Origin of the sequence: Streptomyces sp. NPDC001816, assembly GCF_042892235.1 — a bacterium.
Lineage (GTDB): Bacteria > Actinomycetota > Actinomycetes > Streptomycetales > Streptomycetaceae > Streptomyces.
Genome location: NZ_JBIATY010000005.1, coordinates 458702 through 568301 on the forward strand (window position 1 = coordinate 458702; position 109600 = coordinate 568301).

Genomic DNA, 109600 nt, shown 5'->3' on the forward strand with positions numbered 1-109600 from the left:
GACAGGCGGCATGCTCGTCAGCGTGCCGCCAAGGCAGATTCGGCTTTCAGCTCTGCACGCCGGCACCTGACAGGGTGCCTTCGAGCACGTCGCGGAGTTGTGAACGGGCGGTGATGCCCAGCTTGGGGAAGACCCGGTAGAGGTGGGAGCCGACCGTGCGCGGTGAGAGGAACAGTTTCTCCCCGATCTCGCGGTTCGTCAGACCGCGGGCCGCCAGTTGGACGATCTGCTGCTGCTGGGGGCTGAGTTCGGTGAAGGCGCTGGGCACGACGTCGGTCGCCTCGATTCCGGCGGCGCGCAGTTCTGCCTGTGCCCGCTCGATCCACGGCCGTGCGCCGAGGCGCTGGAAGGTTTCCAGGGCGGCGCTCAGCAGTGGACGTGCCTCGGCGATACGGCGCTGGCGGCGGAGCCATTCCCCGTAGTCGAGCCGGGTCTGTGCCCGTTCGAACGGCCACTGCTCACCCGCGGGCTGTGCGAGCGCCGCCTGGAAGAACGGCTCCGCGTGCTCGGGATCCGCGAGGAGGGCGCGGCCTCGGTCGATCAAGGCGGCCACCCGTGCCGACATGCCCGTACCGAGGCGTCGCGCCGCCTGTTCCAGCAGTTCGGCGGCGTGCTCCTGCTGTCCTCGGCGAACGGCCGCGGCCGCGAGGTCGGCCAGGACGGTGTAGGAGACGTGGTAGTGGACCGGATCGCCGTCGTCGGTGAACGCGGAGCGGAACTGTGTGTACGCGGTGTCGTAGTCGCCCTCGGCCACGGCCGCCATCCCCAGGGCACGACGGGCGAAGACCGCGACGGAGCGGCTCTCCAGAGGATCGACGAGAGACAGGGCTCGCTCGGCGAGCCGGCGTGCGGTGGCCGGGTCGCCGAGCAGGCCTACCACCGTGGCGTCGAGTGCCTGGGCACAGGCCTCGGCATGGTCGAGTCCGGCCGCCGATGCCATGGCCGCGATGTCGGCCGCCACCGAGCGGGCCTCGGGCCATCGGCCCTGCTCCAGGCGGGTCCAGCCGGCCGCGCATCCCAGTCCGTCCGGGAGCGGGCCGTGGGCCTGCCACTGGTCGAACGCCTCGTCGAAGGTCCTGGCGGCGAGGGCGGTCTGGTCGAGCAGCCAGGCGACGATGGCCAGCGCGGTCAGGCGCCGGGCGTCGCCCTTGGCCTCGGCGATGAGCCCGGGCAGCACCGGTGCGAGGGACGCTCCTGCGCCGCTGGGGTCGGAGACAGCCAGTACCCAGGCGTGCAGCGCGGCTGCGGCGGCATCGTCGGGCGTGCAGGAGAGCAGACTCTGGATCTGTCGCTGCTGGGACTCCTCGCCCGAGTAGTAGCGGACCACCGCCGCTGCGGCCAGCGCGTCGAGTACGAGGGGTGACCGGGCGTTCGCCGCCTCATCGGCGACACGCATGAGCAGGGCGAAGGCCGCTGTGTGGTGGGGGCTCAGGGACATGAGCTGGCCGGTGGCCAGCGCGGCTTTGCCCAGCAGTGCCGGGTCGTCGGTGCTCTCGCGGACTGCGGCGGCCAGGTGTTCCACCCAGCCGAGTTGGCCGGTGAAGACGGCGGTGGTAGCGGCTTCGGTCAGCAGGCGCGCCCGGTCCTCGCGACGCGGGCTGAGCTCTGCGGCGCGCTCCTGGGCGGCGGCAGCGGCCGCGAAGCCACCTCGGCGCCGGGCCCGGTCGGCCGTCTGCTGCAAGGCGGTCGAAACCTCCTGGTCGGGGCGCACCGTCGCGGCGGCGAGGTGCCAGGCGCGACGGTCGGGCTCCTCGCGCAGCAACTCCGCGAGAGCGAGGTGCGCCCTGCGGCGTTCCTCGAACGACGCGGCATGGTAGACGGCGGAGCGGACGAGCGGGTGGCGGAGGGAGATCCTGGCTCCGTCCTGGCGTACGAGGCCGGCCCGATCAGCGGGCTCCCATGCTTTGTCGTCCGCCTCGGGGAGTCCCATGGCGGCTGCCTGCGCGTCCGCCGCATCGGCGGTCGCAAGGAGCAGCAGGATGCGGCGGGTCTGTTCCGGCAGGTCCGCCGCATGGCCCGCGAAGATCCGCTCCAGCCGGTCGGTGACCGGCAGCGGGCCCTCCACGCTACTGCCCTCGGGGTGCCGGATCGCGGTGGCGTGGGCGAGTTCCACCAGAGCCAGTGGGTTGCCGGCCGCCTCCTCAAGGATCCGCACGCGGGTTCGGCCGGTGGGTGGCATGGGCTGCCGGTCGAGCAGCCGGTTGGCCGCCTCACCGTCCAGCGGGCCGAGCTCAAGGCGCTCGTACTCCTTGTCGAAGCCGGGAAGCGCGGCCGCGGTGCGGACTCCGACCAGCAGCGTCACGGGCTCGCTGTCCATGCGTCGCGCCACGAAGGAGAGAACGTCCAGTGATCCGCGATCGATCCACTGGGCGTCGTCGACCACCACCAGCAGCGGTGTCGTTTCCGCCAGGTCCGACAACAAGGTCAGAACCGCCAGGCCGACGACCATCGCGTCGGGGGCCTCGGCACACTCGTCGAGCCCCAGGACGGCACGGAGCGCGGCGCGCTGCCGCGACGGCAGGCCCTCCGCCTCACCGAGCACCGGGCGCAGCATCTGATGAAGACCCGCGAATCCAAGGTGCGCCTCGGATTCGCTCCCCACCGCTCGCAGCACTCGGCCGCCTGCCCTCTGCGCGCGATCGGCCGCGATGTCGAGCAGGGTGCTCTTTCCGGCACCGGGGTCACCCGTGACGACCAGCACGTCACTGCGGGACCGATCAGCGCCGACACGTCGGATGATTTCCGATGTCTCGGTTTCTCGGCCCACCAGCGTCAGACCAGAATTTGGCACCGAGCGCTGGTCCCCACGAGCCCTTCCATCGTTTTCCACGGATGCTCCAGGGAATTTGAGATACCCCCCGATACTAACGTGGGAGAACCGAGGCAGCGCCCGCGGGAGTGGCCTCGAACCTGCTCAAAGCGCATCCGAGCGCAGTCGTCGTCCGAGATATTCCGGCCCTGGCATCTATGGAGTTCTCCCGGAGGGCGGGTTTCGCCGGCGGAGTCGCGCGCCGCACGGCCATCGTGGCGAGGAGACCGCCGGCCTCCGCATGCGGCGACCCGTACGTCTCCGCACCGTCACGGCATCGGGACGCCACGGCGGGACAACCGGTCGGCAGGCGCAAACGCCCCATCCCGCGGCCGACCGGCACCGCTGCAGTCACGTGACGCATACCCCCGGCTGTTCGTCCGGCCACAGAATCGTGAAGCGGGCACGGCCGCGCCTTTCCGGGTCGGCGGGCAGGCACGGTCGTGCGTCGCCGGTGGCGTCCTGCCATCACAGACGGGGATCGCGTAAGCCGTACATCTCGACCGGAAGGCGCTGTCATGGCCACTGGATGCTCGTGGCTGGTCGGACTCGGGTTCCGTACACCGTGCGGTCGGCTCGTACGCCACTTCTATGTCGTCGACGGCATGGCCGATCCGGAGCAGGCCCACGAGGCTGCTCTTGAGCGGGCGAACGACCCGAGCGAACGCGCGGTGCGCGGAAGCCTGCGCCTCGACGACGGCTGTGTCGAGATGCATCGAATGTCGCGTGACCTTCTGGGTAGCTGGCGGCTGTCCGTCCCAAGTCCGTGCACTGTGTAGCCCCTTGGAACCGTAAGCCATCGTCAACAGGTGCAGGCCTGTCAGGCGCTGCGCGGTCGCCGACGCCGGCGACGGACCCTGTGTCTCGTTTCTCCGTCCAGGCCACCGTGAGCTACTTCAGGGCTCCCACCTGTGTGCTGCGGAACCTCCGAGAGCAGTCACCTGACGCATACCGGCCGGAACCCCGGGTGCCGAGACTGGTGACGCGGGCCGTGGCCGGCCGAAACCTCAAGGCTCTCCCACGGCCGTGCACACGCGAAAGGACCTACGGAGATCTCCATGGTGGCAAGGACAACGACATCGCTGTGGGACCGCTTCGCCGCCTTTGACCCCGGACTGATCCGTCTGACCCCCGCGATGCGCGCCGTGTGCGGCACCGCCGCGACCCTTGCCGTGCTGACAGCGCTGCGAGCGCCCGAGACGGCGCTGGTGGTCGGCGGCTTCACCGCGATGACGACTTCACTGGCCATCAGCGACCTGCACCCACGCAACCAGCGCATCACGCTCGGACTCGGCGCTCCGCTCGCCCTCGCGTCCCTGGCCGCCGGAGCCGTGCTGACGCCGTACCCGACGGCAGCCAAGCTGGTCTTCCTGGTGGTGATCTACTTCGCCGTCCAGGCCCGCCGGTTCGGGCCGCGAGGGCTGGGCCTGGGGATCTTCGGTTTCATGGCCTTCCTGCTGTCTCAGTTCACCCGTGCCCGAGCAGACCAGCTTCCGCAGCTCGGAGCATCGGTACTGGTGGCATTCGGGGCCGCCACAGCCATGTGGTACTGCGTCGGCCCCGTCACGGCGTCCGGAACTCTGCGGCGGCTGCGGCACGCATTCGACGTGCGACTGCAAGACATCCTCCGGGACACGGCCTCGCTGATCGTCACTGGGCAGGACGTCGACACCCGGAGCCGCGCTTTGCAGGACCGCCTCGACAGGCTGCACGCGTCCGTGCTGCTGATCGAGGACTTTCTCGACGAGCGCGCCGTCGACGAGGACACCGAGGCCCTGCTGCTGCACCTCAGCCGGGTGGAGATGGCCGCGCAGCGCCTGGCCGTACTCACGGTCCGCGCGATGCGCACCCCGGCCGCCCGCAACGATCTGGCGGGACGGACGGCCCGACATCGGCTCACGCAGCGGATCAGGGCTCTCCGGCACCAGCTCACCGCGGGAACGGCCTGTGCCTCCAAGCGGTGCGAGGAGGAGTACGAAGGCGGCGCCGCGAACCGGCCGACAGGCTCCGCACTCGTACTGGACTGCTTCCCCGCGGTCGACGAACTCGCCGAAGCCCTGCGGGTTCTCGGCCCACGGGGCCGCCCGGCAGGAATCGGGACGCCTCCACGCAAGCCCGCCTCACCCACCTTCGGGGCGCTGCCGCACAGGGGCAGCGACACCTCAAGCGTGAAGCGGGGAGCCACCCGTCAGGCGTTTCAGGTGACGGCTGCCTCGGCCCTCGCCATCGCGGGGGGTCATCTCCTGTCGCCGCACCTGTGGTACTGGGCTGTCGCGGCCGCATGGGTCGTCTTCATCAAGAACGAGAGCACCGGCGAGGTGCTGCTGCAGAGTGTCCGGCGGCTGGCGGGCACCGTCCTCGGCGTGGTGTTCGGCTACGGCCTCGCCGCTCTGGTCGGCGGAGACGGCCCTGTCCTCCTGATCCTGCTCCTGCTGTGCATGTTCGGCATGTTCTACACCCCGTCGCAGGCCTACTGGGCCGTGACGTTCTTCATCACCGGCACGCTCAGCATGCTGCTCGCGCTGATGGACACCTTCTCGACACACGTGCTGCTCGTGCGCGTCCAGGAGACCGCACTGGGAGTGTCCTGCGGGATCCTTGCCGCCGTCCTCATCCTTCCCACCACGGTCCGCCGGGCCAGTGACGAGGGACTGGTCGGCTTCCTGCACGTCCTCGACCGCCTCCTTCGGGCCGTCGCGGCAGGAAGCACGGACACAGAGATCCCGACGAGCTGGGTCCGCGCGGCACACGACCTCGACCAGGCACTGGAATCATTCCGCAAGGCCTGTCTGCCTCTCACTCATCCGTTCAATCCGCAGCGCCGCCGCCGTCACCGCGCCCGCCACCTGCTGGAACTCCTTGAGGCAGGCGCGTACCACGCACGGAGCCTGGCCGCCACGGCCGAACGTCTCCCGGCGGGCCACGTCCGGGAGTGCGCCGCCCGTCTCACAGCTGCTGCCGACCGCGCGCACGAGACCGTGACCCACCTGATCCGCGTCACCGGCCACCGACCGGAAAGCGCCTCACAAACGGCACGCCCCACGGTCATCAGGGCGCTGTCCCTGCTCTCGGAGGAGCAACGCGTGAGCCTTGACCGGCCGTCGCCGGAGCATCGCCTGCTGCTGCACACCAATCGCCTCGACGCGACCCTGACCGCGCTCGTACGAGCCTTGGACCCATTCGCCTCGGACCCCGACCGCACCACCATGGTCCCTGCCGAGAGCGTGGACATCCCGTCGTCGCACGTCCCGGCCCCGGCTGCGGCAGGGAGCTGCGCCGATACCGCCGACCGGTGCGAACGCGTCCCTGGCCTACAAGCGGAAACGCCACGCTCAGGGCTGCACGCACAGGTGCAGTCACGTGACGGATACCGCGCCCGCCGGGGCCGCTCGTACGGTTGAGTAAATCCTCCGAATTCCAAGGAAACCCCATGGAACAGATCACCCTCGGCAATGTCTCCATCACCCGGGTATGGGAATACTTCGGTTCTGTCGAAATGACGCCCGAGACCTTCTTCCCGGAAAGCTCGAAGGAAGTCTGGGAAGCCGGTACCGACTGGCTGACCCCGCATTTCCTGGATTCCGAGACCAACATCGTGAATTCTGCGATCCAGACCTGGCTGCTGCGCAGCGAGGGCAGGACGATCCTCGTCGACACCGGCGTGGGCAACCACAAGGAGCGTCCCTACGCCCCGGTCTGGAGCCGCCTCGAAACGGACTTCCTGGCCAACCTCGCCCGGGCCGGCGTCCAGCCCGAGGACGTGGACATCGTGGTCAACACACATCTCCACATCGACCACGTCGGCTGGAACACCTACCTGGACGGGCGGCAGTGGGTGCCCACCTTCCCGAACGCCACCTACCTGATGCCGAAGGACGACTTCGACTTCTGGAACCCGGAGAACGGCCACAAGCCGCTGCTCGGCCGCGGCAACCAGAACGTCTTCGAGGACAGCGTGGCCCCGGTGCACCAGGCCGGCCAGACGCAGCTGTGGGAGCACAGCCACCAGATCGACGCGAACCTGCGCCTGGACACCGCTCCCGGGCACACGCCCGGCTCCTCCGTCCTGACACTCACCTCCGGCACGGACCGTGCGGTGTTCGTCGGCGACATGCTGCACAGCCCGGTGCAGATCCTCGAACCGGACGCCAACAGCTGCTTCTGCGAGAACCCCGCCGAAGCCCGCGCCACCCGCCGCAAAGTGCTGGGCTGGGCCGCCGACAACAACGCCCTCGTGATTCCCGCCCACCTGGGCGGCCACGGCGCCACCGAAGTCGTACGCGAGGGAAGCACCTTCGCCATCAAGGGCTGGGCGCCCTTCACCCCGTACACCGAGCAGGGCTGAAGCCCGCGGAAAGGCACCAGAGATGAGCCACCACCCCGAACCCGTCGTGACCACCGCGCAGGGAGCCGTCCGCGGTCAGCGCCAGGACGACGGAACCGCCGCCTTCCTGAACATCCCCTACGCCGCCCCGCCCCGCGGAGCCGACCGGTTCGCCCCGCCTCAGCCGCACGAGCCCTGGGACGGCGTACGGGACGCCACCGTCCCCGGCCCCAACGCGCCGCAGTCCGAGCGCAAGCTCGGCAGCATCGACATGGCCCCCTACTTCGGCACCGGCTGGAGCCGTGGCGAGGACTACCTCACCGTCAACGTGTGGACGCCCGCCGCCGCGCAGAGCGACCTGCCCGTGATGGTGTTCGTCCACGGCGGCGGATTCGTCGCCGGTTCGACGCGGTCCGCGATGTACGACGGTTCCGCCTTCGCCCGGGACGGCGTCGTCCTCGTCACGCTCAACTACCGGCTCGGCATCGCCGGTTTCCTCGACCTCCCCGGAGCCCCCGCCAACCGCGGCCTGCTCGACGTCGTCGCCGCGCTGCGCTGGGTGCGGGAGAACATCGCCGCGTTCGGCGGTGACCCGGACAACGTCACGCTCTTCGGCCAGTCGGCCGGGGCCACCGTCGTCGGCGGCGTCCTCGCCACCGCCGAGGCCGCGGGACTGTTCCGCAGGGCGATCGTGCAGAGCGGCAGCGGCCTGGGCGCGTTCACCACCGAGCAGGCAGCCCGTGTCACCGCCGCAGCCGCCGAGGTCCTGGGCGTCGAGCCGCACGTGGACGCCTTCGCGGAGATCTCCGACGAGCGTCTTGTGGAGGCCGCCTCCAAGCTCGCGGGCATCGACCTGCAGACCGCCACCCACCACGACCCGCTGATCGGCCTCAGCCCCTTCAGCCTGGTCCTGGACACCCAGCCCGCCGTTTCGGTGGCCGCCGGGCACAGCTCCGACGTCGACCTGCTCGTCGGCACCAACACCGAAGAGGGCCTCCTGTACCTGGTCCCCGTGGACAAGTACGCCTCCTCGACCGCCGAGGACGTGGACGACACGGCGGCCCGCTCGCACCCGAACCCGGCGCAGCTCGTCGAGACCTACCGCAGGACACGTCCCGAGGCGTCCCACGGCGAGCTGCGCTCCGCCATCATGGGCGACGCGCTGTTCGGCGCGGGCACCCGGGCCCTGGCCGGCGCCCACGCCGCCCACCCCGAGTCCGCGACCTTCGCCTACGAGTTCGCCTGGCGCTCGCACGCCCTGGACGGCGAACTCGGCGCCACGCACGCGGTCGAGCTGCCCTTCGTCTTCGACCTCACGCATCTGCCGCAGCTTGTCGGCCCCGCCGCCCTGCTCGGCCCCGACAAGCCCCCCGTGGATCTCGCCGCCCGCATGCACGAGACCTGGATCCGGTTCGCCACCACCGGCGACCCCGGCTGGGACCGCTACGACACCGAGCGCCGGGCCACGATGCACATAGACGCCCAGTGGACCCAGGTCGACGACCCCCGCAGCCAGGAACGACAGGTCTGGAGCTGACACCCCTCCATGCGCTTCGCCTGCCCACCCCTGCCACCGGACACCGCCACCACGAGGAACACCATGACCAGAACCGTCATCACCACGGAGAACGCCCCCTCCCTACCGGCCCCGCTCTCCCAGGGCATCCGCAAGGGCCCCGTCCTGCAGGTCTCCGGGCAGCTCCCCTTCGACCCGGACACCGGCGAGGTTGTCGGAACCACCGTCGCCGAGCAGACCGCACAGGTCCTGCGCAACGTCACCGCCGTCCTCAAGGCGGCCGGCGCGGGCCTGGAGGACGTCGTCATGCTCCGCGTCTACCTCACCGACCCCGCCCACCTGCCCGAGCTGAACGAGGCGTACGCGGCGGCCGTCGGCGAGCCCTTCCCCGCCCGCACCACCGTCTACATGCAGCTCCCGCCGGGACTCCTCGTGGAGATCGACGCCCTGGCAGTGCTGGACGACTGACAGCGCCACAGCGCAAGGCTGGTCCGGCGCGGTCCCCGGGACCGCGCCGGCCTCCTGAACGCCGACGTGACGCCCGCGGCCGACGCGGCCGCCCGCTGCATCCAGCACACGGTCGACGACCTGGGCCCCGCCGACCTCTGGACGCCGGCCCGCGACACCGCCATGACCCGCGACGACCTCGCATGGGGCGCTACCGCAACCCTGGCGCGGGAACGCCTCCCACAGCCCGACCTTCTCGACGAACTCGCCGCGCAGGCCATCGTGGACGAAATCACCGAACTGTGTTCCGGCTGATTCACGCTCCCGGATGGCGAGTTCACGATGGCGGGCGGCCGGGTGATCGTCCCTGATCCGGGAGCCGCCGGCAGCGCCGTGGAGGCGTTCGCGAAGCGTGGCGCCGCCGGACGGGGCCACGATCCTGCCGCGGCTGCCCAGTTCCGGGACGACGAGGTCGACGAAGTCGGCGAAGGAGCCAGGGGTGGTGACGTAGGCGAGGTCGAAGCCGTCGAACCTCGGCGCCTCCGTGGGAGCGGGGCCGGTGTCGTCGGCGATCACATGGGTCATCGCGCGCTCCCGGCACCGGCGAAGGGGACCTGGGCGGCGGGGGCCACCTGCTGCCCGTACGGGTGCCGCCACAGACCCTGCGCCTGAAGCTTCGGCAGCACGCCCTCGCCCAACCAGTACGCCTCCTCCAGATGCGGATACCCGGAGAAGATGAACTCCTCGATCCCCGACGCGGCGTACTCCTTGATCCGCTCGGCAACCTCGGTGTGGCTGCCGACCAGGGCGGTCCCCGCCCCACCCCGCACCAGACCGATGCCCGCCCACAGGTTGGGATGGATCTCCAGCCCGTCCCGGCTCCCACCCCCGTGCAGGGCCAGCATCCGCCGCTGTCCCTCCGACTCGCTGCGGGCAAGCCCGGCCTGAACCTGCCGCACAGTCTCCGCATCGAAGCCCGCCAGCAGCCGCTCCGCCTCGGCCCAGGCCTGCTCGGAGGTGTCGCGGGTGATGACGTGCAACCGGATTCCGAAGCGGACGCTGCGACCCTCCTTCGCGGCCAGCGCCCTGATCCAGGCGATCTTCTGCGCGACGGCGGCGGGCGGCTCACCCCAGGTGAGGTAGACGTCGACATGCCTGGCGGCAACTTCTCCGGCGATCGGCGAGGAGCCCCCGAAGTACACCTCGGGCACCGGGTCGGGCACCCGGGCCAGCCTGGCGTCCTCGACCCGGAGGTGCTCGCCGGCGAGGTCGACGGTCTTGCCCTCCCACAACCCCCGGACGATTTCCAGGAATTCGCCGGTACGGCGGTACCGCGCGTCCTTGTCGAGGAAGTCCCCGTAGGCCCGCTGCTCGTGGCTCTCGCCGCCGGTGACGACATTGAGCAGGAGCCGTCCGCCAGTCTGCCTCTGGAAGGTGGAGGCCATCTGCGCCGCGAGCGTCGGCGAGACGAAGCCGGGGCGGAAGGCGACGAGGAACTTCAGACGCTCGGTGTTCTGGCTGACCATGGCGGTGGTCAGCCACGCGTCCTCGCACCACGCGCCGGTCGGCGTGAGAGCGCCGACGAAGCCGAGGTCCTCGGCGGCGCGGGCGATCTGGCTCAGGTAGGCGACCGTCGGTGGCCGGTCGCGCCCGGACTGCGTGGCAGGGGTGCCGTGCCCGCCGCCGACGACGTGGCGGCTGTCACCGTTGGTGGGCAGGAACCAGTGAAAGGTGAGGGACACGTGAGGGCTCCGATCGGTGTGCGTCAGCGTTCGTCACAGGAGGCCGTGCCGGGGCGGCCTGGTGCCGTTGAGCACGTAACGGCCGATGTGCTGGACCTTCCAGCGGGCCGGGTCGTGCAGGGTGTGGGTGCGCGCGTCGCGCCAATGGCGGTGCAGGCCCAGAGAGTCGAGGGCCGAGCGGGTGCCGGAGACCTCGAAGAGGGCGCTTGCGACCTCCACGGCGGCCTCGGCCGCCGTCACTTTTGCGGTGGCCACCGCGATCGAGGCCTCGGCGGCAGAGTCGTCGGTCAGGTCGGCGCGGGCGTCGTCGACCGCGCGGGCGGCCTCGCGAAGCAACGCTTCGGCAGCCCTTTCTCTGATCGCCAGTTCACCGAACCGCTGGATCAGCAGCGGATCCTCCGCGGCGGTCGCGTGCCCCTCGGCGGCGCTCTCGAACCAGGGGCGGCTCTTCGTACGGACGAACTCCACCGCCTCGGCCAGCGCCGCGGAGGCGATGCCGGCGTCGATGGCCGCGTGCAGCAACTGAGCCACCGCACCGTGGAGTTGGGGGCCCTGGAAGGTGAGGTGGTGCGGCACGACCCGGTCGGCGGGCACGGGCACCGACTCCAGGCGGACGGTTCCGCTGGCGGTGGTGCGCTGTCCCATGCCGTCCCAGTCGTCCACGACCGTGAGGCCGGGCGCGTCGCGCGGGACGTACGCCACGTGCAGGGTGTCGTCCTCGGTGCGGGCGAGGACGGGGATCCAGTGGGCGAACAGCGCGCCGGTGGAGTAGTGCTTGACGCCGTCGAGGACGTACGACCCGTCCGGGAGCCGGGCGAGGCGGGTGCGGATGTCCTGGACGTGCCGGCTGCCCGCCTCGGACTGGGCGTTGCCGAACCGTTTGCCGGCCAGTATCTCGCCGAAGAAGAACTCCTGCTGCTCGTCGGTCCCGTGCCGGCGCAGCACGTTGACGTACACGAAGTGGCTCTGCGGGATCTGGGCCAGGCTGGCGTCGGCGGCGGCCAGCAGTCGGAAGCTCTCGGCGAGCGTGTCCGCACGGACGTCCGCGCCGCCGAACCGGGCGGGCACGGTCACGGCGAGCAGCCCGGAGGCGGACAGCCGCTCCAGCTCCGCGTGGGGGAGCCTGCGTCGCGCGTCCCGCTCGGCGGCGCCCTTGCGGAAGTCCGCGGCCAGCTCCGCGGCCACGGCGAGGGCCTCGGCGTCGTCCGAGATGACGTGCGCGGCGCTCATCCGGCGGCCGCCAGCAGCGTCGTACGGCCGCCCAGCGCGGCCGAGAACTGGTCTGTGACCTGCGCCAGAGCCTCGGCCGATCCCGGCGCGACTTTCAGCGTGCCGTCCTCGCCCACCGTGATGTCCTTGTCGAGCGTGAACCAGCCCGGCGTGATGTGCGCTGGGCCCATGGAGGCCAGCACCGGGCGCAGGGCGTAGTCGATGGCCAGGACGTGGGCGGTGGTGCCGCCGGTGGCCAGCGGGAGGATCGTCTTGCCCGCCAGGGCGTACTGCGGGAGCAGGTCGAGCAGGGACTTCAGCAGTCCGGAGTAGGCGGCCTTGTAGACGGGGGTACCGATCACCACCCCGTCCGCCTGCTCGAACAGGGCGGTGGCCCGGACGATTGCCGGGTGAGCGAAGTCGGCCCCGAGCAGCGCCTCGGCAGGCAGGGTACGAACGTCCAGCGCAATCACCTCGTGCCCCTGCGCGATGAGCCGCTCGTCCAGGTGGCGCAGCAGCAGAGCGGTGCGGGAGGTGGCGGAGGGGCTTCCGGAGACGGACAGGACAGTGGCCATGGGAGGACCTTTCGGTTCGTCGTTTCGTGTGCGGGCCGCGGTCAGGCGTGGGCGGCGGCGGGCTCGGACGCGGCTTCCTGTGCCTCCAGTTCGCGCACCAGGGGCAGCACCCGTTTGCCGAAGTACTCGACCTCCTCCAGGTAGTGCAGGAAGCCGAGGAGGAAGAGGTCGACGCCGAGCCGCTTGTAGGCGACGATCCGTTCGGCGATCTGCTCGGGGGTGCCGATCAGGCCGGTGCGGAAGCCGTCGTTGTACTGAACGAGGTCCTCGAACGTCGAGTCCTGCCACATGCCCTTGCCGTCGCCGGTGGACGGACCGGCTTGCTGGACGGCGTCGCGGAAGCCGTGCACGGCCTGCGTGTCGACCTTGGCGACGATCTCACGGAGCGTCTCGCGGGCTTCGGCCTCGGTGTCGCGGGCGATGAGGAACCCGTTGAGGCCGAACTTCGGTGCGGTACGGCCCGCTTGGGCGGCGGAGGCGCGGACGTCATTGATCTGCTCGGTGACGCCGTCGAAGTCCTTGCCGTTGGAGAAGTACCAGTCGGAGACGCGGCCGGCCATGGCGCGCGCGGCGGTGGAGTTGCCGCCCTGGAAGATCTCCGGGTGCGGACGCTCGGGGGTGTTCAGCGGCTTGGGCTTGAGGGAGAAGTCGCGCAGCCGGTAGAAGTCACCGGCGAGCTCGGCGTGGTCCTCGGTCCAGATCTTCCGCAGGGCGCGGATGAACTCCTCGGAGCGCCGGTAGCGTTCGTCGTGCTCCAGCCAGGGCTCGCCCAGCGCGGTGAACTCGCCCTTGAACCAGCCGCTGACGACGTTGACGGCGAAGCGGCCGTTCGACAGGTGGTCGGCGGTGGCGCCGAGTTTGGCGAGGATGCCCGGGTGCCACAGACCGGGGTGGACGGCGGCGATGACCTTCAGCCGCTGGGTGGCGAGCAGCAGGGCGAGGCTGAAGCTGGTGGACTCGTGCTGGTACTCGGCGCCGTAGCTGGCCATGTAGCGGACCTGGCTGAGCGCGTAGTCGAAGCCGTTGTTCTCGGCGAGGACGGCGAGTTCGCGGTTGTACTCGTACCCCCAGTCGGTGCGCTGCTCGACGGTGCTGGTGACCAGACCGCCGCTGACGTTCGGCACCCAGTAGGCGAAGCGGACGGAATCGGATCCGGGGTATGCGGAGGATGCGGGCATGGGAACTCCTGGCAGGAGAATGCTGCGCGGGCAGGACGAATGAGCTCCGCGGAATTCAGGCACGCTGGAGCGGCGTTTCCGGGAAAGCTGTCGTCACGACGGAAATGAGCCGGGACCGGAATTCACGGAAGGAAGTCACAGAGGGAGCGGGTGGGAGGGTTTCCCTCGGGTGCGCTCAGACCCGACAGCGACAGAAGGCGCTGGAAACACGCGCAAGGTCGACGTGGAGTCGCCGCGTGAGGTCCTGTCGCTTCATGCCACCGATCGAACCAGGAGGGAGTCCGGCCGGTCAAGAATGCCCGGATGTGATTCCACATGGTGAGAGTCGGTATTCACGAGGTTGTGACAGGGATTCCCTTGAACCCGGTCCCGGGAGGGCGCAGTCTCCTGTTCGTGCGTATCGAACAGCTCGAATACATCGCTGCCGTCACACGGCTCGGTTCGCTGCGGCGCGCTGCCGAGGAACTGCACCTGTCCCAGCCGGCGCTCAGCGAGACCGTACGCAATCTGGAGCGCGAGCTCGGCGTGGACCTGCTGGAGCGCAAGCGGTCCGGGGCGAAGATCAGCGACGAGGGACGCGAGTTGCTACCGCACATCATGAGCGTGCTGGACGCGGTCGACCGGCTGCGCGGCGCGGCCGGCGACCAGCACCGCATCAGCCGCATGGTCCGACTCGGCACGGTGAACACGGCTACCGTGCCGCTGGTCATCCCGACCGTGCGCGAGTTCCGGGCCTCGCACCCCGTCACCCAGGTGGAGTTGGTCGGCGCGCAGCAGGCCGACATCCACCGCGGCCTGTTGGAGGGCGCCTTCGATCTGGGACTGGTGAACTATCTCCGGGGCGACGACATTCCGCCCGGCTTCGAGACGACGGAGTTGCTCTGCGGCCGGCCGGTGGTGTGCGTGCGTCCGGACAGTCCGCTGGCGGCCCTGGAGACGGTGGACGCGGACAGTCTTCTGGCCGAGCCGCTGGTCGTGATGCGGTCCGGCTATGTGATGCACCGTTTCGTGCACCGGCTGCTCCGCGGCCGGACTCCGTCCTTCTCGTACTCCACCGACGGCGCGGAGATGGGCAAGCTGATGGTGGCCGAGGGGCTGGGGGCCACGGTGCTGCCGGACTTCAGCGTCGTCGGCGACCCCCTGGAGCGACGGGGCGCGATCACTGTGCGGCCGCTCGCGGGGGATGCCACCGACGTGCTGCTGGTACTGCAGCGCCGCCACTCCGGCTCCGTTCCGCGGGCGGTCCGCGACCTGCACGAGCTCTTCGTGCGCAACGCCCAGGCGTGCGGCACTTCTTCGCGACGGCTGACGGAGGGATGATCCTGTGCACATCGTCATGGGCGGCCTGCCCGGCACCGGCAAGACCACGCTCGCCCGTCTCCTGGCGGCCCGGATCGGTGCGGTCCATCTGCGGCTCGACACCATCGAGCAGGCGATCGTCCGTTCCGGGGTGGCCGGACGCCCGGTTGGTCCCGTGGGCTACACCGTAGGATATGCCCTGGCCGAGGAACATCTGCAGGCGGAACAGGGCGAGCAGTTCGTCGGCGCGCCGGGCGGCCGCCTTCCGGCCGATGCCGTGTTATCCGGCGTGGCAGATCAGGATCTGCCGGATGGACAGGAACCGGTCGACGTTGATCTCCTGCGCGGACAGGCCGAGGAGCCGACGGGCCTGACAGCTGCGATGGTCGTGGCCGAGGACGGAAAGGGTGCCGGCGGTGGGTCGGACGATGTTGCACACCAAGCCGATCAGCGTGGTCTTCCCGGCGCCGTTCGGCCCGAGCAGGCCCAAGAAAGCGCCGTCCGGTATCTCCAGGTCGTGCCCGGCCACCGCGTGAAGCCGTCTTCGTAGGTCTTGCGAAGGCCCTCGACCCGCAGCGCAGGCGGACTCCCGCCGCTCCGGGAAGCGGCGGGAGTCGCGAGCTGGTCAGCCATGGAACTGGTTCGCCGGGACCGGGAGCCCGTAGTGCTCGCGCAGGGTCGTGCCCTCGTACTCCTCGCGGAACAGCCCCTTGCCGCGCAGGATCGGCAGCACATGCTCGACGAAGGCCGCGAGGCCCGACGGCAGGGCGGGCGCCATGATGTTGAACCCATCCGCGGCACCGCCCTCGAACCAGGCGATGATCGTGTCAGCGACCTGCTCGGGCGTCCCGATGAACTCGAAGTGACCGCGCCCGCCGCCCAGCCGGGAGATGATCTGCCGGACCGTCAGCTGTTCGCGCACCGCAAGATCGATGATCAGGTCGGAGCGGCTCTGCGAGCCTTCCAGCTTCGGCCTGGCGAGGATGAAGTCCGGCAGACGCTCGTCGAGTTCGAAGACCGACGGCTCGGTCTCGAACACGGCGGCCAGCTGACGCAGCCCGTACTCCGGAACGCGCAGCTCGTCGAACTGCCGCGCAAGCGCCCGGGCCTCCTCCTCGGTCGACCCGATGTACGGGACGATGCCGGGCAGGACGATCACACCGTCCGGGTCGCGGCCTGCGGCCCTGGTCCGCGCCTTGATGTCGGCGTAGAAGGCGGCCGCGCGCTCGTACGTCGTGTGCGCTGTGAAGATCGCCTCTGCGTGGCGGGCCGCGAAGTCCTTGCCGTCCTCGGAGGAGCCGGCCTGGACGAGCAGCGGGTAGCCCTGTGGGGGACGCTCGACATTGAGGGGGCCGGCCACCTTGAAGTACCGGCCCCGGTGGTCGAGGCGGTGCAGCCGCGCGGGGTCGGCGTAGCGTCCGGTGGTCCTGTCCGCGAGGACGGCCTCGGACTCCCAGCTGTCCCACAGCGCCTTGGCGACCTTCAGGAACTCGTCTGCGCGGGCGTAGCGTTCGGCGTGGCCGGGGCGGTCGTCGAGGCCGAAGTTGGCGGCCTCGTCGGCTCCGGCGGAGGTGACGATGTTCCAGCCAGCGCGGCCGCCGCTGACGTGGTCGACGGAGGCGAGCCGGCGGGCGAGGTTGTAGGGCTCGTTGTAGGTCGACGACACGGTCGCGATGAGGCCGATCCTGCTGGTCGCCTGGGACAGCGCGGTCAGCAGGGTCAGCGGTTCGAGCTGGCCCGGCGGGCGGAACTCGCCGGTGCCGATGAGTGCCGGGCCGTCCGCGAGGAACAGGGAGTCGAACTTGGCGCTCTCGGCCAGCTGCGCCAGCTCGATCCAGTGCCGCAGGTCGAAGTCCGCCCGGGGATTGCTGTGCGGAAGCCGCCACGCTGCCTCGTGGTGGCCCGCTTCCATGAGGAAGGCGTTGAGATGGAGCCGACGCCGTCTCGGGCTCATGAGGTGACCTTCAGCTCGGAGCTGTCGTAGCCGGCCGGCAGGAGGTTGTTGGTGATCGACTTGACGTCGACCTTCTTGGTGATCTGCCCCGCCTCCAGGAAGGCGTCGGCGAGCTTCTGCTCCAGCTCGATGTCCGACTGTTCCACCGGGGTCACCCGGTTGGAGTAGGCGGCCAGGGACGCCTTGGCGTCGGCCAGCGGGATGCCCTGCTCCTTGGAGAGCGCCTGCGCGTACTGGTCCGGGTTCTTGACGGCCCAGGCGAACTCTCGCGAGAGCCTCTTCAGGACGTCCGTGAGAGCCGCGCGCTTGGTCTTGTCCTTCAGCGACGTGTCACTGGCGACGTAGTAGCTGCTCGTCTGGTCGATCGGCGGGAGTCCCTTCACCAGGATCCGCGCGCCGTTCTTGACCGCGATCGCGGACTGGGGGTTCCAGATCGACCAGGCGTCCACCTTGCCGGTGTTGAACGCCGTCGCGCCGGCCGCCGGGTCGAGGAAGACCAGCTTCACGTCCTTGGGGGTGAGGCCGACGCTCTTCAGCGCGTTCAGGGCCAGGCCGTGGGCCGAACTGCCCTGCGGCACGGCGATCTTCTTGCCCTTGAGGTCGGCGGCCGTCTTCAGCTTCGAGCCCTTCGGCACGATGATGTTCTCCCCCGCCTGGTCGGGCCTGAGCGAGCGGTTGACGGCGACGACCTTGAAGCCGTACTCCTTCGCGGCACCGGTGATCGGCGGCACGTCGCCGACGCTGCCGAGGTCGATGTCGCCCGAGGCCGCGGCCTGCACGAGCGGCGGGCCGTAGGTGAACCGGGCGAACTTCACCTTGTACGGCGCGTTGTCGAACACGCCGGTGATCTTCGCCAGCTCCTGGCTGCCGTCACCGCCGTTGTCGCCGATGGTGAAGGTGTACTTGCTCCACTCGGGGTGCTTGGCGTCGCTCGCCTCGGCGGCGTTGCTCAGCGGCGCGGCGCTGTTCGAAGACGACGATCCGCAGGCGACGAGGGTGCCCGCGAGGGCGAGCGAGCCGATGGCGCCGATGAGCCTGGTGGTTCTCTTTCGCATGGTTGTCGTGCTTTCTGTGCTGGGGTGAGGGTGTTCGGGGAGGTCAGTGCTGGCCGGCGAGGCCGAGGTCTTCCAGCAGCCGTGCGCGGAGTTCCTCGCGTGCGACGCTCGCTTCCCGGTGCGCGGCGGAGAGGTGCACCTCGTGCGAGGTGCCGATGCGACCGTTGCTCATGACGACGATGCGGTCCGCCAGGGCGATCGCCTCGTCGACGTCGTGGGTGACGAGCAGCATCGCGGCGTGGTGCTTGGCCCGCAGCGCCCGTACGAGGTTGTGCATACGCAGCCGGGTGATGGCGTCGAGGGCGGCAAACGGCTCGTCGAGCAGTACGAGTTCGGGCTCGGACACCAGGGCCCGCGCGAGCGACACCCGCTGGGCCTCGCCGCCGGAAAGCTCCTTGGGCCATGCCCTCTCCCGGCCCGCGAGTCCGACCTCGGCGAGCACATCGAGGGCCCGCTGTTCCGCCTCGGGTCCGTGCAGGCCGAGGGTGACATTGCCCAACACCCGTTGCCACGGCAGCAGCCGGTCGGCCTGGAAGACGATCGCACGCCGCGCCGGGACCTCCACCCGCCCTCCGTCGGGCCGGTCCAGTCCGGCGAGCAGCCGCAGCAGGGTGCTCTTGCCGCAGCCCGAGGGGCCGAGCAGGATCACCAACTCCTCGTCGGCGATGGCGAGGTCCAGGTGGTCGAGCACCACCCGGTCACCGAAACCACGGACCACTTGCTCGACGACGACCCCGGTCTGCCGGCGCAGCTCGGTCGATACTGCGCTGCTCATGACGCCTCATAACTGGGTCGCCACCGCAGCAGCACCCGCTCGAGAACCCTGACGAACTGGTCGGCGAGCAGGCCGAGCAGCGAGTAGATCACCAGCCCCACGAAGACCTGGTTGGTCTGCAGATAGGTCTGCCCTTGAGTGATGAGGAAGCCAAGTCCCTTGTCGGCGTTGACCGTTTCGGCGGCGACGAGGCCCAGGACGCTGTACGCGAGGGAGAACCGGAGTCCGACCAGGAACCCCGGCAGGGCTCCGGGCACCAGCACCCGCGCCACCAGGCGCCAGGTGCCCGCGCCCGTCGTGCGCGCCATCTCGATCAGGCGCTGGTCGACGCCCCTGATCGCGGCGAACAGGTTGAGATACATCGGGACGCCGGCGCCGAAGGAGATCAGCAGCACCTTCGTGAGTTCGTCGATGCCGAACCACACGATCATCAGCGGGAGCACCGCCAGCAGCGGAATCGTGTTGAGCACCTGCACGACGCCGTTGAACAGATACTCGCCGCTGCGCAGCAGCCCGCCGAGCACTCCGGTGACGATGCCCACGGTCAGACCGATCGCGAGACCGATGCCTGCCCGTTGCAGCGAGATGGCCAGGTCCGGCCCGAGGACGCCCTGTTGCCACAGGTCGGCGGCGGACTTCACGATGGAGGTCGGCGCCGGAGCGTAGGTCTTCGGCAGCACTCCGGCACGGGCGAGCACCTCCCAGGCGATGAGGATCACGACCGGAGTCGTATAGACCCCGAGGGGCCAGCGCAGGCGCTCGCGGAGTGCGCTGAGCGGCGTCCGGCGGCGGGCGTCGCGCGGCAGGAACACCTCGCGTTGCCGCGCGCTCGTCGGTTCGGCCTCCGGGCCCTTGGTGACGGCTGGGCCCGGGATGCGGACCTCGGTCATGCCGCCACCGCCAGCACGCTGCTGTAGTGCGAGGCATCGCCCACGAGCTGCTCGCTGCGGCGGCCGTCGACACCGACCGGCACCTCTCCGGCGACCGTCACCCGGTTGAGGCGGCGCGGGTGGTCGTCGTAGTTGTCCACACCGTAGTGCTGGGTGATCCGGTTGTCGAAGATCAGCAGCTGGTTCGGGGACCAGGTCCAGCGCACGATGTTCTCCGGACGCGTCACATACGACTGGAGGAGGCGCAGCACATCGGCCGACTCGCTGCCCGACAGGCCGACGATCCGCTTGGCGAACCCGCCGATGAACAGCCCGCGTTCGCCCGTCAGCGGATGCACCCGCACGACCGGGTGCTCCGCCTCGTAGGGCGTCGACACGAAGGCTCGGTCGTACTCCTGCCGTTGTGCTGTCGTGGCCGCGGGGCGGGCGTAGTCGTACTGGTTGGTGTGCACCACGCGCAGCGAGTCCGCGAGGGCGCGCAGCGGTTCGGGCAAGTCGCGGTAGGCCGCGGCGGCGTTGGTGATGAGCGTCTCGCCGCCGTACGGCGTGGTCACGATCGACCGGAGCGTGGTGAGCTGCGGCGGGTTGACCACGAAGGTGACGTCCGTGTGCCATTCGTTGGCCTTGGACGTCTCGCTGTCGACGGCGAGCACGTTCGTCGTCCCGTCGGTGGCCGGCACGTTCGGGTGGGCGGTGGTGAGTTCGCCGAACCACCGGGCCACGCGCTCCTGGCCGGCGTTGTCGAGGTTCACGTCGTCGAAGACGATCGCCTTGTGTTCGTTGAGGGCGTCACGGAGCGCCGTGATCGTCGAGAGATCGGGAGTCGCCGTGAGGTCGACGCCCTCGACGACCGCGCCGATGCGGCCGGTGAGCTTACGGATGGACACAGGCATGAGGGGGTCCCTCCCGGACAGACGGGCACACCAAGGGGTGTTGAGGATCGGGGAGTCGGGTGAAGGGGCTGGTACTGCGCAAGACTGATCGACCACATGCGAAACGCCGGTGGGCGGGCCGGAGGGAAAGCGCGTGGTCGCAGGACCGCTACAGCCGCGTTCTCAGCGACCGCGTCGGCGTGCGCGCACAGGCTTCCGGCTCATACGAATGCGAGAAGAAGAAGAGGAGGCGGGAGCCCTCAGCAGGTGGATACGACGATCCCGCGGGAAGGCATCGTGGTGCGGGCGGCCTCGCACCGCCGCTGCCCGGCGCCCGCCCTGGGCGCGCGCCAGCCGCTGCCGGGGACCACTTGCCGGATCAGCGACAACAAAACGCGCTGGAGACGTGCGCCAGATCGATGTGGCGCCGCCGGGTCAGGTCCACGCGCGGGTTCATGGGTCGGGAGTTCAGCAGATGTCCACCAGGTCGGTCAAGAACTTCCCGGACAGGTCTTGCATTGCGGACACGGAGAGCTTCTCCGCTTCTCTTGCAAACGGTGTGGACAGTACAGCGGATGGCTTTACGAGAGCAGCCAATGGGCGTACCAGGGGGCCCTGCGGTGGGGCTGCGGCGTTGAGGCCGCGGACAGCACAGCGTGCGCTGTGCAGCAGCTGACAAACGGCTTCGAGCTTGTCGACGATCGGACTCGCCCCAACGTGCCGGCACCTGCGATTGGGCCGTGTCCACACGGACCACGGACAGACCGCCGCCATGTAGACAAGGTAGCCAGTCGCACTCTTGTGATGGGATCGCAGCCTGGCAGACGACGGACAACGCCCCATCCACGTTGGCCAATTGCAACCTGGCCTGCTGATGGGGCGCGACCGCGCAGGCTGCGGACAGGCCACCTTATGCGCGCCGACGCCGTAGTTGATCGCGCTGCGATGGGGCAGCGGCCGGACAGGCCACAGACCACCGCCAAGTCGGTGGATGACAAAGCCCTGTGATGGGCCATGGCCAGAACAGCCCGCAGGTAGCCCCCCATGACCCGGTTTACATCGCGAGCCTCGTCCCAGCTGCGATGGGGCCGCAGCCGTGCAAGCCGCGGACAAACAGAAGCCATCAAGTGGCCCGTGATCTACGACGCTCTGCGATGGGGCCGCGGCCGGGAGGCCGCGGACAGTCCGACGCGCTCACCGTGACGTTCGCGCCGCACGAGACCCTTGGATGGGGCCGCGGCCGGGTAGACCTACCGTGGTCCTTGCCCCTGGCCGAGCGGGTCCTGATGGTCGCGGTGTACTACCGCACGAACTTGACCATGCGGCAGCTGGGCCCGCTGTTCGACGTCTCCTCCTCCACAGGGTGCCGTGTTATCCAGCGGCTGGGACCGTTGCTGGCACTGGAACCGGTCTCCCGCCCGGCTGATGCCCCGGACCGGATGTGGATCGTGGACGGCACACTCGTCCTGGTCCGCGACCGCGGCGTGGGCGCCTCCTCCCGCAACTACCGGTTCTCGGCACATGTGCAGGTCATCGCGGACGCGGAGACACGGCTGGTCATCGCGGCGGCCCGACCGGTAGCGGGCACAGCGGAAGCGCACGCCTGGCGTGCATCTGGGCTCAGCGAGCACTGCCAAGGAGTGCCGGTGCCGGCGGACGGTGCCTACCTCAACTGCGGGATGGCGGTGCCGCACCGCAAACAGCCTGGGCAGCCCCTGCTGGAGGGCGAGGAAGAGGGCAACGCCGAGCACCGCAAGGTCCGTGCCCGCATGGAACGTGCCATCGGCCGGATGAAGAACTACAAGATCCTCCGGTACTGCCGCCAGCGCGGCGACGGTCTCCATCACGCGGTCCAGGCCGTTGCCCACATGTTGTCACCGAGGAAATGGACGGGGGCGCCTACGGGCGGATCCTGCGCTCCAAGTGAACGCGCACCACGCCCAGGCGCAGCGCCCTGTCCGTGCCCGCAGAGCCGAGCGGCGAAGACCGTTCGGCCTCTCAGTCCGGCCACCTGCCGTGCAACGGCGCTGAGCCGATCAGCTCCAAGATGTCCGAGTTCAACGGAGCGTAGTCAGTACCAAGTCAGCATGGGAGTCAGCACCGCACCGTCAAATCACCCCGAACTACGCGTCTCGGACGGCTCTCGTTTCGACCACCTTCGAGCCCCGGAACCGCCCTTCCGTGAGCCGGCATGGTGGCCGCACGCATAGCCAACCCCCAAACTATGTTGCCCCACCACATGTGCCCCTGACCTGCATCTTCCTACCGTGTGCCCACACGTACCCGTCCCCACCGCACACGAGGAAGTGGCGCACATGGCCTCCGGAACCACCGCTCCCCCTCCCCCCGCCAGCCTCCCCAGAATCGTCGCCGCCAGCCTCATCGGCACCACCATCGAGTGGTACGACTTCTTTCTGTACGGCTCTGCCGCCGCGCTGGTGTTCAACAAGCTGTTCTTTCCGGACTCCGATCCGCTCGTCGGGACGCTGTTGTCGTTTCTGACGTATGCCGTCGGGTTCGCGGCCCGCCCGCTGGGGGCGCTCGTGTTCGGGCACTACGGTGACCGGCTGGGGCGCAAGAAGTTGCTGGTGCTGAGCCTGCTGCTGATGGGCGGGGCGACGTTCGCCATCGGGCTGCTGCCGACGCACGCGACGGTCGGCTCCGCCGCGCCGGTGCTGCTGACCGCGCTGCGCCTCGTACAGGGGTTCGCGCTCGGTGGTGAGTGGGGTGGCGCCGTGCTGCTGGTGTCCGAGCACGGGGACGCGCGACGGCGCGGGTTCTGGGCCGCGTGGCCGCAGACGGGGGCGCCCGCCGGGCAGTTGCTGGCCACCGGTGTGCTGTCGCTGCTCACCGCCGTGCTCTCGGACGAGGCCTTCGGCACCTGGGGCTGGCGGATCCCGTTCCTGCTCTCCGGTGTGCTGGTGATCGTCGGTTTGTGGATTCGTCTCTCCGTCGATGAATCGCCCGTCTTCAAGGAGGCGCTGGAGCGGGCCGCGTCGCGGCGGTCCGTCGAGGCGGAGAAGCCGCCGCTCGTCTCCGTGCTGCGGGACCACTGGCGGGACGTGCTCGTCGCCATGGGCGCCCGCATGGCGGAGAACATCAGCTACTACGTCATCACCGCCTTCATCCTCGTGTACGCCACCACGTCCGCCGGTGTCTCGAAGCAGACCGCGCTCAACGCCGTCCTCATCGGCTCCGCCGTGCACTTCGCCGTGATTCCGGCCTGGGGCGCGCTCTCCGACCGGGTCGGGCGGCGGCCCGTGTATCTGCTGGGCGCGGCCGGCGTGGGTCTGTGGATGTTCCCGTTCTTCTCGCTCGTCGACACCGGCTCCTTCGGGTACCTGGTGCTCGCCGTGACCGTCGGCCTGGTGCTGCACGGTGCGATGTACGCGCCCCAGGCCGCCTTCTTCGCCGAGATGTTCGCCACCCGGATGCGGTACTCGGGTGCCTCCATCGGTGCCCAGTTCGCCTCGGTGGCCGCCGGCGCGCCCGCCCCGCTCATCGCCACCGCGCTGCTCGCCGACTACGGCAGCTCCACCCCGATCGCTCTGTACGTGATCGCGGCGGCCGTGCTGACGCTGATCGCGGTGGGCGTGGCCCGGGAGACCCGGCACCGGGATCTAGCCCAGGTGGAGGCCGGGGACGGCGCTCAGGCCGCCGTGAGTGCGGCGGCCGACGCCCGGACGGTCTGACCGGCGCGACGGCACGAACCGAGGACCGGCCCCCGTGCGGGGGCCGGTCAGTGCCGTACCGGTGCGGCCAACCGGTGCAGGCGCAGGGCCAGTTGGATCTCCAGGGCGCGGGCGGGGCTCTGCCAGTCCTCGCCCAGGAGGCGGCCCACCCGCTCCAGCCGCTGAGCGACCGTGTTCACGTGCACGTGGAGTGCGTCCTTGGTGCGGACCGGGCTCAGTCCGCAGGCGAAGTACGCGTCCAGGGTGCGCAACAGCTCCGTGCCGCGGCGCTCGTCGTAGGCCACGACCGGGCCGATGGTGCGGTCGACGAAGCCGCCGATGTCCCGTTCGCCCGCGAGGAGCAGGCCGAGGAAGCCGAAGTCCTCGGCCGCCGCGCCGTCTCCGTCACGGCCGAGGAGGTGCAGGGCGTCCAGGCAGCGGCGGCCCTCGGCGTAGGCGGCGGCCACGGTGTCGGGGTGGGTGGCGAGGTCGGTGACGGGGGCTGAGGCGCCGACCGTGACGGGTTGGTGGACGGCCGTGCCGAGGTGGCGGGCGGTGCGGCGGGCCACGTCCGTGGCGGTGTCGCCGGCGGCGAGCGGGAGCAGCAGGACCGTGCCGCCGTCGCGGGCGGCGGCCAGGCCCTGCCGGGTGGCGGCGAGGTGGGAGGCGGCGGACCACAGACGGCGGCGGGCGGCGGCTTCCTCGTCGGCGTCGGCCGCCGGGCCGTCGAGGCGGGTCGCGAGGACGACGTGGGTGGCTTCCAGGTCGGCGTGCAGCCGGGCGGCGCGTTCGCGCAGCAGGCGCGGATCCCGGTCGCGGGCGTCCAGGAGGTCGTCCAGCAGTTCGCCCCGCACGCGCTGTTCGGCCTCGGAGGCGGAGCGGCGGGCCAGCAGGAGCAGCGAGGTGACCATCGCCGCGCGTTCCAGGGTGCGCTGGTCGACCGGGTCCAGGCCGGGGTGGCCGCGCAGCACCAGTGCGCCGAGGAGTTCGCCGCCCGCGGTCACCGCGGCGATCCAGTCGCCGCCGTGCCGTACGGCGTGTCCCTCGGCACGGGACGCCTCCAGGGGCTCGGCCGGTGTCGTGCCGGCCTCGGTGAACTCGACTGTTCCGTCGAGGACTTGGGAGACGGCCGCGGCCACGTCGTGGACTCCGCCGCCGCGCAGCACCAGCTCGGCGAGCCGGTCGTGCACGTCGGAGGCGCGCTCGATGACGGCGCTGCGGTCCCGGATGATCTCGTTGGCGTGCTCCAGTCCCGCCAGGGCCGCGCGGGTCTCGGTGAGCAGGTTGGCGGTGTCGATGGCGGCCGCGGCGAGCGCGGCGAAGGAGCCGAGCAGGGCGATCTGCTCGCGTTCGAAGACGCGGGCCCGCCGGTCCGCGGCGAAGAGGACGCCGATGACGTGCGGTCCGAGCATCAGCGGCACGCCGAGGATGGCGACCAGGCCCTCGTCGCGGACGCCGGCGTCGATGGTGAGGGTGTGCTGGAAGCGGCCGTCCTGGAAGTAGTCGTCCGTGACGTACGGCCGCGCGGTCTGGGCGACGAGTCCGCCGAGCCCCTCGCCCATGCCGAGGCGCAGTTGCTGGAAGCGGGCCGAGACCGAGCCCTCCGTCACGCGCATGTAGGTGTCGCCGCGTGCCGGGTCGTTGAGGCTGAGGTAGGCGATGTCCGTGCCGAGCAGGGAGCGGGCACGCTGCACGATCGCCTGGAGGACGGCGTCCAGGTCCCTGAGGCCTGCCAGGTCGTGGGCGGTCTCGAAGAGCGCCGACAGTTCCGCCTCGCGCCGCCGTCGCCCTTCCAGTTCCGAACGCACCCGCAGGGCGACGAGCTTGGCGCGCTCCAGGGCGGCGATCCGGTCCGCCGGCTGTCCCTCGGCGCGGGCGAGCAGCACCGGCTGCTCATACGCCTCCACCGAGGCGTCGCGGGCCAGCAGCTCGAGGTACGGGGCCTCCGCGCCGCCCTCGGACACCCCGGTGGTGCCCTCGGTGGTGGGGCGCTCGGCCGGCTGGACGTGATCGCGAGACATGGTCACAGGATTCCGCATCGGGCGCCCGGCAGGTCGGGCCTGTGGAAAACTCTCCGGCCGGGCGCCGCCGGCCCGCTCAGTGGGCCGTCCATCCGCCGTCCAGCACCAGCGAGGTACCGGTGACGAAGGACGCCTGCGGGCTGCACAGGTAGGCCACGGCCTCGGCGACCTCGTCCGGTTCGATGAGCCGCCGGACGGCGCTGTCCTTGAGCAGGATGTCGGACAGGACGCGCTGTTCGGGGATGCCGTGCGCCTGGGCCTGGTCGGCGATCTGCTTCTCGACCAGTGGGGTGCGCACATAGGCCGGGTTCACACAGTTCGAGGTCACACCGTGGGGGGCGCCCTCCAGGGCGGCCGTCTTGGAGAGGCCTTCGAGACCGTGTTTGGCGGCCACATAGGCGGCCTTGAAGGCCGAGGCGCGCAGCCCGTGGACGGAGGACACGTTGACGATCCGGCCCCAGCCCTGCGCGTACATGTGCGGGAGGGCGCCGCGGATGAGCCGGAACGGCGCCTCCAGCATCACGGTGAGCACCGTGTGGAAGACGTCGGGCGGGAACTGCTCGATGGGGCGCACCAGCTGCAGCCCGGCGTTGTTGACCAGGACGTCGGTGCCGGCGGCGGCGTGTTCGGCGGCGTCCAGGTCGGTGAGGTCCAGGACGTGCGGTTCGACGGTGCCCGCCAGGTCCCGGGCCCGGTCGGCGAGTGAGTCCAGGCCGGCGGCGTCCCGGTCGACGGCTCTCACCTTGGCCCCGGCAGCCGCCAGCCGCAGCGCGCAGGCGCCGCCGATGCCGCCGGCGGCGCCGGTGACGAGGACGGTACGGCCGCCGAGGTCGAGCGAGGGGGCGTGGGGGCCGGGCAGGGCGCTGGGCTGGGTCATGTGCCGACCCTAAGCAGCACCCCAGCCCGACCACATGTGGTCAGACCCCATACTTCATTCGAAACTCGTAGGGTCGAACCATGTGGGTTCATCCGACAGGGCCTGCTTGATCCGGACCAGCTGGTGTTCGTCCATCGGCGGCAGCGCGTCCACCTCGAACCAGCCGACGTCCAGCGACTCGTCGTCGTTGACCCGTGCCTCGCCGCCGACGGCCCGGCAGCGGAAGGTGATGTCCATGAACTGGCAGATGTCGCCGTTGTTGTAGGTGATCCGCTCGCCGGACTTCACCATGACGATCCGTTCGGCTACGCACCGTACGGCCGACTCCTCGTACACCTCGCGCACGGCGGCGGCGGCCGGCTGCTCACCGGGGTCCGGGATGCCGGAGAGCAGCGCCCACTCGTGGTTGTCCGCGCGCTGCCCCAGCAGGATCCTGCCCTGGCCGTCGAAGACGACGGCGCTGACTCCGGGGAGCCAGAGCAGCTGGTGGCCCGCGGAGGCCCTGATCGTGCGGATGAAGTCAGGAGTAGCCATGGAACCGACCCTAACGGGCCGGTTCCGTCAAGCCAGTCGGTTCCCCGGGCGTGCGGCGGGCGTACGGCTACGCGTCACCCGAGCGCCGGGCACGTATCCCGGACCCGATCGCCCAGCCGAGACCGCCCGCGGCGACCAGTATCAGGGCGATCTCCGGCAGGATGCCCAGCCTGGTCGCGGGTGTCTCGGACGTGCGCAGCGGGACCTTCTGGACGAGGTAGGCGGGCACGAACATGCCGGTCTTCTGGGTGATCTTCCCGTCCGGCATGATGACCGCGCTGACGCCGCTGGTCACCGGCACGGTCACGGTCCGGCTGTGCTCGACGGCGCGGATACGGGACATGGCGAGCTGCTGGTAGGTCATCTCGCTGCGGTCGAAGGTGGCGTTGTTGCTGGGCACGGAGATCATCTCCGCGCCGTGCGTGACGGTGTCCCGCACGGCCCAGTCGAAGGCGGCCTCGTAGCAGGTGGCGAGGCCGACCTTGGCGCCGTCGATGTCGAACACGCCCGGCTCGCTGCCCCGGCTGAAGTCCTGGCGGACCATGCCGGTCCAGTTCTTGTTGATCGCGCCGACGAGCCCGCGCAGCGGAAGGTACTCGCCGAACGGCTGCACCTGGCGCTTGTCGTAGGTCTGGGTCGGCCCCTTGGCCGGGTCCCACAGGATCTGCTCGTTGAGCAGCCTGCCGTCCTTCTCGACGACTCCGCCGACCGAGATGGGCACCCCGACGGCCCGGGCGGCACTGTCGATGACGGCGGCCGCGTCGGAGTTGGTGAAGGGGTCGATGTCGGAGGAGTTCTCCGGCCACAGCACGTAGTCGGGCTTGGCGACCTTGCCCGCCTTGATGTCGGCGGCGAGCTTGAGGGTCTCGCGCGCGTGGTAGTCGAGGACGGCCCGCCGCTGGGCGCTGAACTCCAGCCCGGCCCGGGGCACGTTGCCCTGGATGACCGCGACGGTCGCGGTGCCGTCCTCGGCCTTGTCGCTCACCAGCGGCCGCGCGGCGACCGCTCCCGCCACCGGCACGGCGACGCTCAGCAGCGCGACGGCCGCGGCGCCGCGCCGGAGGGTCCGGGTGCGACGCCGCTCGGCGATCAGGCGCCCCGCCTCGAACAGACCGAAGCCGCACAGGACCACCGCGAAGCCGAGCACCGGGGTGCCGCCCACCGCGGCGAGCGGCAGGAAGACGCCGTCGGCCTGACCGAAGGCGATCTTGCCCCAGGGGAAGCCGCGGAAGGGCACGCGCGCGCGTACCGCCTCGCCCGCGATCCACAGGGCGGCCGCCCACACCGGCCACGCAGGCAGCTTGGCCACCGCGGCGACACCGACGCCGACGAGGGCGACGAAGACCGCCTCGATGGCGACCAGCGCGAGCCAGGGGCCGGGGCCGACCTCCACGCCGGTCCACACCAGCAGCGGCAGGAGGAAGCCCAGTCCGAAGAGGTAGCCGAGGCCGAGCGCCGCCTTCCAGGTGCGGCCGCGCAGTACCCAGGCGAAGCCGGCGAAGGCGGGCAGGGCCAGCCACCACAGCGGGCGCGGCGGGAAGCTGACGTAGAGCAGCACTCCGCAGAGTGCGGAGGCGACGGCCGGGACCAGGCGCTGCAGCCGGCGGCCGCGCGCGCTCGGCGCGGGGGACGGCTGGAGGCCGGGCTGGTCCACGGAGGTTGCGGTGACGGTCACCCGGGGAGTGTACGGCGGTTGACGTTGCCGCCGACAGCACGGGCTGGTGCGAGCGGTGCCCCCACCTGCATCGCGCCGGAATCACCACGTTCCTGCGCCGCTCGTGCCCAAATCGGTCATCAGCCGTTACGGTGTGCCCGAGCCTCAGCGGTGCGGCCGGTCCCGGTGCGTGCGGCCGGGGCCTGCCACAGGTCGGGGGACCGGGGTGCGAGGGGCGACGGGTGGGGTCGACGGGGACGAGGTCCGCGACCGGTGCGGACGCATACAGAGGCAGACGAAACGTTTCTGACGGGGCGGGCATGATCCTGCTGGGGGCGTGCGCCGCCTGGTCGCTGATCACGGCGGCGGCCCACGACGGGCGGCCCGAGGGGGTGCTGCTCGCGGTGCTCGCCGTGATCGCCGGTTATGCCGCGGGCCGGATATCCGGGGCGCTGCTTCCGGTGGCCGCGCCCTGCGCAGGTGCGTCGGCGGGACTCGCGCTGGCCGTGGTCCTGCCCGGCCTCTCCCCCGGCCCCCGCTACGCCGCCCCGCTCGGCCACGCCGGAGCCATCGCCGCCCTGCTGGCGCTGGCCACCGGCGCCGCGTGCTGTGCCGCCTGGGCCGCGCGCGGGTCCGGGTTGCGGCTCGGGCTGCGGCTGCTCGCCGCCGGGATCGCGCTGACCGGGGCCGCCATGGGTTCGGCCATCGGCTGCGCGGCCAGTGCCGCGGTTCTGCTGTGCTCGCTCGCCGCGGGCTCGATGCCCCGCCGAGGCGTCGGAATCGCGGGTCTCGCGCTCGCGGCGGCCCTGGTGGCGGGGACGATCTGGGCGGTCGCCGCCGGTGCCCTGCCGGAGGCGCTGGAGAGCCGGTTCGCCTCGCACCGGGTCCAGCTGTGGCAGGACGCGCTGCGGCTGGCCCGCCGGGACGCGGGCCTGGGCGTCGGCCCGGGCCGCTTCGGCGAGCTGAGCGACACCGCGCCACCGGCCGTCCTGCTCGACGACAGACCGCACTCGGCCCTGCTCCAGCAGGCGGCCGAACAGGGCCTCGTCGGGGTGCTCCTGCTGGGCGCCGGATTCGGCTGGGCCCTCTACGCCCTGTGGCGCACCCCGCGCTCCACACCGATCGCCCTCACCGCGGGCGCGGCCCTGACCGCCCTTGCCGCGATCGCCTCCGTCGGCAACGCACTGAGCTTCACCACGGTGACCGCGGGCGCGGGCCTGCTGGCGGGGTGGGCTACGGCACGGCCATGGGCGGGCGACAGCACGGAGCTGTAGCCGGACGCAAGGCAGGGGCGCGGCGCCCGGCACACGCGCGGGCAGCGCCTGGTGTTTGCGAGGGCAGCCTCCGACTCAAAGCGACCCGCGTCCCGAACCAGCCCGGCGGCCCGCCGCTCCCAACCCACCCGGTCCCTGACAGCCCGCACCACAACCCCCGCGCACACAGTGCACAGAGCCAGGGCGCCGCGCCCGGCACACGCGCGGGCAGCGTCCGGTGTGTGCGAGGCAGCGTCCGACTCGAAACGACTTGGGTTTCCGAACGAACCCGGCGGCCCACCACCTCCGCGCGCTCAGCGCAGATCGGGAGCGTGGCGTCCGGTGCGCGCGGGCACCGTCCGATCGATGTCTGCGAGGCAGTGGCCGACTCGAAGCGGCCCAGGTTCCCGAAAGAACCCGGCCGACCGCCGCCTCAGCTCGCGCCCCCGGGCGTCATCGTCCGCAGCCGGTCCCTGATGGCCCGGACCGCCGCCTCCGCGTTGTCCACGGTGATCGTGAAGGTGTGACCGTCCCACAGGCGCAGCACGATGCCCTCGCCCCGGCGGACGACGACCGCGGTGCCCTTCTCGGGGCGCCAGCGATAGCCCCAGCCGCCCCATTGGCGCGGGGTGACATGGGCGGTGAAGTCGGCGCCGGCGACCTGGGAGAGCGGGATGCGGCGGCGTGGCACGCCGATGTGGCCGCAGCGCACCTCGACGCACTCCTTGTCGAGCTTGAGGTCGACGTGCACGAAGGCGAGCGTGCCGAAGAGGACCAGCAGTCCGGCGGCGATGCAGCCCACGACGGACATCACCAGCGGGGCGATGCCGGAGCTCCAGGCCGAGTCCACGGCCAGCAGGATGCCGAGCGCCAGGCAAGCCGCGCCGCCCAGCGCCAGCAGCCACTGCACCCGGTTGGTGGCACGTCCGATCCAGACGTCGGGGTGCGAGGTGTCCTCGGCGTCGCGGTGCTCCCTCATATCTACGAGGTTACTCAGGTTTCGCTCCGCGGGTACCGGCGTGCGGAGGGTGACTGTTCCGGGCGGCGCGCCCCGTGGAGGCGGCCGCCCCCAGGTCACCGACGGTCGGCGAGCGGTTCGGCGGCGGGCAGCAGCCGACCTTCGGCATAGTGCAGCGCGGCCGCGGGCAGCACGCCCTCGCGGCCGCTCAGCAGCACCGTCAGCGTGCCCTCGGCCGGGGCCTCGGGGGCGGGCTGTTCGCCCAGGCGCCGCAAGGCCTGGGCGGCCACGGCTCCGGCGGAGCCGTGCAGCGCGAGCGGAGCGGCACCGGGACGCTGGACGGCGACGCGGATACGTTCCGCCACCAGCTCGTAGTGGGTGCAGCCCAGGACGACGGTCGTCACGTCCTCGGGGGTCAGCGCGGCTGCGGCGGCGATCGCCACGTCGATGGCCGCCTCGTCCGCGTACTCCACGGCCTCCGCGAGCCCCCAGCAGGGCACCTCGGTGACGTGGACGCCGTCGGCGAAGTCCTCGATGAGACCGCGCTGGTAGGGGCTGCCGGTGGTGGCGGGCGTGGCCCAGATGGCGACGGGGCCGCCGCCGGCGGCGGCCGGCTTGATCGCCGGGACCGTGCCGATCACCGGGACGCCGGGCTCCAGGCGGGCGCGCAGGGCGGGCAGGGCGTGCACGGTGGCGGTGTTGCAGCCGACGATCAGGGCGTCGGGCCGGCGGGCCGCGGCGGCCTCGGCGACGGCCAGGGCCCGCCCGGTGAGGTCCTCGGGTGTGCGCGGCCCCCAGGGCATGCCGTCGGGGTCGAGGGAGAGGACGAGATCCGCGTCGGGGCGCAGGCGCCGTACCGCGGCGGTGGCCGCCAGCAGGCCGATTCCGGAGTCCATGAGCGCGATCTTCACCCGGCCACGATAGACGATGCGACCATGCGGGCCGGTCCGGTGGGGCAGACTGCGCCCGTGAGCGCGATCGTGTGGACCACCGTCGTATCCCTCGCCGCCTGGTGCTGGCTGCTGCTGTGCCAGGGCTTCTTCTGGCGCACGGACGTGCGACTGCCTCCGCGCCGGGAACCTGCCGTGTGGCCATCGGTCTGTGTGGTCGTACCGGCCCGTGACGAGGCCCGCGTGCTGCCCGCGAGCCTGCCGTCGCTGCTCGCGCAGGACTATCCGGGGCGTGCGGAGGTCTTCCTCGTGGACGACGGGAGCACGGACGGCACCGGGGAGCTGGCCCGCGAGCTGTCGCGGCGGCACGGCGGTCTGCCGCTCACGGTGGACTCCCCCGGTGAGCCGCCCGCGGGCTGGACGGGCAAGCTGTGGGCGGTGCGGCACGGCATCGGCCTCGCACGCGCGCGTGACCCCGAATACCTGCTCCTGACGGACGCGGACATCGCGCACGCGCCGGACAGCATGCGGGAACTGGTGGCGGCGGCCCGCACCGGGGGGTTCGACGTGGTGTCGCAGATGGCGCGGCTGCGGGTGGAGAGCCTGTGGGAGCGGCTCGTGGTCCCGGCGTTCGTCTACTTCTTCGCACAGCTGTATCCCTTCCGGTGGATCGGCCTGCAGGGGTCGCGGACGGCGGCGGCCGCGGGCGGCTGTGTCCTGCTGCGCGCGGACGTGGCCGGGAAAGCGCGGATCCCGGACGCCATCCGGCATGCCGTCATCGACGACGTCGCCCTCGCGCGCGCGGTGAAGGGCACCGGCGGTCACATCTGGCTCGGGCTGGCCGACCGGGTGGACAGCGTGCGCCCCTATCCGCGGCTGCACGACCTGTGGCGGATGGTCTCGCGCAGCGCGTACGCCCAGCTGCGGCACAACCCGCTGCTGCTGTTCGGCACGGTCGCCGGGCTCGCCCTGGTGTACCTGGTGCCGCCCGCGGCCGTGGTGGCCGGTGCGGTCACGGGCAGTGCGGCGACGGCGGTCGTGGGTGCGGCCGCGTGGGCGGTGATGACGGGGACGTACGTGCCGATGCTCCGTTACTACCGGCAGCCGCTGTGGCTCGCACCGCTGCTGCCCCTCACCGCGCTCCTCTACCTCCTCATGACGGTCGACTCCGCCGTGCAGCACTACCGGGGTCGCGGGGCGGCCTGGAAGGGCCGCACGTACGCGCGTCCGGACGCCGTGCCCGACGAGAGCTGACCTGCTGACCTGGGGCTACTTGCGCCCTGGCGTCCAGTTCATCCCCCACCCGTAGGCGCGGTCCATGGTCCGCTGCGGGCTCACTCCGCGCTCCGGCACCAGGTAGCGCGCCTCGCGCTGGACGACGAGGTCGCCGCCGTTGTTGGTGATCAGGGCGAGTGCGCACACCGTGGAGGGGACCGTGCACTCGTCCAGTGAGAAGTCGATCGGGGCGCCGTGCTGGGGCTGGAGGGTGACCGTGGCGTGCAGGTCGGCGAAGGAGGCCGCGCCCTCGTAGATCGTGACGAAGACCAGGATGCGCCGGAAGTCCTGTTTGTGGTCGAGGTTGACGGTGAGGTTCTCACCGCTCGCCACGGCGCCCGTACGGTCGTCGCCGTCGAGGTGGATGTACGGCGGCCGGTTCAGGGACCCGAAGGCGTTGCCGAGTGCCTGGACGACGCCCTTGCGGCCGTCGGCGAGTTCGTACAGGGCGCACAGGTCGAGGTCGAGGTCCCCCTGGCCACCGCCCCATCGGCCGCCCCAGCCCGGGAACTGCTTGCGGACCTGCCAGTTGAGGTTGACCCGCATGGCGCCGGAGGTGCCGCCCTGTTTGGCCAGGGAGACGGAGGGGGCGGCCTTGGTGAGGGTGACCTTGGAGAGGCGGACCGGCGCGGCCGCAGGGGTCGCCGGGGGCGGTGGCAGGGGCACGGGAGCGGTGGTCGGCGGCGGCAGGGTCGCCGCAGGCGGGACCGGCGGCGCGGCGGGGGGTGCGGGAGGCGGTGCGGCTGCCGTGCGAGGCGGCGCGGTGTGCTGCGGCTCGTCGACGGTGATACCGAAGTCCGTTGCGAGGCCTTCGAGTCCGCTGCTGTACCCCTGGCCGACGGCGCGGAACTTCCAGCCGCCCTGACGGCGGTAGAACTCGCCGAGCACGAAGGCCGTCTCCACGGTCGCGCCGGGGCTGTCGAAGCGGGCGACCGCGCCGCCGGCGGCGTCGGTCACCTCGATGTAGAGGTCCGGGACCTGCCCGAACGTCCCGCCGTCCGCGGAGGCCGCGAGGACCACCCGCTCGATCCCGCTCTCCACGCGCGCGAGGTCCACGAAGAGGGTGTCGGTGACGAGCCCGCCGGCGGTCCGCTTGCCCTCGTGACGGACCGCGCCGGAGGGGTGCGCCGGCTGGTTGTAGAAGACGAAGTCCCCGTCGGAGCGGACCTTTCCGGCCGCGAGCAGCAGTGCCGAGGCGTCCGCGTCGGGCACGCCGGGTCCGGAGCGCCAGCCCAATTCGACGCGCAGGGCCGTGGTCGGCACCGGCGCATTGGATCCCTTCGGCATTGTCATGTCCGCCCCCATCGCGTGTCAGCGTCCCGGACGCGCCCGGGCTCCCGGGATCATCCCTACCCGCCAACCTATTCCCAGGGACAGGGAACTCCCATGACCGGCGCAGGAAGATCGCCGGTCAACCGCCGGTAACCCGGCAGGAACTCGGCATTTACACGATCCAAACGTTGAACGGCGTCCATTTTTGCCAAGTTCGCTCGGATTGGGGATCCCGCGTCACTGCCGACACGGAAAACAACCCTCTTATCGGTCTCCCCAACCAGCACATCGTGGGCTTAACTTATGTGCCATGACCTCCCCCCGCTCCACCTATGGCGGCGGCTACTACTCCGCCTCCTTCCCGGACACCCCGATCTACGACTCGCTCGTGGCCGAGCGGGGCACCCCGCAGATCGCCCCGATCCGGGTCCCCGCCGCGTACGACATGGGCAGCATGGGCAGCAACCTGCCCGCGCTCCCGTCGGCGCTGCCTGCCCTCCCCGCGGCCCCGTCCCCGCAGGTCCCCGCCTACGGCTATCCGCAGGTCCAGCCCGCCCCGCTGCAGCAGGCGCCCACGGCGTACATCCCGCAGCAGGCGAGCGCGCCCCGCGGCTATCCCGGCCCGCAGGCCCCGCAGCCGCCGCGTCCGATGGCGGGCGGCACGGGCTACGAGGCCATGCGCCCCGCCGCGCCGCGGCCCGCACCGGCTCCTTACCAGGATCCGTACAACAACCAGCAGTACCGCGGCTACTGACCGGCGCGCCCCGGCTGTCGGTGCCACCTGGCACGATGGCGTCATGGGGAACGCCGAACTGCAGTCGATCCACGTCCATCCGGTCAAGGCGTTCCGGGGGATCGCGCCCCGGACAGCCGTGGTGGAGCCCTGGGGGCTGGCCGGAGACCGACGCTGGGCTCTGATCGACGACGGGGGAAAGGTCGTCACACAGCGCGAGGAGCCGCGCCTCGCGCTGGCCTCCGCCGAGCCGGTGCCCGGCGGAGGTGTTCGTCTGTCCGCGCCCGGCCAGGAGCCGCTGACGGTCCGCGTCCCTGAGCCGGGGGCGACGGTGCCGACGCACGTCTTCGGCACGAAGGTGGAGGCGGTCCTCGCCTCCGACACGGCTCACGACTGGTGTTCCGCCCATGTCGGTGCCGATGTCCGTCTGGTCCACATGGACGATCCGGCCACCCGGCGTCCGGTCGACCCGGAGTACGCACTGCCGGGCGAGACGGTGAGCTTCGCCGACGGCTACCCCCTGCTGGTCACCACCGTCGCCTCCCTCGACGCCCTGAACTCCCTCATAGCCCAGGGAGACGACGCCGCCGAGGGCCCGCTGCCCATGAACCGGTTCCGGCCCAACGTGGTCGTCGCGGGCACCGAGGCCTGGGCCGAGGACGACTGGGCGCGGATCGCCATCGGCGAGGTGGTCTTCCGGGTCGCCAAGGCCTCCGGGCGCTGCGTCGTGACCACGACCGACCAGGACACCGCCGTACGCGGCTGTGAGCCCCTGCGCACGCTCGCACGGCACCGCAGGGTCGGCTCGCGGCTGCTCTTCGGCCAGAACCTGGTGGCTCTCACGACCGGCACGCTCCGGGTCGGGGACCCGGTGCGGGTGCTCAGGTAGCGAAACGGCTCGGCGGGCGGGGAACCCAGGGGTGGGGCCCGGTCGTTGAGACGACATGAGAATTGCGTGAGAGGCCCCGGGCCTGGAGTGATCTCGTTCTTCCTCGGTCGGGGCCGGGGGTGAGCGGCTCCGTCGGGGGTCGTCACGGAGCAGAGGGGGGTGGGGGGACGTGCGAGCAATCCGCGGCCTGTGGCGCTGGCGGCGCAATCCGCTGCGCCGCACGACCGACCTGGCCGAGGCCTGGGTGGCCCTCGTGGCGCTGGTGCTGGTCTCCGTGGCCGCACCCGTGATCGGCTCCCTGGTCGGCGTGGCCGCGCAGGACTCCCTGCAGCGCTCCGTGCGGGAGCAGCAGCACTCCCGCCACCTCGTCACGGCCACCGTGGTCCGCGGGCTGGGCAGCGCCCCGATGGAGACCGACCCCGACACCGGCACCGCACACGACGCCCGCAGCCGGGTCCTCGCCGACTGGACGGCACCGGACGGCACCCGTCAGCACGGAGTCGCGCTGGCGAACCTCAAGTCCCCGCAGGCGGGCGACCACTTCAGGCTGTGGACGGATCCGCACGGCCGAATAACGACCCGCCCGCTGGACTCCCCCACGGCGACGACGCACGCGGTGCTGGCCGGATTCGGCGCGGCTCTGCTGGCCGTGGGCCTGGTCGAGAGCAGCCGACGGCTGATCGTCTGGCGCATGGTCCGCCGCCGTTACGCACGTTGGGACCAGGCCTGGGACCGGGCGGGCCCGGACTGGGGCAAGGCGGGCACCGGCAGCTGACGGCCTTTCCGGCTCTGGTCAACCCACCACCCGCGCGCACGCTACGGTGGACCGGCCGACTCACTTTCGGCATCAAACCCGCGTACTACGAGGTGGGGGCACAGCAACGCCATGGCACAGGGCACGGTCCAGGTGACGCACACCGGTACATCGCGGTGGCGGCGCCGCACGGGTGAGTACACCTCGCTCGCCGCCGCTCTGGAGGCCGCCGCCGACGGTGACGTCCTCACCATCGCGCCCGGCACCTACCGGGAGAACCTCGTCGTCCAGCGGTCGGTGACCCTGCGCGGGCCGGAGGGCTCGCCGGGCTCGGTGCGGATCGCGCCCGTGGACGGGGTGCCGCTGACCGTGCGGGCCTCCGCGATGGTGCAGGACCTGCACGTGGAGGGTCAGGACGCGGCGGCACCCGCCGTGTTGGTGGAGGACGGCACGCCCGAGCTGATGGACGTGCGGATCGTCACCCGGTCCGCCACGGGCATCGAGGTGCGGGGCGGGGCACGGCCGACCGTGCGGCGCTGCACCGTCGACAACCCGGCCGGCATCGGCATCGCCGTCCTCGACGGCGGCGGCGGGGTGTTCGAGGAGTGCGAGGTCGTCGCGGCCGGGCAGGCGGGCGTGGCGGTCCGTGGCGGCGCCCATCCCCGCCTGGAGCGGTGCCGGGTGCACCACGCCTCCGGCACCGGGCTGAGCGCGACCGGGGAGAACTCCGCCCTGGAGGCCGTCGGTTGCGAGGTGTACGAGGTCCGGGGCTCCGGGGTGCAGGTCACCCAGCGGGCCACGGCGCACCTGACCGACTGCGACGTGCACCGCACCACGGCCGACGGTGTCACGCTCGACACGGACGCGGTGCTCACGCTCGCGGACTGCCGGATCCACGACATCCCGGAGAACGCGGTCGATCTGCGCTCCCGTTCGGTGCTCACGCTGACCCGGACAACAGTGCGTCAGTTCGGGCGCAACGGCCTGTCGGTGTGGGACCCGGGCACCCGGGTGGACGCCAACCAGTGCGAGATCTTCGACAGCACCGGCGACTATCCGGCGGTGTGGGTGAGCGACGGCGCCACCGTGGTGCTCGAGTCCTGCCGGGTGCACGACGTGCCGGACGCGCTGTTCGTGCTGGACCGCGGCTCGCGCGCGGACGTCGTGGACAGCGACCTCTCCCAGGTGCGCAACACGGCCGTGTCGGTGAGCGACGGCGCGACCGCGCAGCTCGACGACTGCCGGATCCGGGAGGCGGCCACCGGCGCCTGGTTCCGTGACCACGGCAGCGGCGGAACGCTCAACAACTGCACCCTGGACGGCATGCAGACCGGTGTGATCGTCACCAAGGGCGCCGACCCGACCATCGAGCGGTGCACGGTCGACTCGCCCGCCGAGGCGGGTTTCTACGTGTCCGCCGGCGGCCGGGGCAGCTTCCTGAACTGCCGGGTCAGCGGCAGCGGAGGCTACGGCTTCCATGTGATCGACGGCTGCCGTACGACGCTGCGGAAGTGCCGCACGGAGCGGTGTGCGCGCGGCGGTTACGAGTTCGCCGACGCGGGGCCGGACGCGGGGGCCGGGACGGGCCCCGTCGTGGAGGACTGCACCAGCGACGAGAGCGGCAGCCTCAGGCCGCCGGCGCCCCGTGAGACGGCCGTACAGACCTCATCGCCCTCGCCCGGGCTGCTCGGCGCGATCCCCGGGCAGCGCACCACGGAGCAGGAGCCGCTCGTCGCCGCGGCCGAGCCGGAGAAGCCGGCCCGGACGTCGAAGGCTGTGCTCGGTGAACTGGACGCGCTGGTGGGCCTGGAGAGCGTCAAGCGCGAGGTGCGGGCGCTGACCGACATGATCGAGGTGGGCCGGCGCCGCCAGCAGGCGGGTCTGAAGGCGGCCTCGGTCAAGCGGCATCTGGTCTTCACCGGCTCCCCCGGCACCGGCAAGACGACGGTCGCCCGGCTGTACGGCGAGATCCTCGCCTCCCTGGCGGTGCTGGAGAAGGGCCACCTGGTCGAGGTGTCCCGGGTCGACCTGGTCGGCGAGCACATCGGCTCCACCGCGATCCGCACCCAGGAGGCCTTCGAACGGGCGCGCGGCGGTGTGCTGTTCATCGACGAGGCCTACGCCCTGTCCCCGGAGGACGCCGGGCGGGACTTCGGCAAGGAGGCCATCGACACGCTGGTGAAGCTGATGGAGGACCACCGGGACGCGGTGGTGGTGATCGTCGCCGGCTACACCGCCGAGATGGAGCGCTTCCTCTCCGTCAACCCCGGTGTCGCCTCCCGCTTCTCCCGGACCATCACCTTCAGCGACTACGGCCCCGACGAACTGCTCAGGATCGTGGAGCAGCAGGCCGACGAGCACGAGTACCGGCTGGCGCCGGGCGCTTCGGAGGCCCTGCTGAAGTACTTCACGGCGCTCCCGAAGGGCCCCGCGTTCGGCAACGGCCGTACCGCGCGCCAGACCTTCGAGGCGATGGTGGAACGGCACGCGAGCCGCGTCGCGCAGCTGGCGGACCCCAGCACCGACGACCTGACCCTGCTCTACGCGGAGGACCTGCCGGAGCTGGACTGAGGGGTCACTCCGGCGCCCCCGGTACCGGGCGCTGCCCCGGGAGGTCGGGGCGCAGGCGGGCCAGCAGCCCGGCCCTCTCCCGCGCGAAGGCCGGGTCCGCCTGGTAGTCGGAGTGGCCGAGGATCGGGGCCGGCAACGGTTGCCGGGGAGTGCGGCCGTAGTCGAGCGGGTCCTTCAGGGGCTGGTGGTCGACCTCCGGGCCGCAGTCGCCGGGGAGGCGGACCGGGCCGCCGATGGGGTCGGTGCGGCGGTGGAGGTTGCGCCAGCAGGCGACGTCGCCGTGCAGGGCGGCCAAGGCCCGCGGGCCGAAGTGGGCCGGGAACCAGCGGCCGTACAGGCGCTCCAGCGGGGAGCCGTAGGTGAGCAGGGCGACCCGCTTGCGTACGGACGGGGTCAGCTGCCAGGCGGCGGCTGCCGCCAGGACGCTGCCCTGGGAGTGGCCGGAGAGGACCATGCGGCCGCCGGTGTGCCGGGTCCAGGTCGCCATCCGCCAGGTCAGGTCCGGCACCGCACGCTCGGCGTAGCAGGGCGGGGCGAAGGGATGGGCGGCGCGCGGCCAGAAGGTGCCGACGTCCCACAGGATGCCGATGGTCCGGCGGGCGGAGGCGTCCCGGTAGGCGCGCCGGGCCCAGGTGACGAACAGGACGAAGCCCACTCCGACCAGCCAGGAGCCGAGCGTCTGCGAGGTCTCGGCCACGGCCTGGACAGCGGCACAGGTCCGCCGGGCCGCGCCCTCGGGGGGCTCTCCGGTGGCCTGGGCGCCGGCCAGCGCTGCGGCGCCGATCAGCAGGGTGGTGGTGGCGAGTACGGCGACGACCAGCGGTGTCCGGTCGGTGAGGGTGGCCATGGCGCGGGCCTGGGCGATGGCGCGGGTGCGGGACGGGTCCTCGGGCTCGCCGGGGTGCTCGTCGCGTACGCGGTCGCGTTCGGCGCGGGCGAGCCGTGCGGTGCGCAGGGCCAGGTGGGCGACGACGGCGAGCAGCACCGCGAGGATCGGTGGGATCGCGGACGCCTGCCAGGTCAGCAGCACCGGAGGCCCGTCGAGCAGGGCCCGGGTGCCGTCCAGCCAGTCGGCGACCCGCTGCGCGACGCCGCCGGACATCACCCCGCCCAGTGCGCAGGCGAGCAGCGCGACCGCCGGGCCGCCGAGGCCGCGCATCCCGGCGCGCGGGTCCGGGCGCCAGCGGTACAGGTCGTGGGCGACGCCGGCGAGGACGACGACGAGCAGGCCCTGGGCCAGCATGAGGGCGCCGAAGGCCGGGTCCCCGGGCAGCCGCCCGGCGGACCGCCAGCCGGGGCGGGACCAGGCGGCGTACAGCACGGTGAGCAGCAGCAGGCCGAGCGCGCCGAGCGGCAGGCGGCGTACGAGGTGGCGGTCGAGCTGCTGGTCGAGGCGGTTCTCACTGCGGCCCCGGCGACAGACCACGCCCACCACGGCGGCCGCGCAGCCGAGCATGGACGCGGCGAGGAGCCGGCCGAGGGCGTCCAGGGCCGCGGGGCCGCCGTGGTGGTGGTCGAAGCGGGCCGCGGGCGTGAGGACGGCGGCGGCGACGGTGAGCAGGCCCGCCGCGGTGTGCGCCGCGCGCAGCCGGGCGACCAGGCGCCGGCCGTACCAGAAGCCGGGCCGGGCCAGAGCGTCGTCGTCGGTCTCCGGCTCGGGGTCGCGGGACATCGGCAGGTGGGACTCGTAGGCGCTCCAAGTGCGGTGCGAGAGATACCAGAGCAGGGCGGTGAGCGCGGCCGGGACCGACGCGGCCAGGGCGAGCCGGCGGCCGGGCAGGCTCCACCAGCCGTCACCGGAGACGGTGGGTGAGAGGAAGCCGAGCCAGGAGTGGCGCTGGGCGCAGGCGGCGACGCCCGCGCACTGCCAGGCCACCAGGTCGAGGGCGACCTCGCAGGCCGCGGCCACCAGCAGCACGGTGAGGGTGAGGGCGGCCAGGCGTACCAGGAGGCCGTAGAACCGGACGGTGCGTCCGCGGCCGGAGGCGGCGGGGCGCATCCAGTGGGCGAGGTTGACCACCATGAACGGCAGTAACAGGAGCCATAAGGCGCGGCTGCCGTCGCCGGAGGTCAGATTGCACCAGACGTACGCCTCCTGCACCGGCTCTCTGTGCGGCCCCTGCCCGGCCGGGGCGTCCGCGGTGTGATCGGCGCGCCGGAAGACCGCGGCGGTGTCGTCGCCGGTGATCCGGACGGTGCGCGGGTCGCCGAGCATCTTCTCCGGGGTGGTGCCGCCGACTCCGTGCACCAGGAGTTCCAGCTCGGGCTCCGCCTGCGTGACCTGCGCGGTGGGACGGTCCGTCGCCCGCGCGGCACTGCGCTCTCCTGCACGTTCCACTGTTCTCGCACTTCCCCCGTGACGCGCCTGATGGCATGTGTCCGTGCGCGCATGCAGGATCTCCGTTTCGGGGGCGTCGTACACCTCTCGTCACGAAATCTCACCGATCCGTGTGACTACAGGAGGGAGACGTGAGGCCCGGTTGTGCCCGAATGACATGAGCGCGTCGTAACCGGTAGTGGCGCAACCGGTACCCTCCCGTGAAAAGATGGGACCGCCGCGCACCGAAGACGGATGGAACGTCCAGGTCGGAGCAGGTGCGGCGGGCGTGTCGGACGGATTGCGGCGAAAGGACCGGAGCGTACGTGAGTGAGAATCAGAACCTCCTCGCGGAGCAGCGCCGCGCCCTGATCGTGGACGAGGTCCGGCGCCGGGGCGGTGTGCGGGTCAACGAACTGACCCGCAGGCTCGGCGTGTCGGACATGACCGTGCGCCGCGATCTCGACGCGCTGGCCCGCCAGGGCGTGCTGGAGAAGGTGCACGGCGGCGCGGTCCCGGTGGTCGAGGCAAGCACCCATGAGCCGGGCTTCGAGGCCAAGTCGGGTCTGGAGCTGACGGCCAAGGAGGACATCGCGCGGGCCGCCGCCCGGCTGGTCACCCCGGGTACGGCGATCGCGCTGTCGGGCGGTACGACGACCTACGCGCTCGCGCAGCATCTGCTGGAGGTGCCCGATCTGACCGTGGTGACGAACTCGGTGCGGGTCGCGGACGTCTTCCACGCGGCGCAGCGCACCTCGGGACAGCGGCAGGGCGCGGCCACGGTGGTGCTGACCGGCGGAGTGCGCACCCCGTCCGACTCGCTGGTGGGCCCGGTGGCCGACCAGGCGATCGCCGCCCTCCACTTCGACCTGCTCTTCCTCGGGGTGCACGGGATATCGGTCGAGGCGGGCCTGTCGACGCCGAACCTCGCGGAGGCCGAGACCAACCGGCGGCTGGTGCAGTCGGCGCGCCGGGTCGTGGTGGTGGCCGACCACACCAAGTGGGGCACGGTGGGCCTGAGTTCGTTCGCTGCGCTGGAGCAGGTGGACACGCTGGTCACGGACGCGGGCCTGCCGACCGACGCGCGGACGGAGATCTCCGAGCACCTGAGGCGGCTGGTGGTGGCGGGCGAACCGGAAGAGGACGAAGACATCTGACAGGGCGTCAGCTAGGCTGCCCGGTGCAACGCCCCGCATTCCCGAGGGACTTCACGAGGGGGTTCGTCGCCATGGCTCACCGTCTGCGTCCGGTGGAGTTCGACTTCGTCGAGACCGCCCCCGTGCGGCTCGTGTTCACCCGGGACGTCGCGGCCCCTCCCGACGCGGTCTTCCACGCGCTCGCCGAGGACGTGCCCGGCTGGCCGGAGTGGTTCTCGGCGGTGTCCTCGGCCAGGGCGACCGAGGGCGGGCGCGAGATACGGCTCCGGGGCGGCATCCGTTTCGGGGAGTCGGTGCTGGTGGCGAAGGCACCCGAGGTGTACGCCTACCGCGTCGACGTGACCAACACCCCGGGGGCCCGCGCCTGGATCGAGGAGTGGCGGCTCACCCCGGCCGGCACCGGGACCCGGGTCCGGATGACCTTCGCCCTGGACGGTACGGCCGCGTTCCGCCTCGTGTGCCGCCTCGCCCGCCCCGGGGTGAGCCGCTCGTTCCGGGACGCCGTCCGGGCACTGGACCGGCGCCTGGGCGGGTGACCCCCAAACCCCCCTGGCCTCCCCCGCTTCCCGCGATCGGCACGGAGAGTGAGCGGTTCGCCGCGCCCCGGCCCGGCAGTCCACGGATGCGACCAGCGCGCGCCGCACCCATGCTGGTGAGGGCCGTGCAATCCGCACCAACGCGAGGGATTCCGTCATGACTGCCCAGCCCGCCATCGGCGACGTCGTTCTGGAGCCCGCCTCCCAGGAACTGGCCGACGCCACCTCCCAGCCGCCGTTCCTCTACGAGATCGGCGTGGAGAAGGCCCGCAAGGTCCTCGACGACATCCAGGCGCAACCGATCGAGAAGCTCCCCGTCGACGAGGAGTGGGTCACTGTGCCCTTCGACGTCGACGGCGTGCGGGCACGCATCGTACGGCCGCCGGGCGTGGCACACCCGCTGCCGGTGGTGCTGTACATGCACGGGGGAGGCTGGATCCTCGGCAGCGCGGACACCCACGACCGGCTGGTGCGTGAACTCGCGGTCGGAGCCCGGGCCGCCGTCGTCTTCGTCGAGTACACGCGCTCACCCGAGGCGCAGTACCCGGTGGCCCTGGAGCAGGGTTACGCGACCGCCCAGTGGATCGTCCACCACGGCGCCCCGCGCGGGCTCGACGCCTCCCGGCTGGCGGTGGCGGGCGACTCGGTCGGCGGGAACATGGCCGCGGCCCTGGCCCTGCTGGCCAAGCAGCGCCACGACTTCTCCTTCGTCCACCAGTCGCTCTACTACCCCGTCACCGACGCCGGGATGGACACACCCTCCTACCGGCAGTTCGCCCAGGGCTACTTCCTCACCGCCAAGGCGATGGAGTGGTTCTGGGACGCCTACCTGCCGGAGCCCTCCCAGCGCTCGGCGATCACGGTCTCACCGCTGCGGGCGAGCCTGGAGCAGCTGGCCGGGCTGCCGCCCGCGTACGTGGTCGTCGACGAGGCCGACGTACTGCGCGACGAGGGCGAGGCCTACGCGGCCAGGCTCCGGGCCGCGGGCGTGCCGGTCACGACGGTCCGCTACGCCGGGATCACGCACGACTTCATGATGCTGAACCCGCTCAGCGGCACGCACGCCGCGCGCGCCGCCGTGGCCCAGGCCATCGCGGTGCTGCGCATGGCCCTCGGCACGAACGAGCCGTAGAGCACCCGCCTCTCAGTCCGGCTCAGACCGGCTCAGTCCGGCCACACGCCCGTCGCGAGCAGGGACTCGATCGCCTCCGTGTACGGGGCGATGTCGAGGCCCTGCTCCTCGAGCCAGGTGTCCGAGTAGTACTTGTCGAGGTAGCGGTCCCCCGGGTCGCACAGCAGTGTGACCACACTGCCCGTGCGGCCCTCGGCCACCATCTCGGAGACGATCTTCAGCGCGCTCCACAGGCCCGTGCCCGTCGAACCGCCCGCCTTGCGGCCGATGGCCCGCTCCAGGGCGCGCACGGCGGCCACGCTGGCCGCGTCCGGGACCTTCATCATCCGGTCGATGGCGCCGGGCACGAAGCTCGGCTCCATCCGCGGCCGGCCGATGCCCTCGATACGGGAGCCGCAGTCGCAGGTGACGTCCGGATCACCGGTCGTCCAGCCCTCGAAGAAGCAGGAGTTGTCCGGGTCGGCGACGCAGATACGGGTGTCGTACTGCATGTAGTGGACGTAGCGCGCGAGGGTCGCCGAGGTGCCGCCGGTGCCGGCCGTGGCCACGATCCAGGCCGGCTCCGGGAACCGCTCCAACTCCAGCTGACGGAAGATGGATTCGGCGATGTTGTTGTTGCCGCGCCAGTCGGTGGCCCGCTCGGCGTAGGTGAACTGGTCCATGTAGTGGCCGCCGGTCTCCACCGCGAGGCGGGCGGACTCCTCGTACATCTTCCGGGAGTCGTCCACGAAGTGGCACTGTCCGCCGTGGAACTCGATCAGGCGGCACTTCTCGGCACTCGTCGTGCGCGGCATGACCGCGATGAAGGGCACGCCGATCAGCTTGGCGAAGTAGGCCTCGGAGACGGCCGTCGAGCCGCTGGACGCCTCGATCACCGGGCGGCCCGGCCGGATCCAGCCATTGCACAGACCGTAGAGGAACAGGGAGCGGGCCAGCCGGTGCTTGAGGCTGCCGGTGGGGTGCGTCGACTCGTCCTTGAGGTACAGGTCGATGCCCCACTGCTCGGGGAGCGGGAACTTGAGGAGGTGCGTGTCGGCCGAGCGCTGGTGGTCGGCCTGGACCTTACGGACGGCTTCTTTGAGCCAGTCGCGGTAGGCGGCGTCGCTGCGGTCGACGTCGAGGGTGGCGCCGGTCCGGGTCTGTGGGGTGGTGCTCACGGCGGGGCTCCTTAGGCTGGGCACCGACAGCGCTTCGCGCGGCCGACACCTCGATCATAAGCACCTTCCACACCGCTTCTCACCTGCATAAACGCATCTTTGAGCCACCCAAAGACAGGCTGGGGCGCACCCGTGCGCGGCACTCGGGGGCGCATTGGCGCGAGTGCTCCGACGTCCGTCGCGTGCGCCACCTGCGCACTGGTGCTCCAGGCTGCATCGGGGCAGACTGCACCGGACGGGACGATCGTCCCGAACAGGGGCGCACACCGGAGCGGCAGAGCCGGTACGGCCCCGGGCGGTACGACCGGACACGGGCCGGATCCGGACCCACGCGGGCCGGGGTCCGGCGAGCGACGCACAAGGGGGCGGAGAAGGATGGCGGAGCCGGAGTTCACAGCCACGGGCGTGCGGATAGGCAAGCGGATGCGTTCGCTCACCCGGGCCGGAAAGGTCCGGATCAGCGACGGCAGGGTGGAGTTGCTCAACAGCTACGGCAGCGAGATCGACAGCGCACCCGTGCAGGCGGTACGCGCCTCCAAGCCGTGGTTCGCCCCGGAGGACCGGGCGCTGGCGGACCTCAACGGCAACCGGTACCTGCTGACGCTGGGCGAGCAGGACCCCGCACCGGGCGAACCGGGGCCACCCGCGGCACGGCGGTTCATCGAGGCGGTGCGCCGGGCGGCCGGCCGCGGCACCTGAGCCCGGTCCGACCTGCGTCCGACCTGCGCCCGGTCGCTGCGAGTTGCGGGAGCGCACGCGCTGCGTCACGCTGGTCTCACGTCACTCTGGGTTTACCGGCGATAACGCTGCGAACCAGCCCGCCGGCCACGACAGCAGGCGGACGTTTGGACGCAAGCACCCTGCTGGATCCGTTGTTCTCCGTGTTCTCCGTGTTCTCCGTGTTCCTCCGGTTCCTCCGGACCTCACATCGGGGAGTCGCAGCCGTGATCAGTCATCCAAGCAGGCACTGCACGGTGGAGCTCCAAGCCCTGCCGTCGCGGATCGGTCAGGTCCGCAGAATCGTATCTGCACAGTTGCGCTACTGGCATTTGGACCCGTTGATAGACCGGGCCGCGCTCGGTGTGACCGAGTTGCTCAGCAACGTCCACCGGCATGCCCGGCCCGACAAGTCGTGCATCGTCGAGCTGGAACTTCTGGTCGACCGGCTCACGGTCTCGGTGCGCGATCACGATCCGCGCCTCCCGGTGGTGGCCGACGCGACGGACGTCGCTCCCCTGGCCACCTGCGGGCGGGGCCTGGCGATGGTGGCCGCGATGAGCGAGAGCTGGGGGGCACGCCCCGACGGCGACAACGGCAAGGTCGTGTGGTTCACGCTGCCCGCGCCGTCCACGTCCCAGCGGCAGCCGGCCCGCTCGCCCCGCCCCGTGGCCGAGCCGCAGCCGGTACCCCGGCTCACCGAGGTGCAGCCGGCACCGGCCCCCGTCGCCGCTGCTCCGACCCCCGTGGTGGCCCACGCCTCTGCCGCGGCACCCGCTTCCGCCCGGTCGGCCGTCCCCGGCTGACCGGGCGGCGAGTCGGTCACCTGCCGCGGTGGCTTCCGCCGCACTTCCGCAGGGAAGCGCCGCACGGCGTCTCACTCGGTGGCGATCGCGCGCAGTACGTCCAGGCGGGCGGCTCGACGGGCCGGGCGCAGGCCCGCGAGGGCGCCTGCCGCCAGGCCGACCAGGACGACCACGGCGAGCCGGGCGGGTGGGAGGGCGAAGGCGAACGCGGTGTCGCTCGCGCCGTCGGAGGCCTTGACCAGGACCCAGCCCAGGAAGCTGCCCAGGGCGAGTCCGCCTGCCGTGCCGAAGGCGGCGACCAGGACCGACTCCCAGCGGACCATGGCCCGCAGCTGTGCCCGGGTCTGGCCGACGGCCCGCAGCAGGCCAAGTTCCCGGGTGCGTTCGTGGAGCGCGAGGGTCAGTGTGTTGGCGATGCCCAGCAGCGCGATGACCACCGCGAGGGCGAGCAGGGCGTAGACGAGCGTGAGCATCATGTCGATGCCGCCGGCGGAGGACTGCGCGTACTCCTTCCGGGTCTGCACCTCAGGGTTGCCGTACTGGGCGGCCACCTTCCGCACCGCCGCCTTGCCCGCGTCGGCGCTCACGCCGTGCCGGAAGGTGACGGCGATCAGCGTGTCGGCGTCCTGGGTGCGGTGCGGTGCCCAGGCGGCGCGGGTGACGACGTAGTCGCCGGCGAGTTCGGAGCGGCCGTAGACGGCACGGACGGTGAAGTTCTGCGTCCTGCCGTCGGTGAAGGTGAGCCGAGCCGTGTCGCCGGTGTGCAGGCCTCGGCGGTCGGCCTCCGCACGGGTCAGCGCGATGCCGTCGGTGCCGAGGTCGCGCAGTGATCCGGTGACCGTGCCGAGGTCGAAGGTCCGGGCGAGCGCGGCCGGGTCGGTCACGGTCAACGCGCGCCCCTTGCCGTCCACTTCGGCGACGCCGCGGCCGAGTCCCACGGCGGTGTCCACCTCGGGCAGCCGCTGCAGGGACGGGGCGAGCCGGGGGCTGAGCCCGCTGCCGCCCGCGCCGAACGAGGGCGTGCTGACGGCGACGTCACCCGCGAAGGACCGGGACACCGTCTGGTCCATGGTGGCCTTCAGCGAGGCACCGAACACGGTGAACAGGGACACGACGGCCACGCCGATCATCAGGGCGCTCGCGGTGGCGGCGGTCCGCTTCGGAGTGCGCAGGGCGTTGCGCCGGGCGAGGGCTCCGGTGACACCGCGGACCCGGTCCAGGGGTGCGCCGAGGAGTCGTACGGCCGTGGTGGCGGCGACGGGACCCAGCACCACGAAAGAGACCAGGGCCAGCAGCGCGCCGAGTCCGGCCAGCCACACGGACGGTGAGACGAGGACACCGGTGAGGGCCGCCGCGAGGGCCGCGGCGCCGAGGACCGTTCCGGCGACCGCGCGGAAGCGGGACGCGCCGGAGGAGTCGACGGCACTCTCGCGCAGCGCGGCCAGCGGGGCGGTGCGGCCGGCGCGCAGGGCGGGCAGCAGGGCGGAGCCCAGGCAGACCACGATGCCGACGGCGAGCGGCAGGACCATCGACAGCGTCTTGATCACCAGGTCGCCGTCGGGGAAGGGGAATCCGATGGCCGGGAACAGCGCCTGGAGCCCTGCGGCGATGCCGACCCCGCCCGCGAGCCCGGCGACGCAGGCCGTGACGGCGACGACGCAGGCCTCCGCGAGCGCCGCGGCGGACACCTGGCGGCGGGAGGCGCCGAGGGCACGCAACAGGGCGTTCTCACGGGTGCGTTGGGCGACCACGATCGCGAAGGTGTTGTGGATGGAGAAGGTGGCGACGAGCAGGGCGACGCCGGAGAAGACGAGCAGGAACGTCGTGAAGATCGACAGGAACTGGCTGGAGATCATGTCGTTGTTCTCCCGCGCCGAGTCCTGACCGGTGATGGCCTCGACTCCCTTGGGCAGTACGGGAGTCAGCCGCCGCACCAGTTCTCGCTGGCTCACTCCGGGGCCGGCCCGCACCTGGATGCTCGCCGCCCGGCCGGGCCGCGCGGTGAGGTACTTCTCGGCGTCGGCCTGGGTCATGCCGGTGAAGGTCACCTGGGCCATGCCGTCCTGGCCGCCGAAGGTCGCGAGGCCGACGACGGTCACCCTGACCGGGTCCGGGGTGCGCAGGGTGGTGGTGTCGCCGATCTTCAGGCCGCCCTTCTTCGCGGCTCCCCGGTTGACCACGACCTCGCCGGAGCGCGCAGGGAGGCGGCCCTCGGCGAGCTGGTACGGGTTGAGTTCCGGGTCGGTGATCCAGTTGCCGGCGAGGGTCGGCGGGCCCTGGCCGCCGACGGGTTTGCCGTCGGCGCCGACGAGTTGACCGGCGCCCTGGATGTTCGGGGCGGCGGCCGCCACCCCGGGGACCCGCTCGACGGTCCTGACCAGCGAGATGTCGACGGGACTTCGTACGCCCCGGGCCTCGCCCGGTGTGGTGATGGCGTCGGCGCCGCGTACGACGGCGTCCGTGCCGCTCGTGGCCTCGCCGAACATGGAGCCGAAGGCGGCGCGCAGCGTGTCGCCCATGACCAGGGTGCCGGCCAGGAAGGCGACACCGAGGAACACCGCGAGGAACGTGCCGGCGAAGCGCCGCCGGTGCGCGCGCAGCGAGGTGAGACTGAGCCGGAGCGAGGCGTTCATGACCGCACCTCGAAGGCCTTCATCCGGTCCAGGACCTTGTCTGCGGTCGGGGACGCCATCCGGTCGACCAGCCGCCCGTCGGCGAGGAAGAGGACCTCGTCGGCGTGGGCGGCGGCGACCGGGTCGTGGGTGACCATGACGACCGTGCGGTCCATGTGCCGTACGGCGCGGCCCAGCAGGGCGAGGACCTCGCCGCCGGAGCGGGAGTCGAGGTTGCCGGTCGGCTCGTCGGCGAAGACGACGTCCGGGCGGCCCGCGAACGCCCGTGCCACGGCGACGCGTTGCTGCTGTCCGCCGGACAGCTCGGAGGGCCGGTGGTGCAGCCGGTCGCGCAGCCCGACGACGTCCACGAGCGCGTCGATCCACTCCCGGTCGCCCCGCTTCCCGGCGAGGTCCAGGGGCAGGGTGATGTTCTCCGCGACGGTCAGCGTCGGCACCAGGTTGAACGCCTGGAAGACGAAGCCGACCCGGTCGCGGCGCAGCAGGGTCAGCCGGCGGTCGTCCAGCGCGCCCAGCTCGATGTCGCCGATGTAGGCGGCGCCCGAGGTGAGCGTGTCGAGGCCGGCCGCGCAGTGCATCAGTGTGGACTTGCCGGAGCCCGAGGGGCCCATGATCGCGGTGAAGCGGCCGGCGGGGAAGTCGACGTCCACGCCGTCCAGGGCGCGTACGGCGGTGTCGCCACCGCCGTACACCTTCACCGCATCCACCACGCGGGCCGCCGTGCGCAGAACGGTCGTGGTCATGCCGCACCGCCCTTGCCGATGCGGCCGAACTGCTCCTCCAGGACGGAGAGCCGGCGCCAGTACTCGTCCTCGTCGATCTCGCCGGAGGCGAAGCGGCGGCCGAGGACCGCGAGCGGCGAGTCGCCCGCCGGGCGTGAACCGTCCATGGGCCGCCAGGGGCCGCCGCGGCCGCGCCAGACGGTGCGGCGCAGGAAGGTGACGGCGCCGATCACGACGACCGCCCAGATCAGCGGGAAGAACAGGATCCACGGGCCGGGTCCGCCGTCCCAGTTCGCCAGGGTCTGCATGTCGGTTCAACTCCCTTGTCGGCAGGGTCTCCGGGTGATGCCACGAGACTCTCTCCGGCAGGGGGTCCGGGTCGTCGTGCGGCCGGCGGCAGTGCGCGTACCTCCGCGGGAGTACGCCGGTGGGACGCGGCTGCTCCTTGAGGACTCGCGGATTGTAACTACTAGTATGTACAGTGCTCCCATGAGCACCTCGGAACGGCTGATCGAGTCCACCCGCGAGCTGCTGTGGGAGCGCGGCTACGTGGGCACGAGCCCCAAGGCGATCCTGGAGCGCGCCGGCGCCGGCCAGGGCAGCATGTACCACCACTTCAAGGGCAAGCCGGACCTGGCTCTGGCGGCGATCCGACGGACCGCCGAGGAGCTGCGGGCCACCGCCGAGGGCGTGCTCGACGGGCCGGGCACGCCGTACGAGCGCATCGAGGCGTATCTGCTGCGCGAGCGTGACGTGCTGCGCGGCTGTCCGATCGGCCGGCTGACCATGGATCCGGACGTGATCGCGAGCGACGAGCTGCGCGCGCCGGTGGACGAGACGATCGCGTGGATCCGCGGGCGGATCGCCGGGATCGTCGAAGAGGGCAAGCGGCAGGGGCAGTTCGCACCCGGCCTGGACGGCGAGGAGATCGGCGCGGCCGTCCTCGCGACCGTGCAGGGCGGCTACGTACTCGCCCGCGCCTCCGGCTCCCCCGCAGCCTTCGACACCGGCGTCCGCGGCCTGCTCTCCCTGCTCGCACCCCGAACTCCCTGACTGGAGAACCGATTTCCGTGCACATCACCAGACGGCGTCCCGAGAGTCTGCAGGGTCCGGCGGAGAACTTCACCGGCTCGGTGTGGCTGGACGAGATGGCCGCCCCCGCCGCGCCCTCCCGGCTGCGCATGTTCAACGTCCACTTCGCGCCCGGCGCGCACACCGCCTGGCACCGGCATCCGAACGGCCAGGTGCTGCACGTCCTGGAGGGCGAGGGGCTGGTGCAGCGCAGAGGCGGTGACGTGGAGGAGATCCGGGCGGGCGACACGGTGTGGATCGAGCCGGGCGAGTGGCACTGGCACGGTGCCGCGCCACGCACCTTCATGAGCCACCTCGCGGTCGTGGAGGCCGCGGCGGACGGCACGACGACCGAGTGGCACGAGCACGTGAGCGACTACCCCGCCTGAGCCAGGCGACCGACTCCCCGCCCGAGAAGGGAACCCCGACATGCACGCCATGCAGTACGAGTTCACCCTGCCCGCGGACTACGACATGGGCGTCATCCGCTCCCGCGTCGCCCGTGTCGCGCATCGACTGGACGACTGGGACGGCCTCGGCATCAAGACGTACGTGCTGCGTGAGCGCGGGGTGCACGGCTCGCCGGTGAACCAGTACGGGCCGTTCTACTTCTGGAACACGATGGAGGGCATGAACCGCTTCCTCTGGGGAGGCGCCTTCCAGGGACCGGTCGACGACTTCGGGCGGCCGGACATACGGCAGTGGACGGGCCTGGCCTTCGAGGAGGGCTCGGCCGCCGGTTCCCCCGCCGCGTTTGCCCTGCGGCGGCGCCAACCGGTGCCGGACGGTGTGGAGTTGGCCGCGTTCATGGCGGACGCGGCAAGCGAGACCGGGCGGCTGGCCGCGACGGACGGGGCGGTACTGGCGGCGGCCGCCGTGGACACGCGCGCGTGGGAGGTGGTCCACTTCTCGCTCTGGGAGCATGCCGCGCCCAAGGCCGAGGGCGACGTGTTCGAGGTGCTGCACCTGTCGGCGCCCGGGCGGGGTGACCTGCCGCGCGGGCGGCAGTGGTGAGTACGGTCCGTACGGTCCTCGGTGACATCCACCCCGAGGAACTGGGCGTGTGCGACGCGCACGACCATCTCTTCCTGCGCAGCCCACAGTTGCCGGGGCAGGAGCTGGACGACCTCTCCGCCGCGCGAGCAGAGCTGACGGCGTTCCGGGCGGCGGGCGGAGCCGCGGTCGTGCAGTGGACGCCGTACGGCATGGGACGGCGGGCGGCGGATCTGCCGGGGCTGTCCCGGGCCACGGGCGTGCACCTGGTCTGCGCGACGGGACTGCACCAAGCGGCGCACTACGCCCCGGAGTCGCTCGGCGGGCTGGGCGACCGACTGTCCGAGCTGTTCGTTGCCGAGCTGACGGAGGGCATCGGCAGCTCGGGGGTCCGGGCTGGTCTGATCAAGGTGGCGGGCGGCTTCCACGGCCTCGACGCACACGCCCGCCGGACGATGACCGCGGCGGCCGAGGCCCATCACGCCACCGGTGCGCCGATCGCCGTCCACCTGGAGCTGGGCACCGGCGCGCTGGACGTACTCGACCTGCTGTGCGGCGAGTCGGGCGTGCCCGGGCACCGGGTGATCCTCGGACACCTCAACCGCTTCCCCGACCCGGTGGTGCTGCGGCAGGCCGCCGGGTCGGGCTGCTGGCTGGCCTTCGACGGACCCTCCCGCGCCCACCACGCCACCGACTGGCGGATGCCCGAGGCGGTCCGTGCCCTCGCGGAGGCCGGGTACGGGGACCGGCTGCTGCTCGGCGGTGACACGGTGGTCGCCGGGGCACGGTCGGTGGACGGCGGGCCGGGGATGCCGTACCTGCTGCGCCGGGTGCGGCCGCGGTTGGCGGAGGCGGTGGGTGCGGAGCTGGTGGACCGCATCCTCAGTGAGCACCCGGGGCGGGCGTTCGCGGTCGACTGGAAGTGACCGGGCGTGGCCCGATCGTGTCGATCCCTGTCCCTCGGAACGGTTCCGGCTCCGACGGCAGTGCGGAGGATGGGAGTCGGCACAACGTTGCCCCGCTGTCCGAGGAGATGAGACCGCCATGGCCCTGGAGATGCGCGACCGCTGCGAGCGCTGCGAGACCACCGAGCTGCCCGCGGACGGCCCTGCCCGCATCTGCTCCTACGAGTGCACGTTCTGCGTGGCGTGCGGCGAGGCGATGGGGCAGGTCTGTCCCAACTGCGGCGGCGAACTGGTGGCGAGGCCCCGGCGGGTGGCCGTCGCCCGGCGGCTCTGAGCCGCGCGTCTCACACCGGTTCGGGTTGCGCTTCCGGGCGCGGCACCGGTGCGGCCTTCGGCTCCCACAGTCTGGTGGTTCGTGCGTAGCCGTAGACCACGGACAGCATCGCCAGAAGGAGAAGCGGTCCGAACACCCACGGATGACCGGCCATCTCCGTCGGCAGATAGCGATACGACACCAGGAGCGCGACGAAGACCGTCGCGCCGTGAGCGACCAGCTGGATTCCCGACCGTTCCCAGCCACGGTCGTGCGCGCGCAGAGCTGCCTCGATCGTGAGCGTGAACACCACGCCGGCGATGAGGTCCGCGCCGTAGTGGTAGCCGAAGCCCAACGTCGCACTGAGCGTGGCAATCAGCCAGAACGTGCCCGCGCATCGCAGAATGCGCGGGCCCTTGCGGGAATGAAGGAAAATCGCGGTGGCCCACGCCGTGTGCAGGCTGGGCATGCAGTTGCGGGGGGTGAGCTGGTCGAACGACATCGGGTGCGGCGTGTTGACCGGCGGCGTGTCCGGCCACAGGTCGGCCACCGCCCAGTGCAAGCCGCCCGTGCCGAAGGCGCCGGGGCCGTAGGCGAAGACCGGTCCGACCACCGGGAAGATCATGTAGATGGCCGGCCCGACGAGCCCGATCGCCAGAAAGGTGCGCACCAGATGGTGGCGCGGGAAGCGGCGCTCGACCGCCACATGACGCAGCTGGTACAGCGTGACGACGACCGCGGCCACCGCGAGCTGGATGTAGACGAAGTCGAGGACGTGGGCGCCGATCGGGCCGACGGCCCTGACGATCCGGCCCGCCAGCCACGACGGGTCGCCCAGTGCGTGGTCGGCCGTTGCCACGTACTGGTCGAGCACCGTCGGGCGGGTCCTCGACGTGATGAGCAGCCAGGTGTCGCCGGTCTTGCGGCCGGCCACCAGCAGCAGGGCCAGCCCGACGCCCTTCAGCAGCAGGACACGTTCCCGGCCGGTACGGCGTGTGACGGCGATGACCGCACAGCCCAGAATCACCCACAACGCGCCGTTGCCGAAAGGGTGGCCGTCGGTCGCCCTGTCGCCGACCGCCCACCGCACCAGAAAGAAGACGACGTCGATACCGATCGCGGCACCGGCCGCGATGAACCTCTCCCGCCGGGTGAGCACCACCATCATCAACGCCATGCTGGCGTACAACAGTGGCCCCGACTTGGGGCGGAACACCACCTCCTGCACCTGGCTGGTGATCGGCCCCGGCAGGCCGTAGTGACGTGCGGCGATCTCCAGCGTGATGAGGAATCCGAGTACTGCCACACCCGCCGCGGCCCACAGCATCGCCCGTGGTCGACGCCACGCAGCGGACTCAATTCTGGAGTTTTGTCTAGATATCAATTACTTGGCCGTTTTGTGAGGTTTTCATTAATCAGGCGACAAGGGCGATCACCGTGAGGTCGAACATGTTATCGGCGCGGGTGAGTTTCGCCGGTCCCGGGTCACGGCACATCCCGTACGATGCGCTGTCGTGGCAATACAGAATCCCTGGGGAGCACCGTACGGCAGCCCGCAGCCGCCGCCGAACATCCCGGCAAAGGACTTGCGCCCGCGGCGCATCTGGTACCTGGTGGCTGCACTGCTCGGGCTGGTACTGGCCGGTGTCGGCGCCGCCTTCATCGTGGTGACGGTGATGAACACGGTGGACTCGGTCAACACCGCCCGGAGCTTCTCCAGCGGCGACTCCCGGACCTTCGACTTCGTCCAGGGCAAGACCGAGGCGATCTACGTCTCCCAGTCCGGGAAGGGCCAGGTCGACTGCCGGATCCCGGGCATGGAGTCCGGGTCGATGACCCAGCCGGACAGCACCTTCCACATCACCATCGGGTCCCGCACCTGGGAGCGCGTCTTCGAGGTGAATCCCGCGAGCAGCGGCAAGTACACGGTCACGTGCACCTCGGAGCTGCCGGCCGAGTTCGCGGTGGGAGACAAGCCCCGGGTGGGCGCGACCATCGGTGGCATCGCCGCGGGGGTCGTCTGCTTCCTCGCCGCGTTCGCCACATCCGTGACCATCGTCGTCGTCACCGCCGTCCGCCGCAGCCGCCACCGTCGACGACTCATCACGACGTGGGCCCCTCCGCCGCAGTGGGGCGCACCGCCCTACGGCCCCAACCCGGGGCCACCGCCCACTGTTTGAGCGGGATGGGGTCGGGCCGCCGCCTCAGCCCTCCCGGCTACGCGTCCCCGACCAGCGCCCCCAGCGGATCGTCCAGTACCGGCTGCCAGGCCAACTCCGCCGCGCCGACCAGGCTGTTGTGGTCCAGGGTGCAGGGCAGGATGGGGACGCCGCCGCTCTGGCCCCACAGGCTGCGGTCGGCGACGACCGCGCGCAGGCGTTCGGGGTCGGCGTCGAGCAGGGTGCGGTGCAGGCCGCCGAGGATGATGCGGTCGGGGTTGAGGATGTTGACCAGACCGGCGAGGCCCAGGCCGAGGCGGTCGATCAGGGCCTCCGCCGCGGTACGGACCATCGGGTCGGCGTACTGGGTACGGAGCAGGTCGTTGGCCTGCTGGAGCAGGGAGACCTCGGGGCCGGGCTCGCGGCCCGCCTCCAGCAGGAGGGCCAGCGGGTCCGCCTCGACGTCCAGGCAGCCCCGGCCGCCGCAGTGGCAGGGGCGGCCCTCCGGGTTGACGGTGAGGTGACCGACCTCCAGGGCGAGGCCCGAACTGCCCGTGTGGAGGCGGCCGTCGAGGACCAGGGCCCCGCCGACGCCCCGGTGCCCGGTGGCCACGCACAGCAGGTCCCGCGCGCCCCGGCCCGCGCCGTGCCGGTGTTCGGCGAGCGCGGCGAGGTTGACGTCGTTGCCCGCGAAGGCGGAGCCGGTGATGCCGGCGGAACGTACGCACTCGGCGAAGATCCGGCGTACCGGTGCGCCCACCGGCCAGGCCAGGTGGAGGGGGTTGAGGGCCAGGCCGTCGGGTTCGGCGACGGCGGAGGGGACGGCGAGTCCGGCGCCGACGCAGCGGCGGCCGGTCGTACGGAGAAGTTCCGCGCCGGCCTCCACCACGGAGCCCAGCACCTTCGCCGGGTCGGCGTCGACGGTCTCGCAGCCGGGCGCGGTCGCCACGATCCGTCCGCCGATACCGACCAGCGCGGCCCGGAAGCCGTCGGCGTGGACCTGCGCGGCCAGCGCGACCGGGCCGTCCTCGGCGACCTCCAGCCGGTGCGAGGGACGCCCCTGGCCACCGGCCGCCGCGCCCGGCCGGGCGTCGACCCGGATCAGCCCCAGCGCCTCCAGCTCCGCGGCCACCGCTCCGGCCGTCGCCCGGGTGACCCCGAGTTCGGCGGTGAGCACGGCCCGGGTCGGCGCCCGCCCCGTGTGCACGAGCTCCAGCGCGGGTCCGAGCGCTCCGCGCCCCCGGTCCAGCCGCACCCTCGAGGTGGTCCCTTCCCCCGCCTTCCGGGGGTCCGCCTTGCCGCTCATGAGGGTGAGTCTCCCATGATCCGCAGCTGTCGGGGCCGGTGCCGTGATCTACAGCCCGCTCACCCGCAGGGTGATGTTCAGCCGCCCGGCGAGACCCAGTTCCGGCGGCGCCGTACCGGGGTGCACGCGGGGCACGCCGTGGTAGGCGAGCCGGGAGGGCCCGCCGAAGACGAACAGGTCCCCGCTGCGCAGGTCCACGTCGGTGTACGGCTTCGTACGAGTCTTTGTGTTGCCGAAGCGGAAGACGCAGGTGTCGCCGAGGCTCAGCGACACCACCGGCGCGTTGGACCTCTCGTCGGCGTCGCGGTGCATGCCCATGCGGGCGGTGCCGTCGTAGAAGTTGATCAGCGCGATGTCGTACGGCTCGGCCGGGACCGCCTGCGGGCCGAGCGCGTCGCCCACCGCGCGGCGGCCCAGCTCGTCCAGCCAGGCCGGGAAGGGCTTCACGGGGGCGCCGTCGCCGTCGACGACCGTGCGGGCGTAGGCGTACGGGTACCAGTGCAGGCCCAGGCAGACCTGCCGGGCGGTCATCGTGCCGCCGCCGGGCGTGCGGACCGTGCGCAGTCCGGCAGGGGGGCGCGCCCAGTCGCGGCAGGCGGTCAGGAGCGCGCGCTGCCGCTCGGCGTCGAGCCAGTGCGGGACGTGCACGGCGCCCGGTGCGACCTCGGCCCGCTCCCGCGGAAACAGTTCCACGTCCATGCGCTCCATCCTGCCCGAGCCCCGTCCGACCTGCCCTGAGCTGCGGCTCGGCTAGCCTGGGGGGCGATGAACGACCGTATGACGACTCCGTGGGGCGAGTTCGAGCTGTCCCGCTTCCCCGAGGATCCCCGCGACCGGCTGCGTGCCTGGGACGCCTCCGACGCGTACCTGCTGCGGCACCTGGCCGAGGAGGGGGTGCCGCTCACGGGCACGGTCGTGGTGGTCGGCGACCGCTGGGGCGCACTCGTGACGGCGCTCGCGCGGCACCGGCCGACGCAGATCACCGACTCCTTCCTGAGCCAGGAGGCGACCCGGGCGAACCTGGCGCGGGCCGGGGTCGAGCCCGGTGCCGTGGGCCTGCTCACCACGCAGGACCCGCCGCCGGAGCGGGTGGACGTTCTGCTGGTGCGCGTGCCGAAGAGCCTGGCGCTGCTGGAGGACCAGCTGCTGCGGCTCGCTCCCGCGGTGCACGCGGAGACGGTCGTCGTCGGCACCGGGATGGTGAAGGAGATCCACACCTCCACGCTGGAGCTGTTCGAGCGGATCCTCGGGCCGACCCGGACCTCTCTCGCGCAGCAGAAGGCCCGGCTGATCTTCTGCACCCCGGACCCGGCTCTGGAGCGGCCGGTGAACCCGTGGCCGTACAGCTACGCGCTCCCGGACGGTGTCGGCGCGGTCTCGGGGCGGACGGTCGTCAATCACGCGGGCGTCTTCTGCGCCGACCGGCTCGACATCGCCACCCGGTTCTTCCTGGAGCATCTGCCGGCCGGGACGGGCGGCGGGCGCGTGGTGGACCTCGGCTGCGGCAACGGCGTGGTCGGTACGGCGGTGGCGGTGGCCGATCCGCGGGCCGAAGTGCTGTTCGTGGACGAGTCGTTCCAGGCCGTGGCCTCGGCGGAGGCGACGTACAAGGCCAACGGGGTGCCCGGGCACGCCGAGTTCCGGGTCGGGGACGGGCTGGCCGGGGTGGCGCCGGGCAGTGTGGACCTCGTCCTGAACAACCCGCCGTTCCACTCCCACCAGGCGACGACGGACGCGACGGCGTGGCGGATGTTCACCGGGGCGAAGCGTGCGCTGCGCCCCGGCGGCGAGCTGTGGGTGATCGGCAACCGGCACCTGGGGTACCACGTCAAAATGAAGCGGCTGTTCGGGAACAGCCAACTGGTGGCGAGCGACCCGAAGTTCGTGGTGCTGAAGGCCGTCAAGCGGGGTTAGCGCCGGGCTCTCGACCGAGGACGCCGATGAGGCGGGCGACCTCCCGGGCCATCGCCTCCCTGCCCACGCTGAGGTACTTGCGTGAGTCGACGGCCTCCGGGTGGGCGGCGAGGAAAGCCCGGATGGCGCTGGTCATGGCCGCGTTGAGGGCGGTGCCGACGTTGACCTTGGCGATGCCTCCCCCGACGGCGGCGACCAGGCCGTCGTCCGGCACGCCGGAGGACCCGTGCAGGACCAGCGGGACGGACAGCGCTGCGGACAGCCGTCCGAGGAGGCCGTGGTCGAGGGCGGCGGTGCGGGTGGTCATGGCGTGCACGCTGCCGACGGCCACGGCGAGGGCGTCGACCTCGGTGCCGGCGACGAAGTCGCGCGCCTGGTCGGGGTCGGTACGGGCGCCGGGTGCGTGGGCGTCCAGCGGCGGCCGGCCGTCCTTGCCACCCACCTGCCCCAACTCGGCCTCGATCCACAGCCCTTGGGCGTGCGCCCAGTCGGCGGCGGCCCGGGTCGCGGCGAGGTTCTCGGCGTAGGACAGGCGGGCAGCGTCGTACATCACCGAGCTGAACCCGGCGTCGGGTGCCTGGCGCAGCAGGTCGTCGCTCTGCACATGGTCGAGGTGCAACGCGACGGGTATGTCGGCGCGTTCGGCGGCGGCGACGGCGGCGCGGGCGAGCGGCAGGAGCCGTCCGTAGCGGAACTTGACGGCGTTCTCGCTGACTTGGAGGACCACGGGTGCGCCGGCGGACTCGGCGCCCGCGATGACGGCCTCGACGTGTTCCAGGGTGATGATGTTGAAGGCGGCGACGGCGGAGCGGGCTTCGGCGGCACGGCTGACCAGCTCGCCGGTGGTCGCGAGGGGCACGGCTTGACTCCCTTCCGGGGCGCGGGTCAGTCGGCGAGGATCACCGAGCGGGTGAGGTGGCGCGGCCGGTCGGGGTCGAGGCCGCGGTGGGCGGCGACGGCCACCGCGAGGCGCTGGACGCGGACGAGTTCGGCGAGCGGGTCGAGCGTGCCCTCGACCCAGAGGGCTCCCGTGCCGCGCACCTGTTCGGCGAGTCCGGCGGGCGCTTCGGCGAGCATCCAGGTCGCGGTGCCCTCGGTGGTGACGCTGATCGGGCCGTGCCGGTACTCCATCGCCGGGTAGGCCTCGGTCCAGGACAGCGAGGCCTCCCGCATCTTCAGGCCGGCCTCGTTCGCGAGCCCGACCGTCCAGCCGCGGCCCAGGAAGGTGAACTGGGTGCAGTCCACGAGCCCTTCGGGCAAGGGAGAGGTGAGTGCTGCGCGGGCGTCGGCAACGACGGCGTCGGTGTGCAGGCCGAGGTGGGCGCGCAGGAGGGTGAGGGCGGTGGTGGCGAACCGGGTCTGGACGACGGAGCGTTCGTCGGCGAAGTCCAGGACGACCAGGTCGTCGGCGGCCGTCAGCACGGGGGTGGCCGGGTCGGCGGTGAGGGCCGTCGTCCGTGTGTGACCCCTCAACTGCCCGAGAAGGTCCAGCACTTCGGTGGTGGTGCCGGAGCGGGTGAGGGCGACGACCCGGTCGTACGACCGGCCGCGCGGGAACTCGGAGGCGGCGAACGCGTCCGTCTCCCCCTGCCCCGCGCCCTCACGCAGGGCGGCCACCGCCTGCGCCATGAAGTACGACGTCCCGCACCCGACGATCGCGACCCGCTCCCCCGCGTCCGGCAGCGCTCCGGCGTGCCGCCCCGCCTCCTCGGCCGCCCGTATCCAGCACTCGGGCTGGCTGTTCAGCTCGTCCTCGACATGGCTCATGCCACACCCTCCCCTTGCTGATTGTTCCTGCAAGATATAGCGAGCTTTCGAGCACAATCAAGCATTCGTGCGCAGGCGGGGGTGCGCTAGGGTCGCCGGAGAGACGGAGAACGGAGGCTGCGGATGTCCCGGGACGCCCGCTGGAAGGCGCTGCTGGAACTGCTCGTCGAGCGCGGCCGGCTGGAGGTCGAGGAGGCCGCGGTCGAACTGGAGGTGTCGGCGGCGACCATCCGCCGGGACTTCGACCAGCTCGCCGAGCAGCAGATGCTGGTGCGCACCCGGGGCGGGGCGGTGGTGCACGGGGTGTCGTACGAACTGCCCCTCCGCTACAAGACGGCCCGCCGCGCCTCCGAGAAGCAGCGGATCGCCAAGGCGGTGGCGGATCTCGTGGCGCCGGGCGAGGCGGTCGGGCTGACCGGCGGCACGACCACCACGGAGGTGGCCCGCGCGCTGGCCGTGCGCGGCGACCTCGGCACCGGCTCGCCGGCGCTGACCATCGTCACGAACGCCCTCAACATCGCCAACGAGCTGGCGGTACGCCCGCAGTTCAAGATCGTGGTGACCGGCGGGGTCGCGCGTGCGCAGTCGTACGAACTCATCGGTCCGCTCGCGGACGGCGTGCTCGGCCAGATCACGCTCGACGTCGCCGTCCTCGGCGTGGTCGCGTTCGACGTCACCCACGGCGCGGCGGCACACGACGAGGCGGAGGCGGCGATCAACCGGCTGCTGTGCGAGCGCGCCGAGCGGGTGATCGTGGCCGCGGACTCCAGCAAGCTCGGCCAGCGGGCGTTCGCCCGTATCTGTGCGGCGGAGCTGGTGGACACGCTCGTCACCGACACGGCGGTGGGGCAGGACACCGTGCGCCGCTTCGAGGAGGCGGGCCTCCGCGTCCTCGCGGTCTGAGTCAGAAGCCGCTGCGGTCGGCGCTCACGAACCCCGCGCCGCGCTGGTCGTTGCAGCCGACCACCGCCCGGTCGACCGGGTCGGGCCAGGCCTGCTGGGCCTGGAGCGCCATGCTCACGAGGGTCAGCAGCAGGTCGACGTCGCTGGCGGCGTCGAGCCTGAGGGTCACCCACTGCGAGCCCGGCACGATCCGGATGGCGCCCGTGTGTTTCAGGTCCCGGGCGAACCGCCGGATGGCCCGGGCGGTCAGCCGGAGGTCGACATCACGGTCGGAGTGGAAGTGGGCGATCTCGCCCTGGGCCGAACACACGGCCTGCCCCAGGCCGCAGCTCGGGACGGCCTGTCTCAGGTCCGGCCAGGTCGCCAGTTGCGCGAGCGCGCGCGAGGCCAACGTCATGGGCCCATCATGGCCTGCTCACCCGCCCGCAACCAGCTCGTGAGCAAGCATTAACCGACCTGTTTCCATGACCGCTTCGGACACCCCGGGACGTGCCCGCATCGCGAACAGGGCCTGCCCGACGCCTGGTTGACCCCGCCGGACCGAACGGCGAGCTGGAAATCCTCCCTGGTCAGAGGCGTTTCAGGGGCACACTGCGCCTATCGAATTCCGTATGACAAACAGCCTCACGTGTGACAAACCCGTGCGCCTGTTCTCATTCTTCAGAGCCCCGGCGGGTGATGGCCAGCCACTCCGGCGCCTGCTCGGGGGCGCCGTAGTTGTCGTGCCAGTTCCACCATTCGTACGGCGGGGTCTGGGGGTAGCCCTCGGGCGAGTCCTCCCAGGTCTCCTGCCGTCCGAGCGCGGTCATGTCGAGATAGCTCCAGGTGCTCCCCAGCGCCTCGTCACCGCGGGAGTTGATGAAATAGGTGCGGAACACGGTGTCGCCGTCGTGGATGAACGCGTTCGTGCCGTGCCACTCGTCCACACCGAAGTCGGCGTCGAAGTCGTCGGTCAGCGAGTACCAGGGAATCGTCCAGCCCATGCGCGCCTTCACCCGCTCGATGTCCGGCTGCGGCGCGCGCGAGGCGAAGACAAGCGTGGTGTCGCGGGCGTTCAGATGAGCCAGGTTGCCCACATGGTCGGCCACCATGGAGCAGCCGCGGCAGGCGTGGTCCGGCCAGCCGAACACGCCGGGCTCGAAGAAGGCGCGGTAGACGATCAGCTGACGACGGCCGGCGAACAGGTCGAGCAGACTCACCGTGCCGTCGGGTCCGTCGAACTCGTACGTCTTCTCCACGGCCACCCACGGCATCCGCCGGCGCTTGGCGGCCAGTGCGTCACGGGCATGGGTCAGCTGCTTCTCCTCCACCAGCAGCTGCTGGCGCGCAGCCTCCCACTCTTCCGGCGAGACGATCGGAGGTGTCTTCATGGTTCCAGGGTCGAACGCCACCGACGCGTTCGCATCTTCGGCAAGGTGAGGGCTTTTCGTCTCGCGGCCGGGCCTGTCATCCGCGGCGGGCGAGGAAGGCAAGAAGGAACACCCACTCCTTGCCACTCTCAACGTATAGCGCACTGGGGGGCTTGCGGCAAGGCCCCGGTCGTGGCGCAGAATCGCTGGCCGATGCCACAACCTGCGGAAACGGGAGATTCACCGAGTATGCGTGCTTGTGCGGAGGCCGGAGCCGGCGCCGAGGTCGGAGCTGGTGCCGTGAACCCCCTGACCACCAGCGCTTTCGACCTTCCCGACCGGCTCGCCCCCAAGGCCGACCCGACGCTGATCGCCGGCGACGAACAGCACTTCGCGGCCGTCGCGGAGAGTCTTGAGCAGGCGATCGCCGAACTGTCCGACCAGCTCGACGACTTGCGCAAGGCGCCCGGCGGCACGGGCCGGCAGGCGCTGGACCGGGACCTGGAGATCCACCGGCTGACCGCGCGCCTGCGCACCCTGCGCCGCTTCGGTCTGGACCTGTGCCTCGGACACATCGTCAGCGCTGACGACCCCGCGCCCTTGTACATCGGACGACTCGGGCTCACCGACAGCGCGGGCCGCCGGCTGCTGCTCGACTGGCGCTCCCCCGCGGCCGAGCCGTTCTTCGCGGCGACCCACGCCGACCCGATGGGTCTGGCGAGCCGCCGCAGGTATCGCTGGACCGGCGGCCGGGTCAGCGACTACTGGGACGAGGTGTTCGCCGCCGACGGGCTCGAAGGACACGCCGCGCTCGACGACCAGTCCGCCTTCATCGCCAGTCTGGGCAGCACCCGGTCGGCCCGGATGCGGGACGTGCTCGCCACCATCCAGGCCGACCAGGACGCGATCATCCGGGCGGGCTCCCGCGGCGCCCTCGTCGTCGACGGCGGTCCGGGTACGGGGAAGACCGTGGTCGCTCTGCACCGCACCGCACACCTCCTCTACTCCGACCCCCGCCTCGGGCACCGTCGGGGCGGCGTGCTGTTCGTCGGTCCGCACCAGCCGTACCTGAACTACGTCGCCGACGTCCTCCCCAGCCTCGGCGAGGAGGGGGTGCAGACCTGCACCCTGCGGGACCTGGTCACCGAGGGAGCCGGAGCGGCGGTCGAGACCGACCCGGACGTGGCTCGGCTGAAGTCGTCCGCGGACATGGTGAAGGCCGTCGAGACGGCCGTCAGGTTCTACGAGGAGCCGCCCACCGAGGGGATGACGGTCACGACCGACTGGGCCGACGTCCGGCTGAGCGCGGACGACTGGGCCGAGGCGTTCGAAGCAGGAGGAGCGGGTACCGCGCACAACGAGGCCCGTGACCTGATCTTCGACGAGCTGGTCTCGATCCTGCTGGACAGGCTCGGCCGCGAGGATGTCACGCCCGAGCAGCTCCGCACGGTGCTGCGCCGCGACAAGGAACTGGTCACCGCCCTCCACCGGGCCTGGCCGCTGCTCGAAGCGGCCGACCTGGTCGGGGACTTGTGGTCGGTCCCCGCCTACCTGCGCATGTGCGCGCCCTGGCTCGGCCCCGACGACGTACGCAAGCTGCAGCGGGGGGACGCACCCCAGGCCTGGACGGTGTGCGACCTGCCGCTCCTGGACGCCGCACGGCAGCGGCTCGGGGACCCGGAGGCGGCGCGGCGGGGGCGTCGGCAGGAAGCCGCTCTCGCCGCCCAGCGCGAGCGGATGGCCCAGGTCGTCGACAACCTGATCGCGGCCGACGACGACGGCGAAGGCCTCATGACCCAGCTTCGCCGGGAGGACTTCCAGCGCAATCTGGTCGACGAGTCCGAACTGCCCACCCTCGACCCGGACCTGCTCGCGGGACCGTTCGCGCACATCGTCGTGGACGAGGCCCAGGAACTGACCGACGCGGAGTGGCAGATGCTGCTGCTGCGCTGCCCGTCCCGGAGCTTCACCATCGTCGGGGACCGCGCGCAGGCCAGGCACGGGTTCACTCAGTCGTGGCGGGAACGGCTCGAACGCATCGGACTCGACCGGATCGACGTGGCCTCCCTGAGCATCAACTACCGCACGCCGGAAGAGGTCATGACGGAAGCCGAGCCGGTCATCCGGGCCGCGCTCCCGGACGCCAACGTGCCGACCTCCGTGCGCAGCACCGGCGTTCCCGTCGCCCATGGATCCGTCGCGGACCTGGCCCCGGTCCTCGACACCTGGCTCGCCGATCATGCCGACGGGATCGCCTGCGTCATCGGCGATCCCACGTTCCGGGAGACGCCCCGCGTCCGGTCGCTCACCCCGGAGCTGTCGAAGGGGCTCGAATTCGACCTGGTCGTCCTCGTCGACCCGGAGAAGTTCGGCGAGGGCACCGAGGGAGCGGTCGACCGCTACGTGGCGATGACCCGGGCGACCCAGCGACTCGTCGTCCTCACCAGCTCCTGACGTCGGCCGCCGAGGCAGACATGCCGGTCGGCGACCTGAACGGCATGCCCTGGCCGTGGAGCGTCCGGGGCAGCCCGAACAGCGGGAGGAGGCTGTTGTCGCCGAAACGGGTGAGGGCGGAGATCCGGTCGCCCTCCAGGGTGAGCACCAGCAGCCCGTAGGCGTGCGCGATCGGGCTGTGGGGGTCGCGGAGGTAGGAGCCGAACGCGGGCTGGCCGTTCGCGCGCGTGGGTACGAGGCGAAGCGCTCGGCCGCCCCACCACGGGAGCCTCGGGTAGAACCCGGCGATCGCCGTGTGTCCCTGGTGCTCAAGGGGCTCGGGCGGCATCGTCAGCCGGGCGTCCTCGGTCAGCAGTGCGACGAGACGGTCGATGTCGGAGTTCTCCAGCGCGTCCACGAACCGCCCGACGAGCCGGCGTTCCCGCGGTGAGCGGGGCAGCGGCGCCCGGTCGCGTGCGGGCCTCTGGTCGTCCAGGGCCGTGCGCGCTCGCTGCAGGGCGCTGTTGACCGAGGCTCCACTGCTGTCGAGGAGGTCCGCGACCTCGGCCGTACGGAAGCCGAGCACGTCGCGCAGCACGAGTACCGCGCGCTGCCGCGGCGGGAGGCGCTGGAGTCCGGCCACGAAGGACAGCGCCAGCGCCTCCCTCGTCTCGTAGCGGGCCTCCGGTCCCGGGGTGGTGTCCGGCAGGTCCTCCAGCAGGGCGTCCGGGTAGGGATCGAACCAGGCCTGCTCGGAGCGGCGCGTGGGCTCGGGCACGTCGCGCGGGCGGCGGGCCGGCTCCCGCGGCTGCGGCCGGCGGCTCGTGTCGCGCAGCGCGTTCAGGCAGCGGTTGGTCGCGATGCGGTACAGCCAGGCGCGTACGGAGGCCCGCTCCTGGAATCCCCCGAGCCCGCGCCAGGCGGCCAGGAGGGTCTCCTGGACCGTGTCCTCCGCGTCCTGCACGGAGCCGAGGATCTGGTAGCAGTGCAGTTGGAGCTCGCGCCAGTAGGGCTCGGTGAGCCGGCGGAACGCCTCCCCGTCACCTGCCCGGGCCCGGTCCAGGGTCGATTCGATCACCATGGCATCCCTCGCCTCGCCTCTTCGGCTCGTCCTCCAGGTAAGGACACCGTCCGGGCCGGAAAGTCATCGGTGAGTTCTCCGCGGCGGCCGTGTCTCAACAGGCGACTGCATTTCCACCGCGTCTCGATACCGCATCTCGATACCGCGTCTCGATGAGGAACGGAGATCACCGCCATGACGAACATCGCGGCATCACCAAGCACCGTCACGACCGTCCGCAACGCCCTCGTCATCGGCGCCGGCAGCGGCGTCGGCCGTGCCACTGCCGACGCCCTCACCGCCGCCGGAGCCCATGTCCTGGCCACTGGCCACGAGCGGGACGCCACGGACCCCGCTCAGGTGGCCGCGCTCCTCGCCGAGGCCGACCCGGACCTCGTCGTGGTCGCCGCGGGTGTGCGCCCGCGGATGGCGCCGGTCGAGGAACAGAGCTGGGAGTCGTTCTCGGCACCGTGGAACGTCGACGTGAAGATCGCCTTCGAGGTCGGCCGTGCCGCCCTGGCCCGGCCGCTGCGTCCGGACTCGACCGTGGTGATCGTGTCCAGCGGCGCCGCGCTCGGCGGCTCGCCGCTGTCGGGCGGCTACGCGGGCGCCAAGCGGATGCAGATGTTCCTGGCCGACTACCTTCAGTACGCCGCAGACGCCCGCGACCTCGGGATCCGGTTCGTCGCCCTGGTCCCGCGCCAGCTGCTGGTCGGCACCGTGATCGGTGAGGCCGCGGCCGCCGCGTACGGCGCCCTGAACGGCCGGTCGGCCGAGGCCCACCTGAAGGAGCACTACCCCGTACCGCTGGACCCCGCCGGGGTTGCCCGCGCCATCGTGTCGATCGCCACGCACGAGGAACTCCGCCAGAAGACTACGCTGGCCGTGACGGGCAAGGGACTCGAGGCGATCTGACCCCTACTGGCCTGCGTTTATGCCGCGCACAAACAAAACCCGGATGCCCAGCGGGAACACACCGAGAACACACCGGCCGAGCGCGCTTAGGATCCGGACATGGCAGACATCCCGGATGAATTGATCAAGCTGGAACGTTCCGCCGAAGAGGAGCGGGCCAGACTGGCCGGCCTGACCGGCGACGAGTACGACGAGCAGTGGCGCCGCTGGCGCACGGCATCGGAGGCCGTACAGGCGGCGATCACCGCGCATGCCGAAGCGACCGAGGCGAGCCGGTACGAAGTGGAACAGGCGGTGAAGTGTGCGGTGCGGCATGCGCAGGAGGATCCGGCTGTCGAGTAGCCGGCGTGGCGTCAGGGCTTCACCCCTCCCGTGCTCCCCCGGATCACGAGCCGCGGCGCCAGCACCACCTCGCGCGGCTCCTTGCGCCCCTCGTCGAGCCGCTCCACCGCCGCCCGGACCGCGTGTCGGGCCTGGTCCTCCGCGCTCTGGCTGACCGTCGTGAGGTCGACGAGGCTCAGGCGGGAGAGCGCGTCGTCGTCGTAGCCGGCGACCGAGACCCGGCCGGGGACGGGCACACCCGCGCGGGACAGGGCGGCGAGGACGCCGATGGCGCACTGGTCGTTGTAGGCCACGACGGCGGTGGGGAGTTCGCCCTCGTCGAGCAGGTGCCGCGGGCCGCGCGCCCCCCGGACCGCTCGGTGTGGTCGCCGGACAGGATCCGGATGTGCTCGGCGAGGCCGTGCCGACGCATGGCGTCCCGGTAGCCGCGGCGGCGGTCGGTGGCGATGACGCCCTTGCCGCCGTCCACGTGGACGATGCAGCGGTGCCCGAGGGCGACCAGATGGTCGACGACCTGGCCGACTCCGTCGTCGTCCGCGGTGCGTACGACGTCGAGCTGTGCGCCGGGGATACGACGGCCCACGGCGACCACGGGCACCTTGCGGTGCAGGGCGGCGAGGGTGTCGGCGGGGGCGACCGGGCCGAGCAGGATGAGCGCCTCGCTGCGGAAGGCGAGCAGGGTCTCGACGGCGGTCTGCTCGTCGCGGGTGCGGGTCTGGGTGCTCAGCACCAGGTCGTAGCCGAACTCCTCGGCCGCGGCGTGCAGATGCTCGACGAGTTCGGCGTGGAAGGGGCTGTGGACGTCGACCATGACGCCGAACAGCCGGCTGCGTCTGCTGGCCAGCGGGCTGGTTGTGCGGTCGACCTGGTAGCCGAGGTCGGCGGCGACCTTGACCGGTCCGGCCTTCGTCGACAAGTCCAGCGTCGACAGCGTCGCCCGGTTCGCCGCCAACGGAACCCGCTGAGCGGAACACAGGCCTTCGAGCATGCTCCATCCGGCACACTCGCCCCCATGGAGACTGCCGAATTCCTCGAGACCCTGGACCGGGAGGGCCGGCTGCTGGCCGCCGCTGCCGAGCTTGCGGGTACGGACGCCAAGGTGCCGACCTGCCCGGAGTGGCAGGTCAAGGACCTGCTGCGGCACACGGGCGCGGTGCACCGCTGGGCCACGGCGCTCGTCGCCGACGCGCACACCGCGCCGCGCCCCCTCACCGACGGCCCCGACCTGGACGGCGCCGAGCTGGTGGCCTGGTACCGGGACAGCCACCGCCGGCTGGTGGAGACCCTGGCCGCCGCGCCGGCCGACCTGGAGTGCTGGACCTTCCACCCGGCACCCTCCCCCTCGCCGCTGGCGTTCTGGACCCGGCGGCAGGCGCACGAGACGGCCGTCCACCGTTACGACGCCGAGGCCGCGCGGGGCGGTACGGCGTCGCCGATCGCCACGGAGTTCGCGGCCGACGGCATCGACGAACTGCTGCGCGGCTTCCACGCCCGGCCCCGGAGCCGCGTCCGCACGGAGCAGCCGCGCGTACTGCGGGTGCGAGCGGTGGACGCGGGTGCGGACGCGGTGTGGACCGTACGGCTGTCGACGGAGCCGCCCGTGACCTCGCGGGACGGATCCGGCGCGGCGGAGACCGAACTGGCGGGCCCGGCCGACCAGTTGTACCTGGCTCTATGGAACCGAATGCCCGTACCGGGCGTGACGGGTGATCCCGCGCTCGCGGCGCTGTGGCGGGAGACGTCCGGGATCTGAGGCCCCGTCAGTCGGCGTCGGCCAGCATCCGGGCCAGCACCGCGCGCTGCATCGGCCGTACCTCGCCGTGCAGCGCGCGCCCCTTGGCCGTGAGCACCACGCGCACCCCACGCCGGTCCTCCGAACACATGGCCCGCTCGACGAGGCCGTCCTTCTCCAGGCGGCCGATCAGCCGGGACAGCGCGCTCTGGCTCAGATGGACCCGCTCCGAGATCTCCTGGACGCGGTAGGCGCAGCTGCCGTCCGCCGCCGCGGACTCGGCGAGCAGGTCGAGCACCTCGAAGTCGCTGGCGCACAGGCCGTGTCCGTGCAGGGTCCGGTCCAGCTCGCACTGGATGCGGGCATGCAGCGCGAGGATGTCCCGCCACTGCTCCACGAGCGCCCGCTCTGCCCTGTTCGCCGCCATGGGCGCACCGTAGCAGAGAAACGAGATTGTTGCATCAGAATTAAATGCATTTGCATTTCATGCATGCGCATGTAGTCTCGTCGGCATGACCTCTCCGCTCACCACCCCTGCGGCCTCGTCCTCGACGGTTCGCTGGACTCCCCGGCTGTGGGGCACCCTGCTGGTGCTGTGCGCCGCGATGTTCCTGGACGCGCTCGACGTGTCGATGGTCGGCGTCGCGCTGCCGTCCATCGGCTCCGATCTCCATCTGTCCACGGCGACGCTGCAATGGATCGTCAGCGGCTACATCCTGGGATACGGCGGCCTGCTCCTCCTCGGCGGTCGCACCGCCGACCTGCTCGGCCGGCGCCAGGTGTTCCTGGTGGCCCTCGGCGTCTTCGCGCTCGCCTCGCTGCTCGGCGGGCTCGTGGACTCGGGCCCGCTGCTGATCGCCAGCCGCTTCATCAAGGGCCTGAGCGCCGCCTTCACGGCGCCGGCGGGCCTGTCGATCATCACCACGACGTTCCCCGAGGGCCCGCTGCGCAACCGCGCGCTCTCCATCTACACCACCTGCGCCGCCACCGGCTTCTCGATGGGCCTGGTCCTCTCCGGCCTGCTCACCGAGGCCAGCTGGCGCTTCACCATGCTGCTGCCCGCACCCATCGCACTGATCGCGCTCGTCGCCGGCCTCAAGCTGCTGCCGCGCAGCGCACGCGAGAAGACCCACGCCGGCTACGACATCCCGGGCGCGGTCATCGGCACCGCGTCGATGCTGCTGCTGGTCTTCACGGTCGTCCAGGCGCCCGAGGCGGGCTGGGCCTCCGCCCGTACGCTGCTGTCCTTCCTGGCCGTCGCCATCCTGCTGACCGCGTTCGTCCTGGTCGAGCGGCGCTCGCCGAGCCCGCTCGTCCGGCTCGGGGTGCTGCGCTCGGGCAGCCAGGTCCGCGCCCAGCTCGGCGCGGTGGCCTTCTTCGGTTCGTACGTCGGGTTCCAGTTCCTGACGACCCTGTACATGCAGTCCCTGCTCGGCTGGTCCGCGCTGCACACGGCGCTCGCCTTCCTGCCGGCGGGCGCGCTGGTGGCGGTGTCCTCGACGAAGGTCGGCGCGATCGTCGACCGGTTCGGCACCCCGCGGCTGATCGCGACCGGCTTCGCGCTGATGGTCGTCGGGTACGCGCTGTTCCTGCGCGTCGACCTGGACCCGGTGTACGCGGCCGTCATCCTGCCGTCGATGCTGCTGATCGGCGCGGCCTGCGCGCTGGTCTTCCCCTCGCTCAACATCCAGGCCACCAACGGGGTGGAGGACCATGAGCAGGGCATGGTCTCCGGGCTGCTCAACACCTCGGTGCAGGTGGGCGGGGCGATCTTCCTGGCCGTCGTGACGGCCGTGGTGACCGCGGCCGCACCGGCCGACGCCACCCCGCAGGCCGTCCTCGACAGCTACCGGCCGGGCTTCATGGTCGTCACGGGCGTCGCCGTGGCCGGCCTGCTGATCACACTCACCGGGCTGCGCAGCCGTCGCGCCCAGCCGTCGATCGTGGTCGCCGGATCCACCGTGCAGGAGGCGGAAGCGGAGCGCGTGGCGGTCCGTGACTAGGGGGAACGCCTCCAAGGCGTGCGCCCGGCGGGAGTTGGTTGTCCCGCCGGGCGCACGTCTGTGAGACTGGCCGGATGGACACGTACGGGGGACGGCGTAACAAGGCCGAGCAGGACGCGGCCACGGTAGAAATCGGATACGCGCTGGTCAGTGCCGCCTTCGCGGCGGCCGTGGTGTTCGGGGCCGTCGCCGGGCCGGCGCTGCTCTTCGATCTTCCGCGGCTGCTCGGTGCCGCCTTGCTGCGGCTCGGCCTGGCGGTCGCTCCGGTGGTCTTCGTGGCCCGGGTCGTGAGTGTGCTGGTCCGTTTCCGGCGCGAGCGTCAGCCGAGCCAGCCGGGTCGTACGAGTCCCGACTCGTAGGCGAGGACGACGAGTTGGGCGCGGTCCCGGGCGCCCAGCTTGACCATCGTGCGGCTCACATGGGTCTTGGCCGTGAGCGGGCTGACCACCAGGCGGCGGGCGATCTCCTCGTTGGACAGGCCGATGCCGACCAGCGCCATCACCTCCCGCTCCCGCTCGGTGAGTTGGGCGAGCGTGTCCGCCGCCGCGGGCTCCTTGGAGCGGGCCGCGAACTCGGCGATGAGCCGGCGCGTGACACCCGGGGACAGCAGCGCGTCCCCCTCGACCACCGCCCTTACCGCGCGCACGAGTTCGTCCGGCTCGGTGTCCTTCACCAGGAACCCGGAGGCGCCCGAACGGATCGCCTCGAAGACGTACTCGTCGAGTTCGAAGGTGGTGAGCATGACCACCTTCACATCCTTCAGCTCCGCGTCCCCGGTGATGCGGCGGGTCGCGGCCAGGCCGTCCAGCCGGGGCATGCGGATGTCCATCAGGACGACGTCGGGCCGCAGTTCGCGCACCCGGCGCAGGGCCTCCTCGCCGTCGGCCGCCTCCCCGGCGACCTCGATGTCCGGCTGCGCGTCGAGCAGCGCCTTGAAACCGGCCCGCACGAGCGACTGGTCGTCGGCGAGCAGTACCCGGATCACTGGTCCTCCCTGGTGGGCAAGGGCAGTACGGCGAGCACCCGGAAGCCGCCGTCGGGGCGCGGGCCCGCCTCGATGGTGCCACCGAGCGCGGCCGCCCGCTCCCGCATGCCGGCCAGCCCGTTCCCGCTGCCGCCGGCGTCGGCTCCGGTCGCGGGCCCGTCGTCGTCGACGCACAGCCGGAGTTCGCCGCCGCCGTGCTCGCACCGCACGCGCGCGTGCCTCGATCCGGAGTGCCGCACGACGTTGGTCAGGGCCTCCTGCACGATGCGGAAGGCCGCGAGGTCGGCGCCGGGCGGCAGGTGGGGAGCCTCGCCCTGGACGTCGACCGTCAGTCCGGCGGCCGCAGCCTGTTCGACCAGCTCCGGCAGCCGGTCCAGGCCCGGCGCGGGGGTGCGCGGCGCGGCGCCCGGTGCGCGCAGCGTGTCGAGCACCTGGCGCACCTCGCCGAGGGCCTCCTTGCTGGCCGCCTTGATGGTGGTGAGCGCGGCGCGCGCCTGTTCGGGGTCGCTGTCCAGCAGCGCGAGGCCCATGCCCGCCTGGACGTTGATGACGGAGATGCTGTGCGCGAGTACGTCGTGCAGCTCACGGGCGATCCGCAGCCGCTCCTCGTCGGCGCGCCGCTTGGCGGCCTGGGCGCGGTCCGCGCGCTCGCGCGCCCACTGCTCGCGGCGTACCCGGGCGAGTTCGGAGAGCGCGACGATGGCCAGCACCCAGGTGGCGACGACGATCTCCTGCCCCACGCTCGCCGCCGTGTCGCCCTTGGGCGGAAGCCACCGGTACAGCCAGAGCGCGACCAGGGCGTGCCCGGCCCACAGCAGGCCGAGTGCGGCCCAGGCGGCCCGCCGGTGCCCGGCGACGACGGCACTGAAGCAACCGACCGCGACGGTCAGGAACACCGGGCCGTAGGGATAGCCCGCGCTCAGGTAGACCAACGCCGCAGCCGCCGTACCGAAGACGACGGCCACCGGGTGGCGGTGCCGCCACAGCAACAGGAGCGAGGCCACGAGCAGCAGCACGCGCGCGTACCCGTCGAGCGGCTCCCGGTGCGGCTGCGCGTGTGCGGCGAAGTTCGAGCCGGCGAGCACGAACACGGCGATCAGCGCCGTGGAGCGCCAGGGCAGGCGGGCGGTGTGCGACTCCGGTTCGTCGGGCCGGTTCCCCCACGGTGGCCCGTACCGCCACCAGTGCGAGGGGCCGCCTCCGCGCTGCTCTTCCATGCCCGCCACGCTAGACGCCGACGGGCCGCGCGGACGTCAGCCGGGCGAGGTGATCACGGATACTCCCCGGGGAGTACGACCGCCCGTGCGCTCAGCGCCCGCCGGTCAGCCCCTCCACCTCGGCGGTGAACAGCAGCTCCGGGTCGAAGCCCATACCCGTGAAGTGGCCGGCGAGTTCGAGGGAGAGCATCCCGTGCAGACGGGTCCAGAAGGCCAGGGCACGGCGCAGGACGTGCGGCGGGGCGGTGTGGTCGCCGGCCCACTGGCGGTGGTCGGCGAGGTGGGTCTCGAGCGCGTCGGCTGACGCGGCCTGGGGCTCCTCGGCCGCGCACGCGTCGAGCAGGGCCGCCATGATCTCCCGGGCGATCGCGGTGGTGTCCTCCGGCGCCTGATAGCCGGGGACCGGCGTGCCGTAGACGAGGAAGTAGCGCTGGGGGTCCTCCAGCGCCCAGCGGCGCAGCGCTCCGGCCAGGCCGGGCAGCCCCGAGCCCGCGTCGGCCGCGGCGCGGAAGGTGTCGGCCAGGCTGCGGTAGGCGTCCCGGACCAGCTCGGTGATCAGGTCGTCCCGGCCGCCGAAATACCGGTAGAGCGCGGGGCCGCTCATGCCCAGCTCCTTGGCGATGGCGTTGAGGGACAGCCCCGACGCCCCCGCCGTGGCGATCTGTTCCCAGGCCCGTGCCTTGATCTCCGCGCGCACCTGACTGCGGTACCGCTCCCGGGGACTTGCCGCGCCTGCCGCCATCGCCCTCACGCTCCTCGTCTTCGGAGTTTCAACCTATCACTGCCGAGAGAGGGCGTAACGAGGGGCTTGACGAAGTTGTCCGCGAGAGCTTGACACCGAACGAAGGGAGGGTCATTTTAGTTATAGCTTCTAACTCAAGCGAAGCGCTCTAGCGCTCCTTCTCCGACCCGGAGGTCGTCATGGAAAGCGTCAGCACGGAGAGCAAGGAACTCGTCGAGGTCGTCCTGCCGGGCACGGTCGAGCCCGAGGAGCTGCAGCTCCGGCGCCGGGACATCCCGCTGCCGGGCGCCGGGCAGATCGTGGTGCGGGTGGAGGCCACCGGCGTGTCCTTCGCGGAGCAGCAGATGCGCCGGGGCCGCTACTACGACCAGCCGCCGTTCCCGTTCGTGCCCGGCTACGACCTGGTCGGCACGGTTCTCACGGCCGGCACCGGCGTCGCGCCGGGTCTCGTCGGCAAGCGGGTGGCGGCGCTGGTCAAGGTGGGCGGCTGGGCCAGCCACGTGGTGCTCGACGCGGGCGACGCGGTGGAGGTGCCCGCCGGGATCGGCGCCGCGGAGGCCGAGACGCTGGTGGTCAACGGGATCACCGCGTGGCAGATGCTGCACCGCAGGGCCCGGGTGCGCAGCGGCGGGACGATCCTGGTCCACGGCGCCAACGGCGGTGTCGGCACGGTCCTGGTCCAACTCGCGCGGGCGGCGGGCCTGAAGGTGATCGGCACGGCGTCCGCTCGCCACCACGAGGCCCTGCGCGAGCTGGGCGTCGTCCCCGTCGACTACCGCACCGAGAACGTCCCGGCCCGGGTCCGGGAACTCGCCCCCGGCGGGGTCGACGCCGTCTTCGACCACCTCGGCGGGCGCAGCGTCACCGACTCCTGGCGGCTGCTCGCCCCCGGCGGGACCCTCGTCGCCTACGGCAGCGCCACCACCCGGGACGACACGGGCTCCAAGCAGTGGCCCGTCCTGAAGATTCTCGGCCGGGTGTCGTGGTGGAACGCGCTGCCGAACGGCCGCCACGCGTACTTCTTCAACGTCTGGGCGGGCCGGGCCCTGAGCAAGGACCGCTTCCGGACCCGGCTGCGCGCCGACCTCACCCAGGTGTTCCACGCCCTGGAGCGCGGCGAGGTCACCGCGCGGATCGCCGCCCGGCTGCCGCTCACCGAGGTCGCGCAGGCGATGCGGCTGGCGGAGTCCGGCACGGTGGCCGGGAAGGTCGTCCTGATCCCGGGGGCGTAGGTGAGGCCGGGAGCCGGGCCCGGACTCCGGCCGTCAGGGGCGCAGTCCCACGCCGTGGGCGAGCCGGGCGGCCGCGTGCCGGAAGAAGGTCTCCCGGTCCTCGACCACCCGGTGGAACTGCCCGAACAGCTCGAACCCGACCAGCCCGAACAGCTCGGCCCAGGCCGCCACCAGCGCCACGGCCGCCTCGGGAGGCAGGTCGGGGGCCAGGTCCGCCGCCATGCGCTCGGCTTCGGGGCGCAGCTCGGCCGACAGGGGCAGGTCGGCGAGGCCGGGACCCTGGTGGGCGTCACGGACGATGCCGATGAGGAGCAGGCCGACGCGGGAGGCGGCCGGGACGGTGGTCTCGGGGGCGGCGTAGCCGGGGACGGGCGATCCGTAGATCAGGGCGTACTCGTGCGGATGGGCGAGGGCCCAGGCGCGCGCCGCCTCGCACACGGCCGTCCAGCGCCGCACATGGTCCGTGTCGGCGACCGCCCCGTGGGCCGCCTCCGCAGCCTCGCCGAGGGAGTCGTAGGCGTCGATGATCAGCGCGGTCAGCAGCTCGTCGCGGCTCGGGAAGTAGCGGTAGAGCGCCGAGGAGACCATGCCCAGCGCACGGGCCACGGCCCGCAGCGAGAGCTTGGCCGCACCCTCCGCCGCGAGCTGTCTGCGCGCCTCGTCCTTGATGGCGGCGGTGACTTCGATCCTGGCCCGGGCGCGGGCGCCCTGTGTGGTGCTCATGCCTGCAGTGTGCCACGACGGCAGAGCAGTGCACACAAACGAGAGCGTCGAACAAAAATGAGAGCAGTGCTCTTGCAATGGCGTGCCTGCCTCCCCCACACTGGAATCAAGCGAGAGCACCGCTCTTCCAAACTGTGGGGGTCACGATGTCGGCACACGTCCAAAAGCCCGGCTGGTTCACCGTCAACGTCTTCAACCGGGCGGTGTCCTGGCTGACCCGGCGCGGCGTCAGCGTCTGGGGCTCCCGTGTCCTCGCGGTCCGCGGTCGCAAGAGCGGGCAGTGGCGCACCACTCCGGTGAACCTGCTGACGGTGGACGGACAGCACTACCTGGTCGCCCCGCGCGGCCACGTCCAGTGGACCCACAACATGCGCGCCGCCGGCGGCGGCGAATTGCGGCTCGGCAAGAACGCGGACGTCTTCACCGCCACCGAGGTCGCCGACGACGACAAGATCCCGCTGCTGCGGGCCTACCTCAAGCGCTGGAAGGCCGAGGTCGGCGTCTTCTTCAACGGCGTCGGCCCCGACTCCCCGGACGCGGACCTGCGCCGCATCGCCCCCGACCACCCGGTCTTCCGGATCACCGTCACGAAGTGACGGGGTCCTCCGCCGCGGCGACGGGGCCCTCCGCCGCGGTCGCCGGCCCCCGGTCCAGCGCGGTCAGGGCGCGCTGGGCGAGCGGGTGCGCCCGGACCAGCTCACCCAGGGACGTCGAGCCCTGCGTGATCTCCTTGAACGCGCGCCAGGCGGGACGGAAGCCGGTGAGGGCCGCGTGGAAGATGCCGGGACGGCGCTCGAACGCGGCCAGCATGCGCTTGCCGACGCTCATCTCCACGCCCAGCCCCGCCTTGATCGCGAACGCGTAGTTCAGGGCCTGGCGACGGGTGTCGACGGCGTCGTGCCCCTCGGCGATCCGGACCGCCCACTCCCCCGCCAGCCGGCCCGAGCGCAGCGCGAAGGAGATGCCCTCACGGGTCCACGGCTCCAGCAGGCCCGCCGCGTCACCGCAGACCAGCACCCGGCCGCGGGAGAGCGGCGAGTCGTCGGCGCGGCAGCGCGTCAGATGCCCGGAGGAGATGCTCGGCTCGAAGCCGGCCAGCCCGAGCCGGGCGATGAAGTCCTCCAAGTACCGCTTGGTGGCGGCGCCTTCGCCGCGCGCCGAGATCACACCGACCGTCAGGGTGTCGCCCTTCGGGAAGACCCAGCCGTAACTGCCCGGCATGGGGCCCCAGTCGATGAGCACCCGGCCCTTCCAGTCCTCGGCGACCGTCTCCGGGACCGGGATCTCCGCCTCCAGGCCGAGGTCGACCTGGTCCAGCTTCACCCCGACGTGCGCCCCTATGCGGCTGGCGCTGCCGTCGGCGCCGACCACCGCGCGGGCCAGGACGGTCTCCCCGCCCTGGAGCACCACGGCGACCGTGCGCCGGTCCGGCACCGCGGAGCCGTGCTGCTCGACGCGCTGCACCGTGACGCCCGTGCGCAGTTCGGCGCCCGCCTTCTGGGCGTGCTCGACCAGCTGCTGGTCGAACTCGGGCCGGTTGATCAGCCCGAACAGCATCTGCTTGGAGCGGCGGGTGCGGGTGAAGCGCCCGTTGTTCGAGAACGTCACCGCGTGCACACGGTCCTGGAAGGGCAGCTCGAACCCGGGCGGCAGCGCGTCGCGCGAGGGGCCGATGATGCCGCCGCCGCACGTCTTGTAACGCGGCAGCTCGGCTTTCTCCAGCAACAGCACGCGTCGCCCCGCGACCGCAGCCGCGTAGGCGGCCGAGGCCCCCGCGGGTCCCGCGCCCACCACGACGACGTCCCACACCCGCTGCACGTCGTCCGCCGAAGAGTTCTCGCCGCTCACGATGGTCTACTGCTCCGATCAAGCCGCTGCCGCACCTGTCCCCCGCATCCTACGGCGACCGTCGTCGCAGGCCATTGTGGGAGGATCGGTCTATCCAGCCGTACAACGTCGCACCCACGAGGAGCGTGCCCATGTCGTCGAATCCGGTCGCCGAGACCGTCGCCTCGCTGCTGCCACGGGCGAAGGCGGAGCTGACCGAACTGGTCGCCTTCAAGTCGGTGGCGGACTTCGCGCAGTTCCCGAAGAGCGAGAGCGAGGGTGCCGCGAACTGGATCGCCGACGCGCTGCGCGCCGAGGACTTCGTGGACGTGGCCATCCTCGACACCCCCGACGGCACACAGTCGGTGTACGGCTACCTGCCGGGCCCCGAGGGTGCAAAAACGGTTCTGCTCTACGCGCACTACGACGTGCAGCCGCCGCTGGACGAGGCCGGCTGGGACACCCCGCCGTTCGAGCTGACCGAGCGGGACGGCCGCTGGTACGGCCGCGGGACCGCCGACTGCAAGGGCGGTGCGATCATGCACCTGCTCGCGCTGCGCGCCCTGAAGGCGAACGGCGGCATCCCCGTGCACGTGAAGGTGATCGTCGAGGGCTCCGAGGAGCAGGGCACGGGCGGTCTGGAGCGGTACGCCGAGCAGCACCCCGAGCTGCTGAGGGCGGACACGATCGTCATCGGTGACGCGGGCAACTTCCGCGTGGGCCTGCCGACGGTGACCACCACCCTGCGCGGTATGACGCTGGTCCGGGTCCGGATCGACACCCTCGCGGGCAACCTGCACTCGGGCCAGTTCGGCGGCGCCGCCCCGGACGCGCTGGCCTCGCTGATCCGCGTCCTGGACTCCCTGCGCGCGGAGGACGGCTCGACCACGGTCGACGGCCTCGACGCCACGGCGCAGTGGGACGGTCTCGAGTACACCGAGGAGCAGTTCCGCAAGGACGCCAAGGTGCTCAACGGGGTCGGTCTGATCGGTGACGGCTCGGTGGCCGACCGCATCTGGGCCCGCCCGGCCGTCACCGTCCTCGGCATCGACTGCCCGCCAGTGGTGGGCGCCACCCCGTCGGTCCAGTCGAGCGCCCGCGCCCTGATCAGCCTGCGGGTGCCGCCGGGCGTCGACTCGGCCGAGGCCACCAAGCTGCTCCAGGCCCACATCGAGGCCCACACTCCGTGGGGCGCACGGGTGAGCACCGAGCAGATCGGCCAGGGCCAGGCGTTCCGCGCCGACCCCTCCAGCCCGGCTTACCAGGCGATGGCCGACGCGATGGCGGTCGCCTACCCGGGCGAGACCATGCAGTACGCCGGCCAGGGCGGCTCCATCCCGCTGTGCAACACCCTCGCCGTCCTCTACCCGGAGGCGGAGATCCTGCTGATCGGCCTGAGCGAGCCGGAGGCACAGATCCACGCGGTCAACGAGAGCGTGTCCCCCGAGGAACTGGAGCGGCTTTCGGTCGCCGAGGCACTGTTCCTGCGGAACTACGCGGCGGGCTGAAGTCCTCTGCTGACAGCAGAGCGCCCTCGCCCGACGGCGGGGGCGCTGCCTAGCGTCGGCGCATGGACGTCATCGAACTGCTCCCCCGCCTCCACCTCCTGCGCTTCCCGGTCGGCCAGGCCTACCTCTGGCACGATGACACGGAGTCCACGCTGATCGACGCGGGCTCGATCGGCGCGGGCCGCACGATCGCCGACGCGCTCACCGCGCTGGGCCGCGCCCCCAGGGACGTACGACGGATCGTGCTGACCCATTTCCACGAGGACCACGCGGGCGGGGCGGCCGAGTTCGCCGCGCTCAGCGGCGCCGAGGTACTGGCCCACGACCTGGACGCGCCCTTCGTCCGGGGTGAACTCCCCGGCCCGCCCCCGCAGTTCGAGGACTGGGAACTCCCCATCCACGCGGAGGTGTCCAGGCACCTTCCCCAGGGCGAGCCGGTGCGCCCGCGCAGCGTCACTCCCGTGTCCGACGGTGACGTGCTCGACTTCGCCGGCGGCGCGCGGGTCGTCCATGCACCGGGGCACACGGACGGCAGCATCGCCCTGTTCCTTCCCGGCGAGGGCGTGCTGTTCACCGGTGACACGGTGGCGGCCTCGCCGGTCGACGGAGCGGTGATGCCGGGCGTGTTCAACCTCGACCGCCCCCAACTCCTCGGCTCGTTCCACCGGTTGGCGACCCTCGACTCGGACGTGGCCTGCTTCGGGCACGGTGACCCGGTGGTGGGCAGGGCCGCGGCCGCACTCCGGAAAGCGGCGGACAGCCACCCGGCCACCGGCTGATCATGGGGGCATGACCTTCCCCGAACGCCTCGCCGCCCACACCCGCATCGCCCGTTCCCTCGCCCCGCTGGGCGACCGGGAGCTGGCCGAGCTGGTCGCGACGGGCGAGCCGCTCGGCACGGGCATCGGCGGCAGAGCCGTACGCCTCCTGGTCGACGGCCGGCCGGTGTTCGTGAAGCGGGTGCCGCTGACGGACCTGGAGCGACTGCCCGAGAACGCGCGGTCGACGGCGAACCTGTTCGGCCTGCCGTCGTACTGCCACTACGGCATCGGCAGCCCGGGATACACCGCCTGGCGGGAGTTGGCCGCGCACACGCTGACCACGGAGAGTGCGGCGGCCGGAGGGTTCCCTGGCTTTCCGCTGCTGCACCACTGGCGGGTCCTGCCCGACGAGCCCCAGCCTCTCCCCGACGAACTCGCCGACGTGGAGCGGGCCGTGGCCTACTGGGGCGCGGGCGTGCGGGAACGCCTCGAAGCTCTGCGGACGGCCTCCGCGAGCCTGACCCTGTTCCTGGAGCACGTCCCGCACACCCTGCACGACTGGCTGGAAGCCGAACTGCGCACGGACCGCGCGGACGCGGCGTGCACCTGGGTGGCGGAGAGCCTGACGGAACTGACCGATGCGCTGGAGTCGTACCGACTCCTGCACTTCGACGCCCACTTCCGCAACATCCTGACCGACGGCCGCAGGCTGTACCTCACCGACTTCGGCCTCTCACTCGGATCCGCCTTCCAACTGGACGACGAGGAGCGGGAGTTTCTCGACCGGCACCGGAACTACGACCGCGTCTACACCGTCTATCACCTGGTGATCTGGCTCGTCACCGCGCTGTACGGGTACGGCCGGGAGAAACGCGAGGAGTACATCCGGGCGCTGGCCGCCGGTGTCCGGCCCGAGGGCATTCCCCGGGCCGCCGCCGAGCTGCTGACCCGCTACGCGCCCGTCGCCGCCGCCATGGGCGACTTCAGCCGGCCGCTCGTGCGGGAGAGCCGGCTGACCCCGTACCCGGACGCCGAACTGAGCCGCGCCTACGACGACTCGATGCGCTCGGCGTAGTGGCAGGCCACCGGGTTCACGCCGGGCGGATCGTGGAGAGCGGCTCGGTCCAGGACATCTGTGGGCGAGGACATCCGTAGAAGAGCCAGGGCGGGATTCCCCGCCGACATCACGGACGCGGCGGGGATCCGGGGGCGTCAGAGTGTGTCAGGCGGCCTGTCCGGCGACCGGCACGCCGGCCTCCAGATAGAGCGCGGCGCCTCGTTCGCGGGCCCGTAGCGCCCAGCGCAGCCGCTCGTAGCGGACCGGCGGCAGCATGTCGGCGGCCTCCTGTTCGGTCGCGAAGCGCCAGGCGCGCAGCTCAGGCCCCGGCAGCAGCACCCGGGCCGCCGCAGCGGTGTCCAGCCGGCCGCCGTCGAAGAGCAGGCGCAGCCCGCCGAAACCGGGGGGCACGGGACGCTCCCAGTCCACGACGAGCAGCCGGGGCACCTCCTGCAGCCTTATCCCGGTCTCCTCGGCGACCTCGCGCATACCGGCGCGGGCAGGGGCCTCGCCGCGCTCGACGACCCCGCCGGGGAACTCCCAGCCGGGCTTGTAGGTGGGGTCGACGAGCAGCACCCGGTCCTGCTCGTCGAAGAGGAGCACGCCGGCGGCGAGGGTCTCGGCGGTGGGCTCGGGGGTCTGCACGATGTCACAGGGGGCCACGGTGCCGCTGCCGACGGCGTCGGCGATGCGGACGGCGGTCTCGTACGGGGTGAGCGTGCTGGTGTCCACGAGGTGGGCGTCGGCGGTGAGCCAGGCGGCGAGGGCGGCCCGGTAGGGCTCGATGTGGTCGTACGCCCACTGCCGCCGGCGCATCTCGCCGTCGGGCAGGTCCGGCGGGATCTCCCGCTCGGCTATCCGCTCGCGCAGGATCGTTTCCGCCGGGGCGAGAAGCACATGGCGTACGGCGATCCGGCGGGCGGCGAGGCCGCCGAAGATCTCGTCGCGGTACTCCTGGCGCAGCAGGGTCATGGGGACCACCAGGATCCCGCCCAGCTCGGCGAGCATGGCGGCCGCCGTGTCGATCACGAGCCGGCGCCAGATCGGCAGGTCCTGGACGTCGCCGACCTCGGCGAGGCGCTTGGGCGGCAGCAGGTGCGAGAGCGCTCCACCGATGACCTCGGGGTCGAAGAGCGCGCTGTTCGGGATCAGTTCGATCAGTTCCCGTGCGGTGGTGGTCTTCCCCGCGCCGAACGCGCCGTTGATCCAGACGACGGTCACGGACTCCCCCTCTTCTGTTGGCCCCCTGTGGCTTGCCCGCTCCACCCTGCCACGGAAACCACATCCAGTTGAGGGCGCGCACACGCGCGTGCCGGTGCCCCTCGCGTCGGGGACACCGGCACGGGGTCCGGGCACCGGGCCGGGCTACTCCCGCCCCTGCGCCTGGTCGTCCACGGCGAAGCTGTCCTGGCTGACGATGTGGTCGACGTGGTCGAGGGTGCCGGAGACGTTGAGGTCACCGAGCGGTCCCTTGTCCGCGGAGTGCGAGGGGGTGACGGCGGCCACGACGAATCCGGTGGCGAGGGTGGCGATGGCGAGCATGCTGCGCTTCTTCATGCCCTGGATCAACTGCGGAACCGTCCGGGAGTCACGCGGATCACCGCGATTCCCCGGCAAGGTCACGAGGACGGCGAACCCCCTTGGCCAAGCGTCCGGGAGCGGCGGTCGCTACGGAAACCCGGTGGCCGCAGTGATCACGGCGTCGGTATCGTCCTGGTCCCGGCCCGCCGGAAGCAGGCGGACCACGACCAGGAGAACGACAGCCATGACCAGCCCCCGCCCGACGACCACCCTCTGGCGCCCCACCGGCCCCGAGGAGCTGGACCTGGTCCGGGAGCTGGACTGGAGAGCCTGGCCTCCGCGACTGCCGGAGCAGCCGATCTTCTACCCGGTTCTCAACGAGGACTACGCGATCAGGATCGCCCGGGACTGGAACGTCAAGCACAGCGGCGCCGGGTTCGTCACGCGCTTCGAGGTCGACACGGAGTTCCTCGGCCGCTATCCCGTCCGACAGGCCGGCGGCGAGACGATCCTGGAGCTGTGGGTGCCCGCCGAAGAGCTGGACGAGTTCAACGCCCACATCGCGGGCCGGATCGAGGTCGTGCACGAGTTCCGGTGAGGCCGCAGGAGGCCCGGCGATCCAACAGAACCGAACGCCCGGCCTCTCCACCCTCTCCCAAAACGCCCTGCCGTCAAGGGGATTGACGGAATATCGAACAACTTTGACGCGCCTCTTCCAACACACTCCGACACGTCCTACCGTAAGCGCGCACCGGTGACACGTACATGCCGTCATCCCACCTTGCGCGAGTCGGAGGAACGTCAACGATGCGTCACCCTCACACCCGCACCACCCGGACCACCCGCCGAAGAGTGGCCGGAGCGCTCACCGCGGGGCTGCTGTGCACGGCGGGCCTGGCCGCCCCCGCCGTCGCGGCCCCCGCCCGGCACCCCGTCGTCGCCCCCTCGCCGGCCGACGACCTCGCCCTCACCCCGCCCATGGGCTTCAACAACTGGAACTCCACGCACTGCCGTGCCGACTTCAACGAGGCCATGGTCAAGGGGATCGCGGACCTCTTCGTGGCCAAGGGGCTGAAGGACGCCGGCTACCAGTACGTGAACCTCGACGACTGCTGGGCCCTGCCGAACCGGGACGCCGAGGGCAAGCTGGTGCCGGACCCGGCCCGTTTCCCGAACGGGATCAAGGCCGTCGCCGACTACGTCCACAGCAAGGGCCTCAAGCTCGGCATCTACACCAGCGCCGGCTTCAAGACCTGCAACAGCGCGGGCTTCCCGGGTGCGCTCGGCCACGAGTACAGCGACGCACAGCAGTTCGCCGACTGGGGCGTCGACTACCTCAAGTACGACAACTGCAACAACCTGGGCGTCGACGCCAAGCTGCGCTACCGGACCATGCGTGACGCCCTCGAGGCGACCGGCCGGCCCATTGTCTACAGCATCTGCGAATGGGGCGAGAACAAGCCCTGGGAGTGGGCGTCGGACGTCGGTCACCTGTGGCGAACTACCGGTGACATCAGCGACAGCTGGGGTTCGATGCTGTCGATCCTCAAGCAGAACCTGCCGCTCGCGCCGTACGCCGGGCCCGGCCACTGGAACGACCCCGACATGCTGGAGGTCGGCAACGGCGGGATGACGGACACCGAGTACCGCTCGCACTTCTCCCTGTGGTCCGTCATGGCCGCGCCCCTGCTCATCGGCACGGACCTGCGCAAGGCCTCGCAATCGACCTTCGACATCCTGGACAACAAAGAGGTCATCGCCGTCGACCAGGACCCGCTGGGCAAGCAGGGCACGGTCGTCTCCTCCGGGGGCGGACGCTGGGTGATCGCCAAGGAGATGAAGGACGGCAGCCGCGCCGTCGCCCTGTTCAACGAGTCCGGCACCGCTCAGCGGATCGCCACCACCGCGGCAGCCGTCGGCCTGCCCGACGCTCCCGCCTACACCCTGCGCGACCTGTGGCAGCACCGCAGCTACAACACCGCGGGCACCCTCGCGGCCACCGTCCCGGCCCACGGCACGGTCCTGCTGCGGGTCGCGGCCGACCCGGACTGGGCCGTCAACCCGCCCGCCGCGGAACTCGGCCTGGACTCAAGCCCGTTCGTGGAGGCGGGCACCCCGGCCACGCTGACCACCGCCGTCACCGATCTCGGCCGGACATCCGCGCGCCGGGTGTCCGTGTCACTCACCGGCCCGGACGGCTGGACCGTACGTGCCACCTCGGCGACCACGGCCACCGCCCTCACCACGGGCAAGTCGCTGCGCACGGGCTGGCGGGTCACCGCCCCCGCGGGGACGCCGACCGGTTCCTACGGCCTCACCCTCAAGGCGAGTTACCGCTCACCCACCGGAGAGAACGTCACCAGCACCCTCCCGCTGACCGCGACCGTCGTGCTGCCGCCGCCCACCGGGACGTCGTACCTCAGCGATCTGCCCTGGTTGTCGGCGGCCGGCGGCTGGGGGCCGGTCGAGCGCGACACCAGCAACGGGGAGAGTGCCGCGGGCGACGGTCACCCCATCACCCTGGGCGGCGTCGCGTACGCCAAGGGGCTGGGCGTCCACGCGGACAGCGAGGTCTCCTTCTACACCGGCAAGACCTGCGAGAAGGTCACCGCGGACGTCGGCGTGGACGACGAGAAGGGCACGAAGGGCACCGTCGCCTTCGAGATCTGGGCGGACGGCACCAAGGCCGCCTCGACCGGCGTACTGACCAACGCACAACCCGCCCAGCCGCTCAACGCCGACGTCACCGGCGCCCAGGTGGTCCGCCTCGTCGTCACCGACGGCGGAGACGGCATCGACTCGGACCACGCGGACTGGGCGAACGCACGGCTGACCTGCTGACCGCGGCTCGGAACGCGGGCGCCGGGCTCAGCCGCTGACCACGGCTCGGATCGCGGGCGCCGGGCTGCGCTGCTGACCGCCGCTCCGAACGCGTACGCCGTGCCCAGCCGCTGACGGTGGCTCCGAACACGGACGCCGGACTCAGCCGCTGACCGTGGCTCCGCACGCCCACGCCAAGGTCAGCCGCCGAGCCGCCCTCAAACCCCTGCTGCGGTCGCGTCCGGCCTACGGGCCAACGCGGCCGCGGTGGCACCGATGAGACCCGTGCCCGTGCCGGTGCCCGTGCGCACGACCGTGGCCCTCAGCCGCCAAGCCGCCCTCGAACCCCCGCCGCAATCGCATCCGGCCTACCGGCCAACACGGCCAACACGGCCGCCACGGCGCCAACCAGACCCGCACCTGTACCCGTACCCATCCGCGCAGGCGTCACCGTAAACCGCCCGCCCCCAGACCCCCGCCGCAGTCCCGCCCGGCCCAAGAGCCAACATGGCCGCCGCAGCGCCAACCAGACCCGCACCCGCACCCCTCCGCGCAGGCGTCACCGCCGGCCGCCCAACCGCCCTCAAACCCCCGCCGCAGTCGCATCCGGCCTGAGAGCCAACGCGGCCGCGGCAGCGCCGACCAGACCCGCATCGGTACCCATCTGCGCAGGCGTCACCGTGAGCCGCTGGACGAAGGAGAGGGTCGCGTAGTCGGCGAGGGCCTTGCGCAGGGGGGTGAAGAGGATGTCGCCGGCCTTGCCGACACCCCCGCCGATCACCGCGATGTCGATCTCCACCAGGGTCGCGGTGGCCGCGATGCCGGCGGCCAGGGCCTGGGCGGCCCGCTCGAAGGAAGCCACGGCGACCGGGTCGCCCTGCCGGGCGGCGGCGGCGACCGCCGCGGCGGAGGTGTCGCCGTCCGGGCCCGGCCGCCAGCCCTGCTCCAGGGCGCGGCGGGCGATGTTGGGGCCGCTGGCGATGCGCTCGACGCAGCCGCGCGAGCCGCACGGGCACGGGTCGCCGTCGAGGTCGACGCTGATGTGCCCGATGTGCCCGGCGTTGCCGGTCGGGCCGGGATGCAGCTGCCCGCCGAGGACCAGGCCGCCGCCGACGCCGGTGGAGACCACCATGCACAGCGCGTTGTCGTGGCCGCGGGCGGCGCCCTGCCAGTGTTCGGCCGCGGTGATGGCCACCCCATCGCCGATCAGCTCGACCGGCAGCCCCCCGGTGGCTGAGCGCACCCGCTCGACCAGCGGAAAGTCACGCCAGCCCGGCACGTTCACGGGGCTGACGGTGCCCGCGGAGGCGTCCACCGGGCCCGCACTGCCGATGCCTATGGAGCCGGCGCGTCCCCACAGGGGTGACCCGGCGAGGTCACCGAGCACCTCCTCGACGGCCCGCATGACCGTTTCGCCGTCCTGCTGCGCGGGCGTCGCACGCTGTGCGCGTGCCTGGATCCGTCCGTGACCGTCCACCAGAGCGCCGGCGATCTTGGTGCCGCCGATGTCCAGGGCCGCCACGAGGTCGGTGTACATCAGTGTCAGATCTCCCCGTTGAACCTTGAATAACCAGAAAGAGGCAGGCCGGTCCAGCGGTGGGGGCGCAGGCCGGAGACAGCGGTAGACAGTGTCTCGCGGATCTGACAACGTTGTCCAGGCTCTATGCTCGACGCCACATCCTCATACAAACCACGGATCTACGCACCACCCCCGTGGACAACCCGGACGACAGGACAGGACGCCGCATCGTGCCCGAGACCAGCCGCCGCGCAGATCGCCCCGCAGACCGTCACTCCGGGTCGCGTTACGGCAACCGTCCCACGATGAAGGACGTGGCCGCGCGCGCCGGGGTCGGCCTGAAGACGGTGTCCCGTGTGGTCAACGGCGAGCCCGGCGTCACCCCGGACACCGAGCGCCGCGTCCAGGAGGCCATCGACGCGCTCGGCTTCCGCCGCAACGACAGCGCGCGCGTCCTGCGCAAAGGCCGTACGGCCAGCATCGGCCTGGTCCTGGAGGACCTCGCCGACCCGTTCTACGGCCCGCTGAGCCGCGCGGTAGAGGAGGTGGCCCGGGCCCACGGCGCCCTGCTGATCAACGGCTCCAGCGCCGAGGACCCGGACCGGGAGCAGGAGCTGGCGCTGGCGCTGTGCGCCCGGCGGGTGGACGGTCTGGTGGTGATCCCGGCCGGGGACGACCACCGCTACCTGGAGCCGGAGATCAGGGCGGGCGTGGCCACCGTGTTCGTGGACCGCCCCGCCGGGAAGATCGACGCCGACGTCGTGCTGTCGGACAACTTCGGCGGCGCCCGCGACGGCGTCGCCCACCTGATCGCGCACGGCCATCGCCGCATCGGGTTCATCGGCGACATGCCCCGCATCCACACCGCGGCCGAGCGCCTGCGCGGCTACCGGGCCGCCATGGAGGACGCCGGGATACCGGTCGAGGAGCGGTGGATGTCGCTCGGGGCGACGGACCCGGCGCGGGTGCGCCGGGCGGCCGAGGAGATGCTCGCCGGCCCCTCCCCCGTCACCGCGATCTTCGCGGGCAACAACCGGGTGACGGTCACCGTGATCCGGGTCCTCGCCGAGCAGTCCCGCCCGGTCGCCCTCGTCGGCTTCGACGACATCGAGCTGGCCGATCTGCTCCAGCCGGGTGTCACGGTCGTCGCCCAGGACGCGGCCGCCCTCGGCCGGACCGCCGCCGAGCGTCTCTTCCGCCAGCTGGACGGCACCCTCGTCGCGCCCGAGCGCATCGAGCTGCCGACCCGGCTCGTCACCCGCGGCTCGGGCGAGCTGCCGCCCGCGGACTGAGCCGCCCGTGACCGGTGACGTCGGCCGCACCCTGGCGGAACTCGGCCTCGCCGGGGCACCCCGCGACCATCCGCTGACCTATCCGGGCGCCTGGCCCGCCGACTCCGGGCTGCTGCGCGGCGACCGGATGCTGCCGCTGGACCGGTTGGTGCACGAGGACCGGACGCCGGTCCTCGCCGTCGGCTCCAACGCCTGCCCGGGCCAGCTGCGCCACAAGATGGACGAGTCCGGGATCGACGCGGCCATCCCGATGGTGCGGGCGCGGGTGACCGGCATCGACGTGGGCGTCTCCGCCCATGTGAGTGTGCTGGGCTACGTCTCCGCCTCGCCCGTCAGGTCCGCTTGCTGCTTACGGGAGTTGTTCGTCATCTGGCTGGACCCGCGGCAGCTGGCGGTGATCGACGCCAGCGAGCCGCACTTCCGGCGGGCCTGGCTGCCCGCACCGGACGTGCGGATCGAGCTGCCGGACGGCTCTGCGCTGACCGGCGCGTTCGCCTACGTCAACCGGCACGGCGTGCTGCACGACGGCATGGGCACACCCCGCCGGCATCCCGGGCAGCGTCCGCTGCTCACCGAACTCCTCGTGGCATCAGCCCTGTTGCGTGCGTTGTTCGGAGTCACACCGGAGGAGTTCTGCGCGCGGGCCCGCGCCGACGCCGCGCTGTGCGCGCGGGGCACCCGGCTGTTCGCCGAGCACGCGTGGGTGACGGAGTCGGGGCTGGAACCGTACGCGCACGGCCGGCCGTAACCCACACCTGCCCGTCGGCGGCGCCGGCTGCGTTCGGTGCGGCCGACGACTGCTCGGGGTGTTGCCCGCCGGTCAGGGGTGACGGGGCGGGCGTGGGCTCACGGGACCAGGTTGAAGGGCACGACGACGCTGCACCGGGGCGGCTCGTCCTGTCGCGGGAGGCCGCTACTTCGCCGAGGCCGCTACTTCGCCGAGGCCGTCAGGTCGCCGCGCCGGGGTGCCGCGAAGCCCTCCAGGTCGGCTCGGGTCAGGCCGGTGAGGCGGGCGACCTCGGCGATGTCGAGGGCGCCGCAGTCCAGGCCGCGCAGCAGGTAGCCGCCGAGGGCCTTGGCGGTGGCGGGCTCGTCCATGACGTCGCCGCCGGCGCGGTTGGCGTAGCGGGCGAGGCGGGCGGCCGCCTGCTCGAAACCTTCGCGGTAGAAGGCGAAGACGGCGGCGTAGCGGGTCGGGATGTGGCCGGGGTGCATGTCCCAGCCCTGGTAGTAGGCGCGGGCGAGCGCGCGCCGCGTCAGGCCGTAGTGCAGGCGCCAGGCGTCGTGGACCTTCGCGCTCGGGCCGACCGGCAGCACGTTGGTGGAGCCGTCCGAGACGCGTACGCCGGTGCCCGCTGCGGCGACCTGCATGATCGCCTTGGCGTGGTCGGCGGCGGGGTGGTCGCTGGCCTGGTAGGCGGCGGAGACGCCGAGGCAGGCGCTGTAGTCGAAGGTGCCGTAGTGCAGGCCGGTGGCGCGGCCCTCGGCGGCCTGGATCATGCGGGCGACGGTCGCGGTGCCGTCGGTGGCCAGGATGGACTGGCTGGTCTCGATCTGGATCTCGAAGCCGAGCCGCCCGGACTCCAGGCCGTGCACCTTCTCGAAGGCCTCCAGGAGGCGTACGAACGCGCCGACCTGCTCGGCGTACGTCACCTTCGGCAGGGTCAGCACCAGCCCCTCGGGCAGGCCGCCGGCCTCGATCAGCGCGGTGAGGAAGACGTCGAGGGTGCGGATGCCCCGGTCGCGTACCGCGGCCTCCATGCACTTCATGCGGATGCCCATGTACGGGGCCGCCGTGCCGTTCTTGCAGGCCTCGGCGATCAGACGGGCGGCGCGGGCGGCCGTCTCGTCCTCCTCGGCGTCCGGGCGGGGGCCGTAGCCGTCCTCGAAGTCGACGCGCAGATCCTCGATCGGCTCGCGCTCCAGCTTTGCGCGGACTCGGGAGTAGACGGGCTCGGCGAGGTCGTCGGACAGGCCGAGGACGGCCGCGAACGAGGCCGCGTCCGGGGCGTGCTCGTCGAGGGCGGCGAGGGCCCGGTCGCCCCAGGAGCGGATGGTGTCGGCGGCGAAGGCGTCACCGGGGACGTACACGGTGTGGACGGGCTGCCGCGTGCCGGGGTCTCCGGGGTAGCGGCGCTCCAGTTCCGCGTCGACCGGCGCGAGGGAGGCGCTGATCTGCTCGCTGACGGCGCCCGCGAGGCTCGTCGCCACCTTCTCCTGCTGACCCATTCCCACACCCTCCATGTTTCCGCTCTACGGAATCAACAATCCGTAGAATGAAGTTATCCGGGGACCTTCGAGATGGTCAACACCATGTCCACGCGACGCCGCTGCGGCACACTTTCTTGCGCACGACTCGCCCGGCCGTTCCACCGAAGGAGCCTCCGTGTCGAACCGCAGCCGAGTCACGCGCCGTCTGGGTCTCAAGGCCGCACTGCTCGCGGCCGTCACCACTCCCCTGTCCAGTACAGCACTGCCCGCCCCGTCCGCCTCGGCGCGGGAGCACCGGGCCCGCCCCCTGGGGATCATGTCCTTCAACCTGCGCTTCGCGAGCACCGCCGAGCCCAACAGCTGGGCCGTCCGCAGACCGGTGATGAGCACACTGCTGCGCCGCGAGCAGCCCCATGTCATCGGCACCCAGGAAGGCCTCTACCAGCAGCTGCGCGACATCGACGCCGACCTCGGACCGCACTACGACTGGATCGGCACCGGCCGCGAGGGCGGCAGCCGCGACGAGTTCGCGGCGGTCTTCTACGACACCCGGCGCCTGTCCCCGGTCGAGCACTACACCTTCTGGCTCTCCGACACCCCGGAAGTGATCGGCTCCAACACCTGGAGAGCCGCGTTCCCGCGCATCGTCACCTGGGTCCGCTTCCGCGACCTGCACGACGGCGGACGGGAGTTCTACGTCCTGAACGCCCACTTCGACCACGCGAGGCAGTCCGCGCGCGAACGCAGCGCCGCCCTCATGGCCCAGCGGATCGCCGGCCTCGACCGCTCCCTGCCGGTCGTGGTGACCGGCGACTTCAACGTCGCCGCGCACCGGAACCGGGTATACGACACGATGCTCGGCGCCGGTCTCGTCGACACCTGGGAGACCGCCGCCGAGCGCGGCGCGCTGTACGGCACGTTCCACGGCTACAAGCCGCTCGTCCCGAACGGCGACCGCATCGACTGGATCCTGTCCACGCCGGGGGTCACGACCCGGCGGGCGTCGATCAACACCTTCTCCAGGAACGGCCGGTTCCCGAGCGACCACCTGCCCGTGCAGGCCTGGATCACCCTGGGATGAGCAGAGGCCCCCGTGACCGGCGCGCGGTCACGGGGGCCTCGTACGGCCTGGCGGCGATCAGCCCTTGCGGGTCTTGATCTCCTCGGTGAGCTGCGGGACGACGTCGAAGAGGTCGCCGACGACGCCGTAGTCGACCAGGTCGAAGATCGGGGCCTCGGGGTCCTTGTTGACCGCCACGATCGTCTTCGAGGTCTGCATACCGGCACGGTGCTGGATCGCGCCGGAGATGCCGTTGGCGATGTACAGCTGCGGCGAGACCGACTTACCGGTCTGGCCGACCTGGTTGGTGTGCGGGTACCAGCCGGCGTCCACCGCGGCGCGCGAGGCACCGACGGCCGCACCGAGCTGGTCGGCGAGCGCCTCGATGATCGAGAAGTTCTCGGCACCGTTGACGCCACGGCCACCGGAGACCACGATCGCGGCCTCGGTCAGCTCCGGACGACCCGTCGACTCGCGGGCGGTGCGGCCGGTGACCTTGGTGCCGGTGGCCTTGTCCGAGAAGGACACGGCCAGGGCCTCGACGGCGCCGGCGGCCGGGGCGGCCTCGACGGCGGCCGAGTTCGGCTTGACCGTGATGACCGGGGTGCCCTTGATGACGCGGGACTTGGTGGTGAAGGAGGCGGCGAACACCGACTGGGTGGCCACCGGGCCCTCGTCGCCGGCCTCCAGGTCGACGGCGTCGGTGATGATGCCGGAGCCGATGCGCAGCGCCAGACGGGCGGCGATCTCCTTGCCCTCCGCGGAGGACGGCACCAGCACGGCGGCCGGGGAGACGGCCTCGTAGGCGGCCTGCAGGGCCTCCACCTTCGGGACGACCAGGTAGTCGGCGTACTCGGACGCTTCGTGCGTGAGGACGCGGGTCGCGCCGTGCTCGGCGAGCGCGGCGGCGGTGTCGGCGGCGCCGTTGCCCAGCGCGACGGCGACGGGCTCGCCGATGCGGCGGGCCAGGGTCAGCAGCTCCAGGGTGGGCTTGCGGACGGCACCGTCCACGTGGTCGACGTAGACGAGAACTTCAGCCATGGGAACGGATCTCCTTGCGGATTACGAAGTCTGAGGGGCGGTCAGGCTGTCGAGCCTTAGATGAACTTCTGGCTCGCGAGGAACTCAGCGAGCTGCTTGCCGCCCTCGCCCTCGTCCTTGACGATGGTGCCGGCCGTGCGGGCCGGACGCTCGGCCACGGCCTCGACCTTGGTGAACGCACCCTCGAGACCGACCTCCTCGGCCTCGATGTCCAGGTCGGACAGGTCCCAGGACTCCACCGGCTTCTTCTTGGCCGCCATGATGCCCTTGAAGGACGGGTAACGCGCCTCGCCCGACTGGTCCGTGACGGAGACGACGGCCGGCAGGGAGGCCTCCAGCTGCTCGCTCGCGGCGTCGCCGTCGCGGCGGCCCTTGACCGTGCCGTCCTCGACCGAGACCTCGGAGAGCAGGGTGACCTGCGGGACGCCCAGACGCTCGGCCACCAGGGCCGGGACGATACCGGCGGTGCCGTCGGTGGAGGCCATGCCGGAGATCACCAGGTCGTAGCCGGCCTTCTCGATCGCCTTGGCCAGCACCAGCGAGGTGCCGATGGCGTCGGTGCCGTGCAGGTCGTCGTCCTCGACGTGGACGGCCTTGTCGGCACCCATGGACAGCGCCTTGCGCAGCGCGTCCTTGGCGTCCTCCGGGCCGACCGTCAGGACGGTGACCTCGACGTCGTCGTCCGAGTTCTCGGAGATCTGCAGCGCCTGCTCGACCGCGTACTCGTCCAGCTCGGAGAGCAGACCGTCCACGTCGTCGCGGTCGACGGTCAGGTCATCGGCGAAGTGCCGGTCGCCAGTGGCGTCGGGCACGTACTTCACAGTGACAACGATCCTCAAGCTCACGCCGGCTCTCCTACTGCATCGTCATTTCCGGGCTGCCTCTTGCAGGCAGCATAGGCGCCTCAAGCGGCCGATCCCGGTCGGGGCGTCCGCGCGCTCCGACCGAAATATTACTCGTCAGTACACCCAGTTCATGCCCGCTAAGCAAGCGCTTTGAACTGTGACCTTCGCAACGCAGCGTAACCGGAACTCGACGGCTTCGCAGGCCGGGAGAGGCGTGATCAATCCCGCAGGCCGTTGAAGCGGCCCTGGTGGTAGAGAAGGGGACGCCCCGCACCCGTGGAGTCGCCGAGGACCACCTCGGCGAGCACGATGCGGTGCTCACCGGCCGGTACGCGGCCGACGATCCGGCAGACGAGCCAGGCCAGCACGTCATCCAGGACCGGTACGCCGTTCGGGCCCTCCCGCCAGACCGTGGGCGCGCCGAAGCGGTCGGCGCCGCTGCGGGCGAAGGTGGCGGCCAGGTCGCTCTGGTGCTCTCCGAGTATGTGGATGCCGACGTGCTCGGTCTCGGCGACGGCGGGCCAGCTGGAGGCGCCCGTGCCGATACCGAAGGAGACGAGCGGGGGGTCGGCGGACACGGAGGTGAGAGAGGTGGCGGTGAACCCGACCGGGCCCGAGGCACCGCGCGCGGTGATCACGGCGACACCGGCGGCGTGCCGGCGGAAGGTGGAGCGCAGCAGGTCGGGCGAGGCGAGCTGGAAGGTGCCGAGTTCGGGCGAGGCCGTCATGGAATTGTCCTTCTGCGAGGGGTGACGAGCGGGGTCGGTGCTGTTCAACAGCGCGGACAGCGCGCGCTCGACGTGCGGACCAGGGCGCCTTCATGAAGGTGTCCCCGTCCGAGGAGAAGGAGTTCGGTCGGCATAGGGTCAGGCTGACGATAGGTGGCGTGCACAGTCAAGTTCGTTCCGGGATCTGGGAGATGCCTCACCGTGCACCCGAGGGCCTCACACCGCCTGCCCCAGGGCCGCGATCACGTCGGCCTTGCGGGGCTGTCCGGTGGCGCGTCGCACCACCCGGCCGTCCGCGTCGAGGACCAGCACGGTGGGCGTTTTGAGGATCTCCAGCTCGCGTACGAGGTCCAGGTGGGCCTCGGCGTCGATCTCGACGTGGGTGACGCCGGGGACCATTGCGGCGACCTCGCCGAGGACGCGCCGGGTGGCCCGGCAGGGTGCGCAGAAGGCGCTGGAGAACTGCACGAGCGTGGCCCGCTCCCCCAGTTCACCGCCCAGCTCGGCCGCTCCGATCCGCCTGCCGTCGTCCCGCCCGCGCACCCGCACTCTCCCACTCCGCCGCTTGTGCAGCACTCCGTAGGCGCTCGCCACGGCGAGCACCGCCACGCACACCACCAGTCCGGTCATCATCCGCACCAGCATTCATGAGACTGCAAAGATTCCCCCCTCCCGATGGAGTTTCCGTTGCGGAATGCTTGATTCATGGAGATCGATGCGAGGGGGCCCCGCTTCACGGCTGCCGTGACGACCGTCGTGCTGGCGGTGGCGCTCGTCACGCAGAGCGCCTGGGTGCTGGGCTGGCAGACGCTGACGTTCGCGCTCGGCGCGGCGGGCGGAGTGGGCCGGTCGCCGTACGGTCGGCTGTTCCGGACGGTGGTGCGGCCGCGGCTCGGACCGCCGACGGAGTTCGAGGCGCCGGAACCGCCGCGGTTCGCACAGGCGGTCGGGCTGGTGTTCGCCGGGCTCGGGCTCGTCGGATTCACGCTCGGCCCGGCCTGGTTGGGGCTCGCCGCGACCGGCGCCGCGCTCGCCGCCGCCTTCCTCAATGCCACGTTCGAGTACTGCCTGGGGTGCGAGTTGTTCCTGCTCGTGAAGAGACTCACGGTACGCGCAGAGTGATGCGGACTTGAAGAACCGAGGCGGGGCATTAGGCCGACGTGACGAGGATCTCGCCGCCGCGAGGCACCAGGACTGGCTACCGGTCCGTTCTTCGGGCACGATCTGCGAGACGCCGTAAACCTACGGCTGCGTAACTTTCCCGCCGGGAGCCCCCCTTTCCCGAGCAGAGCAGAAAGGGCCCACCCCGCCCATGGCAGAGCTGGTCTACCGTCCCGTCGTCGGTCTCGCCAAGACGCTGTTCAAGGCCTGGGACCTGAAGATCGACTGCCAGGGGTCGGAGAACATCCCGCGCTCGGGCGGTGCCGTCCTGGTGAGCAATCACATCAGCTACCTGGACTTCATCTTCAACGGCCTGGCGGCCCTGCCGCAGAAGCGTCTGGTGCGCTTCATGGCGAAGGAGTCCGTCTTCCGGCACAAGGTGTCCGGGCCGCTGATGCGCGGGATGAAGCACATCCCGGTGGACCGCAAGCAGGGCGAGGCCGCCTTCGCGCACGCGCTGGACTCGCTGCGCTCCGGCGAGGTCATCGGGGTGTTCCCGGAGGCCACGATCTCGCAGTCCTTCACCCTGAAGAGCTTCAAGTCGGGCGCGGCCCGCCTCGCCCAGGAGGCGGGCGTCCCGCTCGTCCCGATGGCGGTGTGGGGCACGCAGCGGCTGTGGACCAAGGGGCACCCGCGCAACTTCAAGCGCAGCCACACCCCGATCACCATCCGGGTCGGCGAGCCGGTCGAGGCCCCGCGCGACCAGTACGCGGGCGCCATCACCCGCCGCCTGCGCGAGGGCGTCCAGGAACTGCTGGAGGCCGCCCAGCGCGCCTACCCCGCACGCCCGAAGGGCGCGGAGGACTCCTGGTGGCTCCCGGCCCACCTCGGTGGTACGGCACCCACGGCCGAGCAGCTGCGGGCGGCCCAGGCGCACTGACGCGGCCGATCCCCCGTCACTCAGAGCCGGGAGATCAGCGAGTACCACGAAGCGTCGGTCAGGCGGGAGCGCCGGCCGACGCCGGAGCGTGTACCTCGATGCGGGCGCCGGGGCTGAACTTCTCCAGCAGCTCGGCGAGTTCGGCGGCCGCCGCCTCCGCCTCCGGGACCGGCATCGGGGCGAGGGTCTCCAGCAGGAACAGGCCGGAAACCGTCTCCTCGGTGAGCCGGGTGCGCGGGCCCTGGCGCCAATTCCAGCGACGGCAGGTCACACCGGCCTCGTCGCGCCACACGACCTCGCCCGCGTCGGGGTGTTCGACGGCCTCCTCGCCGCCCGCGACCGTCACGAAGTCCTCCTCGCCTGTGGCGCGCACGAGCCGCATCTCGCCCTGGATGCGGTCGATGTCCTCGCCGCCGACGGGGACCAGGTGGGCGACGCTGATGGCGTTGTAGAGGTCCACGAGCAGGTTGATCCGGGGCAGGCCGCCGTCGGCGAGAGCCCGCTTGGCCAGTGCCTCGGCCGAGTTGCGGGTGCGCGACGGCTTGGAGCCGAAGGCGGCGTACGTCTCCCGCCAGGCGGCCATGTGCGGGTCCTCGTGCGGCGCTCGTCCGTCCAGGCGGGCGGCCAGCCGGCCGGCCGCCTCGTCCAGCAGCGCCGAACTCGCTTCGGTGCTGGGCCCGTTGACCAGGTCGTACGCCTCGATCACGACATGGGTGAAGCCGGGCGCGAGCGCACGGACCTCGTCGGACACGGTGAGAAGGAGCGTCATCTGCCTCGCCTCAGAGAGTGCTGGGGAGCGTCTTCCACAGGGCCGACCGGTCCGGGGCCGCTTTCAACGCACTGAGGACGGCCGGGTGCGGTTCAGCGTACAAGGCCGGGTAGTCCACCTCATTGGACGCCGGGTCGGGGATCCAGGCCAACTGCTCGCCCTCCAGGGAGAACCGGGCGTCCACGCCCGCCTTGTTGCCTCGCGGGTCCTGCCGGTGCCAGGCCCCGTGGAAGCGTACGGCGACCAGGCCGTGCACGGCATGACCGCTGCCGTCGTCGTGCATGAGCCGCTGGTAGCACAGGGCGGTGGGGATGTCCTCGGCCCGCAGCAGGGCCGCCAGGGCGTGCGCCTTGGCGTAGCAGATGCCCGTGCGCCGCTCCAGCACGTCCGAGGCACGCCAGGTGACGCGCGGGTCGTCGGCGTCGGCGGAGTGCGGGATGGTGTCGCGGACGAACTCGTAGGCGGCGCGCGCATAGGCATACGAGTCCGCGACCCCCTCGGCCAGCAGGGCGGCCGTCTCCCGCACCACGGGATGGTGATGGTCGATGACCTCGTCAGCAGCCAGGTAAGCGGACAGGTCGGCGGCGTTCTGGATCAGCTCCATGGCCGCAGAGCATAGGAATGCGGTCACCCGACAGTCAATGACTTTTCAGGAGACCGCATACCTATGCATATTCGGGGGCTAGCGCGCCATCTCCTCCTTGAGCGCCGCCACGAACGTGTCGACGTCTTCCTCCGTGGTGTCGAAGGAGCACATCCAGCGCACGACGCCCGCGGCCTCGTCCCAGAAGTAGAACCGGAACCGCTTCTGCAGCCGCTCGCTCACGTCGTGCGGGAGCTTGGCGAAGACACCGTTCGCCTGCACCGGGTAGAGGATCTCCACCCCGTGCACCGCGCGGACACCCTCGGCCAGCCGCTGGGCCATCTCGTTGGCGTGCCGGGCGTTGCGCAGCCACAGGTCCTTGGCGAGCAGCGCCTCCAGCTGCACCGACACGAAGCGCATCTTGGAGGCGAGCTGCATGGACATCTTGCGCAGATGCTTCATGCGGCCGACGGCGTCCTGGTTGAGGACCACGACCGCCTCGCCGAACAAGGCGCCGTTCTTCGTCCCGCCGAGCGAGAGGATGTCGACGCCGACCGCGTTGGTGAACGTCCGCATGGGCACGTTCAGGGACGCGGCCGCGTTGGCTATCCGCGAGCCGTCCAGGTGCACCTTCATGCCGTGCGCGTGGGCGTGCTCGCAGATCGCCCGGATCTCCTCGGGCGTGTAGAGCGTGCCCAGCTCCGTGCTCTGGGTGATCGAGACGACCTGCGGCATCGCGCGGTGCTCGTCCTCCCAGCCCCAGGCCTGCCGGTCGATCAGCTCGGGGGTGAGCTTGCCGTCGGGCGTGGGCACGGTGAGCAGCTTCAGGCCGCCCATGCGCTCGGGGGCGCCGCCCTCGTCGACGTTGATGTGCGCGCTCTCGGCGCAGATCACCGCGCCCCAGCGGTCGGTGACCGCCTGGAGCGCGACGACGTTCGCGCCGGTGCCGTTGAAGACCGGGAAGGCTTCCGCGGTGGCTCCGAAGTGGCTGCGGATGATCCGCTGGAGGTTCTCGGTGTAGTCGTCCTCGCCGTACGCCACCTGGTGGCCGCCGTTGGCCAGGGCCAGGGCGGCCATCACCTCCGGATGCGCCCCGGCGTAGTTGTCGCTGGCGAAACCGCGGACCTGCGGGTCGTGGTGGCGACGCGCGTCGGTCCTGGGAGGGTTCACGGCTTCTCGGTCAGCCACAGACGGTTTCCGTTCACTTCGGCGGCGGACTTGCTCCAGACGCCTTCGATGGCCTCGGCCAGGTCCTTGACATCCGTGAAGCCCGCGAACTTCGCGTTGGGGCGTTCGGCGCGCATCGCGTCGTGCACCAGCGCCTTCACCACCAGGATGGCAGCCGCCGAGCGCGGACCCTCCTCGCCCCCGGCCTTGCGGAAGCCGTCGGCCATGGCGAGCGTCCAGGCCTCCGCGGCGGCCTTGGCCGCGGAGTACGCGGCGTTGCCCGCGGTGGGCTTCGACGCGCCGGCGGCGCTGATCAGCACGTACCGGCCGCGGTCGCTGCGCTGCAGGCCGTCGAAGAAGGCCAGGGAGGTGTGCTGGACGGTGCGGACGAGCAGCTTCTCCAGCAGGTCCCAGTCGCCCAGGTCGGACTCGGCGAAGTTCGCGCTGCCGCGCCAGCCGCCGACCAGGTGGACCAGACCGTCGATACGGCCGTGGTCCTTCTCGATGCGCGCCGCCCACTCACGGGTCGACTGCAGGTTGAGCAGATCGACCGTCTCGCCGGTGACCGTGGCACCGCCGCCCGCGTAGCGGGCCGCGTCCACGGCCTCCGCCAGCCGCTCGGGGTTGTTGTCGGCACCGACGACCACCGCACCGGCCCCGGCGAGCCGGACCAGCGCCGCATGCCCGGCGGGTCCGCCCGCACCGGCCACCGCGATCACCGCACCACTGAGAGACCCGTTGTTCCCCACGTTCTTCCCCTCTTGAACAGTCTTCTGGACGCGGCCGCTCACGCGGCGAGCCGCTCGGCGCTGTCCGCCGTGATGCCCTTGGTTGAGGCGATCACATTCTTCAGCTTCTTGGACAGGGCCTCAAAGAACATGCTCAGCGGAAACTCGTCCGGAAGCACGTCGTCGACGAGCTTGCGCGGCGGCTGGGTCAGGTCCAGGGCGTCAGGACCCTTGGCCCACTTGGAGCCGGGGTGCGGGGCGAGGTAGGTGGAGACCAGCTCGTAGCCCGCGAACCAGTGCACGAGCTTGGGGCGGTCGATGCCGTCCCGGTACAGCTTCTCGATCTCGGCGCAGAGCTGGTTGGTGATCTGCGGGGCGCGCTCCCAGTCGATGGTGAGCTTGTTGTCGGTCCAGCGGATGACGTCGTGCTGGTGCAGGTAGGCGAAGAGCAGCTGACCGCCGACGCCGTCGTAGTTGCGCACGCGGTCGCCGGTGAGCGGGAAGCGGAACATGCGGTCGAAGAGCACCGCGTACTGCACGTCACGGGCCTGCTGGACGCCGTCCGCCTGGAGCTTCACGGCCTCCTTGAAGGCGGTGAGGTCGCAGCGCAGCTCCTCCAGGCCGTACATCCAGAACGGCTGGCGCTGCTTGATCATGAACGGGTCGAACGGCAGGTCGCCGTGGCTGTGGGTGCGGTCGTGGACCATGTCCCACAGCACGAAGGCCTCTTCGCAGCGCTTCTGGTCGTGGACCATCGCGGAGATGTCCTCGGGCAGCTCGACACCGAGGGTGTCGACGGCGGCCTCGGTGACCCGGCGGAAGCGGGCGGCCTCGCGGTCGCAGAAGATGGCGCCCCAGGTGAATCGTTCCGGCGCCTCGCGCACGGCGACGGTCTCCGGGAAGAGGACGGCGGAGTTGGTGTCGTACCCGGCCGTGAAGTCCTCGAACGTGATGCCGCAGAAGAGCGGGTTGTCGTACCGGGTGCGCTCCAGCTCGGCCAGCCAGTCCGGCCACACCATGCGCAGCACGACCGCCTCGAAGTTGCGGTCCGGGTTGCCGTTCTGCGTGTACATCGGGAAGACGACCAGGTGCTGCAGACCGTCCGCGCGGCCCGCCGCGGGCTGGAACTCCAGCAGGGAGTCGAGGAAGTCCGGCACCTGGAAGCCGCCCTCGGCCCAGCGGCGCAGGTCCTTGACGAGGGCCTCGTGGTAGGCGACGTCGTGCGGAACCAGCGCGGAGAGCTGCTGGACCCCGGCGACGACACGCTCCACTGCCGCCTCGGCCTCGGCTCGCTGCGGGGCGCCCTCGGCCTCGAAGTCGATCGATCCGTCCTTCGACTGCCATGGCCGGATCTGCTCCACGGCATCCTTGAGCTCGGGCCAGGCCGGGTGCTCAACGACCCTGGTCAGCGAAGGAACCTGTCCCTCGGTACCCGCCTGCACAAGAATTTCCGTCATGTCCCATCCTCCACGGGAGAACCTCGCGTCAGGACACCGTATGCATACCCAGTTTCTCCCAGCAAGAGGCAGCTCGGGAAATTATTCTGCCGAGCCGCATGGTCACCGACATTTTTCCTGTCTGAAACCGTGACGGCGGTCACTTTCGCCGCGATCTCGGAGTATGGGCGACTGCGGAGGGATCGATCAGATCCAGCCGGTCAATGCCATCGAGGACTCGCCCACCTCAGGGTGACCACACAGGCGCATCCGAGCCAGGTGCCACAGGCACCGCGCCCCGATCCGGCCGCGCACGTGCGGGTTCATCGCGGGGGCAGGCCATTAGGCTGCGACCTTGCCGCGCGGACACCGACGTCCCGTCGGGTTCGCGGGCGCCGAGCCGCCGTCGACGGAAGCGAGTTGAACCTTGAACTTCCTTACCATCGGTCACCGCGGGGTCATGGGTGTCGAGCCCGAGAACACCCTCCGTTCCTTCGTCGCCGCGCAGCAGGCCGGCCTCGACCTGATCGAACTCGATCTCCATCTGAGCAAGGACGGCGCCCTGGTCGTCATGCACGACGCGGAGGTGGACCGCACGACCGACGGCACCGGCCCGATCGCCGAGAAGACCCTCGCGGAGCTGCGCGCCCTGGACGCGGGCCGCGGGGAGCGGGTGCCGGTCTTCGAGGAGGTGCTGGACGCGGTGAAGACGCCCTTGCAGGCGGAGATCAAGGATGTGGCGGCGGCCAGGGCGCTCGCCGAGGTCATGCACCGGCAGGACCTGGTCTCCCGGGTGGAGGTGTCCTCGTTCCACGACGAGGCGGTCGCCGAGATCACCCGGCTGGTGCCGGGCGTGCGCACCGCGCTGATCGCGAGCCGCTACGGCACCGACGTCGTGGAGCGCGCCACCGAGGTGGGTGCCGCGACCGTCTGTCTCAACATCCGCCGGCTGACCCTGGAGGTCGTCGAACACGCGCGCGCGGCCGACCTGAGGATCATCGGCTGGGTGGTCAACACGCAGGACCACCTGCGGCTCGTCCGCGCACTCCAGCTGGACGGGGCGACGACCGACTACCCGGAGATCAAGCGCACGGGCCGCTTCACGGCCTGACCCGGCGCGCGGTCTCCCGCGACAGGCGTCACGCCAGCGGCTTCACCAGCAGCTCGAACTGCAGGTCGTCGCGCTGCGGGATGCCGAAGCGCTCGTCGCCGTACGGGAAGGGCGTCATCTCTCCCGTACGGCGGTAGCCGCGGCGCTCGTACCAGGCGATCAGGTCGTCACGGACCGAGATCACGGTCATGTGCATCTCGGTCACGCCCCAGGTCCGCTGCGCCAGCTGTTCCGCCTCGGCGATGACGACCTTGCCGAGGCCCGCGCCCTGCAGTGCGGGGCTGACCGCGAACATGCCGAAGTAGGCGTGCCGGCCGCGGTGTTCGAGCTGGCAGCAGGCGACGATCCGGCCGTCCTGCTCGACGGTCATGAGCCGGCTGTCCGGCGACTTGATGACGTCGAGCACGCCCTCCGGGTCGGTCCGCTGCCCCTCCAGGATGTCCGCCTCGGTGGTCCACCCGGCCCGGCTGGAGTCGCCCCGGTACGCCGACTCGATCAGCGCGACCAGCGCGTCGACGTCGGCGTCGGTGGCGTCTCGGAACGTCGGTCCGGTGGCGGTGGTGTCCATGGGGGCGGTCTCCGATCTCGGGCGCGGCTGAGCCAGGAATGAGGGTAACTCTGCCACTAGAGTCCGGGTGCATGGTGCACGTACTGAGCAGCCGGACCCTGCTGCGCCCCAGCGACCCCGAGCGCTCCCGCGCCTTCTACGGCGAGCAGTTGGGCCTCGCCGTCTACCGGGAGTTCGGCACGGGTCCGGAGCGCGGGACCGTCTACTTCCTCGGCGGCGGCTTCCTGGAGGTCTCCGGCCGCTCGCCGGCCCCGCCGTCGCCGGCGGTCCGGCTGTGGCTGCAGGTCGAGGACGTGACCGGCGCGCACGAGGAGTTGTTGGGCAAGGGCGTCGAGATCGTACGGCCGCCGGTGAAGGAGCCGTGGGGCCTGGTCGAGATGTGGATCGCCGACCCGGACGGCACCCCGGTCGTGCTGGTGGAGGTGCCGTCGGATCATCCGCTGCGGTACCGGCCGGGGATCTAGGGGTGTTTTCCGGAGCATGCCGGCGACCTGATCCGGACGCTCCCTAGGCCCTGCTGCCCGCCGTGAGCAGGTGGCCGCTGATGCCGAGCAGCGACGGCTCGGACTCGGTCTGCCGCAGTGCGCGCAGGACCAGGTCGCGGCGGGCGGGGTCGTCGAGCCAGTCGGAGACGTCGCCCATCAGCCAGGCGGCGCCCTCCGGGCCGTACTGACCCTGCGGTGTCAGGCCGGCGTCCGCGAACTCGGCCGGGACGTCGGCGGGATCGTGGAAGTAGGCCGTCGTGAACAGGGACTTCGGCCCGCCGGTCGGTCGCATCCGGCCGTCGCCGACCGCTGCCTCGATCTGCGGGCGGTACTCGGCGTCGAAGTACAGCCCCGTGCTCAGGTTGTCGTGCAGGGCGGCGTACCGGTTGATCGTGGCGGCCACCACGAGGCCTCCGGGCCGCACCACCCGGCGGGCCTCGGCGAGTGCCCGGACCCGGTCCTCCCGCTCGGGCAGGTGGTAGAGGGGGCCGAGGAGCAGCGCCACGTCCACGGACGCGTCCGGCACCGCCAGGGCACGGGCGTCGCCGACGCGCGCGCTCACGCCGGGCAGGCGGGCCGCGTGTTCCACGTGCAGGGGCACCGGGTCCACGAGTTCCACCGCGTAGCCCTCGGCGGCGAGCCACTGCGCGTGGACACCGCTGCCGCCTCCCACGTCCAGGATGCCGGCCGGAGCGGGTGGCAGGAGGCGGCGCAGGACGTCCTGGGTGCGCCACAGCTCCAGGCGTCCGGCGCCCGTACGCAGTCGGCCGTCTTCCTGGTCCCGCTCGTAGTACTCCGCGATCTCCTCGGCCAGCGCGGGAGCCGCGGCTCCCGCTGCGTGATCCGTCTCCATCCCCGCAGCCTCCCGTCTCGTGCCGGGACGGGACAACCGATTTCCGCGTCGGCACCTCGGCGGCCGGCGCCGGGGAAGGGGAAGCGGTCTCCGGATGGCCGGTGCCCGTGCCCGCGGCTAGCGTGCGAAAGGGAGCCCTCCTCGGTCTCTTCTCACACGGCGGGCCGGGGCGACCGGAAGGAGCTGTCATGAAGTTCGACAAGCCGGTGATCGGCGGCCCCTGCTGGACCGAGTTGGGGACCAGTGACCTGGAGAGGGCCAAGGGGTTCTACACGGAGCTGTTCGGCTGGCGGCCGGAGACGGATCCGCGGCAGGAGGCGGGCGGGTACACCGTGGCGCACGTGGGAGACGCCGCGGTCGCCGCACTCACTCCGCTGTATCAGGAGTCCCAACCGGTCGCCTGGAACGTGTCGTTCGCGGTCACGGACGCCGACGACGCGGCACGGCGCGTGGAGGAGGCCGGCGGGACAGTGATCCTCGGCCCGATGGACGTCTTCGACGTGGGCCGGTTCGCGGTGGCCCTCGACCCGACGGGCGCGGCGTTCCAACTCTGGCAGGCGCGGGCCTTCCCGGGCGCCGGTCTGTTCAACTCGCCCGGCACGCTCGGCTGGGTGGAACTGGCGACCCGGGACACCGACCGGGCCCGGGACTTCTACACCACGGTGTTCGGCTGGAGCGTCAACGCCTCGGAGTGGTACACGCAGTGGGGCATCGACGGGGAGGACTTCGGCGGGATGGCCGACATGGGCGACCGGTTCCCGCCCGACGTGCCGCCGCACTGGCTGCCGTACTTCGCGGTGGACGACGTGGACGCGACGGCCCAGATCGCCCAGCAGGCGGACGGCACCGTCGTCATGCCACCCACATCGGTCCCCGACGGCCCCCGCATCGCGGTGCTGCGGGACCCGCAGGGAGCGGCGTTCGGCGTGTACAAGGCAGGCGAGGAGGGCTGAGCGGCGGCTCGGCGTCGAAGCGCACGTGCCGGCCGGGGGCTGTACGCGTCGAAGGCCGGCACTGCGTGGCACTTTCGCTCACGCCCGCACCGGACCCAGCCGCCCCTCCAGACCGCTGAGCAGGTCGGCGAGGAGTGCGGCCAGGTCGCCCTGGCCCTCGGGGGCGAGGACGGACAGTACGGCGGTCTCGTAGGAGAGTTGTTCGGGGAGGATGCCGTCGACCAGGTCGCGGCCGGTGTCGGTGAGGCGGAGGTGGGCGACCCGGCGGTCGCGGGTGTCGCCGCGCCGCTCGACCAGACCGCGTTCGGTCAGGTGCTTGAGCCGCTTGGTGACGGCGGCCCCGGAGGAAAAGGTCTCCCGGGCAAGGTCTCCCGGGGTCAGCTCGTGACCGGTGCGGCGCAGCGCGCCGAGCAGGTCGAACTCCGGGCGGCTGAGCCCGGCGCGGCGCAACGGGGCGTCCTCGGCCTGCTGGAGGAGGGCGGCACAGCGGTTGATGCGGCCGATGACCTCCATGGGCCCGGTGTCCAGCCCGGGGTGCACGGCCTGCCACTGCCGGACGACCGCAGCGACGGTGTCCCGCTGCGCCGGGCCGGGTCCGGCGCCGCTCTCGTTCCCCTGCTGCCCGTCGGCCCGGGAGTCCGCGGTCGTCGGCCTCCCCTCGACCGTGCCGCCCCCGGCCCCCGCCTGTCCTCTGCCCGCTGCGTCCCCGGCCGGCGGTCGTCCGTTCGTCGGCGTCATGGCCGTACGTCCTCCGTTGTCCTGCCCGTGTCGTGGTCCAGGGGTGCGAGCCCCCGGTGTCGTGCCGTCGCGGCGAGCGTACGGTGTCCGGACTGTTCGGCGAGCACGACCCGCTCCGTGGGCAGGGCGCGCTGCCACCACTCACCGGAGGCGGCGTCGGCCGTGGCGCGCAGGTCGACCAGCGCGGCGGCGAGGGTGCGGCCCGCGGTCTTCAGGGCGCGGGATTCCGGGTGCGGCTCGGCGAGCAGGCGGGTGGCGCGTTCGCGGGCGCCTTCGACCGTGGTCAGGGCGTGCTCGATGCGGTCGCCGGCGCGCCGGTTGGTGACGGCCACGGCCGCGACGAAGCCGACCAGGGCGCCGACGAGGGTGTCCGCGATCCGCTCGGTCATGAGCCGTCCGGGGTCCTGGCTGCGGGCGAACTCGGTGATGAGCAGGGCCATCGGAGTGACGCACACGCTGCCGAGCCAGTAGTTGCGGCTGATCAGCGCCTCGGCGCCGAAGTTGAAGGCGAGGCAGAGCAGCACCAGGGCCGCCGGGTGCAGCTGGGCGAGCGGAGTGACCACGGCGAAGACGAGCACGCCGACGAGGTTGCCGACGACGCGCTGGATGCCCCGGCTCCAGGTGAGCGTGACGTTGGCCTGATAGAGGGAGGCCGCGGTGACCAGCGCCCAGTAGGGGCGACCGACACCGAGAGCGAGGGAGGCGTATCCGGCGAGGGCGCAGCCGATCGCGGTGCGGACGGCGATGGGCGCGAGCGGGGCGAGCCGGTGCCGCAACGGGCTGCGCGGGAAGGCGAGTTCGGTGTCCACACCGAACAGGTCGCCGGTCGGGTCGTGGGGGAACTCGATCCCGCAGACCGGGCCGGTTCCGCGCAGGTCCCGGGCCCAGGCACGCAGCCGTTCGGGGTCGGTGTCGGCGGGGGCGGCCAGGGCGACCTCGGCGCGGATCAGGAGCCGCTCGAGGGTGCGCCGGGTGCGGTCGGGGCGGGTGCCCGCGGCGAGCAGGGACTGCCAGGCCGCGTGGATGGCGGCGGCGCTCGCGGCGCGGGCCCGGGCGTGACCCTCGGCCGTACCGCGCGTGGCGGCGTACGCGGCGGCCGCGTCCAGGGCCTGGGCGGTGGCGCGCCGCTCGGGGCCGTGCGGGCGCAGCAGCCCGGGTGCCATGCCGACCAGCCAGGCCCAGGCGCCGGCGGCGAGCGCCAGCCCGGCATGGCCGGGGACCTGGCCGAGGCTCTGCGGCGCGAACAGGGAGGCGGAGGTGATGAAGGTGAGAACCACGTTGCCGGGCGGACCGATACGGGTGCCGTCGCACACCGCCTTCTGCACGGCCGCCATGAGGGCGCCGACGGTGACCAGCACGACGGCGTCGGTGGTGAGCGACGCCGCGAGCAGGGCGACGGCGAGGCCGCCGACCATGCCGAGCACCACCCAGGCCAGGGCCCGGGCCCGGACGGCGTAGGGCCGGTTGTGGCCGTAGAGCGCGCACAGGGAGCCCGCCATCGTGTACATGGCGAGGTCGAGGCGGCCGAGCGCCAGCAGGGTCAGGTTGGGCGGGGCGAGTGCGGCGACCGCGCTCAGCGCGGGCTTGAACCAGATGTCGGAGGGCCGCCCCAGGCGGAGCACGCCGGCGAGGGGAAGACGGTGGCGGGTCGCACTGCTCATACCATCAATTTAGCATGTGTTTTACAAGTAAAAGATATACCCCGGCGGCATCGATGACCTCCTACCTCACCTGCTGTGCTCCGGCGAATGCTCCCCGTGTACACCCTTGCGCTCGTATACGCCCCGCGTGCCGTGGGCATCGCATTCCTCGACGGACCGTCGAGCGTGGAGGTGGGCGCGTGCACGGACCGGTGTCGGCCGCCTGGCTGCTGGTCGCGCTGTGCGCGGCGACCGGGGCGTACTGCCTGCTGCGGATGCGCAGTGGTGTCGAGGAGCAGCGGCGCTCCGCGGGCGGCGAGGCGCTCATGGGGTTCGGCATGGCCGCGATGGCCGTGCCCGCCGCGGTGTTCACCCCGCCGGGCTGGGCGTGGCCGCTGTACGCGGCCGTGTTCGGAGCGGCGGCGCTGCGCGCCCTGTGGGCCGCGCGCAGCGGCCCACACCATCTGCACCATGTGGTGGGGACGGCGGCGATGGTCTACATGTCCCTCGTCATGGCGGCCTCCCCCGCCTCATCCGCTGCCCACCACCATCCGCACATCGGCGCCGGGGTGCCCCTGGTGACGGGTGCGCTCCTGCTCTACTTCACCGGCTATGTGCTGCGCTCCGGCGCCCGCCTGGTGCCCGCCACCGCCACGGCGGGCGGGACGAGGGCCGTGCGCTGGGGCGACCGCCCGGAGCTGGCGCGGGCGTGCCGGCTGTCGATGGGGATCGGGATGGTCGCGATGCTGCTGACGATGTGAACCGCCGTTCCTCTGTGGAGGAAACGCAAACGTTGCCTGCGTCACTTCGGCGCAAGGGACCGTACCCGTGAGCGGCTCCGCGCTCATAGGGTGCTGCCCATGATGGTCCCCGTGGCACTGCTGCTGCTCGGCGCCGTGACCGCCGTCGTCGCCCCGCGCCTGCTCGCCCGGGCCGACTGGCGGGACCGTGAGCCGGTGGTCGCCCTGTGGGTGTGGCAGTGCGTGGTGGCGGCCGTACTGCTGTGCTGTGCGCTGTCGATGACGCTCAGCGCGGCGGCGGCCTGGGAGGCGGTGCGGGGGCATGTCTTCGGTACGGCCCCGCGCGCGGTGGTGGACGCG

The 109600-nt window shown here is 71.8% G+C and carries 106 protein-coding genes and 3 pseudogenes (2 of these 109 cut by a window edge); 52 read left to right on the forward strand and 57 right to left on the reverse strand.

Translation table 11 applies throughout. The features are described from left to right. Positions 1-70: the end of a hypothetical protein gene (locus ACFYZZ_RS20795; RefSeq protein WP_389177809.1), read on the forward strand. Its footprint begins 383 nt before the window's first position; 70 of the gene's 453 nt are visible here — the last part of the coding sequence; the start codon falls outside the window, past its left edge; its stop codon occupies positions 68-70. On the opposite strand, the gene ACFYZZ_RS20800 is transcribed toward ACFYZZ_RS20795, so the two are convergent. Continuing rightward, positions 47-2830: an AAA family ATPase gene (locus ACFYZZ_RS20800; protein WP_389177812.1), complete on the reverse strand. Its 2784-nt coding sequence runs from the start codon at positions 2828-2830 to the stop codon at positions 47-49. The two genes, ACFYZZ_RS20795 and ACFYZZ_RS20800, sit on opposite strands and share 24 nt — an antisense overlap. Positions 2831-3867: 1037 nt before the next feature. Here ACFYZZ_RS20800 and ACFYZZ_RS20805 point away from each other — a divergent pair. The 5 genes from ACFYZZ_RS20805 (at position 3868) to ACFYZZ_RS20825 (ending at position 9411) form a co-directional block, all read left to right on the forward strand. Then, the gene (locus tag ACFYZZ_RS20805) at positions 3868-6210 is read left to right on the forward strand and encodes an FUSC family protein (protein ID WP_389177815.1); all 2343 of its coding nucleotides are present in this window, start codon (positions 3868-3870) and stop codon (positions 6208-6210) included. A 29-nt stretch (positions 6211-6239) separates the two neighbouring features. After that, the gene (locus ACFYZZ_RS20810; RefSeq protein WP_389177817.1) at positions 6240-7154 is read left to right on the forward strand and encodes an MBL fold metallo-hydrolase; all 915 of its coding nucleotides are present in this window, start codon (positions 6240-6242) and stop codon (positions 7152-7154) included. Between the two features lie 22 nt (positions 7155-7176). Then, a complete protein-coding gene (locus ACFYZZ_RS20815) occupies positions 7177-8670 on the forward strand; it encodes a carboxylesterase/lipase family protein (RefSeq protein ID WP_389177820.1) in 1494 nt (497 codons plus the stop codon). A gap of 63 nt (positions 8671-8733) precedes the next feature. Beyond that, positions 8734-9117: a Rid family detoxifying hydrolase gene (locus tag ACFYZZ_RS20820; protein ID WP_361233870.1), complete on the forward strand. Its 384-nt coding sequence runs from the start codon at positions 8734-8736 to the stop codon at positions 9115-9117. A 66-nt stretch (positions 9118-9183) separates the two neighbouring features. Further along, a complete protein-coding gene (locus tag ACFYZZ_RS20825; protein WP_389177823.1) occupies positions 9184-9411 on the forward strand; it encodes a hypothetical protein in 228 nt (75 codons plus the stop codon). A gap of 266 nt (positions 9412-9677) precedes the next feature. On the opposite strand, the gene ACFYZZ_RS20830 is transcribed toward ACFYZZ_RS20825, so the two are convergent. The 5 genes from ACFYZZ_RS20830 to ACFYZZ_RS20850 form a co-directional block, all read right to left on the reverse strand. After that, entirely contained in the window at positions 9678-10838 is a 1161-nt protein-coding gene (locus ACFYZZ_RS20830; RefSeq protein ID WP_389177826.1) for an LLM class flavin-dependent oxidoreductase, read from the reverse strand. A 33-nt stretch (positions 10839-10871) separates the two neighbouring features. Next, a complete protein-coding gene (locus tag ACFYZZ_RS20835) occupies positions 10872-12068 on the reverse strand; it encodes an SfnB family sulfur acquisition oxidoreductase (RefSeq protein WP_389177829.1) in 1197 nt (398 codons plus the stop codon). Beyond that, a complete protein-coding gene (ssuE, locus tag ACFYZZ_RS20840; RefSeq protein WP_389177832.1) occupies positions 12065-12622 on the reverse strand; it encodes an NADPH-dependent FMN reductase in 558 nt (185 codons plus the stop codon). The genes ACFYZZ_RS20835 and ssuE overlap by 4 nt, the downstream gene beginning before the upstream one ends. 41 nt (positions 12623-12663) lie before the next feature. Beyond that, positions 12664-13800 (reverse strand): dimethylsulfone monooxygenase SfnG, encoded by a 1137-nt coding sequence (gene sfnG, locus ACFYZZ_RS20845; RefSeq protein WP_389177835.1) that lies wholly within the window; start codon positions 13798-13800, stop codon positions 12664-12666. Between the two features lie 175 nt (positions 13801-13975). Beyond that, positions 13976-14056: a putative leader peptide gene (locus tag ACFYZZ_RS20850; RefSeq protein WP_351611030.1), complete on the reverse strand. Its 81-nt coding sequence runs from the start codon at positions 14054-14056 to the stop codon at positions 13976-13978. Between the two features lie 137 nt (positions 14057-14193). On the opposite strand from ACFYZZ_RS20850, the gene ACFYZZ_RS20855 reads away from it, so the two are divergent. Together ACFYZZ_RS20855 and ACFYZZ_RS20860 are read left to right on the forward strand one after the other, a co-directional pair. Further along, entirely contained in the window at positions 14194-15120 is a 927-nt protein-coding gene (locus ACFYZZ_RS20855) for a LysR family transcriptional regulator (protein WP_389177838.1), read from the forward strand. 4 nt (positions 15121-15124) lie between these two features. Then, positions 15125-15319: pseudogene (locus tag ACFYZZ_RS20860) on the forward strand (AAA family ATPase); the annotation flags it as partial. A 60-nt stretch (positions 15320-15379) separates the two neighbouring features. On the opposite strand, the gene ACFYZZ_RS20865 reads toward ACFYZZ_RS20860, so the two are convergent. The 6 genes from ACFYZZ_RS20865 to ACFYZZ_RS20890 form a co-directional block, all read right to left on the reverse strand. Continuing rightward, positions 15380-15628: an ATP-binding cassette domain-containing protein gene (locus tag ACFYZZ_RS20865; RefSeq protein WP_389178263.1), complete on the reverse strand. Its 249-nt coding sequence runs from the start codon at positions 15626-15628 to the stop codon at positions 15380-15382. Positions 15629-15724: 96 nt separating this feature from the next. Further along, positions 15725-17053 carry an LLM class flavin-dependent oxidoreductase gene (locus tag ACFYZZ_RS20870; RefSeq protein WP_389177841.1) on the reverse strand — a complete coding sequence of 443 codons (1329 nt, stop codon included), beginning with the start codon at positions 17051-17053 and terminating at the stop codon, positions 15725-15727. After that, on the reverse strand, positions 17050-18108 hold the full coding sequence (locus ACFYZZ_RS20875; RefSeq protein WP_389177844.1) for an aliphatic sulfonate ABC transporter substrate-binding protein: 1059 nt from the start codon (positions 18106-18108) through the stop codon (positions 17050-17052). Before ACFYZZ_RS20875 ends, ACFYZZ_RS20870 begins: the two co-directional genes overlap by 4 nt. A gap of 43 nt (positions 18109-18151) precedes the next feature. Next, on the reverse strand, positions 18152-18883 hold the full coding sequence (locus ACFYZZ_RS20880; RefSeq protein WP_389177847.1) for an ABC transporter ATP-binding protein: 732 nt from the start codon (positions 18881-18883) through the stop codon (positions 18152-18154). Then, positions 18880-19773 (reverse strand): ABC transporter permease, encoded by an 894-nt coding sequence (locus ACFYZZ_RS20885; RefSeq protein WP_389177850.1) that lies wholly within the window; start codon positions 19771-19773, stop codon positions 18880-18882. Before ACFYZZ_RS20885 ends, ACFYZZ_RS20880 begins: the two co-directional genes overlap by 4 nt. Further along, positions 19770-20666, reverse strand: coding sequence for a TauD/TfdA dioxygenase family protein (locus ACFYZZ_RS20890; protein ID WP_389177853.1), 897 nt, complete (start codon positions 20664-20666; stop codon positions 19770-19772). Before ACFYZZ_RS20890 ends, ACFYZZ_RS20885 begins: the two co-directional genes overlap by 4 nt. A gap of 1214 nt (positions 20667-21880) precedes the next feature. Here ACFYZZ_RS20890 and ACFYZZ_RS20895 point away from each other — a divergent pair. Both ACFYZZ_RS20895 and ACFYZZ_RS20900 read left to right on the forward strand, forming a co-directional pair. Then, positions 21881-22516: pseudogene (locus ACFYZZ_RS20895) on the forward strand (transposase family protein); the annotation flags it as partial. Between the two features lie 444 nt (positions 22517-22960). Next, positions 22961-24337, forward strand: a complete 1377-nt coding sequence (locus ACFYZZ_RS20900; protein WP_389177856.1) for an MFS transporter — start codon at positions 22961-22963, stop codon at positions 24335-24337. A gap of 47 nt (positions 24338-24384) precedes the next feature. Here ACFYZZ_RS20900 and ACFYZZ_RS20905 read toward each other — a convergent pair whose 3' ends face one another. The 4 genes from ACFYZZ_RS20905 to lnt form a co-directional block, all read right to left on the reverse strand. Continuing rightward, on the reverse strand, positions 24385-26337 hold the full coding sequence (locus tag ACFYZZ_RS20905; RefSeq protein ID WP_389177859.1) for a helix-turn-helix domain-containing protein: 1953 nt from the start codon (positions 26335-26337) through the stop codon (positions 24385-24387). 76 nt (positions 26338-26413) lie between these two features. Beyond that, positions 26414-27214: a 3-hydroxybutyrate dehydrogenase gene (locus ACFYZZ_RS20910; protein ID WP_389177862.1), complete on the reverse strand. Its 801-nt coding sequence runs from the start codon at positions 27212-27214 to the stop codon at positions 26414-26416. A gap of 54 nt (positions 27215-27268) precedes the next feature. Beyond that, entirely contained in the window at positions 27269-27748 is a 480-nt protein-coding gene (locus ACFYZZ_RS20915) for an NUDIX domain-containing protein (protein WP_389177865.1), read from the reverse strand. 67 nt (positions 27749-27815) lie between these two features. Then, entirely contained in the window at positions 27816-29423 is a 1608-nt protein-coding gene (gene lnt, locus ACFYZZ_RS20920; RefSeq protein ID WP_389177868.1) for an apolipoprotein N-acyltransferase, read from the reverse strand. A gap of 299 nt (positions 29424-29722) precedes the next feature. Here lnt and ACFYZZ_RS20925 point away from each other — a divergent pair, with 299 nt between their 5' ends. Next, positions 29723-30676, forward strand: a complete 954-nt coding sequence (locus ACFYZZ_RS20925) for an O-antigen ligase family protein (protein ID WP_389177870.1) — start codon at positions 29723-29725, stop codon at positions 30674-30676. A 412-nt stretch (positions 30677-31088) separates the two neighbouring features. On the opposite strand, the gene ACFYZZ_RS20930 is transcribed toward ACFYZZ_RS20925, so the two are convergent. Both ACFYZZ_RS20930 and ACFYZZ_RS20935 read right to left on the reverse strand, forming a co-directional pair. Then, positions 31089-31634 carry a hypothetical protein gene (locus ACFYZZ_RS20930; protein ID WP_386575184.1) on the reverse strand — a complete coding sequence of 182 codons (546 nt, stop codon included), beginning with the start codon at positions 31632-31634 and terminating at the stop codon, positions 31089-31091. 95 nt (positions 31635-31729) lie between these two features. Then, positions 31730-32524, reverse strand: coding sequence for a glutamate racemase (locus tag ACFYZZ_RS20935; RefSeq protein ID WP_389177873.1), 795 nt, complete (start codon positions 32522-32524; stop codon positions 31730-31732). A 24-nt stretch (positions 32525-32548) separates the two neighbouring features. Here ACFYZZ_RS20935 and ACFYZZ_RS20940 point away from each other — a divergent pair, with 24 nt between their 5' ends. Then, on the forward strand, positions 32549-33757 hold the full coding sequence (locus ACFYZZ_RS20940) for a glycosyltransferase (RefSeq protein ID WP_389177876.1): 1209 nt from the start codon (positions 32549-32551) through the stop codon (positions 33755-33757). A gap of 15 nt (positions 33758-33772) precedes the next feature. On the opposite strand, the gene ACFYZZ_RS20945 is transcribed toward ACFYZZ_RS20940, so the two are convergent. Then, a complete protein-coding gene (locus ACFYZZ_RS20945; protein ID WP_389177879.1) occupies positions 33773-35083 on the reverse strand; it encodes a TerD family protein in 1311 nt (436 codons plus the stop codon). A gap of 277 nt (positions 35084-35360) precedes the next feature. On the opposite strand from ACFYZZ_RS20945, the gene ACFYZZ_RS20950 reads away from it, so the two are divergent. From ACFYZZ_RS20950 to ACFYZZ_RS20965, 4 genes are all read left to right on the forward strand, one after another. Next, positions 35361-35804, forward strand: coding sequence for a DUF6643 family protein (locus ACFYZZ_RS20950; protein WP_389177882.1), 444 nt, complete (start codon positions 35361-35363; stop codon positions 35802-35804). 43 nt (positions 35805-35847) lie between these two features. Next, on the forward strand, positions 35848-36672 hold the full coding sequence (locus ACFYZZ_RS20955) for an MOSC domain-containing protein (protein WP_389177885.1): 825 nt from the start codon (positions 35848-35850) through the stop codon (positions 36670-36672). Positions 36673-36841: 169 nt separating this feature from the next. Then, positions 36842-37447, forward strand: a complete 606-nt coding sequence (locus tag ACFYZZ_RS20960) for a hypothetical protein (RefSeq protein ID WP_389177888.1) — start codon at positions 36842-36844, stop codon at positions 37445-37447. Between the two features lie 111 nt (positions 37448-37558). Further along, positions 37559-39997 carry a right-handed parallel beta-helix repeat-containing protein gene (locus ACFYZZ_RS20965; protein WP_389177891.1) on the forward strand — a complete coding sequence of 813 codons (2439 nt, stop codon included), beginning with the start codon at positions 37559-37561 and terminating at the stop codon, positions 39995-39997. A 4-nt stretch (positions 39998-40001) separates the two neighbouring features. Here the strand turns inward: ACFYZZ_RS20965 and ACFYZZ_RS20970 are convergent, their stop codons facing one another. Then, a complete protein-coding gene (locus ACFYZZ_RS20970) occupies positions 40002-42335 on the reverse strand; it encodes a hypothetical protein (RefSeq protein ID WP_389177894.1) in 2334 nt (777 codons plus the stop codon). Positions 42336-42640: 305 nt separating this feature from the next. Here ACFYZZ_RS20970 and ACFYZZ_RS20975 point away from each other — a divergent pair, with 305 nt between their 5' ends. The 3 genes from ACFYZZ_RS20975 to ACFYZZ_RS20985 all read left to right on the forward strand — a co-directional run bounded on the left by ACFYZZ_RS20975 (position 42641) and on the right by ACFYZZ_RS20985 (position 45139). Further along, positions 42641-43471 carry a DeoR/GlpR family DNA-binding transcription regulator gene (locus tag ACFYZZ_RS20975; RefSeq protein WP_389177897.1) on the forward strand — a complete coding sequence of 277 codons (831 nt, stop codon included), beginning with the start codon at positions 42641-42643 and terminating at the stop codon, positions 43469-43471. A 71-nt stretch (positions 43472-43542) separates the two neighbouring features. Beyond that, positions 43543-44007 (forward strand): SRPBCC family protein, encoded by a 465-nt coding sequence (locus tag ACFYZZ_RS20980; RefSeq protein ID WP_389177900.1) that lies wholly within the window; start codon positions 43543-43545, stop codon positions 44005-44007. A gap of 157 nt (positions 44008-44164) precedes the next feature. Beyond that, a complete protein-coding gene (locus ACFYZZ_RS20985) occupies positions 44165-45139 on the forward strand; it encodes an alpha/beta hydrolase (protein ID WP_389177903.1) in 975 nt (324 codons plus the stop codon). A 32-nt stretch (positions 45140-45171) separates the two neighbouring features. Here the strand turns inward: ACFYZZ_RS20985 and ACFYZZ_RS20990 are convergent, their stop codons facing one another. Further along, entirely contained in the window at positions 45172-46296 is a 1125-nt protein-coding gene (locus ACFYZZ_RS20990; protein WP_389177906.1) for a PLP-dependent cysteine synthase family protein, read from the reverse strand. Positions 46297-46671: 375 nt separating this feature from the next. Between ACFYZZ_RS20990 and ACFYZZ_RS20995 the strand changes: the two genes are divergently transcribed. Continuing rightward, positions 46672-46995 (forward strand): hypothetical protein, encoded by a 324-nt coding sequence (locus tag ACFYZZ_RS20995; RefSeq protein ID WP_145880253.1) that lies wholly within the window; start codon positions 46672-46674, stop codon positions 46993-46995. A gap of 245 nt (positions 46996-47240) precedes the next feature. Continuing rightward, entirely contained in the window at positions 47241-47819 is a 579-nt protein-coding gene (locus tag ACFYZZ_RS21000) for an ATP-binding protein (RefSeq protein WP_389177909.1), read from the forward strand. Positions 47820-47890: 71 nt separating this feature from the next. Here the strand turns inward: ACFYZZ_RS21000 and ACFYZZ_RS21005 are convergent, their stop codons facing one another. The 3 genes from ACFYZZ_RS21005 to ACFYZZ_RS21015 are packed head-to-tail and all read right to left on the reverse strand — an operon-like array spanning position 47891 to position 51482. Next, positions 47891-50452, reverse strand: a complete 2562-nt coding sequence (locus tag ACFYZZ_RS21005; RefSeq protein ID WP_389177912.1) for an ABC transporter permease — start codon at positions 50450-50452, stop codon at positions 47891-47893. Continuing rightward, positions 50449-51195 (reverse strand): ABC transporter ATP-binding protein, encoded by a 747-nt coding sequence (locus tag ACFYZZ_RS21010; protein WP_389177915.1) that lies wholly within the window; start codon positions 51193-51195, stop codon positions 50449-50451. The genes ACFYZZ_RS21005 and ACFYZZ_RS21010 overlap by 4 nt, the downstream gene beginning before the upstream one ends. Then, positions 51192-51482, reverse strand: a complete 291-nt coding sequence (locus ACFYZZ_RS21015; RefSeq protein ID WP_386575165.1) for an SHOCT domain-containing protein — start codon at positions 51480-51482, stop codon at positions 51192-51194. The genes ACFYZZ_RS21010 and ACFYZZ_RS21015 overlap by 4 nt, the downstream gene beginning before the upstream one ends. Positions 51483-51663: 181 nt before the next feature. Between ACFYZZ_RS21015 and ACFYZZ_RS21020 the strand changes: the two genes are divergently transcribed. The 5 genes from ACFYZZ_RS21020 (at position 51664) to ACFYZZ_RS21040 (ending at position 54477) form a co-directional block, all read left to right on the forward strand. Further along, on the forward strand, positions 51664-52227 hold the full coding sequence (locus ACFYZZ_RS21020) for a TetR/AcrR family transcriptional regulator (protein WP_389177918.1): 564 nt from the start codon (positions 51664-51666) through the stop codon (positions 52225-52227). A gap of 17 nt (positions 52228-52244) precedes the next feature. Continuing rightward, complete coding sequence (locus ACFYZZ_RS21025) at positions 52245-52634, forward strand: cupin domain-containing protein (RefSeq protein ID WP_389177921.1); 390 nt, start codon at positions 52245-52247, stop codon at positions 52632-52634. Between the two features lie 40 nt (positions 52635-52674). After that, positions 52675-53259, forward strand: a complete 585-nt coding sequence (locus ACFYZZ_RS21030; RefSeq protein WP_389177925.1) for a DUF4865 family protein — start codon at positions 52675-52677, stop codon at positions 53257-53259. Next, entirely contained in the window at positions 53256-54164 is a 909-nt protein-coding gene (locus ACFYZZ_RS21035; protein WP_389177928.1) for a phosphotriesterase, read from the forward strand. The genes ACFYZZ_RS21030 and ACFYZZ_RS21035 overlap by 4 nt, the downstream gene beginning before the upstream one ends. A 118-nt stretch (positions 54165-54282) precedes the next feature. Further along, positions 54283-54477, forward strand: coding sequence for a DUF1272 domain-containing protein (locus ACFYZZ_RS21040; RefSeq protein WP_386575157.1), 195 nt, complete (start codon positions 54283-54285; stop codon positions 54475-54477). A 10-nt stretch (positions 54478-54487) separates the two neighbouring features. On the opposite strand, the gene ACFYZZ_RS21045 is transcribed toward ACFYZZ_RS21040, so the two are convergent. Continuing rightward, on the reverse strand, positions 54488-55783 hold the full coding sequence (locus tag ACFYZZ_RS21045; protein WP_389177931.1) for a phosphatase PAP2 family protein: 1296 nt from the start codon (positions 55781-55783) through the stop codon (positions 54488-54490). A gap of 187 nt (positions 55784-55970) precedes the next feature. On the opposite strand from ACFYZZ_RS21045, the gene ACFYZZ_RS21050 reads away from it, so the two are divergent. Continuing rightward, on the forward strand, positions 55971-56636 hold the full coding sequence (locus tag ACFYZZ_RS21050; RefSeq protein WP_389177934.1) for a serine/arginine repetitive matrix protein 2: 666 nt from the start codon (positions 55971-55973) through the stop codon (positions 56634-56636). A 37-nt stretch (positions 56637-56673) separates the two neighbouring features. On the opposite strand, the gene ACFYZZ_RS21055 is transcribed toward ACFYZZ_RS21050, so the two are convergent. Beyond that, positions 56674-57921: an ROK family protein gene (locus ACFYZZ_RS21055; protein WP_389177937.1), complete on the reverse strand. Its 1248-nt coding sequence runs from the start codon at positions 57919-57921 to the stop codon at positions 56674-56676. Between the two features lie 48 nt (positions 57922-57969). Next, positions 57970-58620, reverse strand: coding sequence for an alpha-ketoglutarate-dependent dioxygenase AlkB family protein (locus ACFYZZ_RS21060; RefSeq protein WP_389177939.1), 651 nt, complete (start codon positions 58618-58620; stop codon positions 57970-57972). Positions 58621-58698: 78 nt separating this feature from the next. On the opposite strand from ACFYZZ_RS21060, the gene ACFYZZ_RS21065 reads away from it, so the two are divergent. Next, positions 58699-59835, forward strand: coding sequence for a methyltransferase (locus ACFYZZ_RS21065; protein ID WP_389178266.1), 1137 nt, complete (start codon positions 58699-58701; stop codon positions 59833-59835). On the opposite strand, the gene ACFYZZ_RS21070 is transcribed toward ACFYZZ_RS21065, so the two are convergent. Together ACFYZZ_RS21070 and ACFYZZ_RS21075 are read right to left on the reverse strand one after the other, a co-directional pair. Next, the gene (locus tag ACFYZZ_RS21070; RefSeq protein WP_389177942.1) at positions 59822-60694 is read right to left on the reverse strand and encodes a ketose-bisphosphate aldolase; all 873 of its coding nucleotides are present in this window, start codon (positions 60692-60694) and stop codon (positions 59822-59824) included. The two genes, ACFYZZ_RS21065 and ACFYZZ_RS21070, sit on opposite strands and share 14 nt — an antisense overlap. A gap of 26 nt (positions 60695-60720) precedes the next feature. After that, on the reverse strand, positions 60721-61602 hold the full coding sequence (locus ACFYZZ_RS21075) for an SIS domain-containing protein (RefSeq protein ID WP_389177945.1): 882 nt from the start codon (positions 61600-61602) through the stop codon (positions 60721-60723). Between the two features lie 123 nt (positions 61603-61725). Between ACFYZZ_RS21075 and ACFYZZ_RS21080 the strand changes: the two genes are divergently transcribed. Then, positions 61726-62505, forward strand: coding sequence for a DeoR/GlpR family DNA-binding transcription regulator (locus tag ACFYZZ_RS21080; RefSeq protein ID WP_389177948.1), 780 nt, complete (start codon positions 61726-61728; stop codon positions 62503-62505). A gap of 1 nt (position 62506) precedes the next feature. Here the strand turns inward: ACFYZZ_RS21080 and ACFYZZ_RS21085 are convergent, their stop codons facing one another. Together ACFYZZ_RS21085 and ACFYZZ_RS21090 are read right to left on the reverse strand one after the other, a co-directional pair. Next, positions 62507-62902 carry a luciferase family protein gene (locus ACFYZZ_RS21085; protein ID WP_386575149.1) on the reverse strand — a complete coding sequence of 132 codons (396 nt, stop codon included), beginning with the start codon at positions 62900-62902 and terminating at the stop codon, positions 62507-62509. Positions 62903-63158: 256 nt separating this feature from the next. Next, a complete protein-coding gene (locus ACFYZZ_RS21090) occupies positions 63159-63875 on the reverse strand; it encodes a DUF899 domain-containing protein (protein WP_389177951.1) in 717 nt (238 codons plus the stop codon). Positions 63876-64154: 279 nt separating this feature from the next. On the opposite strand from ACFYZZ_RS21090, the gene helR reads away from it, so the two are divergent. Continuing rightward, positions 64155-66308 (forward strand): RNA polymerase recycling motor ATPase HelR, encoded by a 2154-nt coding sequence (gene helR / locus ACFYZZ_RS21095; RefSeq protein ID WP_389177954.1) that lies wholly within the window; start codon positions 64155-64157, stop codon positions 66306-66308. Here helR and ACFYZZ_RS21100 read toward each other — a convergent pair. Continuing rightward, positions 66295-67368 carry a sigma-70 family RNA polymerase sigma factor gene (locus tag ACFYZZ_RS21100; protein ID WP_389177956.1) on the reverse strand — a complete coding sequence of 358 codons (1074 nt, stop codon included), beginning with the start codon at positions 67366-67368 and terminating at the stop codon, positions 66295-66297. The genes helR and ACFYZZ_RS21100 overlap by 14 nt on opposite strands. A gap of 174 nt (positions 67369-67542) precedes the next feature. Between ACFYZZ_RS21100 and ACFYZZ_RS21105 the strand changes: the two genes are divergently transcribed. Beyond that, a complete protein-coding gene (locus ACFYZZ_RS21105; protein WP_389177959.1) occupies positions 67543-68262 on the forward strand; it encodes an SDR family oxidoreductase in 720 nt (239 codons plus the stop codon). Positions 68263-68361: 99 nt separating this feature from the next. Continuing rightward, entirely contained in the window at positions 68362-68604 is a 243-nt protein-coding gene (locus ACFYZZ_RS21110; RefSeq protein WP_208643372.1) for a hypothetical protein, read from the forward strand. An 11-nt stretch (positions 68605-68615) separates the two neighbouring features. On the opposite strand, the gene ACFYZZ_RS21115 is transcribed toward ACFYZZ_RS21110, so the two are convergent. Both ACFYZZ_RS21115 and ACFYZZ_RS21120 read right to left on the reverse strand, forming a co-directional pair. Next, the gene (locus tag ACFYZZ_RS21115; protein ID WP_389178269.1) at positions 68616-69086 is read right to left on the reverse strand and encodes a substrate-binding domain-containing protein; all 471 of its coding nucleotides are present in this window, start codon (positions 69084-69086) and stop codon (positions 68616-68618) included. Next, a pseudogene (locus tag ACFYZZ_RS21120) lies at positions 68999-69415 on the reverse strand (LacI family transcriptional regulator); the annotation flags it as partial. The gene ACFYZZ_RS21115 and the pseudogene ACFYZZ_RS21120, both read right to left, overlap by 88 nt. A gap of 201 nt (positions 69416-69616) precedes the next feature. Between ACFYZZ_RS21120 and ACFYZZ_RS21125 the strand changes: the two are divergent. Beyond that, positions 69617-70357 (forward strand): maleylpyruvate isomerase family mycothiol-dependent enzyme, encoded by a 741-nt coding sequence (locus ACFYZZ_RS21125; protein WP_389177962.1) that lies wholly within the window; start codon positions 69617-69619, stop codon positions 70355-70357. Between the two features lie 7 nt (positions 70358-70364). Here the strand turns inward: ACFYZZ_RS21125 and ACFYZZ_RS21130 are convergent, their stop codons facing one another. Further along, entirely contained in the window at positions 70365-70763 is a 399-nt protein-coding gene (locus ACFYZZ_RS21130) for a MarR family winged helix-turn-helix transcriptional regulator (protein ID WP_389177965.1), read from the reverse strand. 85 nt (positions 70764-70848) lie between these two features. Between ACFYZZ_RS21130 and ACFYZZ_RS21135 the strand changes: the two genes are divergently transcribed. Further along, on the forward strand, positions 70849-72339 hold the full coding sequence (locus ACFYZZ_RS21135) for an MFS transporter (protein ID WP_389177968.1): 1491 nt from the start codon (positions 70849-70851) through the stop codon (positions 72337-72339). A 74-nt stretch (positions 72340-72413) separates the two neighbouring features. Then, complete coding sequence (locus tag ACFYZZ_RS21140) at positions 72414-72698, forward strand: DUF6332 family protein (RefSeq protein ID WP_389177970.1); 285 nt, start codon at positions 72414-72416, stop codon at positions 72696-72698. On the opposite strand, the gene ACFYZZ_RS21145 is transcribed toward ACFYZZ_RS21140, so the two are convergent. From ACFYZZ_RS21145 to ACFYZZ_RS21155, 3 genes are all read right to left on the reverse strand, one after another. Beyond that, positions 72659-73324, reverse strand: a complete 666-nt coding sequence (locus tag ACFYZZ_RS21145; protein WP_386575136.1) for a response regulator — start codon at positions 73322-73324, stop codon at positions 72659-72661. The two genes, ACFYZZ_RS21140 and ACFYZZ_RS21145, sit on opposite strands and share 40 nt — an antisense overlap. Then, complete coding sequence (locus ACFYZZ_RS21150; RefSeq protein ID WP_389177973.1) at positions 73321-74541, reverse strand: sensor histidine kinase; 1221 nt, start codon at positions 74539-74541, stop codon at positions 73321-73323. Before ACFYZZ_RS21150 ends, ACFYZZ_RS21145 begins: the two co-directional genes overlap by 4 nt. A 91-nt stretch (positions 74542-74632) precedes the next feature. Then, positions 74633-75283: a TetR/AcrR family transcriptional regulator gene (locus tag ACFYZZ_RS21155; RefSeq protein WP_389177976.1), complete on the reverse strand. Its 651-nt coding sequence runs from the start codon at positions 75281-75283 to the stop codon at positions 74633-74635. Between the two features lie 179 nt (positions 75284-75462). On the opposite strand from ACFYZZ_RS21155, the gene ACFYZZ_RS21160 reads away from it, so the two are divergent. Beyond that, positions 75463-76515, forward strand: coding sequence for a medium chain dehydrogenase/reductase family protein (locus tag ACFYZZ_RS21160; RefSeq protein ID WP_389177979.1), 1053 nt, complete (start codon positions 75463-75465; stop codon positions 76513-76515). Positions 76516-76548: 33 nt separating this feature from the next. Here ACFYZZ_RS21160 and ACFYZZ_RS21165 read toward each other — a convergent pair whose 3' ends face one another. Beyond that, positions 76549-77238, reverse strand: a complete 690-nt coding sequence (locus ACFYZZ_RS21165; RefSeq protein WP_389177982.1) for a TetR/AcrR family transcriptional regulator — start codon at positions 77236-77238, stop codon at positions 76549-76551. Between the two features lie 146 nt (positions 77239-77384). On the opposite strand from ACFYZZ_RS21165, the gene ACFYZZ_RS21170 reads away from it, so the two are divergent. Next, positions 77385-77834 carry a nitroreductase family deazaflavin-dependent oxidoreductase gene (locus ACFYZZ_RS21170; RefSeq protein WP_389177985.1) on the forward strand — a complete coding sequence of 150 codons (450 nt, stop codon included), beginning with the start codon at positions 77385-77387 and terminating at the stop codon, positions 77832-77834. Here the strand turns inward: ACFYZZ_RS21170 and ACFYZZ_RS21175 are convergent. Beyond that, positions 77824-79086, reverse strand: coding sequence for a geranylgeranyl reductase family protein (locus ACFYZZ_RS21175; protein WP_389177988.1), 1263 nt, complete (start codon positions 79084-79086; stop codon positions 77824-77826). The genes ACFYZZ_RS21170 and ACFYZZ_RS21175 overlap by 11 nt on opposite strands. A gap of 131 nt (positions 79087-79217) precedes the next feature. On the opposite strand from ACFYZZ_RS21175, the gene ACFYZZ_RS21180 reads away from it, so the two are divergent. The 3 genes from ACFYZZ_RS21180 (at position 79218) to ACFYZZ_RS21190 (ending at position 82409) form a co-directional block, all read left to right on the forward strand. Beyond that, positions 79218-80573, forward strand: a complete 1356-nt coding sequence (locus ACFYZZ_RS21180) for a dipeptidase (RefSeq protein ID WP_389177991.1) — start codon at positions 79218-79220, stop codon at positions 80571-80573. A gap of 62 nt (positions 80574-80635) precedes the next feature. Beyond that, entirely contained in the window at positions 80636-81352 is a 717-nt protein-coding gene (locus ACFYZZ_RS21185; protein ID WP_389177994.1) for an MBL fold metallo-hydrolase, read from the forward strand. 10 nt (positions 81353-81362) lie between these two features. After that, a complete protein-coding gene (locus ACFYZZ_RS21190; protein WP_389177997.1) occupies positions 81363-82409 on the forward strand; it encodes a protein kinase family protein in 1047 nt (348 codons plus the stop codon). A gap of 147 nt (positions 82410-82556) precedes the next feature. Here ACFYZZ_RS21190 and ACFYZZ_RS21195 read toward each other — a convergent pair whose 3' ends face one another. Further along, positions 82557-83612, reverse strand: a complete 1056-nt coding sequence (locus ACFYZZ_RS21195; RefSeq protein ID WP_389177999.1) for an NUDIX domain-containing protein — start codon at positions 83610-83612, stop codon at positions 82557-82559. 144 nt (positions 83613-83756) lie between these two features. After that, a complete protein-coding gene (locus tag ACFYZZ_RS21200) occupies positions 83757-83948 on the reverse strand; it encodes a hypothetical protein (RefSeq protein ID WP_389178002.1) in 192 nt (63 codons plus the stop codon). A 208-nt stretch (positions 83949-84156) separates the two neighbouring features. On the opposite strand from ACFYZZ_RS21200, the gene ACFYZZ_RS21205 reads away from it, so the two are divergent. Both ACFYZZ_RS21205 and ACFYZZ_RS21210 read left to right on the forward strand, forming a co-directional pair. Further along, positions 84157-84510: a hypothetical protein gene (locus ACFYZZ_RS21205; protein WP_389178005.1), complete on the forward strand. Its 354-nt coding sequence runs from the start codon at positions 84157-84159 to the stop codon at positions 84508-84510. A 209-nt stretch (positions 84511-84719) separates the two neighbouring features. Continuing rightward, entirely contained in the window at positions 84720-86753 is a 2034-nt protein-coding gene (locus ACFYZZ_RS21210; RefSeq protein ID WP_389178008.1) for an NPCBM/NEW2 domain-containing protein, read from the forward strand. 562 nt (positions 86754-87315) lie between these two features. Here ACFYZZ_RS21210 and ACFYZZ_RS21215 read toward each other — a convergent pair. Further along, entirely contained in the window at positions 87316-88269 is a 954-nt protein-coding gene (locus ACFYZZ_RS21215; RefSeq protein WP_389178011.1) for an ROK family protein, read from the reverse strand. 212 nt (positions 88270-88481) lie between these two features. Between ACFYZZ_RS21215 and ACFYZZ_RS21220 the strand changes: the two genes are divergently transcribed. Both ACFYZZ_RS21220 and ACFYZZ_RS21225 read left to right on the forward strand, forming a co-directional pair. Continuing rightward, complete coding sequence (locus ACFYZZ_RS21220) at positions 88482-89543, forward strand: LacI family DNA-binding transcriptional regulator (RefSeq protein WP_389178014.1); 1062 nt, start codon at positions 88482-88484, stop codon at positions 89541-89543. A gap of 7 nt (positions 89544-89550) precedes the next feature. Further along, entirely contained in the window at positions 89551-90291 is a 741-nt protein-coding gene (locus ACFYZZ_RS21225; protein ID WP_389178016.1) for a hypothetical protein, read from the forward strand. Between the two features lie 182 nt (positions 90292-90473). Here the strand turns inward: ACFYZZ_RS21225 and ACFYZZ_RS21230 are convergent, their stop codons facing one another. Then, positions 90474-91772 (reverse strand): DUF6986 family protein, encoded by a 1299-nt coding sequence (locus ACFYZZ_RS21230; RefSeq protein ID WP_389178019.1) that lies wholly within the window; start codon positions 91770-91772, stop codon positions 90474-90476. A 157-nt stretch (positions 91773-91929) separates the two neighbouring features. Here ACFYZZ_RS21230 and ACFYZZ_RS21235 point away from each other — a divergent pair, with 157 nt between their 5' ends. Continuing rightward, the gene (locus ACFYZZ_RS21235; protein ID WP_389178022.1) at positions 91930-92835 is read left to right on the forward strand and encodes an endonuclease/exonuclease/phosphatase family protein; all 906 of its coding nucleotides are present in this window, start codon (positions 91930-91932) and stop codon (positions 92833-92835) included. A gap of 57 nt (positions 92836-92892) precedes the next feature. Here ACFYZZ_RS21235 and ACFYZZ_RS21240 read toward each other — a convergent pair whose 3' ends face one another. From ACFYZZ_RS21240 to ACFYZZ_RS21255, 4 genes are all read right to left on the reverse strand, one after another. Next, positions 92893-93855, reverse strand: coding sequence for an electron transfer flavoprotein subunit alpha/FixB family protein (locus ACFYZZ_RS21240; protein WP_386575116.1), 963 nt, complete (start codon positions 93853-93855; stop codon positions 92893-92895). Positions 93856-93911: 56 nt separating this feature from the next. Beyond that, complete coding sequence (locus ACFYZZ_RS21245; RefSeq protein ID WP_389178025.1) at positions 93912-94700, reverse strand: electron transfer flavoprotein subunit beta/FixA family protein; 789 nt, start codon at positions 94698-94700, stop codon at positions 93912-93914. Between the two features lie 218 nt (positions 94701-94918). After that, a complete protein-coding gene (locus ACFYZZ_RS21250) occupies positions 94919-95428 on the reverse strand; it encodes a flavin reductase family protein (protein ID WP_389178028.1) in 510 nt (169 codons plus the stop codon). Positions 95429-95644: 216 nt separating this feature from the next. After that, positions 95645-96058, reverse strand: coding sequence for a thioredoxin family protein (locus ACFYZZ_RS21255; protein WP_389178272.1), 414 nt, complete (start codon positions 96056-96058; stop codon positions 95645-95647). A gap of 75 nt (positions 96059-96133) precedes the next feature. Here ACFYZZ_RS21255 and ACFYZZ_RS21260 point away from each other — a divergent pair, with 75 nt between their 5' ends. Then, a complete protein-coding gene (locus ACFYZZ_RS21260; RefSeq protein WP_389178031.1) occupies positions 96134-96550 on the forward strand; it encodes a DUF4395 domain-containing protein in 417 nt (138 codons plus the stop codon). A gap of 190 nt (positions 96551-96740) precedes the next feature. Beyond that, entirely contained in the window at positions 96741-97469 is a 729-nt protein-coding gene (locus ACFYZZ_RS21265; protein WP_389178033.1) for a lysophospholipid acyltransferase family protein, read from the forward strand. A gap of 58 nt (positions 97470-97527) precedes the next feature. Here ACFYZZ_RS21265 and ACFYZZ_RS21270 read toward each other — a convergent pair whose 3' ends face one another. The 5 genes from ACFYZZ_RS21270 to ACFYZZ_RS21290 form a co-directional block, all read right to left on the reverse strand. Next, entirely contained in the window at positions 97528-98238 is a 711-nt protein-coding gene (locus tag ACFYZZ_RS21270; protein ID WP_389178035.1) for a B3/4 domain-containing protein, read from the reverse strand. Between the two features lie 10 nt (positions 98239-98248). After that, positions 98249-98842 (reverse strand): transglutaminase domain-containing protein, encoded by a 594-nt coding sequence (locus tag ACFYZZ_RS21275; RefSeq protein ID WP_389178038.1) that lies wholly within the window; start codon positions 98840-98842, stop codon positions 98249-98251. Between the two features lie 78 nt (positions 98843-98920). After that, positions 98921-99991, reverse strand: coding sequence for a threonine aldolase family protein (locus tag ACFYZZ_RS21280; protein WP_389178041.1), 1071 nt, complete (start codon positions 99989-99991; stop codon positions 98921-98923). Then, entirely contained in the window at positions 99988-100779 is a 792-nt protein-coding gene (locus ACFYZZ_RS21285; RefSeq protein WP_389178044.1) for an SDR family NAD(P)-dependent oxidoreductase, read from the reverse strand. The genes ACFYZZ_RS21280 and ACFYZZ_RS21285 overlap by 4 nt, the downstream gene beginning before the upstream one ends. Further along, positions 100776-102173 carry a DUF6421 family protein gene (locus ACFYZZ_RS21290; protein WP_389178047.1) on the reverse strand — a complete coding sequence of 466 codons (1398 nt, stop codon included), beginning with the start codon at positions 102171-102173 and terminating at the stop codon, positions 100776-100778. Before ACFYZZ_RS21290 ends, ACFYZZ_RS21285 begins: the two co-directional genes overlap by 4 nt. Positions 102174-102579: 406 nt before the next feature. Between ACFYZZ_RS21290 and ACFYZZ_RS21295 the strand changes: the two genes are divergently transcribed. After that, positions 102580-103263 carry a glycerophosphodiester phosphodiesterase gene (locus ACFYZZ_RS21295; RefSeq protein WP_389178050.1) on the forward strand — a complete coding sequence of 228 codons (684 nt, stop codon included), beginning with the start codon at positions 102580-102582 and terminating at the stop codon, positions 103261-103263. Between the two features lie 28 nt (positions 103264-103291). Here the strand turns inward: ACFYZZ_RS21295 and ACFYZZ_RS21300 are convergent, their stop codons facing one another. Beyond that, entirely contained in the window at positions 103292-103831 is a 540-nt protein-coding gene (locus tag ACFYZZ_RS21300) for a GNAT family N-acetyltransferase (RefSeq protein ID WP_389178053.1), read from the reverse strand. Between the two features lie 71 nt (positions 103832-103902). Between ACFYZZ_RS21300 and ACFYZZ_RS21305 the strand changes: the two genes are divergently transcribed. Next, entirely contained in the window at positions 103903-104295 is a 393-nt protein-coding gene (locus ACFYZZ_RS21305) for a VOC family protein (RefSeq protein ID WP_389178055.1), read from the forward strand. Positions 104296-104338: 43 nt separating this feature from the next. Here ACFYZZ_RS21305 and ACFYZZ_RS21310 read toward each other — a convergent pair whose 3' ends face one another. Further along, complete coding sequence (locus ACFYZZ_RS21310) at positions 104339-105169, reverse strand: class I SAM-dependent methyltransferase (RefSeq protein ID WP_389178058.1); 831 nt, start codon at positions 105167-105169, stop codon at positions 104339-104341. Between the two features lie 188 nt (positions 105170-105357). On the opposite strand from ACFYZZ_RS21310, the gene ACFYZZ_RS21315 reads away from it, so the two are divergent. Beyond that, entirely contained in the window at positions 105358-106122 is a 765-nt protein-coding gene (locus ACFYZZ_RS21315) for a VOC family protein (protein WP_389178061.1), read from the forward strand. Positions 106123-106200: 78 nt separating this feature from the next. On the opposite strand, the gene ACFYZZ_RS21320 is transcribed toward ACFYZZ_RS21315, so the two are convergent. Together ACFYZZ_RS21320 and ACFYZZ_RS21325 are read right to left on the reverse strand one after the other, a co-directional pair. After that, the gene (locus tag ACFYZZ_RS21320; RefSeq protein ID WP_389178064.1) at positions 106201-106860 is read right to left on the reverse strand and encodes a MarR family winged helix-turn-helix transcriptional regulator; all 660 of its coding nucleotides are present in this window, start codon (positions 106858-106860) and stop codon (positions 106201-106203) included. After that, positions 106857-108521, reverse strand: a complete 1665-nt coding sequence (locus tag ACFYZZ_RS21325) for an FUSC family protein (protein ID WP_389178067.1) — start codon at positions 108519-108521, stop codon at positions 106857-106859. Before ACFYZZ_RS21325 ends, ACFYZZ_RS21320 begins: the two co-directional genes overlap by 4 nt. 179 nt (positions 108522-108700) lie before the next feature. On the opposite strand from ACFYZZ_RS21325, the gene ACFYZZ_RS21330 reads away from it, so the two are divergent. Together ACFYZZ_RS21330 and ACFYZZ_RS21335 are read left to right on the forward strand one after the other, a co-directional pair. Beyond that, a complete protein-coding gene (locus ACFYZZ_RS21330; protein WP_389178070.1) occupies positions 108701-109261 on the forward strand; it encodes a DUF5134 domain-containing protein in 561 nt (186 codons plus the stop codon). A 99-nt stretch (positions 109262-109360) separates the two neighbouring features. Then, a protein-coding gene (locus ACFYZZ_RS21335) for a M56 family metallopeptidase (protein WP_389178073.1) crosses the window boundary here: on the forward strand, positions 109361-109600 show its start. Its footprint extends 696 nt past the window's final position; the window shows 240 of its 936 coding nt (coding positions 1-240); the start codon lies at positions 109361-109363; its stop codon lies beyond the right edge, outside the window.

Excerpts from the sequence above, each read along its gene's own strand:
- ACFYZZ_RS20805 (WP_389177815.1), top strand. The coding sequence starts at position 3,868 with ATGGTGGCAAGGACAACGACATCGCTGTGGGACCGCTTCGCCGCCTTT.
- ACFYZZ_RS20810 (WP_389177817.1), top strand. The coding sequence starts at position 6,240 with ATGGAACAGATCACCCTCGGCAATGTCTCCATCACCCGGGTATGGGAA.
- ACFYZZ_RS20815 (WP_389177820.1), top strand. The coding sequence starts at position 7,177 with ATGAGCCACCACCCCGAACCCGTCGTGACCACCGCGCAGGGAGCCGTC.
- ACFYZZ_RS20820 (WP_361233870.1), top strand. The coding sequence starts at position 8,734 with ATGACCAGAACCGTCATCACCACGGAGAACGCCCCCTCCCTACCGGCC.
- ACFYZZ_RS20835 (WP_389177829.1), bottom strand. The coding sequence starts at position 12,068 with ATGAGCGCCGCGCACGTCATCTCGGACGACGCCGAGGCCCTCGCCGTG.
- ssuE (WP_389177832.1), bottom strand. The coding sequence starts at position 12,622 with ATGGCCACTGTCCTGTCCGTCTCCGGAAGCCCCTCCGCCACCTCCCGC.
- sfnG (WP_389177835.1), bottom strand. The coding sequence starts at position 13,800 with ATGCCCGCATCCTCCGCATACCCCGGATCCGATTCCGTCCGCTTCGCC.
- ACFYZZ_RS20850 (WP_351611030.1), bottom strand. The coding sequence starts at position 14,056 with ATGAAGCGACAGGACCTCACGCGGCGACTCCACGTCGACCTTGCGCGT.
- ACFYZZ_RS20870 (WP_389177841.1), bottom strand. The coding sequence starts at position 17,053 with ATGAGCCCGAGACGGCGTCGGCTCCATCTCAACGCCTTCCTCATGGAA.
- ACFYZZ_RS20875 (WP_389177844.1), bottom strand. The coding sequence starts at position 18,108 with ATGCGAAAGAGAACCACCAGGCTCATCGGCGCCATCGGCTCGCTCGCC.
- ACFYZZ_RS20880 (WP_389177847.1), bottom strand. The coding sequence starts at position 18,883 with ATGAGCAGCGCAGTATCGACCGAGCTGCGCCGGCAGACCGGGGTCGTC.
- ACFYZZ_RS20885 (WP_389177850.1), bottom strand. The coding sequence starts at position 19,773 with ATGACCGAGGTCCGCATCCCGGGCCCAGCCGTCACCAAGGGCCCGGAG.
- ACFYZZ_RS20890 (WP_389177853.1), bottom strand. The coding sequence starts at position 20,666 with ATGCCTGTGTCCATCCGTAAGCTCACCGGCCGCATCGGCGCGGTCGTC.
- ACFYZZ_RS20900 (WP_389177856.1), top strand. The coding sequence starts at position 22,961 with ATGGCCTCCGGAACCACCGCTCCCCCTCCCCCCGCCAGCCTCCCCAGA.
- ACFYZZ_RS20905 (WP_389177859.1), bottom strand. The coding sequence starts at position 26,337 with ATGTCTCGCGATCACGTCCAGCCGGCCGAGCGCCCCACCACCGAGGGC.
- ACFYZZ_RS20910 (WP_389177862.1), bottom strand. The coding sequence starts at position 27,214 with ATGACCCAGCCCAGCGCCCTGCCCGGCCCCCACGCCCCCTCGCTCGAC.
- ACFYZZ_RS20915 (WP_389177865.1), bottom strand. The coding sequence starts at position 27,748 with ATGGCTACTCCTGACTTCATCCGCACGATCAGGGCCTCCGCGGGCCAC.
- ACFYZZ_RS20925 (WP_389177870.1), top strand. The coding sequence starts at position 29,723 with ATGATCCTGCTGGGGGCGTGCGCCGCCTGGTCGCTGATCACGGCGGCG.
- ACFYZZ_RS20930 (WP_386575184.1), bottom strand. The coding sequence starts at position 31,634 with ATGAGGGAGCACCGCGACGCCGAGGACACCTCGCACCCCGACGTCTGG.
- ACFYZZ_RS20940 (WP_389177876.1), top strand. The coding sequence starts at position 32,549 with ATGCGGGCCGGTCCGGTGGGGCAGACTGCGCCCGTGAGCGCGATCGTG.
- ACFYZZ_RS20945 (WP_389177879.1), bottom strand. The coding sequence starts at position 35,083 with ATGGGGGCGGACATGACAATGCCGAAGGGATCCAATGCGCCGGTGCCG.
- ACFYZZ_RS20950 (WP_389177882.1), top strand. The coding sequence starts at position 35,361 with ATGACCTCCCCCCGCTCCACCTATGGCGGCGGCTACTACTCCGCCTCC.
- ACFYZZ_RS20955 (WP_389177885.1), top strand. The coding sequence starts at position 35,848 with ATGGGGAACGCCGAACTGCAGTCGATCCACGTCCATCCGGTCAAGGCG.
- ACFYZZ_RS20965 (WP_389177891.1), top strand. The coding sequence starts at position 37,559 with ATGGCACAGGGCACGGTCCAGGTGACGCACACCGGTACATCGCGGTGG.
- ACFYZZ_RS20980 (WP_389177900.1), top strand. The coding sequence starts at position 43,543 with ATGGCTCACCGTCTGCGTCCGGTGGAGTTCGACTTCGTCGAGACCGCC.
- ACFYZZ_RS20985 (WP_389177903.1), top strand. The coding sequence starts at position 44,165 with ATGACTGCCCAGCCCGCCATCGGCGACGTCGTTCTGGAGCCCGCCTCC.
- ACFYZZ_RS20995 (WP_145880253.1), top strand. The coding sequence starts at position 46,672 with ATGGCGGAGCCGGAGTTCACAGCCACGGGCGTGCGGATAGGCAAGCGG.
- ACFYZZ_RS21005 (WP_389177912.1), bottom strand. The coding sequence starts at position 50,452 with ATGAACGCCTCGCTCCGGCTCAGTCTCACCTCGCTGCGCGCGCACCGG.
- ACFYZZ_RS21010 (WP_389177915.1), bottom strand. The coding sequence starts at position 51,195 with ATGACCACGACCGTTCTGCGCACGGCGGCCCGCGTGGTGGATGCGGTG.
- ACFYZZ_RS21015 (WP_386575165.1), bottom strand. The coding sequence starts at position 51,482 with ATGCAGACCCTGGCGAACTGGGACGGCGGACCCGGCCCGTGGATCCTG.
- ACFYZZ_RS21020 (WP_389177918.1), top strand. The coding sequence starts at position 51,664 with ATGAGCACCTCGGAACGGCTGATCGAGTCCACCCGCGAGCTGCTGTGG.
- ACFYZZ_RS21030 (WP_389177925.1), top strand. The coding sequence starts at position 52,675 with ATGCACGCCATGCAGTACGAGTTCACCCTGCCCGCGGACTACGACATG.
- ACFYZZ_RS21040 (WP_386575157.1), top strand. The coding sequence starts at position 54,283 with ATGGCCCTGGAGATGCGCGACCGCTGCGAGCGCTGCGAGACCACCGAG.
- ACFYZZ_RS21045 (WP_389177931.1), bottom strand. The coding sequence starts at position 55,783 with ATGCTGTGGGCCGCGGCGGGTGTGGCAGTACTCGGATTCCTCATCACG.
- ACFYZZ_RS21055 (WP_389177937.1), bottom strand. The coding sequence starts at position 57,921 with ATGAGCGGCAAGGCGGACCCCCGGAAGGCGGGGGAAGGGACCACCTCG.
- ACFYZZ_RS21060 (WP_389177939.1), bottom strand. The coding sequence starts at position 58,620 with ATGGACGTGGAACTGTTTCCGCGGGAGCGGGCCGAGGTCGCACCGGGC.
- ACFYZZ_RS21065 (WP_389178266.1), top strand. The coding sequence starts at position 58,699 with ATGACGACTCCGTGGGGCGAGTTCGAGCTGTCCCGCTTCCCCGAGGAT.
- ACFYZZ_RS21075 (WP_389177945.1), bottom strand. The coding sequence starts at position 61,602 with ATGAGCCATGTCGAGGACGAGCTGAACAGCCAGCCCGAGTGCTGGATA.
- ACFYZZ_RS21080 (WP_389177948.1), top strand. The coding sequence starts at position 61,726 with ATGTCCCGGGACGCCCGCTGGAAGGCGCTGCTGGAACTGCTCGTCGAG.
- ACFYZZ_RS21085 (WP_386575149.1), bottom strand. The coding sequence starts at position 62,902 with ATGACGTTGGCCTCGCGCGCGCTCGCGCAACTGGCGACCTGGCCGGAC.
- ACFYZZ_RS21090 (WP_389177951.1), bottom strand. The coding sequence starts at position 63,875 with ATGAAGACACCTCCGATCGTCTCGCCGGAAGAGTGGGAGGCTGCGCGC.
- ACFYZZ_RS21100 (WP_389177956.1), bottom strand. The coding sequence starts at position 67,368 with ATGGTGATCGAATCGACCCTGGACCGGGCCCGGGCAGGTGACGGGGAG.
- ACFYZZ_RS21105 (WP_389177959.1), top strand. The coding sequence starts at position 67,543 with ATGACGAACATCGCGGCATCACCAAGCACCGTCACGACCGTCCGCAAC.
- ACFYZZ_RS21110 (WP_208643372.1), top strand. The coding sequence starts at position 68,362 with ATGGCAGACATCCCGGATGAATTGATCAAGCTGGAACGTTCCGCCGAA.
- ACFYZZ_RS21125 (WP_389177962.1), top strand. The coding sequence starts at position 69,617 with ATGGAGACTGCCGAATTCCTCGAGACCCTGGACCGGGAGGGCCGGCTG.
- ACFYZZ_RS21130 (WP_389177965.1), bottom strand. The coding sequence starts at position 70,763 with ATGGCGGCGAACAGGGCAGAGCGGGCGCTCGTGGAGCAGTGGCGGGAC.
- ACFYZZ_RS21135 (WP_389177968.1), top strand. The coding sequence starts at position 70,849 with ATGACCTCTCCGCTCACCACCCCTGCGGCCTCGTCCTCGACGGTTCGC.
- ACFYZZ_RS21140 (WP_389177970.1), top strand. The coding sequence starts at position 72,414 with ATGGACACGTACGGGGGACGGCGTAACAAGGCCGAGCAGGACGCGGCC.
- ACFYZZ_RS21150 (WP_389177973.1), bottom strand. The coding sequence starts at position 74,541 with ATGGAAGAGCAGCGCGGAGGCGGCCCCTCGCACTGGTGGCGGTACGGG.
- ACFYZZ_RS21155 (WP_389177976.1), bottom strand. The coding sequence starts at position 75,283 with ATGGCGGCAGGCGCGGCAAGTCCCCGGGAGCGGTACCGCAGTCAGGTG.
- ACFYZZ_RS21160 (WP_389177979.1), top strand. The coding sequence starts at position 75,463 with ATGGAAAGCGTCAGCACGGAGAGCAAGGAACTCGTCGAGGTCGTCCTG.
- ACFYZZ_RS21165 (WP_389177982.1), bottom strand. The coding sequence starts at position 77,238 with ATGAGCACCACACAGGGCGCCCGCGCCCGGGCCAGGATCGAAGTCACC.
- ACFYZZ_RS21170 (WP_389177985.1), top strand. The coding sequence starts at position 77,385 with ATGTCGGCACACGTCCAAAAGCCCGGCTGGTTCACCGTCAACGTCTTC.
- ACFYZZ_RS21180 (WP_389177991.1), top strand. The coding sequence starts at position 79,218 with ATGTCGTCGAATCCGGTCGCCGAGACCGTCGCCTCGCTGCTGCCACGG.
- ACFYZZ_RS21185 (WP_389177994.1), top strand. The coding sequence starts at position 80,636 with ATGGACGTCATCGAACTGCTCCCCCGCCTCCACCTCCTGCGCTTCCCG.
- ACFYZZ_RS21190 (WP_389177997.1), top strand. The coding sequence starts at position 81,363 with ATGACCTTCCCCGAACGCCTCGCCGCCCACACCCGCATCGCCCGTTCC.
- ACFYZZ_RS21200 (WP_389178002.1), bottom strand. The coding sequence starts at position 83,948 with ATGAAGAAGCGCAGCATGCTCGCCATCGCCACCCTCGCCACCGGATTC.
- ACFYZZ_RS21205 (WP_389178005.1), top strand. The coding sequence starts at position 84,157 with ATGACCAGCCCCCGCCCGACGACCACCCTCTGGCGCCCCACCGGCCCC.
- ACFYZZ_RS21210 (WP_389178008.1), top strand. The coding sequence starts at position 84,720 with ATGCGTCACCCTCACACCCGCACCACCCGGACCACCCGCCGAAGAGTG.
- ACFYZZ_RS21215 (WP_389178011.1), bottom strand. The coding sequence starts at position 88,269 with ATGTACACCGACCTCGTGGCGGCCCTGGACATCGGCGGCACCAAGATC.
- ACFYZZ_RS21230 (WP_389178019.1), bottom strand. The coding sequence starts at position 91,772 with ATGGGTCAGCAGGAGAAGGTGGCGACGAGCCTCGCGGGCGCCGTCAGC.
- ACFYZZ_RS21240 (WP_386575116.1), bottom strand. The coding sequence starts at position 93,855 with ATGGCTGAAGTTCTCGTCTACGTCGACCACGTGGACGGTGCCGTCCGC.
- ACFYZZ_RS21250 (WP_389178028.1), bottom strand. The coding sequence starts at position 95,428 with ATGACGGCCTCGCCCGAACTCGGCACCTTCCAGCTCGCCTCGCCCGAC.
- ACFYZZ_RS21255 (WP_389178272.1), bottom strand. The coding sequence starts at position 96,058 with ATGACCGGACTGGTGGTGTGCGTGGCGGTGCTCGCCGTGGCGAGCGCC.
- ACFYZZ_RS21260 (WP_389178031.1), top strand. The coding sequence starts at position 96,134 with ATGGAGATCGATGCGAGGGGGCCCCGCTTCACGGCTGCCGTGACGACC.
- ACFYZZ_RS21265 (WP_389178033.1), top strand. The coding sequence starts at position 96,741 with ATGGCAGAGCTGGTCTACCGTCCCGTCGTCGGTCTCGCCAAGACGCTG.
- ACFYZZ_RS21270 (WP_389178035.1), bottom strand. The coding sequence starts at position 98,238 with ATGACGCTCCTTCTCACCGTGTCCGACGAGGTCCGTGCGCTCGCGCCC.
- ACFYZZ_RS21275 (WP_389178038.1), bottom strand. The coding sequence starts at position 98,842 with ATGGAGCTGATCCAGAACGCCGCCGACCTGTCCGCTTACCTGGCTGCT.
- ACFYZZ_RS21290 (WP_389178047.1), bottom strand. The coding sequence starts at position 102,173 with ATGACGGAAATTCTTGTGCAGGCGGGTACCGAGGGACAGGTTCCTTCG.
- ACFYZZ_RS21300 (WP_389178053.1), bottom strand. The coding sequence starts at position 103,831 with ATGGACACCACCGCCACCGGACCGACGTTCCGAGACGCCACCGACGCC.
- ACFYZZ_RS21305 (WP_389178055.1), top strand. The coding sequence starts at position 103,903 with ATGGTGCACGTACTGAGCAGCCGGACCCTGCTGCGCCCCAGCGACCCC.
- ACFYZZ_RS21310 (WP_389178058.1), bottom strand. The coding sequence starts at position 105,169 with ATGGAGACGGATCACGCAGCGGGAGCCGCGGCTCCCGCGCTGGCCGAG.
- ACFYZZ_RS21315 (WP_389178061.1), top strand. The coding sequence starts at position 105,358 with ATGAAGTTCGACAAGCCGGTGATCGGCGGCCCCTGCTGGACCGAGTTG.
- ACFYZZ_RS21320 (WP_389178064.1), bottom strand. The coding sequence starts at position 106,860 with ATGACGCCGACGAACGGACGACCGCCGGCCGGGGACGCAGCGGGCAGA.
- ACFYZZ_RS21325 (WP_389178067.1), bottom strand. The coding sequence starts at position 108,521 with ATGAGCAGTGCGACCCGCCACCGTCTTCCCCTCGCCGGCGTGCTCCGC.